The sequence below is a fragment of the Cobetia sp. D5 genome, from assembly GCF_035666195.1.
In the GTDB taxonomy this organism is placed as follows: domain Bacteria; phylum Pseudomonadota; class Gammaproteobacteria; order Pseudomonadales; family Halomonadaceae; genus Cobetia; species Cobetia amphilecti.
In genome coordinates this window covers 3,107,395-3,222,484 of record NZ_CP142020.1, presented here as the reverse complement: position 1 = coordinate 3,222,484, position 115,090 = coordinate 3,107,395, and the positions used below count along the sequence as shown (strand labels likewise).

Here is a 115,090-nt window from a genome sequence, read left to right as displayed (position 1 = left end):
CCGACCGGGATTCCGGAGGCCGTCCTGCCGTGACGGGGCAAAAGTTGCCGCACCAGGCTCGACGGTTCGATGGACACACATTATAGACACATCTTGTGCGAAATGATTCAGCAAATAAGGTCGACTTTATGGTGAATGCTTGTAGCCACATGAAAACCTTATAGCTGAGGCTGATCGACCTTATGGATCGATAAAAGCCAAGCAAATAAGTCGTTTATCAGTCGCGCAGCGAAATGATGCGCCAATCGCGCGCGTCAGCGGCGGCGCGCAGTTGCTCATCCGGGTCCACTGCGATGGCAGTATCGACACGCTCCAGCAGCGGCAGGTCATTGATGGAGTCGCTGTAGAAGGTGCTGCCATCCAGAGTGTGGTCACGTTCGGCCAGCCAGGCCTCGAGGCGGGTCACCTTGCCGGCCTGGAAGCTGGGGACGCCGCTGACGCGTCCGGTGTAGCGGCCGTTGACGATCTCGGGCTCGATGGCGATCAGCTCATCGACACCCAGGCGGTCCGCGATGGGAGCGGTGATGAAGCGATTGGTGGCGGTGATGATCAGCAGGGTGTCGCCGCGTGCCCGGTGGCGTGCCAGCAGCTCTTCCGCCCGCGGCAGGATGATGGGCTCGATCTTGGCGGCCATGAACTGCTGGTGCCAGGCCGCCAGCTGCTCCGGACTGTTCTCGGACAACGGCTTGAGTGAGAAGGCCAGGTATTCGTGAATGTCCAGCTCGCCACTCTGGTAGAGCTGGTAGTAGCGCTCGTTGGCTTCACGGTAGACGTTGGCGTCGACAGCGCCCTGTTCGACCAGAAATTCGCCCCAGGCGTGATCACTGTCCCCGGCGATCAGGGTATTGTCGAGATCAAAGATGGCCAGACTCACGGAAAACTCCTTGCTCTGCCCAGCCACACTCGGCTGGGCGACAGACACGGACAACAGAGCACGATAAGGTGCCGGCCCAGTGTTTGCGCGGGTGTACGGTGGCCGACGAGCAGTCTCGCACGGCCGTGTTGCACTGCAATAGCGTGAAGGCAGCGATTATTGCAGAGGTGCTCGGGCTTTCACACCGCCAAACCGCGTATTGAAGCGCTTTCAGCCTTTGTGGAAGAATGGTTTCAATTAACGAATCAAAGGTGACATCCGTGATCGACGCTGACGGCTTTCGCCCCAACGTTGGCATCATCATTGCCAACTGTGAGGGCCAGCTGCTCTGGGCGCGCCGGGTAGGACAGAATGCGTGGCAGTTTCCGCAAGGGGGCATCAAGCCAAACGAGACACCGCAACAGGCGCTGTTTCGTGAACTCGAAGAAGAGATCGGCCTGAAAGCTGAGGACGTCGAGATACTGGCCTGCACCCGTGGATGGCTGCGCTACCGGTTACCCAGACGCATGGTAAGAACGCACTCCCGACCGATCTGCATCGGTCAGAAGCAGAAGTGGTTCCTGTTGCAGATTCGCTGTCAGGACAACCGCGTAAGTGTGGATACCACGCCCAACCCTGAATTCGATGGCTGGCGTTGGGTAAGCTACTGGTATCCGCTGGGGCAGGTCGTGGCCTTCAAGCGTGAGGTCTATCGGCGCGCCCTGCGTGAGTTGGCGCCGCGTCTGCAGCGTCTGGTGGACACCGAGCGGCTCAAGGCGCTCGCCGAGGGGCCATCGCTGCATGAGGCGCGGGGCGCCTGCGGGCCGTCTGGCGCCAGTGGCTCACCGGTCGCTACTGCCAACGCGGCGGCCAAGGGGCTCGATGGCACAGGTGCCGCTGACTCCGGAGCCGGTGACGCCAGCTCCGAGGGTCACGGGCGTCATTCGTCCGGCTGATGGCGTTGATGGGCGCGGGTGGCTGAGCGTGGGTCACGCCGCCTTGGCTGAGCAATCACCTTCTCGACGTCTTCGATGCGCGAGATACACCATGCTTGAGGTACTCCATGCTTGAGGTGCTACGTCGTATCGTTCAGGAGGTCAATGGCGCACGTTCTCTGGACGCGGCACTGGCGACCATGGTGTTGCGCATACGCAAGGCCATGAAGACGGACGTCTGCTCCGTCTATCTGCTGGCACCGGAAAGCGATCGCTTCGTGCTCAAGGACACCATCGGTCTGCGCTCGTCGTCGGTGGGGCAGGTCAGTCTGGCACGTGGCGAGGGCCTGGTCGGGATGGTGGCGCTCAGAGAAGAGCCGCTCAACCTCGAGGATGCGCCCGCACATCCCCAATTCCGTTATTTCGAGGAGACCGGAGAGGAGCGTTTCTCCAGCTTCCTCGGTGTCCCCATCATCCATCAGCGTCGCGTGCTCGGGGTGCTGGTCATCCAGCAGCACGAGAAGCGCCGTTTCGATGAAGGTGAGGAAGCCTTCCTTGTCACCCTCGGCGCGCAGCTGGCGGGAGTGCTGGCCCACGCCCTGGCCACCGGGGCGCTGGGCAAGCTGGCCGGTACCAGCGGCCAGGCGACCTTCTCCGGCGTGGCCGGCTCGCCTGGTATCGCCATCGGCAAGGCCTTCGTGCTGTCTCCGCCTGCCGACCTGGACGCCGTCCCCGACCTGATCCCCACCGATATCGAATTCGAGATCGCACGCCTCAAGGAGGCGATCAACGCCGTGCGCGAAGAGATTCGCGTCGCGGCGGAGCGCCTCGCCAGTCGTATCTCCACCCAGGAACATGCGCTGTTCGAGGTCTATCAGCAGATGCTGGGTGACGCGGCGCTGGGCCAGGAAGTCGAGAAGCGCATCCGTGAAGGACAGTGGGCGCCGGCGGCGCTGGCCGATATCGTGCGCCGCCATGTGCAGTATCTCGAGCGTGTCGATGACGACTATCTGCGCGAAAGAGCCGCCGACATACGGGATCTTGGGCGCCGCGTGTTGTCACACCTGCAGGAAGAGGGTGATAGCGGTCCGATCGAATACCCGGAAAACACCATCCTCATCGGTCACGAGATCAGCCCCGCCACGCTGGGGGAAGTCCCGCGTGAACGCCTCAAGGGGCTGGTCGCGGTCAGTGGCTCGAGTACCTCGCATGTCGCCATCCTGGCGCGTGCGATGGGGATTCCCACCGTGCTGGGCATGGTGGATCTTCCGTTGTCGCGACTGGGCGGTGCACCGGTCATTCTCGATGGTCACCGTGGTCGACTGGTAGTGCGTCCCGAGCTTGAGCTCGGCGCCTACTATTCACGGTTGATCGAGGAGGAGCAGGCGTTGAGTGCGCTGCTGGAACAGGAGCAGGATCTGCCAAGTGTGACCCCGGATGGTCATGTTCTGCCGCTGATGGTGAATACCGGCCTGGCGCTGGATTCCGTCGCGTCGCTCAAGTCGCGGGTCGGCGGGGTCGGGCTCTACCGCACCGAAGTACCGTTCATGATGAGTGACCGCTTCCCCAGCGAGCAGGAGCAGGCGCGTCTTTATCGTGAGCAGCTGCTGGGCTTCGCGCCGCTGCCGGTCACCATGCGCACGCTGGATATCGGCGGCGACAAGGACCTGCCCTATTTCCCGATCAACGAGGCCAATCCCTTCCTGGGCTGGCGGGGCATCCGGGTGACGCTCGATCACCCCGAGGTGCTGATGGTGCAGCTGCGGGCCATGCTGCGTGCCGCGGAAGGGCTGGACAATCTGCGCATCATGCTGCCGATGATCTCGGGAATCGAGGAAGTCGATGCGGCGCTGGCGCTGGTCAATCGGGCGCTGGTCGAGCTGGCCGAAGAGGGCATCAACGTCTCGCGACCGAGTGTCGGCGTGATGATCGAGGTGCCGGCGGCGCTCTATCAGCTGGAAGCGCTCGCCACCCGGGTCGACTTCTTCTCGGTGGGCTCCAACGATCTCACCCAGTATCTGCTGGCGGTGGACCGCAACAACCCGCGCGTGGCGAGTCTCTACGATGCCTGCCATCCGGCGGTGTTGCGCGCCCTTGCGCGTCTGGCGGAAGAGTCGCGTGCGCTCAAGATGCCGGTGAGCGTCTGCGGTGAGCTGGCGGGCGACCCCGCCGGGGCCTTGCTGCTGCTGGGCATGGGCTTTGACAGTCTGTCGATGAATGCCCCGAGCCTGCCGCGCGTGCGTGCGGCCATTCGGCGGGTGTCACTGAGTGCGGCGCAGGGGCTGGTGGGCGAGGTGCTGTGTCAGCCCACCGCCGATGAGGTTCATGACCTGTTGCTCCACCGCCTGCAGGCCTGGGATCTGGCCCACCTGCTGCCGCCGCGCGACAACGCGCCTGTGGCACAGAAAGCCGGCGAGACGGCTAGCTGAGTCGCCAGCTGCCGATATCTCCTTTTTTGCCGCTCTCCGATGCGAGTGAGCGGGTCATGGCCCTGCGACTGGCGATGATGTGGCCCTCAGGGCTGAAGCGGCGCTCCAGCAGGGTCAGGGTCTGCACCACACCGGACGGATCAGTCGTATCCCTTGCCGGGTGGCGTTGCCAGCGCACCAGGGTCGAGGCCCGCGTGCCATATTCGGCGCTGACGATGAACGGGCTGGACAGCAGGGCTTCGCGTTCGGGCGAGAGTCCGGTGGCCGGTAGCTGAGTCGGCGCGGGCCGCCAGTCATCCTTGAGCAGGTCGAGCAGCGCGTCGTCGCTCAATGGCCGTGCGGTTGTCTGACCGGCACGGGCTGACGGGTCGAGGAGGGCTGTCAGGCGGCCACTCAGGCGTCGTTGCTTGGGCCAGTCGGTCTCGGGATGGCCATTGCTCAGGCTGTGGATGCCCGCGCTGAGGCGGCTCACCTCGGCCCCTTGTGGGCCATGATGCAGGCGCCACAACGCCTTGCCATCGCAGACCAGCAGGTTGCACCAGTCCACGGCCTCAAGCGTCAGCGCAGACAGCTTCTGTGCGTCCGCTCCCTCCAGTGCCGCGGGCACGCTCTCTCCCGCGACCAGTGCGCGCAACCAGTCTTCAAGGCGCCAGCGCGAGCATCGCCCCAGCGCCTGACGCGCCGCGGCCGCGACCAGCTGGCCACGGCTGATGCTGGCCGTCGGGGCAGGGTGGTCCAGCTGGCGCACGTTGGTCAGCGTGGCGAGGCTGCCGGCGGGGTGCATGACCAGCCAGCCGCCGCCGGCCACCAGGTCGCGTCCGCCGCACAGGACACCATCCGGCCACACGCAGAGCCCGGCGGTGGCGCGTGCGTGAAACTCATCCCGGTTGCCGATCAGTAACAGGCATTCGCCCTGCGGCGAGTCCGGTTGCCAGTCAAATGCCATCAGGCACATGTCGCCACTCCATCAGGGGGTCGGGAGAAAATAGCGCCTCTGTCACGCTGGCACTGCATGACGCCTGACGGCGGCTTGCGTATGCTGCTGCTTTGTCTCGACAGCTTGCGCTGGTCAGCGGTCGGGCTTGCCGACGCCTCACCTACAGGATGCTTTCAGATCATGTTCTCGCGCCGTGCTTCCTCTGTCGAGCCACCGCCTGCTGCGGCGGTGGCTTCGAATGCCCAGAATCCCGCCAGTGGCCTGGAGAAGGTCTGGGCGCGCATGATTCGGCTGACGGCTGGCCCGCTGCTGCTGGCGGAGCTGGCGGTGGCGTTGAGCTTTCTGGTCGGGGCCGCCGTGGTCAGGGACAGCACGCAGCATGCTGCCGTCGATAGCGCGCTGGGGGAGCTCCGGCAGGAGCATGCGCTGGCCACGGCGCTGGTCAGCGAGCGTCTGGAAACCCAACAGCGTCGCCTGCAGATTCTGGCGCGCTATGCACGGCGCCATCTCGACTTCGGCGCCAACGGGAGCAGCGCCTATGACGATGGCCTGGACCAGTTCTCGCTCACCGAGCAGGGCCAGCTGTTCAGACCGGTATCGCGTGGGGGGGCCGCACTCTACGGCGAATTCGCAGGGCCGTTGAGCGATGAGGATCGTGACGCCGGGCGGCGACTGATGCATATGCAGTGGCTGCTGTCGGACCTCTACTCGTCGGACCCCCTGATCTCACGCCTGTTCGTGAGTCTCGATAACAGCATGGTCATGCTCTATCCCTGGTTCAACGTGCTGGATGCCTTCGCGCCGGGCAGCGATTTCATGCCCTATACCGGCGTGCTGCCGGGCACCGTGCGTCAGCTTGCCGAGAACACCGACAATGGTGCGGCGCGCGTGGTCTGGCTACCGCCGCATCCGGGGCCTGCCGGTCTGCCGCAGATCACGGCGCTGGCAGAGGTCTCTCTCAGCAATGGCCAGAAGGCGCGTGTCGGGCTGGATCTCGCGCTGCCGCAGATGGAGGCGCGCCTGCTGCTGCCGGGGCATGCCCCCTCGGATGCCTTCTGGCTGGTCGATGACCACCTGAACGTCTGGGCGGCCAGCAGCAATGTCGGCGACGGCCATTCCCGGGAGCTGCCCGCGGATATCGCCCGCGCGATGGATACCAGCCTACGCGGTGCCACGCTGGACGACCCGCACGGGAATCAGGTGGTGGTGTGGGACAGCTTGCCGGTCACTGGTTGGCGTCTGGTGTCCAGCACGCGACTCGAGGTGCCCGGTCAGGTGCCGCTGCTGACCCTGTTGCTGGGCAGTGGTGGCGCGCTGCTGCTGGTGTTTGCCGTCGTCATGCTCATCTTGCAATGGCGGCTCAGGCGCATGGACCAGCGCCTGGGGCAGCCCTTGGAGTGGTTGGCGCGCCAGAGCGAGCGTATCGAGAACGGTGAGGTGATGGAGGAGTACCCGCCGGTGGGGCGGCAGGCCTATCCGGCGGATGACATCCTGCGTCGCCATCGTGGGGCCGTGGCCTTGCTGCGTCGTGGTCGCGGCCATGAGCTGGATGCCTTGCCGCTGCCGGCCTTCGTGATGCGCCATGGACTGTTGGCGATGGCCAACCCGGCCTTCGAGAAGCTGTTCGGACTGGTATTGCATGAGGCGCTGGGCCGGTCGGTGGGCAGCTTGCTGATGCTGGAGCCCAACCCCAGCGTGCCCAGCAGTCGTGAACTCCGGGTACATGACGCCGAGGGGCGCATGCGGCGCATGCGCCTCGAGCTGTGTCGCTTCAACAATGACCCGGCGCAGGTGCTCGGCGTGATGATCGATGAGTCAGAGCACGATCAGGCCAGCCAGCAGTTACTGGTCGCGCGTGACCGTGCCCGCGAAGAAGCGCGTCTGAAGAGTGATTATCTGGACATGCTGCACGCTGAGCTGACGCCGCCGCTGCAAGGGCTGGTGCGCAAGCTTGGTCAGCTCAGGCGTGAGCGTCATATCGAGGATGCCGAGCTCAGCCTGCTGCAGGGCCGCCTCGACAGCGTGGCGCAACTGCTGGATGCCCTGACCGAGCGCGAGGAAGTGGTACGGACGCCGCTGGAAGAGAATGACTTCTCGCCGACCGAGACGCTGGGGGCGCTGCTCGAGGACATGCAGCAGCGCCATCATGATGTCGGCTGCCCCTTCGAGTGGCAGCTGGGGCCGATGCCGGAGGCCTTGCGCGGTGATGTGCGCCGCCTCGCGCAGCTGTTCGAGCATCTGGCGGAAGGCTGCGTGCGTCACGAAAGCGCCAGTCATCAATCTCTGCTGCTTGAGCTGCAGCAAGCCTGTGAGCTGCCGGCCTGTCGCGATGCAGCGTTCTCTGCAGAGGGTTCCGACGACGAGGGCGCTGGCTGTTGCTGTCTGCGGCTCGAGCTGCGTGGACATGTCGGCCTCGATATCGGTCATCAATCGCCCTCGAGCCTTGTCATGGCGCGGCGCTTGATCGACGAGCTGGGCGGCAGCTATCGACAGATCAACCTGGACGACGAGCAGGCGCTGGAAATCCTGCTGCCGATGACATGGCCGGGCAAGCCGACCGAAACCCGCATCCTGGTGGTCGATGACGGGCCGGTGAATGCGATGCTGGCGCGCACGGTGCTCGGTCGTCAGGGGTTGTTGGTCGATACCGCCAGCAGCGGCGAAGAGGCGCTGGCCGCTCGTGGACAGCATTTCTACGCGCTGGTGTTCATGGATATCTTCATGCCCGGCATGGATGGCGTCAGTGTCAGCCAGCGCTGGCGCGAGCAGGAAGCCGCCGCCGGCAGTGAGCGGCGCAGTGTCATCATCGCGCTGACCGCCAATGCCAGTGAGGCCGATCGCGAGCGCTTCTTCGCCGCCGGGCTGGATGATTATCTGGGCAAGCCCTACCGGCCTCAGGCGCTGATCGACAAGGTCAGCATGTGGCTGCCTGACGTGACGCTGACGCCACGCGCGTCCGGCAGCGGCGAAGGTCAAGTATCAACAGACGGCTGACGGTCATGGCGCTGAGAGGCCCGGGCCACTCTCGGCAGACAGTCACCGCAATGCAGCATGAAAGGAGTCGGGTATGTGGTGGTGGTATCCCTTGTTGGGCGCAGTCGCCGGCATGATTGCGGGGTTGTTCGGGATTGGCGGAGGGCTTGTCATCGTGCCGGTGCTGGCCGCGGCCTTCGTGCTGCAAGGCGTCGCGCCGGAGGTGTTGATGCACCTGGCGATCGGCACCTCGCTGGCCACCATCGTGGTGACCTCGCTGTCGTCGGCACGGGCACATCATGAGCGCGGTGCGGTGCGCCTCGATTGGCTCAAGCGGCTGTTGCCGGGGCTGGTGGTCGGCACCGGGCTCGGCGTGGTGCTGGCCAGTGAACTGAGCGGCGAGACGCTCAAGCTGGCGTTCGGCGTCTTCGTGCTGCTGGTGGCGGCCAAGCTCGGGCTGGATCTCAAGGTGGGCCAGATGGCCCAGGCGCCCGGGCGGGTCGGCCAGTTCGTGGGCGGCAGTACCGTCGGCGTGATTTCCTCGCTGTTCGGCATCGGTGGCGGCACGGTGATGGTGCCGATGCTCTCCAGCTGGCAGGCGCGCATGACCGAAGCGGTGGGGACCGCCGCCGCGGCAGGCTTCCCCATCGCGCTGACCGCCGCACTGACCAACATCGTGGTCGGCTGGCATGCCCCCAATCTGCCGGAGCACGCCATCGGCTATGTCCATTGGGTGGCGTGGCTGGGCATCGTGCTGGCGTCCGTGCCGTTTGCGCGCCTCGGGGCGCGGCTGGCGCATGCCTTGCCGGCCCTGCTGCTCAAGCGCCTGTTCGCGCTGATCCTGGTCGTCGTCGGACTGCGGTTTCTGCTGGCGTGAGCGGGAATACGCTGCCTCAGGCAGGTCGTGTTCATGCTTTGACTGTTATGCTCTGCCCGCCTGAGAGGCGATGACTGCATCGCCCAGTGCGTTGGTAGAGCCCGACTTCCTCATTCAAGGTTTTCACATGTTGCAATATCCTGAGATCGACCCCGTGGCGCTGGCGCTGGGGCCCTTCAAGATTCATTGGTACGGGTTGATGTACGTGATCGGTTTCGCGGCGGCCTGGGGGCTGGCACGAGCACGTCGCGCACGCGTCGGCCTGAGTCAGGACGCGGTAGGCGACCTGATCTTCTTCGGCGCCCTGGGTGTGGTGCTGGGTGGCCGCCTGGGGTATGCGCTCTTCTATGGCTTCGACAAGCTGCTGGCGGACCCGGTGTGGATCTTCAAGGTCTGGGATGGCGGCATGAGCTTCCATGGCGGCTTGCTGGGCGTGTTGATCGCGATGCTGATGTTCGCGCGTCGCCATCAGCTGACCTTCTTCCAGCTGACCGATTTCATCGCGCCGATGGTGCCGATCGGTCTCGGCGCAGGGCGGCTGGGCAACTTCATCAATCAGGAGCTGCCGGGGCGCATCACCGATGTCTCCTGGGGCATGGTCTATCCGCTCTACGGGCCGGAACCGCGTCATCCCTCGCAGCTCTATCAGTTTGCACTGGAAGGCGTCGCGCTGTTCGCCATCCTGTGGTTCGTCTCGCGTGAACCGCGTCAGAAGGGCTTGATCTCCGGTCTGTTCCTGCTCTGCTACGGCTGCTTCCGGTTCATCACCGAATTCTTCCGTCAGCCGGACTCCCAGCTCGGCTTCATCGCCTTCGACTGGCTGACCATGGGCCAGCTGCTGTCGCTGCCGATGGTGCTGTTCGGGCTGCTGTTGATGGCCTGGTCGCGCGGTCAGGAAGTGGCGCAGCCGCCGGTGCCTCGCGCCTCCTGAGGGGCAATGCAGGCGTGAATACAGGGGGCATTCGGTGTAAACTGGCCCCCTGCCAGATACGCAAGAACGCGGCCATCGGGCCGCGTTCTTGCGTATCTGGCAGCGTCAAATATCGTCAAGTGAACGATTCGAATTCATGAAGAGGCTGGTGCAGGGCGATCCACGGCTCCGCTCGCCGCGCCAGCCTCTGACACGCCGTACGGACTCGCCACCATGCAACCCTATCTAGATCTGATGCGCCATGTGCTGGAAAACGGCACACAAAAGGGCGATCGCACCGGCACCGGCACCCTGAGTGTCTTCGGCCACCAGATGCGCTTTGATCTGGCCGAAGGCTTTCCGCTGGTCACGACCAAGAAGCTGCACCTGCGCTCGATCATCCACGAGCTGCTGTGGTTCCTGAAGGGCGATACCAACATCGCCTACCTGAAGGAAAACGGCGTGCGTATCTGGGACGAGTGGGCCGATGAGAATGGCGACCTCGGGCCGGTATACGGTTACCAGTGGCGCAGCTGGCCGAACCCGCAAGGCGGTTCCGTCGACCAGATCAGCCAGCTGATCGAGCAGATCAAGACCAACCCGGATTCGCGCCGCCTGATGGTCTCGGCCTGGAACCCGGCGCTGGTGGATGAGATGGCGCTGCCGCCTTGTCATGCACTGTTCCAGTTCTACGTCGCCGATGGTCGCCTGTCCTGCCAGCTCTATCAGCGCAGCGCGGACATCTTCCTCGGCGTGCCGTTCAACATCGCAAGCTATGCGCTGCTGACCCAGATGGTCGCGCAGGTGTGTGGCCTCAAGCCGGGCGAGTTCATCCATACCCTCGGCGATGCCCACCTTTACAGCAATCATCTCGAGCAGGCGCGTGAGCAGTTGACGCGTGAGCCGCTGGCGCTGCCGAAGCTGGTGTTGAATCCGGAAGTCACGGATCTGTTCGACTTCACCTTCGATGACATTGCCATCGAAGGCTATGAATCCCATCCGCATATCAAGGCGCAGGTGGCTGTATGAGCGATAATGAATTCTCTCCGCTGACGGCGGCGGCTGACACCGTCGTGCCCGTCGCGATGATTGCCGCCATGTCGGTCAACCGCGTGATCGGCGTCGACAACCAGTTGCCGTGGTATCTGCCGGAAGACCTGAAGTTCTTCAAGCATGTCACCCAGGGCAAGCCGGTGATCATGGGACGCAAGACCTTCGCCTCCATCGGCAGGCCGCTGCCCAACCGCCTCAACATCGTGGTCACGCGTGACAGCGAGTTCAGTCACGATGGCGTGCGGGTCTGCAGTGACCTGGCCGCCGCGCTAAGCATGGCGGACCACCACGCGATGATCGAAGGCGTGGACGAGATCATGGTGATCGGTGGCGGTCAGATCTACGCCCAGGCGCTGCCGGTGGCGACGCGCCTCTATCTCACCGAGGTTGCGGTCGAGATCGAGGGCGATGCCCATTTCCCGGCGCTGGATGCGAGCTGGCAGGAAGCGCAGCGCGTCCCGGGGGAGAGTGGTGAGGGTCTGCCGGCCTATGACTTCGTGCGCTTCGAGCGCCGCGACGTCTGAGCCACTGGCTGGCCGGCGTGACCTTTACAGTCAGCAGGTACTGACACAGACTGGTGCCAAACGGAACTGCCCATAGCGTGCAAGGGAGGCTCAGGCCTTGACGATGGATCGCCTCGAAGCGCTGTATTCTGCGCTTGAACATGAAGCCGACACACAGCGACAGCAGCGTGACACAGAGCGCCAGGCCCGTGCGGCCCTGGAGTCGGAAAATGCCCGCCTGCGCGATGCGCTGGCCCAGCTGGAGCAGCAGGGAACGTCTGCAGCCACGGCAGATGCCGATGCGCATCAGCGTGCCTTGGCAGAAGCCGAGCGTGCACTGGCCGCGGAGCGTCATGAGCGTGAGCAGCTCGCTGAGCAACTCGCGGCGGCGCGCCAGACACTGCAGGAGCAGCAGGCGCAGTTAAGCGCGGTGAATGAGGCGTTGCTGGCGCGAGATGCGCAATTGCGTGAACTGGTCGAGCAGGCTTCTGCGCCGCAATTCTCCACGAATGCGGAGGCGGGTCTGACAGCGCAGCAGGAGGCGCAGGCAGAACGCCTGGCCTCAGAGCGCCTGAACGTGAGTCAGCCGGCAGCTGCCGCGCAGACAACGACGGCTGCTGATTCGTCCGAGGCTCAGGCGTCGCAAGCCCAGACGCCGCAAGCTCAGGTACCGCAGGAGCAGGAGGCGCAGCAGCAGAACGAGGCTGAGCAGGGCGAGGCCCCGCAAGCACAGCAGGCTTCTCAGCCTGAGTCGGCGCCTTCTCCCCATGCGCTGCTCAAGCAGTGGTACAAGCGCTATCCGGATACCTTCTTCAAGGGCCACACCCGGCCGCTGAAGATCGGCATCCATATCGAGCTGCTGGAAAACGAGCCCTGGGATGACAAGCTGGTGCGACGCGCGCTGGCGGGTTATGTCCATCTGCCGCGGTATCTGAAGGCGGTACGGGCGGGCACGCAGCGCGTGGACCTCTCGGGTCAGTCGGTGGGTGCCGTGACGGAAGATGAGGCACGCCATGCCCGTCAGCAGCTCGATGAGCTGACGCGTCAACAGAAGGCGCGGGAAGAGCAGGCGACCGATCAGCGTATCAGCCACAAGCTCAGCGAGCTGATGACCAAGCACCGCCCCTGAACACAGTCCTCGAGAACCGTCCCTGAGAACCGTTCCTGAGAATGTGTTGGCAGGTGATGTGACAGCTGGTGAAGACGCTCGATCGACAATGATCGGTGCTAACAGACAAGGCCCCTGTGCGGATTCCCGCACAGGGGCCTTGTCGTTGGTGGGCGGAAATCCGCACAACTCCTCACAGATCGCCGGCGGCCCGCGGAATTCGGCTCACTTGTGCGCGAGTTGTATGCGAACTGTGCGTCTTCAACTTATTGAATTGTCTGGATTGTCTCGTCTATCTGGCGGCTGTGGCGCAATGCTCGCAGGGTCTCGGCTATCCCTGCTCGCGCCGCACCTCTGCGCGGCTTCGTGTCGGAGCCGCGCAGACGGGATATCGAATGCCCTACAAGACCAACAATATCCGCAATTCAAGAGGATTCGCCATGCGCCTTATCAAGCCAGCCCTGACCGCCCTGAGTGCTGCCATCCTGTTTGCCTCAGCGACGGCCATGGCCGACCCGATCACCATCAAGTTTTCCCATGTGGTGGCGGAAAATACCCCCAAGGGCCAGATGGGCAAGAAATTCCAGCAACTGGTGGAGGAGCGACTGGGCGACAAGGTGGAAGTCGAGCTCTACCCCAGTTCGCAGCTGTACGGGGACGACAAGGTGCTGGAAGCCATGCTGCTGGGCGATGTGCAGCTGGCGGCACCGTCATTGTCCAAGTTCCAGAAATATACCGATCAGCTGCAGGTCTTCGATCTGCCCTTCCTGTTCAAGGACATGGGCGCTGTCGAACGCTTCCAGAGCAGCGAGACGGGCCAGTCATTGCTGACGTCGCTGGAATCCAAGGGGTTGGTGGGGCTCGGTTATCTGCATAACGGCATGAAGCAGCTGTCCGCGTCATCGCCGCTCAAGACACCGGGGGATGCCGACGGCAAGAAATTCCGCATCATGACCTCCGATGTGCTCGAGGCCCAGTTTGACGCGGTGGATGCCGTCTCGCTGAAGAAGCCGTTCTCCGAGGTCTTCATCCTGCTGCAGACCAAGGCCATCGACGGTCAGGAGAATACCTACTCCAACATCTACTCCCAGAAGTTCTTCGAGGTGCAGCCGTACATCACCGAATCCAACCACGGCGTGCTGGATTATATGGTGGTGTCTTCGGCGCGCTTCTGGAATGGCCTGCCGGATGACGTGCGTGGTGAGGTCAAGTCGGCGCTCGATGAGGCCATCGTCTACGGCAACCAGCTCTCCGAAGCCAAGAACATGGAGGCCAAGCAGGCCATCATCGATTCAGGCCAGAGCGAGATCATCACGCTCGACGATGCCCAGCGTCAGCAGTGGGTCGACGCCATGAAGCCGGTATGGGGCGAGTTTGCCGACGACATCGGTCAGGACATCGTCGACGCCGCGGAAGCTGCTAACCAGTAAGCCATCAGGCCATCCATCACTTGCCCCATCTTGAGCGCCAGGACATCGGCGATCTCGCGTGGGGCAAGTGTCCTTGAGCGACATGAGGATTTTTGCCATGGCACTACGATGGCTTCACAAGGCGGAAGAGACGCTGTTCTCGCTGCTGCTGGTAGCGATGGTGCTGCTGGTCTTCGTCGAGGTGGTGTTGCGCTTCGTCTTCAATACCGGCATCAGCTGGTCACAGGAGGCCACGCTGTATCTGGCGGGCTGGTTCGTGCTGATCGGCGTGTCCTGGGGCGTCAAGCAGGGCGCGCACATCGGCGTGGATGTCGTGGTCAAGATGCTGCCGATGCTCTGGCAGCGCGTGGCGACCTTGCTGGCGCTGGCGATCTGCATGGCGTACTGCGTGATGCTGCTGGTCGGCAGTTATGAATATCTCTCGCTGATGAAGATGATCGGCATCGAGCTTGAGGACATCGCGATTCCCAAGTGGTACGCCCTCACCATTCTGCCCATTGCCATGTTGCTGCTGATGCTGCGCTTTGCTGTACTGGGCTGGAAGGTGATTCGTGGCGATGCCAGTGGCTTCGGCTTTCATGACGAAGGCGAGGACAGCATGCATCTGGTGCAGTCGGACGCGCCGGATGGCCAAGACAACGGCGATGCTGGCCGTGACAGTGATCAGGGAACACCACGATGACCATAGCCACTCTGTTTGCGCTGCTGTTCGGCGGCATCTTTCTCGGCATGCCGATCGCCTTTGCGCTGGGCTTCTCGAGTGTCACCACGATCCTGCTGTTTTCCAGTGACTCACTGGGGTCGGTGGCGATCAAGCTGTTCGAAGCCCTGTCGCATCACTACACCCTGCTGGCGATCCCGTTCTTCATTCTCTCCAGCACCTTTCTCTCGACCGGTGGCGTGGCACGTCGCCTGATCACCTTCGCCACCGATGCCATCGGCCACGTGCGCGGTGGACTGGCGATGGCCTCCGTATTGGCATGCATGCTGTTTGCCGCCGTGTCCGGCTCTTCTCCGGCCACGGTGGCGGCGATCGGCTCCATCGTGATCGCGGGCATGGTGCGCCAGGGCTATACCGAGTCCTTCGCGGCGGGCGTGATCACCAATGCCGGGACACTGGGCATCCTGATTCCGCCGTCCATCGTGATGCTGGTGTATTCCGCCGCCACGGAAGTCTCGGCGGCCAAGATGTTCATGGCAGGTCTGATTCCGGGCCTCCTGATGGGCGGTATTTTGATGGTCGCCATCTATATCGCGGCGCGGATCAAGAAGTTGCCGGCTCAGCCTTTCCCCGGCGTACGGGTGCTTGCGCGCTCTGGCCTGATCGCCATGGGCGGTCTGATGTTGATCTTCATCGTGCTGGGCTCGATCTATGGCGGCGTGGCCAGTCCCACCGAAGCCGCGGCCGTGGCCACGGTGTATGCCTGGTTCATCGCCGTGGTGGGCTATCGCGACATGGGGCCGTTGAAGAACGTGCCGTGGCGCAAGGGCAACGAAGCCTGGGGGAGTGCGGGGTTGCGCGCGCTGTGGCAGGTGCCTGCCGGGCTTCTGGGGTCCTTCACCGATCAGGAGGTCAAGAAGGTGGTACTGGATGGCGCGCGCGTCTCGATGATGCTGTTGTTCATCATCGCCAACGCGATGCTGTTCGCGCATGTACTGACCACGGAGCGCATTCCGCACACCATCGCCGAAACCATCATCGGCTGGGGGCTGCCGGCGTGGGGCTTCTTGATCGTGATGAATCTGCTGCTGCTGGCGGCGGGCAACTTCATGGAGCCCTCGGCCATTCTGCTGATCATGGCGCCAATCCTGTTCCCCATCGCGACGCAGCTGGGGATCGACCCGATCCATCTCGGCATCATCATGGTGGTCAACATGGAGATCGGCATGCTGACACCCCCCGTAGGGCTGAACCTCTTCGTGACGGCGGGGATCACCGGCAAGCCGATGACCTGGGTCATTCGGGCAGCATTGCCGTGGTTGTCGCTGTTGCTGCTGTTCCTGGTGTTGATCACCTATGTGCCGGCTATCTCGCTGTTCCTGCCCAACTGGTTGAGCAGTTGAGGATCACTGCCTGCTGACAAGGTGCGATGGAAAGATTGATTGATGACAGAGCTTGATGACAGAGCTTGATGACAGGGAGGGCGACTGGGCTTGTTGACTGGATTTGATGATTGAGTTTGATGACCGATATTGATAGCAGACTCATGAATGAATCATTGGCACAGGGACGGTGCCTTTCATGAAGATAAAGCTGAGAGGAAACCACAACTTGGCATCAGACAAGCACAGCAGTTGACGGGTATTTGTTCTGCGACTTTTGTCGCAAGCGAGGTTTTTCCACAATGAATCCGGGATTAACGCTCAGCGATGCGCTCGGTGATGCAGGAATCCGCGTCAAGACGCATGGTTGTCATGAATCCTTCATTCTTGAGCCCTAGAGTATGCTCACGCCAGACAACCGACCGATGGATAGGTTCAGGAGTGGTGATCGAAAACAGTGTTTTTTTCTGTTGCACATCCTGAAAGCCCGGTATATGGTTTCCCTGCGAGCATTGGATAATAACTAGGCCACAGAGTTTTAGAGGCGTCATCAAGCGCCCGGAACCTTGGTCACTGCCATCGGCAGACACGATCGAACAGTTAACGCTAGTTAAGGAACTATCGCGATGAAAAAGACACTTCTGGCTACTGCCATCGCCGGCGCTGCTGCCCTGGCTGCTACTTCTGCTTCCGCTGCTACTGTCTACAACCAGGACGGTACCAAGCTGGACATCTACGGTAACGTGCAGCTGGCATACACTTATGTCGACCAGCTCGGCGGTGATCCGGAAAGCGAACTGGGTGACAACGGTTCTACCTTCGGTGCCAAGGGCGAGCACAAGATCAACGACGATATCGTTGGTTACTTCAAGGCTGAGTGGGAATACGACGCTGACGAATCCAAGGGCGGCGGCAACGGCCTGAACGATGGCGACCAGTCCTACGTCGGTGCCAAGGGCTCCTTCGGTGACGCGCGTATCGGTTCCTGGGATCAGCTGATGGATGACTGGATCCAGGATCCGATCTCCAACAACGAATACTTCGACCTGACTGACTCCAGCTCCCAGATCACTGGCGACAGCCAGACTCGTGAAGGCAACAAGCTGCAGTACATGTCTCCGGTCATGGGCGGCATGCAGTTCGCCGTCGGTTCCAACTTCGAAGGCGATGGCGAAGACGAGAACATCACCGATTCCAATCAGGCGTCCTTCTTCGCTGGTGCCAAGTACACCGTCGGCGGTTTCTCCCTCGCCGCTGTGTATGACAACCTGGACCAGTTCGAAGCCACCAACGGCAGCGACATCGGTGACCAGTACGGTATCACCGGTCAGTACACCGTCGATGCCCTGCGTATCGCCGTCAAGGCTGAGCGTTTCGCGGGTGAAGAAGATGACACCGACGTCGACTACTACGGTATCGGCGCGCGTTACGGCTACGGCATGGGCGACGTCTACGGCGGCTACCAGTATGTCGACGCTGAAGACGCTTCCACCGTGGCTACTGAAAACGGTGGCGACGACAGCTTCAACGAATTCAACCTGGGTGTGACTTACAACATCTCTTCCGCGATGTACACCTACATTGAATACGCCCAGTACGATCGTTCTGGCGATGCTAGTGACGGCGCTGCAGTCGGCATCTACTACGGCTTCTAAGACGTCTTCAATCGTCTAGCAAGCTAACGAAAGCCGGTCCCTCAGGGCCGGCTTTTTTACGTCTGTCTCTTCTGTGATGACTGACTCCCTGTCCGATGAAGGGAGGGTAGCCAATGCGCAAGCATTAGCGTCATGGTCACGAAAAAAGCCCCTTTGATCTGATGATCAAAGGGGCTTTTATCATGCGCCTCTCAGGGAAATGATGGCGCTGGCGGATAACCTGTCAGCGCAATTATCCGGCCATCATTTCATGGCGTCGAGATCTTCACGCTTGGGCAGTGCGGCATAGGCGCCCGGGCGAGTCACGGCGAAGGCACCGCAGGCTGCAGCACGCTCCAGTGCGGCGTTGAGATGACTCTCGTCTTCGCACCAGTCGCTCAGGTTGTCGGCATTGATGCCGGCTTCGCTGAGGGCTGACAGGAAGCCGCCGATGAAGGCGTCGCCACCGGCCGTGGTATCGACCGCCTTGACGGTGGGCGGCGTGATGCTGACGGTCTCGATGTCGCCGCTCTGCTTGCGCACCAGGGCACGGATCACGCCCGGGCCATCGGTGAGCACGATCAGGCGCACACCGGCTTTCAGGCGCGCTTCGAGCCAGTCGGTCTGCGGCTGACTGCCGGTCAGTGCCTCGACCTCTTCCTGGGACAGCTTGAGGATATCGGCGTTGTCCAGCAGGCGCGTGACCAGGGTCACATCGACCTGCTGGTTTGGCCACAGGTTGTGACGCAGATTGGCATCCACGCTGACCAGAGAGCCTGCAGCACGTGCGCGTGACGCCAGCACGAAGCTGGTGTCCGCGATGCCGGCGTCGGTCAGGCTGTTGCTGCACAGGTGGAAGATGGCGGGGGTCGCGAACAGCTCAGGCCCGGCGTGCTCCGGACGGAACAGCAGGTCAGCGGCCGGCGGACGATAGAAGTCGAAGCGGCGTTCACCCTCTTCATCGCGAGACACGAAGGCGAGTGCGGTGCGCGCATGGCTGGTGCGCTTGACGTGATCCATCTGCACGCCATGAGCGCTCAGTTCGTCGTGCAGGAAGTCACCGAAGCTGTCCTGACCCAGCATGCCGACGAAGTGACTCGGCAGGCCGAGACGGGCACAGGCCACCGCGACGTTGGCCGGTGCGCCGCCCGCGTAGGGCGTGAAGGTTTCCTGCTCGACGGCCTGGCCGCCGAGCTTGTTGGAGAGCATGTCGACGAGCGCTTCGCCGAACGCGATTACCGGAGTCATCAGGAGGAGGTTTCCTTGCGAGTGGTCGTCGTGGAGCCTTTGGCTTTCTTGCCCGGCTTGTCGTTGCTGTCATCCGCCTGGGTGGCGCCACCGGCAGGGAAGTGCTCGCGGACCAGCGCCAGCAGGCCCTGGGTGGACGGATCGAAGGCCTTCACGTCGGTATCGATACGCGCGCTGATTTCCCCGGCGATGCGCTTGCCGAGCTGCACGCCCCACTGGTCGAAGGAGTTGATGTTCCAGATCACGCCCTGCACGAAGACCTTGTGCTCGTAGAGGGCGATCAGTGCGCCGAGGTTGCGCGGGGTCATCTCATCCAGCAGCAGGGTGCTCGACGGGCGGTTGCCCGGGCAATTGTAGTGCGGATCGAGGTTGCTGCCATCCTGGCTGCCTTCCATGAAGGCGTTGGCCTGCGCCAGCATGTTGGTGATCAGCGCGAAGTGGTGCTCTTCGGTACCCGGCTCCGGCTTCAGCGAGGCGATGAAGTCGATGGGCACGTAGCGCGTGCCCTGGTGCAGCAGCTGGAAGAAGGCATGCTGGCCGTTGGAGCCGGTCTCGCCCCACACGATCGGGCCGGTCTTGTAGTCCACCGGACGGCCGAAGATGTCGACTGACTTGCCGTTGGATTCCATGTCCAGCTGCTGCAGGAAGGCGGGCAGCTGATGCAGGGCCTGGTCGTAAGGCACGATGGCTTGGGTCTCGGCGCCCATGAAGTTGATGTACCAGATGCCGATCAGCGCCATCAGGACCGGCATGTTCTCGGCCATCGGCGCATTGATGAAGTGCTGGTCCATCTCATGGGCGCCTTCCAGCAGCTCCATGAAGCCTTCATAGCCGATGGACAGGGCGATGGGCAGGCCGATGGAAGACCACATGGAGTAGCGACCGCCAACCCAGGCCCAGAATTCGAAGACGTTCTCTTCGCGAATGCCGAATTCCTTGGCCGCCTTGCGGTTGGTGGAAGCCGCGACGAAGTGGGCACCGACGTCGGCATCCTGACCGGCGTGCTCCAGGAACCAGCGGCGCGCCGTCTTGGCGTTGAGCAGGGTTTCCTGGGTGGAGAAGGTCTTGGTGGAGACGATGAACAGCGTGGTGGCAGGATCCAGGCGCTTGAGCACCTTCTGGATGTGGTTGCCATCGACGTTGGAGACGAAGTGGAAATTGATTTCCGGGTGGCGATGCTTGAGCAACGCACGGCAGGCCATGTTGGGGCCCAGATCGGAGCCGCCGATGCCGATGTTGACCACGTCGCGAATCCGCTGGCCGTCGAAGCCTTTCCACTCACCGCTGCGCACGGCTTCCGAGAAGGCGCGGATCTGCTCGCGCGTCTTGTGGATTTCCGGCATCACGTCCTTGCCATCGACGATGACCGGCGTGTTGGTCTGGCTGCGCAGTGCGGTGTGCAGCACCGGGCGATTCTCGGTGACGTTGATGATGTCGCCGGAGAACATCTGCGCGCGACGTTGAACGAGTGCAGAGTGCTCAGCCAGTTCGACCAGCGCCTCCATCACCTCATCGGAGATGTGGTGCTTGGAGTAGTCGAGAAACAGGCCGCCGACGCGCAGGCTCATCTTCTCGAAGCGCTTGGGATCCGCCGCGAAGTAATCGCGGATGCGGTCGTTGCGGGTCACCTCGCCCAGCCGGGTCAGCGCCTGCCAGGAAACACTACGGGTCAATTGCAGCATGGAAGTGTCCATCGTATGGGTTGTTGAAGTTCATCGGGGCGGGTCGCATTCTGTGGCGGCCCGACGCACGCTTGCAGGCGAGGCGAAAGTCACTGTCAGTCGGGAGTCGTGTGGATGACACGATTCAGGCGCCGAGAGCTCTCGGTTGGCCGACAAGGTGCGCAAGGTGCCGGCCACGCCGTGAGTCGCGTGGCCGGCTGTCATTCACTCGCCGCTTGCCTCATCACCGCTCAGCGGTGAGATGTGCTGAGCCAGCAGATGCTGAGCGCCCGGCGGCAGCCAGACCGGATCGAGTCGCGTGCAGGCGGTCTCGACACACAGGAAGCTGCGCGCATTCTCGACGCTGGTGTCGGCCGGCGGCGCGTCACCGGGATGCCAGACCACCGTGGAGTCAGAGCCCTGCTTGGCGATGCGCAGCTGACGCTTGCCGTCCTCGAGCACCTGAACCTGGCTGGTCTGGTAGATGCGGTCCAGCGGGCCGCGCACGCCCAGTTCGCCCTGCTGGTCGAAGCGCGAGAAGTCCTGGCTCTTGTCCAGGTAGCTGGCGCCGGCCAGACCAGTGACGCGACACTCGAAGGCATTCGCCACTGCGAAGTAGGTATGCAGCGCGCCGGTCATCTTGATCGGAGCCTCGCCACGGTTTTCCGTGATCAGCTCGACCTTGAGGAAGCGGCGGCTGGCAAAGATCACCACGCGCGGAGAGAGGGCGGCATGCAGCGCTGAGACCGGTGAGGCATGGATCTCGACGCCTTCCTCTTCCTCGTCCACCGCATCGATGCGCCAGTCGGCCTTGCGAGCGGGGCCGTGCAGTTCGCTTTCGCCCTCGGGGAACTCATCCGCGAACCAGGGCCAGCACAGCGGAATGCCGCCGCGAATGCTGCCCGGCAGGGCGGCGGGCGTTTCCGTCACCCACAGCCAGGGAGAGTCGCCCGTCGGCTGATAGTGCAGCACCTGAGCCCCCTGGTGGCAGACCACCAGCTCGCCCCACTCCTGGTTGAGGATCAACAGCGAGCGGCCCTGCCATTCGACAGTGCGTTGGCCAGCGGTGTCGGCGATCAGTGCGCGCAGACTTTCGGGGATCATCTCGAGCTACCTCGATGGTTCAGGAGGTTGCGATGCATCATGCCACCTCTTCATTGTGCAGAGCCTCGGCGGCGCCCAGCAGGCCGGTCCACGGCGCGGTCACCACCCAGGTGGGTATCGCGGCATTGTAACGGCTCAGACGATTCTTGTCGGTGAAGGCGTGGCGGAAATCGCTGCGTATCAGCAGATCCAGGTTGCGCGGCAGCACGCCACCACACAGATAGACCCCGCCGCGCGCCCCCAGCGTGAGTGCTGCATCGCCGGCGACCGCGCCAAGAATCTTCATGAAGCGCATCACGGCATCAAAGGCGAGGGCATTCTGCGGTTCATCGTGATGCAGGTGCTCATGCGCTGCCTGGCTGACGCTGGCCGCACTGTCGAGGGGAGTCGGCAGGCCGCGAAGCTCGCCCAGGGCCTGATAGATCTCGAGCATGCCCTGGCCACACAGCAGGCGCTCCACCGAGACGCGACCATGGCGACGGCGGAAGATGCCGAGCAGGCCATCCTCGATCTCGTCGGTGGGGGCGAAGCTTGCATGCCCCCCTTCGGTCGCGAGAGGAATCCAGTTGTGCGTGCCGCGCACCAGACCCGCGACACCCAGGCCGGTGCCGGGGCCGATCACCAGGCGTGGCGAGGCCGCATCGCCACTACCTTCGGTGAGCTCCTCACCGATGGCCAGACGTTCGCTGGCCTCGATGTGGGGCACGCCCAGCGCCATGGCGGTGAAATCATTCAGGCACTTGAAGCGCTCAAGCCTCAATGATTCGCGCACCTCGCGCTTGAGAAACGTCCAGTGATTGTTGGTCATGCTGACGCGTTCATCATGCACGGGGCAGGCGAAGGCCAGGCAGGCCTCGACGGGTTGCTCGGCCTCTGACAGGCCCAGCATCCGATAGTAGGCCTGGATGGCCTCCTCAAGCCCGGCATGCTCGGCGCAGGCGAGCGTCTGGATGTGCTGCAGGGTGTGGCTGCCCGGCTGGACGAGTGCCAGCCGGGCATTGGTGCCACCGATATCGCCTACCAGAGCAAGGCGATGGGAGGTGTCGCGGGTCATCGTCCGGCATCCTTCCTTTGCGTCAGTGCCTCAGGAGAGTGACAGGGTGCGCCCATCACATCAGGTCGTGGCCGCTGCCCGGCAGGTCGCCGTAGCCAGCAAAGCTGGAGGCGCCTTCCTCGGCACCGCCGACCAGTGAACGCATGCCGGAGAACAGCTCGCGGCCCAGGCCGTGATGATAGCTGTCGCGAGTGATGGTCTCGGCCTCGCGCTCGGCCCATTCGGCTTCATCGACCAGCGCTGTGAGGGTGCCGGCATTGGCATCCAGGCGGACCACGTCACCTTCGCGCAGGCGTGCCAGCGGGCCGCCGTCGAGCGCTTCCGGCGTCATGTGAATGGCGGCCGGGACCTTGCCCGAGGCGCCAGACATGCGGCCATCCGTCACCAGTGCGACCTTGAAGCCGCGGTCCTGCAGGATGCCGAGGTAGGGCGTCAGCTTGTGCAGTTCCGGCATGCCGTTGGCACGCGGGCCCTGGTAGCGCACCACGGCGACCATGTCCTGCTCCAGCTCACCGGCTTCGAAGGCGGCCTTCATCTCATCCTGGTCGCTGAACAGCTTCACCGGCGCTTCGACGAGACGATGCTCTTCCTTGACGGCAGAGACCTTGATCACGCCGCGGCCGAGGTTGCCGTCCAGCACGGTCAGGCCGCCTGTCGGGGCGAACGGGTTGGCCACCGGACGCAGCACATCCTCGTCGAGGCTGTCGGTGGGGCCGTCCTTCCAGACCAGCTTGCCGTTCTCGAGGAAGGGCTCGCGGACATAGCCGGCCAGGGTGCCGCCGTCCTGGGTGGGGATGTCGTGGAGCAGACCCGCCTTGAGCAGTTCACGGATCAGGAAGCTCATGCCGCCGGCCGCCTGGAAGTGATTGATGTCGGCCTGGCCGTTCGGGTAGATGCGCGTCAGGCTCGGCACCACCGCGGAAAGCTCGGTGAAGTCATCCCAGGTGATGGTCACGCCCGCTGCGCCGGCCATCGCGACCAGGTGCAGGGTGTGGTTGGTGGAGCCGCCGGAAGCCAGCAGGCCGACCATGGCATTGACGATGGCGCGGGCATCGATCTGGCGATAGAAGGGACGGTAGTCGCCGCCGACTTCACTGTTGCGGATGGTCTGCTCGGCGGCGTGACGCGTCAGGGCTTCGCGCAGCGGGGTGCCCGGATTGACGAAGGACGCGCCCGGCAGGTGCAGGCCCATCAGCTCGACCATCAGCTGGTTGGAGTTGGCGGTGCCATAGAAGGTGCAGGTGCCCGGGCTGTGGTAGGACGCGGACTCGGCTTCCAGCAGCGCATCGCGGCCGACCTTGCCTTCGGCGAACAACTGACGGACACGCGCCTTCTCGTTGTTGGGCAGGCCGGAGGGCATCGGGCCGGCCGGCACGAACAGCGTCGGCAGGTGGCCGAAGCGTGCGGCGGCGATGAACAGGCCCGGGACGATCTTGTCGCACACGCCGAGGAACAGGGCGCCATCGAACATGTTGTGCGACAGGCCGACAGCGGCGGCCATGGCGATCAGGTCGCGGGAGAACAGCGACAGCTCCATGCCCGGTTGACCCTGGGTCACGCCATCGCACATCGCGGGCACGCCGCCGGCGAACTGGGCGGTGGAGCCCATCGCCTGGACAGCTTCCTTGATGATGCGCGGGTAGTCCTCGAACGGTTGGTGGGCGGACAACATGTCGTTATATGACGAAATAATGCCCAGGTTGGCCGAGTTCATCAGCTTGAGACGATTCTTGTCGGTCTCGCCACAGGCGGCAAAGCCGTGCGCCAGGTTGCCACAGGAGAGCTCGGAGCGGTGTACACCGCGGCGCTGCTGGCTTTCCATCAACTGCTCATAGGCGGCGCGGCGTTCGCGGGAGCGGTCGATGATGCGCTGGGTCACGTGCTCTACGGTCTGGTTGACTGACATGCTCTTACCTCATGTATCAGGCGGCGCAGGGCGCCGAGGCTGGCGAAAGAAAGCGTTTCCCGCTGTGTGGGCGTGCTGCTATCCGGCGACGCTATCCAGTGGTGATGGCGGTGTAAAGCCTCTGGCCTCACTCGTGTCGCGTCGTTCGGTTGCCGGGGTAGCCTACAGTAGCGCGTCATGGCGCTCGAGAAACGGTTTTGTTCGGAATATTCGGTAAATTTAACAAAAAAACTGCTTGAAGACTGGACGACTTTCGGCCAAATTATGGGAAAAGCGTGTAGGATAATTTCACGGAACGCATTGCAGGCTTTCGTTCCTGGATCAGGTCTGGTCCTGCACCCGCCATACGCCACAGGAGTTGAATCATGACATTACGCGTCGCCATCAATGGTTTTGGTCGCATCGGTCGCAACGTGCTGCGTGCGCTGTATGAAGGTCAGTACAACGATCGTATCCAGGTCGTCGCTATCAATGATCTGGGTGATCCGAAGCTCAATGCTCACCTGCTGAGCCGCGATACCGTCCACGGCCGTTTCGCCGAGACTGTCTCGCACGACGAAGAGAATCTGTTCGTCGGTGACGACAAGATCCGCATCCTGGCCGAGCGTGACCCGGCCCAGCTGCCGTGGTCCAGCCTGGACATCGACCTGGTGATGGAATGCACCGGTCTGTTCACCAAGCGTGCTGCCGCTGCCAAGCACATCGAAGCCGGCGCCAAGCGTGTGCTGATCTCCGCGCCGAGCGGCGATGCCGATGCAACTGTCGTGTTCGGCGTCAACGAAGATGTGCTGAAGGCCGAGCATCAGGTCGTTTCCAACGCGTCATGCACCACCAACTGCCTGGCGCCGGTCGCCAAGGCGCTGAATGATGAAGTCGGCATCGAGAACGGCCTGATGACCACCATTCACGCCTACACCAACGATCAGAACCTGTCGGATGTCTACCACTCCGACCCGTACCGTGCCCGCAGCGCGACCCATTCCATGATCCCGACCAAGACCGGTGCCGCCGCGGCAGTGGGTCTGGTGCTGCCGGAACTGAACGGCAAGCTGGATGGTCTGGCGATCCGCGTGCCGGTCATCAACGTGTCGCTGGTCGATCTGACCTTCACCGCGTCGCGTGATACCTCCATCGAAGAGATCAACGCCATCGTGGCCAAGGCCGCCGAAGGCTCCAGCGTGCTGGCCGTCAACGAGCTGCCGCTGGTGTCCATCGACTTCAACCACGATGCACACTCTTCCACCTTCGACAGCAATCACACTCGCGTCAGCGAAGATCGCCTGGTCAAGGTCATGGCGTGGTACGACAACGAGTGGGGCTTCTCCAACCGTATGCTCGACACTGCGTTGGCAATGCAAGCCGCCAAGTAAGCACTTGGTGAGTCCCGCGCGGCCTTTGATCCCTCATCGATCAACCCAAAAGGCCGCGCGGGACAGCAAGAATTCGGGGGCCTGTCAGTCTGTTGGCAAGACAGGAGGGCAGGCTCCCAACAGGTGAGGACGAGTGGCCCGAGGATTCTCGCGTCGCGCTCAGGCTCCACGGACAAGGCAATGCCATTCGTCCCCTTTGAATCGGTGGTCGGTCAGGGTTGGCGCCAAGACCGGCTTCGATGCTGCTCGGAATGACATCGCGTCATCCATTTTTGAACCTCTCCCAATGGGAGAGGTTTTTTTTGCGCACCACGAAAGTGCGGGAGGTGCTCCAAGGCGCAAAGTGTCGTTGTCTTGCGTCAATGGCGTGACCTTATGGCAACTTTTCTGAGCACGATCGCGACAGAGTCGGGTCAGGTGGTGTGAAACGTGCACTGATACGTCGAGAAAGGTGGTCAACATGTCGTCATCGTAATTCACGGTCGAGTGAAATTAGCGAAACTGTGGCGGTGTGTTACACTTCGCACCTGTTGGCCTTGCGTCTATCAGTGAGCCAGGTCATGACAACGTCAAATCATGCAGGCGGCCCTATGGCCTGCGAGTGATCCATTGTTGTGCGCAATTCAGGGAAGGTATTGCCACACTGCCGCACACTCTCCGGCAGTTATCTCGACTTCCACAGCAGGCTGTCTCAGATGCACGATGCCATCCGCGAAGCTCATGAATTGATCGGTGCTACCTTGCGCGACCCGCGTACTCAGCGCGAGGGCAAGGTCGTGGGTATGGACCTGGGGCGTGAGCAGCCGGCGATCTATGTGCTATGGCAGGAAAGTGTCGCAGCGGAGCGCATCGGCATGGAGCCGGATGATTTTCGCGCGTTGCTCGAGCACCTGCGGGCGCGCCTGCCGGTCAAGGCGCCTTCCGCCCAGCAGGACAAGGACAGCAGGCAGTCGCGGCGTCACAAGCGCAAGGCCCCGCGCGCTACCGCCCAGCCGGCTGGCGAGGGCAACGACGGCCGCAGCGGCGCACCTGATGCCCCGTCCTCCGCGCTCATCGACGATGCCATGCCGCGTTCCGCGCAAGGCTAGATCTTTCCAGGCCAGCTCTGATCAAGTCAGCTCTGTTCAAGGCCAGCTCTGTTCAAGGTGAGCTCTCAAAAAAGCCCGAAGCTTATGCTTCGGGCTTTTTGCATCCATGAGGTTTTCCCTTCGGTGCCGCTTGCGTGATATTCGCCCACAACAATTGCGCCAGCGCTGCCGATAAGGGAGATAGTCAGACGCAAAGGCAAAGGTCGCCATCGTTCATATGCCGTCATCTGCCCGGATCTTCGCGCAACCAAGCGTTGGGGGTACTGCTGGCTGCCAGCGCCATGGATAGGGCATTCTTGAGCAAACCGCATGACAGAGAAGGGGTTTCACGTTGCCTGAATCATTCGCGGATAGTCGTTTGCTGCAGCATCATTATGCTGTCGTGGCAGATGTGTTGTTCACGCTCAGTGCTGATGGTCAGCGCCTGATTGCCATGAATGCAGCGGCGGAACACCTGCTGGGATATACGGTGCGGGATTTTCTCAAGCAGCCGGAGCTCTGGCTTTCGCTGGTGATCACCGCCGACCGGCAGCGGTTGAGTGACTTTCGCGCCTCGATGGGGCGGGTCGAGCGCACGACGTATCGCATGCGCGACCGCAGCGGGCAGATGTTGTTGCTCGAGGAATGTCTGTGGAGTTCCGGTGTGGGGCATCCGCTGTGTGGACGAGTGACGGATATCACGCAGCGTGACAAGGCCAATGAGCAGGAGCAGCAGCTGGCGCGTGCCTATCGTCTGATGATGGTGCGCAGCCGTGACCCGATGGCGATCCTGCTGCTCAAGGATGAGAGCCTGGTGATCAGTCATGCCAACCCGGCCTGGCATCTCTATCACGATGCGGCCTGTGCGCATTCCCGCCTCTCGCTTGAGCACCTCTACCTCCCTCATGTCCTGCGTAGCCTGGAGAGAGCCGAACCCTGGCAATGCGATATCAGCCTGTCGCTGCCGCGGGGGGAATCCAGGTTATCCGTGCAGATGGTCAGTCTGGGACGCTCACTCGCCGACGAGGGGCGTCAGGTGGCCGTGATGGCGCGCGACATCACCCAGGTACATCAACGTCTCGAGCATGTGATCGATCAACAGCAACGTCTGGCGCGGCGGGTGGATGAGACACCCGGCGCGCACTACGCGACCGCTGGTGAATGGCCGCCAGAGGAATTGGAGTATCTGTCGGCAGGCAGCGAGGCGCTCACCGGGCTTTCACATGACCTGCTGATGGCCAGCCCGGGTCTCTGGCAGGCCCGATTGGCGCCGGATGAGCTGACCATCTGTCAGCAGCGCTTTGATGAGGCCGTGCGGGAGCGCCATAGTCGTCTGAGTCTGTGTTACGCCTTCGTGCATGTGGATGGGCGCAAGCGCTATCTCCAGGATGACATGCAGCTGAGTTACTCGCCTGTGGGAGAGGTCACCGCCGTGCTCGGCAAGCTCAGTGATGTCACCCAGCGCGAAGCGCATCGGCGCCAATTGGACAACCTTGTCCAGCAGATGCGCGGCGTCGTCTTCCAGTGTCGCCTGAGTCGGGAGGGTGAGCTGCGTTATACCTACCTTTCGCCAGTTGCCTCGCAAGTGCTGGGGCTCGACCCGCAGGCCGTCATCGACGACCCCATGCTGCTGCTGGCGCGCATCGCGGGTCGCGAGCGTGAGCAGCTGCTCATGTCACTGCAGACCAGTGCCCGGCAGCAATCGCCCTGGGAGGCGGAGATACGCTATCAGCATCCGGATGGTCAGGAGCGCAGGCTGGCGTGTGTCGGGCTGCCGCAGGTGATCGACTCCCCCGAGGGCGGCGTGATCTGGCATGGCTATTGTGACGATGCCACCGCTCGATACCGTATCGAGGATGAGCTGCGCCAGAGCGAGGAGCGCTATCGCTTCATCCTCAACTCCGTCAGCGATCTGGTCAGCATCGAGGACTCCCACGGCATCTGTCAGTACATCAGCCCCTCGGTGGAAAAGCTCTGCGGTTATCGCCCGCAGGAGATCATCGGCCAGGAGATCAAGCAGCTGATCCATCCCGATGACATGCTGCGCATCGCGCAGGAGGTCCATCGTGCCGCCTGTCTCGGCGAAGTGTTTCGAGTCGACTTCAGGATTCAACACAAGGCTGGGCATACGCTGTGGTTCGAGTCGATCTCGACGCCCTCGATGGACCCCGCCACCGGGCGTTATCAGCGCGTGCTGTCGGTGTCGCGCAACATTCATGAGCGCAAGCTGGTCGAGCAGCGTCGCGAGCATGAAGCGATGACGGACGCCATGACCGGCGCCATGACCCGGGCCAGCTTCCTCGACACGCTCGACACCCTGCTGAGCTCGTCATCGCGGGAGCAGATGGCGTTGATCCTGTTTGATATCGACCACTTCAAGCGCGTCAATGACACTCACGGCCATGCGGCGGGCGATCAGGTGCTGATCAGTCTTGGTGAGGCGTGTCGTGCCCAGCTGCGGCGCGATGACTGCTTTGCGCGTCTGGGCGGCGAGGAGTTTGCCGTCCTGCTCACCGATGCCGGTACCGCCACCGGTGTCGGAATGGCCGAGCGCCTGCGACAGCAGATCGCGGCGCTGGAGGTGCGCTTCAAGTCGCTGATACTGCGCTGCACCATCAGCATGGGAGTGGCGACACCGCTGCCGGGGGAGACCCGGGATGGCTACCTGCACCGTGCCGATATGGCGCTCTACAGTGCCAAGCGCAGCGGTCGCGATCGGGTGGTGCTGGCATCGCAGTCCTTGAGCGAGGACAATTGAGCCAATACCGGTGATCAATCGGGCACACCTGCAGCCGGTGTCTCGGGTTGTGGATCGCGTCATGCAAGTGGATCACGTCATACAAGGAGTAGGCGATGCGAATGTTACGTGGCTGGTGCGCTGGCACCCTGTTGTTTGCACAGTCGGTATTTTCCGCCGGACAGGCCATGGCCGCCGAGGATGCACCGCTGGTCAATCGTCTCGAGGGGCCGCAGGTGGTCACGGAGACGGTGACCTATAGGGCCAATGGTGAGGAGCACGTAGGCCTGATCGCACGCGATGCCAAGGCGCAGGGGCGTCGACCCGGTATCCTGCTGGTGCATGAGTGGTGGGGCTTGAACAGCTACGCCCGCAAGCGCGCCGAACAATTGGCAGGGCTTGGCTACGTGGTCATGGCCGTCGACATGTATGGCGGTGGGCGCACGGCCGAGCATCCCAAGGAGGCCGGCGCCTTCTCCTCTGCGGTGATGAGCGACTGGCCGAAGGCGGAATCCAGCTTCAATTCGGCGCTGGCGGTGCTGCGCTCACGCCCGGAAGTCGATGGCGAGCGCATGGCGGCGATCGGCTACTGCTTCGGCGGTGCCGTGGTGCTCAACATGGCGCTGACCGGAGCGCCGCTCAAGGCGGTCGTCAGCTTCCATGGCAGCCCGTCGATTGCCGTGACGGAGCCCGAGCCGTTTGCCGGCCGGGTCGTGATCCAGAATGGCGCGGCAGATACGCTGGTGGCGCAGGAGGATCTCGACAAGCTGGTCGCGACCTTCCAGTCACTCGAGACGCGCACCACGCTGATCCAGTATCCGGGTGCCAAGCACGCCTTCACCAATCCGGAATCGGATGCCAAGGCGGCCAAGTACGATCTGCCGCTGGGCTATGACGCGGCCGCGGATTCGGCTTCCTGGCAGGTCATGCTCAACCTGTTCAATGAGGTCTTCAAGACACCGAAGAAGTCCGTCAAGACCTGAGTCGTCAAGACCTGAGCTGCAAGACCTGAGCCGTCGTCACCGGTGCTGAAGGTGATCGACATGAAAAAGCCCGCCCGGGAAGTTTCCGGGCGGGCTTTTTCATGGGACTTTTTCTAGCAGCTATTTCATGAGCCTGTTTCAAGGTCTCTGGCAGGAGGCCATGGCAAGGCGTTCAGCGATCGCTGAGCGTGCGCTTCAATCCAGCTCCTTGAGTGACAGCACCTGGTGCGCCAGACGAATCATGTCGGGGTCGCCGGTGTGTTTGCTCGAGACATCGGACAGCTTGATCACCGGCACCCACTCCTGGCCCTCGGGACGGGCTTCGGTCATCTTGATCACCATGTTCATCGGCTGCGGGCCGACATCATTGGTGAAGTTGGTGCCGATACCGAACGACATGCCGATACGTCCGGCGCAATAGCGCACGATGCGATCGACCTTGTCGGTGTCCAGACCATCGGAGAACACGATGGTCTTGGTCTTGGGGTCGATGCCCAGTGACTCATAGTGACGGATGGTGGTCTCGGCGAAGTCGATGGGGTCACCACTGTCGTGGCGCACGCCGTCAAACAGCTTGGCGAACTTCTTGTCGAAGCTCTTGAAGAAGGCCTGGCTGGTGAAGGTGTCAGACAGGGCGATCCCCAGGTCACCGCGATAGACCTTGACCCAGTTCTCCAGCGCCAGGATGTTGGCCATCTTGAAGCCGAAGCGCGCGGCATGAAACATGAACCACTCATGGGCGTGCGTGCCGATCGGCTTGATGCCGTGGCGCTGTGCCATGTGCACGTTGCTGGTGCCGATGAAGCAGCCGCGGCCGTGGTCCTTGAGACCCGCGACCACCTTGTCGTGCACATCGTAGGAGTGACGACGACGAGTGCCGAATTCCGCCACGCGGATGCCGAGACGCTTGTAGTGCTCGATCTTGGCCAGGGTGCTGTCGCGCAGGGCCTGATCGCTGTCGCGTTGATCTCCGCCCAGCTGATACCAGAGCTCGCTGATCATCGCCATCAGCGGGACTTCCCACAGGATGGTGCGATACCAGTAGCCTTCGATATGCACCTCCAGCTCATCACCGGTCTGGGTGATGGTGATTTCGGAGGGATCGAAGCGGAAGCCCGCCAGGAAGTCGCGGTAGGTCGGGTCCAGGAAGGGGCAGTGAAGCTCGAGGAAGGATTTCTCTTCCACGCTCAATGCCAGTTCGGCCATGTTGTCTACCGCGATGCGCAAGGCCTCGCCGAACCCCGGCGGGAACGAATGCTCGCCACGGTTGATGAAGGCGTAGCGAGCGCGCGCATACGGAAACAGTTTCACCACGGCGTTCTGCATGGTGAACTTGTAGAAATCATTATCGAGAATCGAGTACAACATCGAGGCTCGCTCAGTATCAAGGCGGCTCGGGGGAACCGGAATCGCTGGCAGGGCAGACGCTGCGAGAGGCAGGCATGCCCCGCTGGCACGGGGAAGCAATGTCGACGCATTATCCGTGCAGGCGCGCTGCACGTTCAAGCCGGAGTGCCTAGGCGCTGGTCAGGCGCTGGTCAGGTGCTGAATGCCATTATGCCGAACATGGTCAGCATCATGCCGCCGAACATCAGCAGGCCGGCCAGCGATAGGGCGATCAGCAGGTAGCCGAGAATCAGTCCGGCCAGGGCCCAGCTGTCACCGGCTTCGCCACTGCGGCGGATCTGGCTGCGCGCAATGTGGCCACACACGACGCCGCCGAGTGCCGCAGGCGCGAGCAGGCAGCCGAGCACGCTCAGGGCAAAGGCGGCCACTGCCATGAGATTCGTGCTGGCGTGGGTGTCCTGCGCGGGCGGGGTCGGCGCATAAGGCCCTTGAGAGGGCCCTTGCGAGGACTCTTGAGCGCGCCCCTGGGGCTGTGAGCCGCTCGTGGACGTATCGTCGGGCGGCGTGGGAGTCTCTGTCATGTGGGTCTCGTTGTCCTGCATCATGACGACACACTAGCATGTCCTGGGTTGTGCGGCATGTCTGCACCAGTGGTAGGCATGGCAAGACTATGAGGAGAGTACGGTGACAGGGCAATGGCAGGCAGAGGATGAGGCTGCGACAGGGTCGGCGGCTCAGGCGGCGACAGGGTCGGCAACAGGCCAGCAGCAGGCTGCGAGCGCCGCAGGTACCGCAGAGAAACAGGGCTGGCGCCTGGAGGTGCTGGATTCCCTCGACGCCCTCACCGCCAGTGAATGGAATGCGCTGGCAGGCGATGACTATCCCTTCCTGCAACATGCCTATCTGAGCGCGCTGGAAAGCTGCGGTGCGGCCAGCGCCGGCAGTGGTTGGCATCCTGCCCATCTGGTAGTGCGCGACGCCGACGGCCGCTTGCTGGCGGGGCTGCTGCGCTATCTCAAGCTGCACTCGCGTGGCGAATATGTGTTCGACCAGCAGTGGGCGGAGGCCCTGGAGCAGGCGGGTGGGCGCTATTATCCCAAGCAGTTGACTGCCGTGCCGTTCACTCCCAGCGATGGCCCACGCCTTGTCACCTCGCCACAGTTGGCGTCGCCCGCAGCCCGGCGTGCCTTGCTTGAGTGGTTATGGCCGCATCTCAAGGCTGGCATCGCACCCGCGGCTGAGCCGGGTAGCGCGCTACGTCGTTATGAGCACAGCGGGTTTCATCTGCTGTTTGTCTCGGCAGAGGAGCGGCAAGACTGGCAGGCGGCGATTCCGGAGCTGATTTCGCGTCCCGGGATGCAATATCACTGGCAGTCACGCGGCGAGCCGGACTTTGCCACCTGGCTTGAGAGTCTGCGTTCCAAACGGCGCAAGGAGATCCGGCGCGAGCGGCGCAAGGTCGCCGAGCAAGGCTTCACGCTGGCCAGGCTCGAGGGAGCGCAGATTGGCTCTGACGATATCGAGGCCTTCTACCGCTGCTACTGCATGACCTATCTCGAGCGCGGCCAGCGCCCTTATCTGCCGCTCGATTTCTTCCAGCAGCTCAGGCGCAGCATGCCCGAGCGATTGCTGCTGGTGCAGGCGCGAGATGAGCAGGGCGCGCCGGTGGCGGCAGCCTTGTGTCTGATCGGCAGTGATTGCCTGTATGGTCGTTGGTGGGGCAGCGAAGTCCATGCCGACTGTCTGCACTTCGAGGTCTGCTATTACCAGGGGCTCGAATTCTGCCTGCAGCGAGGGCTCAAGCGCTTCGATCCCGGCACCCAGGGTGAGCACAAGATCAGTCGCGGTTTCGCGGCGTATGCCACCGGGTCGCTGCATTGGCTGATGCATCCCGGGCTTCAGGAGGCGGTGGCAGAGGCGGTCGAGGAGGAGGCACGTTGGCTCAGCAAGGCGCGTCAGCAGGTGACGGCAATGCTGCCCTACCGGGAGGCCGCGCCTCAGACAGCGCAGGAGTGATGACCCTCAGCCTTCTTCACTGTCATCCGCTATCCGCTGGCGGATTCTCCCGCGGAGTCAGAGGCAAGAAAGATTGCGAATAGAGCACTACACTGAGTTATATATGAATGCTCTAATCCAGAGGCGCCCATGCTGATCAAGGACTGCGATTCACGGGAATACGACCTGCTGGTGCTCGAGGTGCTGGCGCAGGATGCTGCGCTTGCCGCGCCCGAGCGCCACAAGGTGCTGGAGGCCCTGCGTGCGATACGTGCCCGTCAGGCGCGTCGCCGTGCGCTGGCAAGCCAGCTGGATGCCTTGTTGGGGACGCGGGATGATTGGGTCGTGCTGCATGATGTGCGGCTGGCGCAGGCAGAGGGCGTGATCGAGATCGATCACCTGCTGATCAACAGCCTCATGCAGGTCTGGGTGCTGGATGCCTCCTGTTTTGATCTGACGCTCTCGATCACCCCCTTCGGTGAGCTGTTGGCCCATAGCGGACGAGTCGCGCAGGGCGGCGAGACACCCTCAGGCGAAGATGGCGTCATGGCGCATGCCGTGACGCCGTGTCCCTTGCAGGCGATCCCTGAGCGTAGCCGCGCCATCGTGCAATGGCTGGAGGCCTCCTCGTTGTTGCCTGTGCGCCTGGGGATGACCCTGCAGCCGCAATTGCGCTATCGCATCGTGGTGGCCGATGCGGCTCAGGTCAGCCGGCCGCCGGAAGATATCGTGGACAGTCGTGCGCTGCTGTCCTTCGCGCGCCTCAAGCGTCAGTGCCTGCAGGTGAGCGGCAAGACCGCTTACGTGACACGGCTGCGCAGTTTTACCCACCGCCTCGATCAGCGCCGCCTGCGCCAGCTGGGGCGCGCCATCGCCACCCAGCATGTGGCCCCCAACACGGATTGGGTGGCGGAGCTGGGCCTGGCCGCTGGCACGCGCGCGACGGATGGCGACGCTGCCACTCAGGTATCCCCGCTGGCCTATCTATGGCAACCGCCGCTATCGCCTGAAGAACTGGCGCGGGCCTCAGGCGATAGCGCTGCCATGGCGGCAGAGTCCGATGACATGGAAGGGGCGTCGGATGACACGACGCTGGCGGTCCAGCGTGGCGTGACATCTACGGCTGCCCTGAAACGGCAGTGCGGTTTTGGGGGCCGAGGGCTGCAGGCCGCGCATTGGCAGCCCGGGCACCAGGCTCTGGATCAGGATGGCCGAGAAGGCCCCGCTAGCCCGCAGGCGGCAGGCGAGCAGCCGGGTGCTGCGGCCGACAATCAGCAAGGCGCGTCTTCCGCCCAGTCGCAGGATGAGGAAGGCTTGCCGCGCTGTCAGGGCTGTCGGCGATGGCTTTCCACCCAGAGTGTCGACTTCTGTCGCCAGGCAGATCAGGCACGCGCGCTGGGCGGGCGCCTGCTCTGCAAACGCTGTCGCGACGCCTCATGCCAGTGAGGCAGCAGCACGGCGCTATCCTCAAGTTCAGGCTTTCAGCTTCGGGCTTCTGCCTCAGCCCTCTGTCCTAGCCCTTTATCCTCCCAGCCCTATGGCCCAGCACTTTGGCCCAGTCTGGCGTTCCAGGGCGTGGTGTGTGGCATGACGGGGCCCCAAGGCGTCAATTTTCTTTTCAACTTCTGATTGTTTTTCTCCAGTGCAATCAAGCCACTGCATCAACCAGGGCGTACAGATCAGTCGTTGCGATGTTTTTGATGTTGCAGTGCAACAAAGACTGTCTTATGCTGCGTTGCAGCGAGGATGGAACCTGGTCGATAGCACTATCTGACCGCGACGGCTCGATAGTGACGGCTTGATAATGATGGCTCGGTCACTACGGTGCACCAGCCCGGTTCAGTCCTGATAACCGAACGGAGCAACGCTCCGGTTCATTTCAGCGTGATGCCAATACCCTGGAGGGTGCCTACATGTTCAATGCCAACTTCGAGAAGTCCGCTCAGCAGTTCGACGATATGTTCCTGTCTCCGCTGCGTGCGTTCAGCGCCCTGAGCATCGATTACAGCGAGAAGCTGATCGGCGCACAGATGGAACTGACCAAGTCCTATGCTGATGCTTCCCTGACCCAGGCGCGTTCCATGCTCGAGATCAAGGACAGCGAAGGTCTGAAGAACTTCGTCAAGGAGCAGCAGGAAACCGTCAAGACTCTGGGCGAGAAGCTGCAGAACGACACCCAGAAAGTGGTCGAGCTGAACCAGGAATACGCCAAGAAAGGTCAGGAACTGGCAGAAAGCAACGCCAAGTCCGCCTCCGAGGCCATGCAGAAAGTCGCCAAGTAAGCGACTGCTGCCGACGCTCTCAGGCGAGCGTCCCCAACGCCCATCCGGTCTTCCGGGTGGGCGTTCGCGTGTCTGGGATATCGCTGAGCAGGTGGGGAGGCGCGCGACGCTAGCGGCGAGCGCTGCCTTGGGCCACAATGACCTGCCACGCCGCCGGTGATTGCCGGCGGCATTTATTCGATCAGTGACAGGTGATAGACATGGCACAGGCCACAGCGCGTCATATTCTCGTTTCCAGCGAAGAACAGTGTGCAGCTCTCAAGACCGAAATCGAGAACGGCCGCGATTTCGCTGATGCCGCTCGCGAGCACTCCTCCTGCCCGTCCGGCCGCAGTGGCGGCGACCTGGGTGCCTTCGGCCCGGGCATGATGGTCAAGGAATTCGACGAAGTCGTGTTCAGCGCCCCGATCAACACCGTGCAGGGCCCGGTGAAGACCCAGTTCGGTTATCACCTGCTGGAAGTCACCAGCCGCACGTGAGCCTTCTGTCACGCTCATGAGATGTCATGAGCGTGTGGCAGGATGTGACGAAAACGCCCCGACCATCACTGGTCGGGGCGTTTTTTGTGTCGCTCGGAATGTCAGCCTTCCTGTGCGTCAGGCACTTGGCTAGACCTCCTGATAGAGCTGGCTGCCTTCACGCTTGAACTTGTCGGCCTGCTCCTGCATGCCGGCCATCACGCTGTCGGCATCGCCGGTCAGACCATGCTCATTGGCGTAATCGCGCACTTCCTGGGTGATCTTCATCGAGCAGAACTTCGGCCCGCACATGGAGCAGAAGTGGGCGACCTTGGCCGAGTCCTTGGGCAGCGTCTCGTCGTGGAAGCTGCGCGCGGTGTCCGGGTCCAGGCCCAGATTGAACTGGTCTTCCCAGCGGAACTCGAAGCGTGCCTTGGAGAGCGCATTGTCACGGCGTTGCGCGCCCGGGTGGCCCTTGGCCAGATCGGCGGCATGCGCGGCGATCTTGTAGGTGATGATGCCGGTCTTGACGTCGTCCTTGTTGGGCAAGCCCAGGTGCTCCTTGGGGGTCACGTAGCAGAGCATGGCGCAGCCGAACCAGCCGATCATCGCGGCACCAATGCCGGAGGTGATGTGGTCGTAGCCCGGGGCGATGTCGGTGGTCAGCGGGCCGAGGGTGTAGAAGGGCGCCTCGTCACACTCGCTGAGCTGCTTGTCCATGTTCTCCTTGATCAGGTGCATCGGCACGTGACCCGGGCCCTCGATCATGACCTGGACATCGTGCTGCCAGGCGATCTTGGTCAGCTCGCCAAGCGTCTCGAGCTCACCGAACTGGGCGGCGTCATTGGCATCGGCCACCGAGCCCGGGCGCAGGCCATCGCCCAGTGACAGGCTGATGTCGTAGGCCTTGCAGATCTCGCAGATGTCCTCGAAGTGACGATAGAGGAAGCTTTCCTCGTGATGTGCCAGACACCACTTGGCCATGATCGAGCCGCCGCGCGAGACGATGCCGGTCACGCGGCTGGCGGTCAGCGGCACATAGCGCAGCAGGACGCCGGCGTGGATGGTGAAATAGTCGACGCCTTGCTCGGCCTGCTCGATCAGCGTGTCGCGGAAGATCTCCCAATCGAGGTTCTCGGCCACGCCATCGACCTTCTCCAGCGCCTGATAGATCGGCACCGTGCCGATGGGCACGGGAGAGTTGCGCAGAATCCATTCACGGGTCTCGTGGATGTTGGCGCCGGTCGAGAGGTCCATCACGGTGTCGGAACCCCAGCGGATCGCCCAGGTCATTTTGTCGACCTCTTCCTCGATGGAGGAGGTGACCGCCGAGTTGCCCAGGTTGCCGTTGACCTTCACCAGGAAGTTGCGGCCGATGATCATCGGCTCGCTTTCCGGGTGATTGATGTTGGCGGGAATGATGGCGCGGCCGCATGCGACTTCCTCACGCACGAATTCGGCGGTGATCTCGTCGGGCAGGTTGGCGCCGAAGCTGTGGCCCGGGTGCTGGTGGCCCAGAATGCTCTCGACGGATTCGCTGCCCTGATATTCCTCACGCAGCGCGATACGACGCTGATTCTCGCGAATCGCGATGTATTCCATCTCCGGGGTGATGATGCCCTGGCGCGCGTAGTGCAGCTGGGTGACATTCTTGCCCGGCAGGGCACGACGCGGGCGGTGGTCCAGCTCGAAGCGCAGGGACGACAGGCGCAGGTCGGCCTGGCGCACGCGACCATATTCACTGCTCAGCTGATTGAGCTGTTCGGTATCACCGCGTTCCTCGATCCACTTCTCGCGCAGCGGCGCCAGGCCCCGGCGGATGTCGATCTCGACCGCCGGATCGGTGTAGGGGCCGGAGGTATCGTAGACGACGATCGGCGGGTTCTCTTCCAGGCCGCTGGAGGTCTGGGTCGGCGAGCAGCCGATCTCGCGCATGGGCACGCGGATGTCCGGACGGGAGCCTTCGATATAGATCTTGCGCGAGCCGCTCAGCGGCGCGATGGCGGCGGCGTCGACTCGTGCTTCGCTGGCGAGATGGCGGCTGCCATCCTTGCGACCGGCGCGCGCGCGTGCCTTGGGGGCAGCCTCAGGCTGCGAGGCGAGCGGTGACTCGGCGGCGTTGGTGGCTTGCGGGTCTTGTGTCGTCGGGGCAGTGCTCATGCAGGTCTCCTCAAAGGGCGACGTCACGGCTGACGTCATCATGGGAAGACCGTGCGCAGGGAGAGGATGGTCGTCGCCGACTCCTTGCCAGCAGGTGGCCCGGGAGCGAGGCGGCCGCGCGCAGCGGCTGGCCATCAGCTTGATTCCTACGCCGGTCCTAACCGGTTCAGGTTCCACGGGACCCCTTGCTGGCAAGCTCGCGCGTCAGGGCGGCGAAGCATGCATGCAGGATCTCAGCCGGTTCCACCGGCACCCCGTCAAGCGTGTGCAGATTTCAATGCGAGGGTGTTGCCCGAAGCGTCAGGCTTGCCACGGGGAGCATTCTCGCATCCAGGCTCTGTTGGCCTGTCAGTCGTGCCATCCATGGGGATGGCGTCATCCCGAGCGGCTCATGGCGAGTGCCGGGACGTCAGTCTGTGATGACTCAAGCGCGATCGAGGCCCATCTGCCAGAAGTCGATCTCGAGTCGCGTGGCGTCCCGGAAGACATCGACCAGCTCACCCAGTCGGCGCTCCGAGGCCTCCGAGAGGCGCGCATCCAGCCATTCGCGCTCGGCTTCGACGGCTTCCTTGAAGTCATCGCTTGAGTACATCGCGATCCAGTCCGCGTATGGGTTGTTCTCGATCTCGGTGGTGTCCTGATCGAGCAGCCACTCGGCGATCTCGCCGTAGCCGATCAGGCAGGGCGCGAGCGCCACGTGCAGATCGAGCAGGTCGCCGCGCTGGCCGCAATCGAGCACGTAACGGGTATAGGCCAGGGTGGCGCGGGATTCCGGCAGCTCGCTCAGGTCATCCTCGCTGATGCCCCACTCGCTGCAGTAGCCGATATGCAGATCGAGCTCGGTATTGAGGATGGTGTCGAGACTGGCCGTGGCCTGACGCAGCTCCGCGAGGGTGCGGCTCTTGTAGGCGGCCAGCGCCCAGGCACGCGCGAAGTGGATCAGGAACAGGTAGTCCTGCTGCAGGTAATGGCGGAAGGACTCCTCCGGCAGACGACCTTCGCCCAGCTGGCGAACGAAGTCGTGCTCGAGATAGTCACGCCATTCCTCGGCGCAGGCACTGGTCAGGTCGTTGAAACTAGGCATGACGCATCCCTCGGTGAGCGTGCTGACGACCCGTAATGGGGCGGCAGGTCTCTGGCGCAAGCGTGGCCAGTACCGGAACAGGAGCAGGGGAAAAGCGGGGGAGGTGCCGACAGTCACCGTGAGAAAGTGGTGACGATATCGAGTGGCATCGCTTCGCGCTTGATCCCTACGCCGGTACTAGCCGGATCAGGTTCGGCGGGATCGTCATTCACGCAAGGACGTTGCCTGCGCATGACATCTCAGCCGGTCTTACCGGCACCCCGTCAAGCTGTGACATGTGAGTCACGATGCAGCGAGTGTAACAGCCCTGCGGCGTAGAAGAAGGGCAGTGTGAGCAAAAATGCATACGACTTTGGGAGGCATGCCGAACCTGTGATGAGCCTCAAGCGGGCTTATTTATGGAAAGTCTCAAGCGGCAAGGTCGGCCATGAGTGCCGGCAGGTGGCGCGACAGTCGCGCAAGGTCACGCGGCTCATCGACATCCCAGCTGGTCGGCAGGCAAGCGGCCGTTCTCCCCGCCCGGGCCAGCAGCGCCAGAGTGTCCCGGCAGACATGGGCATGGCTCCAGTGGGGCAGCAGGAAGGCTTGCGGGCAGGGCGCCTTGAGGCCGATCAAGCCATAGCCACCATCGTCGGTGGGCTGCAGCACCGCGTCGTGAGTGCGCAGTCTGTGGGCTGCCTCGCGCAGCCGCTGGCTATCCAGCGCTGGCAGGTCGGAGCCCATCAGCAACACCGGCCCCTCGGGCAGATGTCGGGCCATGGCCCGGGACATTCGCTCACCGAGCTCCCCCTGCGGCTGTGCCTCGAAGGTGAGGTCGGCAGTGGCATCGACAACGCTTCGCAGCCGGGCTTCCAGCGCTGCCCGCAGAGCCGCCTGTTCAGGTGCCTGACTCGACGGCTCGGCAGAGGGCGTCAGCATCACCACGACCTTGCCGAGGCGCGCGGCGCAGGCGTGGTCAACGATATGGCTCAGCATCCGCGCATAGAGTCGAGCTGCGCCCTCGGGGCCGAGTGCGGGGATCAGGCGTGTCTTGCAGTGGCCGGCGATGGGCAGGCGACCGAAGATGATGAGAGTCGGGCGCACCTCTGACGCGGCATCAGCGGTGGGCAAGGTAGGCAACACCGCATCACGCATGTGGCATGCCGCGCTGCTCACAGGCCTGCGCCGCGGCGCGATAGCCGTAAAGGCGTGCCAGGCGTGCAGGGGAGACGCCACACCAGGCCGCCAGCCGCAGTCCCCACATCTTGACGATGGTGCGCCAGACGCCGTGGGTCTCCCAGCGTCGACCGCTGGTCGTGACACGCGCGGTCAGGTTCATTGGCGGGGTCAGATGCTTGAGATGGGCACTCAGCCAGATATCTTCCATCAGTGGCATGTCGGCAAAGCCGCCGATGGCCTCGAAGGTCGAGCGCTTCACGAACTGGGTCTGGTCGCCCGTGCTGATGCTGGTCAGCCGCGAGCGCAGATTCATCATGGCGGCGATCATCGGTAACCACGGCGACTCGCCCTTGATGCTGACATCGAAGCGGCCCCAGTCGCTGCGGCGATGCGTCGTGATGGCCTCCTTGAGCAATGCCAGCGCATTGTCGGGCAAGTCGGTATCGGCATGCAGAAACAGCAGCCATTCTCCGCGTGCACGCGCGGCTCCGGCATTCATCTGGCGTGCCCGGCCCGGCTCACTGCTCAGCACGGCATCACACAGCGGTCGGGCCAGTGAGGGGGTGCCATCCGTCGAGCCACCATCCACCACGATCACTTCACAGTCACCCCCCGCGCGCAGGCGACTCAGGGCAATCAGGGTTTGCACGATGCCGGCTGCCTCGTCATGCACCGGCATCACGATGCTCAGCCAGGGAGCGCGCGTCAGGTGCGTGCATGTGCTCGACAGGGAGTCCCGGCTGGCGGACGTCCGTGATGCTGGGGGTGGCTGCTGGTTCATGGCGGCAGGCTCCGACGATGGCGTATTCGTTGGATCATACGCAGGAGTTCGTAGGCTGGATGCACGGGCGAGATAGGCTCTATCAGCGCGTCATCGTTCAATAAACGCTTGGCGTCGACCCAGTGTCGCTCCATGGCCACACAATGCCTAGCTGGCCATTGGGTGCATGCGAGGGCACAGGACTACATTCCTGTAATTCGCAGGCGGGGCATGCAAGGCAGGTTTTCAGTATCTGTAGCAGGCAAGCGCTGCATTCATCGGCCCTATTTATAGGCCCTCTCCATAGGCCCTCTGCCAAGCAGCTCCTGGAAAGAGAGCCTGAAGAGAGTGCTTGGACAAGAGGGCTTGGAGAGAGCGCGTGAATAAGGGCCAGGGCCTCGATTATCAAAAGCCCGTTCTGCTGGAGGTCAGGCCATCAATCGAAGGTGAGGCGATAGAGGCCAGCCGCGCCGCTATCCGAGGTGAAGTACAGGCTGCCATCAGGGCCGAACAGAACATCGAGCGGGCGAATCCAGCGCTGACCGCTGCTGCTGTCCTGCAGGCCGGTCAGCACTGGCACCAGGCGTGCTTCAGTGTCTGGCGTCGCCAGCTTGAGGCCCAGCAGGCGAGGCTCACGGCGGCTGGCCGGGTCACCCGCGGCGTTGCCGGAGGGCGCCGTGCCCCAGCTGCCGTGGACTGCCACCACGACATCCATGTCTGCCGCCAATGGATGCTCTGGCGTTACCACCGCGATTCCCATCGGTGCACTGCGAGCGGGGATCTCGGCCAGCGGCGGCGCAATCTCGTCACGCTCACGCGGTGAATCGCTCGTGATGCAGTCATCCGCCTGCCAGCGGCCATCGACCCACTGATACCAGGGCATGCCATGGAAGCTGCCTTCGCGGGCAGCAACCACCAGTTCGCGGGGTTGCTCATAGCCCCAGTGGTCGGGGCCGTTGTTGGTAGCCAGCAGACGCGGCTCATCTTCCCTACCTGGCTGCCAGGCGAGGCCTACCGGGTTGCGTAGCCCGCTGGCCCAGGGCTGCCAGTGCGGCGCATCGCCGGATTCCTCAAGGCGCAGCACGCCGCCGCGGCGTTCACTGAAGGAGTAGCCCTGCTCGCTGCCTGCGAGGTATTGATTCGAGCAATTGCCCTGGATGCCCAGCGCCAGATAGAGGCCACCATCCGGCCCGAGACTCAAGGTGCGCGAGTTATGGCCACCGCCGCCGGGCAGGGCGATCAGCTCACGAAAGTCATCGCGGGTGAGAGACTCGCCGGGTGAATAGTCGGCGACCAGCAAGGCTGCAGTGGTCGCGACATAGAGCTTGTCACCACGCACCACCAGCGAGTGAGGGTAGCCCGACAGTTCGACCAGCGTCTTCACGGCAGGGAGGCTGCCGTCCGGCGTCAGCTGAGCGCGATAGACACGCTCGGCCCGCGAGCCGATCAGCAGTTCGCCAGCATCAGTGAGGTGCAGCATGCGTGGACTGTCGAGCGAGGCCAGCCGCTCGAGCGTGGCGCCCTCAGGCAGCTTGAGCGCAGGGGCATCACTGGGCACTTGCTGAGCGCTCACCAGCGACAGCGAGGAAGCGGCCTCTGTCTCTGCCTCTGCCTGGGCAGGCAGAGACAATGCGAGACAGGCCGCCGCGGCACTTGCGACCAGGCGTGTCGCCAGACTTGCCGGCAGGCGTGTCGATACTGCCCGGGGCAAGGAGGGGCGCCGGGGCGATGAGCTTGTGAGGTGAGCGGTGTGAGTCTCGATCGGCATCCTTGCCTCCTGTCATTGAGCCATGCGCATTCAGTCTGGGAGCTGATGGCTTGATCCGCCAGTGTTGCCCTCAGCCGCGCTTGCTGGCCTTGCGGCGATGCTTGAAATAGCGGCGCCAGCCCTTGAGCGAGAAGAAGGAATAGGTGCGCGCGTAGAAGCGGGCTTCCTGCCAGCCCGGTTGTTGCTCCATTTCCTGCGGGCTCTTGCGCCAGCGCTTGTATTCCCACTGATACTGGGCCGGCGCCAAGGCGATCGCCGCTTCCACCGAGGCATTCACCCCGCGTGCCGAGGCGACTTCCTCTTCGCAATAGACTCCCTCATCCGCAGCGAGGAAGTGGATGGCGAAGCCATGGCCATCTTCCAGACGCTGGGCGACACCGGTGACGACGCGGGCATCGGTTCTCGCCACCAGCTTGGGCAGCAGGGTGGCGGTATAGGCGGGGCGGCCATAGAAGTCGGCGAAGACGCCGCTGCCACGGCCCGGCTCCTGATCCGGCAGTATGCCGATCGCTTCGGCGCGCTTGAGTGCCTTGAGCAAGGCAGCGACGCCACGCGAGTTGGTGGGCACCAGGCTCGCACCCATGCGCTCACGGCCATTGCGGATGATCGGGTCGAGGCGTTCGAACTTGGGCGGCTCGTACATGGCGGTGAACGGGAAGTGGCTGGAGAGCCAGAAATTTAGCACTTCCCAGTTGCCGAAGTGTGGCGCCAGCACGATGACGCCGCGCCCCTCGGCGCGCGCCTCGTCGAGCAGGTTGCGGCCGTGGACCTCGAGAATCGAATCGCGCACGGCGTCTTCATCGCCCAGCCACACCTTGCCCAGTTCCAGCATGGTGGCGGTGGAATGCGCGAGGCTGTCGCTCGCCAGACGCGCGCGCGCCTGGCTGTCGAGCTGCGGGAAGGCCTGGCCCAGATTCTGGCGCGTGACCCGGCGCTCGCGGGGATTGCACAGCTGCACCACACGCGCCAACGGGCGCGCCAGCCACCAGAGCTGGCGGGTGCTGAGCCCGGACAGTCGTTGCCACAGACAGGCCACGGAGTTGGCCTTGAGAGGAGTCAGGCGCTGTTCCATGGCCTGTTCGAACCGCTTGAGAGTCTTGTCCATCGTCACACGTGAAGTTCCGGTGGTCTGGCGTGAAAGATCGCGCCTGTCTGACGCGAAGGCAGGCGCCGTGACATCGTCAGGTGTCGCGGTGCCGCACTCGAATGATGCTCATTGTGCCAGAGGGGGGCGGTGCCTGCAGGCTCCATCGTGGCAGGCGCCAGACACTGGCGCGGGGTATCATTCAGCACTCAGACAGTCGCCACCTTCGATACGTTCACCTGCTGCGGAATCACCCCTGCCGCCGTGGTGTCGCGCGTGGCGGCGAGTTGTCACCGCCAGTCGTGTGGTGACGTCGATCCTCATCGCCAGTGTCCCTTGCCGCGGAGCCCTGATGTCAGCCCCTGATTCCCCCGTTCCCTATCCGCCTTCAGATACTGTCTGCCCGCTGTGTGAGGCGTCCCAGAGCCAGCATGTACTGCACCTGGTACAGCGACGCAGGCCATGCCCCGAGACCGGTCAGCGACCGCCCGCCGACGAGCGCGATTACCTGCGCTGCCCGGAATGTCATCTGCTGTATCTGGCGCCATCCCAGCGCCTGGATGCCAGGGCAGAGCAGGACATCTACGACCAGCACGAGAACGACCCGGCAGACCCGCGCTATCGAAGCTTCCTGGCCAAGCTCTTCACGCCGATGTGCGAGCGGCTCGCGGCCGGGGCCCGCGGGCTCGATTTCGGCTGTGGGCCAGGGCCTGCCCTGGCGCAGATGTTCGAGGAGGCGGGCCATCCGATGGCGCTGCACGACCTCTATTATCATCCGAACCCGTCAGCGCTCACCCGCCAGCATGACTTCATCGTCAGCACCGAGGTGATCGAGCATCTCTACGCGCCGGGCGAGGTCTTCCGCCAGTGGTTGCGTTGCCTCAGGCCCGGCGGCCTGCTGGGGGTGATGACGCAGCCCGCCTCGGATGATCCGGAGGCGCTCAGGCGCTGGCACTACCTGCGTGATCCGACGCATGTGTGCCTGTTCAGCCCGGCGACCTTTGCCTGGCTTGCGCGCACGCACGGACTCGAGCTTGAGCAGGTCGCCAACGACAGCGTCATCTTCCGCGTGCCCCAACCCGCCTGACAAGAGCGCGGGGCAGGGCATGGGACAGGGCGCGGGACAGGGCATGGATAGAGCGCAGGACAGCGCGCAGCGACACCCAAGACGATATTGTCGCCAAATGACGCAAAAAGGCTTGGATTTGGCGCGGACTGTCACTATATTGCCCGCGCCTTGACGTATTCTCGCAGGGCAAATTCCCCCTCCCGACGATATCCGCACCTTGCGGCATTGGCTGATCGCTGACTGGCGGCCGGCCGAGGATCTGGTCATGCCCCGTCATCTGCTGTTGATGTCCCTTGCGCCCCTGCTCGGCCTTGCCTTGCTGGGGATCGGTAACGCCATGCTAACCTCGCTGGTCCCGTTGCGGCTGTCTGCCGCCGGCGTCTCGAGCGAGGCGATCGGCCTGATCAGCTCGGCCTACTATCTGGGCCTCGGGCTCGGCGCGCTGGTCAACGACCGCCTGCTGCTGCGCATCGGTCATATCCGCGCCTATGCCGGCTTCGCCTCGCTGGTGGCGGTCGCGGCGCTGGCCATGGGGCTGGGCGATCACCCGGTGGTGTGGTTCCTGCTGCGCATGATGATCGGCTGGTCGCTGGTCGGGGTGTATCTGGTCATCGAGAGCTGGCTGCTGAGCGCCGCCGACCCCGCCGTGCGCGGGCGTCTGCTGGCGCTCTACATGATCGTGCTCTACGGCGCTGGGGTGCTCGGTCAGCTGCTGCTGGGCGTGACCGCCATGCTGAGCCTCGAGGCGGCCTTCATGCTGGTGGCGATGCTGGCGGCGGCCTCGGTATTGCCGCTGGTGCTGCTGCCGCGCGTCTCGCCGCTGATCGAACAGTCCGAGCCCTTGAGTCCGTGGCGCCTGATTCGCATCACGCCGACGGGCGTGTTCGGTTGTCTGGCCTCGGGGCTGGTGGTGGCGGTCATCTACAGTCTGCTGCCTCTGGCGCTGGGCGATGGCGGCACCTTGAGCACCGCGGAGATCGGTCAGCGCATGGCGCTGGTGATTCTCGGCGGCATGCTGCTGCAGTACCCCATCGGCCGCTGGTCTGACAGCCACGATCGCCAGCAGGTGCTGATCATCCTGTCGGTCGCCATCGTCGGCTTCGCCGCCTTGCTGATGGGGCCGGCGCGCGAGGGCATCGCCCAGCTGACGGTGCTGTTCCTGCTCGGCGGTGCCGCCTTCACCCTCTATCCGGTGGCGGTCAGCCACGCCGCCGACCGTGCGCCCGCCGGCGCCCTGGTGCGCATGAGTCAGGGCCTGCTGTTGATCAACGCGGTGGGGTCGACCCTGTCACCGCCGGCGGTATCGCTGCCGATGGCCGAGATGGGCGCGATGCCCGGCATGGCACTGAGTCTGGCGGTGATGGGGGGCGGCATGCTGCTCTTCTTCGTCTGGCGACGCGTGATGCGTCCGGCGCCGCAGCCGTTGGCACCCTTCGAGACCCATGCCCCGCAGACGCCGCTGGGCACCGAGCTTGCGGTCGGGCCTGAACTGGTCGAGGCCGCCGAGGAGCACCTGCGTGACGCCGAGGCCGATGACCCGCTGGTCGAGGTCACGCGTGAGCTGGTCGCTGACATGCCGGAGCTGATCACGGATGCCTCGCTGGACAGCCTCGAGGAGATCGAGGTCAAGGAGGAGCAGGCGCTGCACGACGAGCAGGCCCTGACTGACGAGCAATCATTGCAGGACGCGCAGCGCCAAGTGCCGCCACGCGATGATTCGCCGCTGGCGCGCGACTGAGGGCCGCTGGTGCGGTGCTGTCCAGACCTGTCTGGCCGGGCCTTCCCGCCCGGGAATCAGCGTGCGGGATCGACCAGATTGCCCTGTGAGCTGTTGCGCCGGAACCAGCCGGTGACACTGGCGCGCGCCTGATGCGTCGGTAGTACCTCATGGGGGATCTGCTCGGAGAGGAAGCACACGAAGGTGCCGGCCTCGGGGGTGACGCGTGCCATTTCGCGGCTGTCATCCTCGGGGTCGTAGAGCACGATCTCGCCGCCGCCATCGCGCGGCCAGTCCTCATTGAGATAGAGCACGCTGGAGATCAGGCGATTGCCGCGGCCGCGAAAGCTGTCGAGATGCTTCTTGTAGAAGCTGCCGACCGGATAGTGGGCAAAGTGGGCCTCATACTCGAACAGCCCCAGATAGAGGGCACGGTTGAGCTCATCCTTGAGCACGTTCATCGCTTCCAGATAGGCGCGCTGGGCACGCGAATTGCGGTCCAGCCAGCGAATCGCGTCGCCGCGGATGTCCGGGCGCAGATCATGCTCGCGCCCGCGCCCGATACCCGCCGCCGTCAGTTGCTGCCGCGTCTCAAGCTCCGTCAGTTCATCATTGAGCTGACGAATGACCTGGCGCGGCAGGAAGTCGGGGCGCACGCTGTAGCCATGCTCGACCAGTTCATCGATCAGCAGGTTGAGTGCGACAGGGTCCAGCAGTGGGGCGGGTGCAGGTGCAGCGGGCATCAGGCGCTCCGAACGGGAAGTGGCGTGGCATCGTGGGCGAGGAGTTATAGTCCAGTGCCATTGTCGGTGCAATATCGTCGGGGCAATGACGAGCCGTTAGGCGGGAACGCACCTTGTCTGGTGCAGGAGCTCAGTAACTCAGGAGTTCAGGATCTTGAGCTTCAGGGCCGAGGCGGCACGGGGCGCGGCGGCAGATGGCGCAGCGGGGCACCAGGCGGTGGCGCTGCCTTGAGACTCACAGCATGGCCGAAGCCGATGGCCATCAGTTCGACCAGCATCATCGAGGACAGCCCCCACAGCACCTGGTCGGCCACGCGATAGCTGGGCACGTACCAGGTCTCGTCACCGACGGTGATCACATCGGTATGCTCGCGCTCGTCCTTGAGCAACATGCTCAGCGGCATCTCGAAGATCTGCTCGATCTCGCCGGGGTCTGCGCGCAGCGGCAGGTCGGCGGGAATGCGTCCGACAAAGGGCGTGACGCGCATGCCGTGCAGGGAAATCACGTCGCTCAGCTGGCCGAAGACCTCCACGGCGCTGGGCGGCAGCGCGACCTCTTCCTCGGCTTCGCGCAGCGCGGTGGCCAACAGATTGCTATCATCGGGTTCGGCCTTGCCGCCGGGGAAGGCCACCTGGCCGGGGTGCTGGCTGAGATGGCTGGCACGCCGCGTCAGCAGCAGCGTCGGTTCGGGCCGATCGATCAGCGCGATCAGGACGGCGGCGCGTGGTAGCTGGTGGTCAGTCGCAAGGGGTTGATGTGCTTGCAGGCGTTGGCGCAGGGCTTCTAGCATGTCGTTTCCTCGTAGGCATTCATCATGTGGCGCGAGGGTCCTGGCGGTCAAGGCGACTGCCATGCCGCTGGCCCCACCGCGCAACGAGGAAGCGGAGACGGGATGTCACTGAAGGGCGCCTTGAGATTTCATGGGAGAGCGAATGAATTATTGCAGTCACTGTGGTGAAACGGTGCGTCTGGCAGTGCCGCAGGGCGATGATCGTCTGCGCTACCTGTGTGATAGCTGCGGCACCATCCATTATCAGAATCCGCGCATCATCGCGGGCACCCTGCCGGTGCGGGACGGCAAGGTGCTGCTCTGTCGGCGTGCCATCGAGCCACGCCTGGGTTATTGGACCCTGCCGGCCGGCTTCATGGAGAACGCCGAGACCACCAGCGACGCCGCTGCCCGCGAGACGCGAGAAGAAGCCGGCGCCGAGGTCAAGCTGCAGGGGCTCTATACGTTGATCGACCTGCCGCATATCAATCAGGTCTACATGCTGTTTCGGGCCGAGCTGATCAGTGACTACTCGGCCGGCGTCGAGAGCCTCGAGGTGGCGCTGTTCGCCGAGGAGGAGGTCCCCTGGCAGTCACTGGCCTTCCCGACCATGGAAGTGACCCTGCGCCGCTACTTCGAGGACCGCCGCCACGGCGAGGGTGACGAGCATTTCCCGCTGCATCTCGAGCAGATCGACCTGGAAACCCGCGAGCACTTCTTCAACACCACCTTCCTGCCCGCGAGCTAGATCGTCTGGCCAATGCTGACCTCGCGTGCCTCGCTCTTCGGGGTGCGCGGGGTCAGAACGTTTCCAGTCGCCAGCAATCGAAGGCGACTTCTTCATAGGGGTGGGCGTCGCGCAGCGCCGCCACGGCAGCGGCGATGAGCGAATCGTCACATACCAGCTCTATCTTCAGTTCGGCGACGCGCTCCAGCGTGCCGCAGGTCCCGATATGCGGATTGGCGCTGGCCAGTGGCCGAAACTGGCCGGTGCCGCGTGTCTCGAAGCAGCAGGCCTCGTAGTCGCCGATGCGCCCTGCACCGGTGGCAAAGACGGCTTCCTTGACGTGTTCGGCGTCATTCTCCGGGACGAAGAACGCAAGCTTGTACATCGGATGACTCCTGGCAGAAGGGTGAGAGGGCGCTGTCATCAGGTGGCCCTGATCGACAGGGGTGCGTCAAGCGTGGCAACGGATGCTGGCAGTGCCTGCGTCACGCTCCCGGATGATGGCATAATGCGCGCTGCAACGGCCAAGGACATCGCCATGCTCAAATGGATCAATATCTCACTGCTGCTGCTGCTGGCACTGCTCCAGTATCGGCTGTGGTGGGGCGAAAATGGCATCACCGAATTATTCGATATTCGCGCACGCGTGCAGCAGCTTTCCAAGGAAGATGCGGTGCTGGACAACCGCAATCAGCGGCTCGGTGCGGAAGTGGTCGACCTCAAGAATGGTCTGGCGGCCATCGAGGAGCGTGCACGCAATGACCTCGGCATGGTGCGCAAGGACGAGCAGTTCCTGTGGGTGCCCAATGTCGCGGTGCCGGAACGCAAGGCGCCATCACCCGATGAAGTGGCTGACGGTGCGCTGGAGGGCAAGGGCCTGGAAGGCGGGCTGCCCAAGGTGATCACGCCATGATGCCGACAGACGCCTCGCGCGAGCCCCGTCTGTGGTATCTGGTGCCGGCCGCCGGCGTGGGCAGTCGCATGCAGGCCGACCGCCCCAAGCAGTATCTGGAGCTGTCGCCCGGGGGCTGCGTGCTGGAGGCGACGCTGGCGACACTCAAGCGCGCGCTGCCCGAGGCAGGACTCTGTCTGGTGCTGGGCGCCGACGATGGCTATTTCTCGCCATCGATGGTGCCGTGGCAGGACTGGCTGCGCGCCGATGGCGGCAGCGAGCGTGCCGACAGCGTGCTGGCAGGCCTGGATTGCCTGAGCCGCCACGCCCATGACGATGACCTCGTGCTGGTGCACGATGTCGCGCGCCCCTGCGTTCGCGAAGCCGATATCCATGCGCTGGTGGCGACCGCTCGTCGCAGTGCCGATGGCGCCATCCTCGCGGCCCCCGCCAGTGACACCATGAAGCGCGCCGCGCCGGCCGGCGACTCCCGCCCGCATGGCGATGGCGATGGCGATAAAGAGCGCGCGCCGAGCATCGCGCACACCGAATCCCGCGTCGGCCTGTGGCATGCCTTCACGCCGCAGGCCTTCCCGCTGGGCCTGTTGCGGCGGGCGCTGCGTGAAGCGCTTGGGGATAACCCCGCGCTTATCACGGACGAGGCCTCGGCACTGGAGGCCTGTGGCCGTGCCCCCGTGCTGGTCGCCGCCGCCCGCGACAATCTCAAGATCACCCATCCGGAAGACCTCGCCATGGCGCGCCTGCTGCTGGCCGCGCGCGAGGCGCTTCCCGATAGCCCCCGGACATCTGCCTGACATGACTGAGCAATCTGCAACACCCGCTGCTGCCACTTCCTCTGCGCAATCCGCGACCTCTTCCCCGCAGGCTGGCCATGTGCCGATGGCCCTGCGCATCGGCCACGGCTTCGATGTGCATCGCTTCGGCGATGGCGATCACCTGATGATCGGTGGCGTGAAGATCGCCTACGAGCATGGCTTCGTGGCGCACTCCGACGGTGACGTGCTGCTGCATGCGCTGTGCGATGCGCTGCTCGGTGCCTGTGGCATGGGCGATATCGGCAAGCATTTCCCGGACACCGACAGCGAGTGGTCCGGCGCCGATAGCCGTGGCCTGCTGCGCCACGTGATCGGGCTGGTCAATGCCGCCGGTTTCGGGGTCGGCAATGTCGATCTCACCGTGATGGCGCAGGCGCCGAAGATGGCGCCGCACATCCAGGCGATGCGGGAAGTGATCGCCGAAGACCTGCGCGTGCCGCTGGCGGTCGTCAACGTCAAGGCCACCACCACCGAGCGGCTCGGTTTCACCGGTCGCAAGGAAGGCATCGCCGCCGAGGCGGTGGTGCTGCTGGGCGCGCTGCCGACCGCGGTCGGAGCCGAGCATGTCTGAAGTGAATGACATGTCTGAGTCGCCCGAGGCGGATGCGCTGTTTGCCGAGGCGCTGACGGCGTTGGACGCCGCGGGCAGCGAGGCGTGGGTCAAGGAAGCCGAGTTGATGCAGCGCTGGCCGCATGCGCATGGCGGCCCGCTGGGAGCCGGCGACTTCCGTCACACGCCGGAGGACTTCCGGGTCACCGAGCTGATGGACTTCGTGCCCGAAGGTCACGGCGAGCATCAGTGGCTGTGGGTCGAGAAACGTGGCCTGACCACCGATGAGCTGTGCCGTGAACTGGCCGGCCTGTGTGAGGTCGCGTCGCGTGATATCGGCGTGGCCGGTCTCAAGGACAAGCAGGCGATCACCCAGCAGTGGGTCTCCGTGTGGTTGCCGGGGCGTGAAGCGCCGCAGGATCTCAGCGATGCGCTGGCCGAGAAGGGCGTCCGCGTGCTGGCCAGCGTGCGTCATCCGCGCAAGCTCAAGCGTGGCGTGCATCGCGGCAACCGCTTCGCGCTGCGTGTCAGTGGTGAGGCCGTCGCGCATCCCGAGTTCGAGGCGCGCTGGCAGACGCTGATACGTGATGGTGTGCCCAACTATTTCGGGCCGCAGCGCTTCGGGCATCAGGGACATAATCTCGGCCGGGCACGTGCCGTGCTGGTGCGTGGCTGGCGCAAGCGTGATGACCGCAGCGGCATGCTGCTGTCGACCGCGCGCAGCTTCCTGTTCAACGAGGTGCTGGCTGCGCGCCTCAAGGCGCATTGCTGGGCGACGGCGTTGAGCGGTGAGGTGTTTGCGCTCAACGGGACGGGCTCGCGCTTCGTCACCGATGGCAGCGAGTCGGCCGAGACGCTGGCGCAGCGCCTGGCGAGTGGCGATATTCATCCCACTGGCCCGCTGTGGGGCACCGGACGGGCGGAGGCTCATGCGCAGGTCGCCCAGCTCGAGCAGGTCCTGGCCACGCGTTGGCCGCAGCTGTGCGAGGGGCTCGAGAAGGCCGGCGTCAAGGCGGAGCGTCGTCCGCTGCGCCTGATGCCCGGCAAGCCGCGTCTGGAGTGGGATATCACGCCAGAGCAGGCAAAAACCGAAGGTGGCGAGGCCAGTGTCTGGCTGCACTTCGATCTACCGCGCGGCAGCTTCGCGACGGGCCTGTTGCGTGAGCTGATCGCCCATCCGCTGCTGTAGTGCCGTCAGGCGATATGACGACTATCCGATGATTCGCAAAGGAGTGAGATGATGCGCAGGATTCTGCTTTCCAATGATGATGGCGTGCACGCTCCGGGGCTCAAGGCGCTGCATGACGCGCTGGCCGGGCAGGCACGCATTCGTGTGGTCGCGCCGGACCGTGACCGCTCAGGGGCCAGCAACTCGCTGACGCTGAGTCGGCCGTTGTTGCTGTCCGCGATGGAGAACGGCTTCTACAGCGTCGACGGCACGCCCGCGGATTGTGTCTACCTGGGCGTCAATGGGGTCTGGGACGAGAAGCCTGACATCGTGATTTCCGGCATCAACCATGGTGCCAACCTGGGCGATGACGTGCTGTATTCCGGCACCGTGGCCGCGGCGATGGAAGGGCGCTCGCTGGGCATGTCGGCGATCGCGATGTCACTGTGCGGCAAGACCCACTTCGAGACCGCTGGACGCGTGGCGGCGAGCCTCGTCGGCGCGGCCGAGACCCTGGCATTGCCGCCGCGCTCATTGCTCAACGTCAATGTGCCGGATGTGCCGTGGAGCGAGATTCGTGGTTTTCGCGTCACGCGTCAGGGCCACCGTGGCCCGGCGGGCGCCCCGATCGAGGTCAAGGACCCGCGTGGCCGTACCCGCTACTGGATCGCGCTGGCCGGCGATGGCATCGATGATGGCGATGACACCGACTTCGCCGCCATCGCGGCAGGCTATGTGTCCATCACGCCGTTGATGACGGATCTCACCTCCCACGGGGCGCGTCACGATGTGGCGCAGTGGCTCGAGGCGCTGACCTGAGCGACGTAGCGCCAGCCAAGGCTCAAGATTTCGCTGTGAAGTCCTCGTTCGAAGGATATGAATCAAGACCATGAAGGACGTGTATCAGAACGCTTTCCCGCTTGCGCAGTCAGACAGCGCAGCGGGAATCGCCGGGCCCTTGCATCTCAGGCGACCGGACACGGCGCAGCTGAGCGGTATCGGCATGACGTCCCAGCGCACGCGAGACCGCATGGTGGCGCGCCTGGAGGATGCCGGCATTCGCGATGAGCGGGTGCTGGAGCTGATGGCCAGTGAGCCGCGCCACCTGTTTCTCGATGAGGCGCTGGCGCACCGTGCCTATGAAGATACCGCGCTGCCGCTGGGGCAGGGGCAGACCCTGTCCCAGCCTTACATGCACGCCCGCATGACGGAGCTTGCCCTGGCGCAAGCGCCGCGCCCGCGCGAGGAGTGTCGGGTGCTGGAGGTCGGCACCGGTTCGGGTTATCAGACATTGCTGCTGGCGCGCCTGTTCGCTCGGGTGTCTTCGCTCGAGCGCATCGCCGTGCTGCATGCCAGGGCCGCTCAACGCCTTGGCTGGTTCGGACTCGACAATGTCGCGTTGCGCCATGCCGATGGTGGGCATGGCTGGCAGGACGATGACTCGGCATTTGATCTGATCGTGGTGACCGCCTGCGCACCGCATCTGCCGCAGGCGTTGTTGAAGCAGTTGGCCCCGCAGGGGGTGATGATCGTGCCATTGGCCGAGGACGACAGTGATCGTCAGTGGCTGACACGAGTGCGCCACGTCGGCGACACTCAGGATATTCAGCGGTTCGAGGCCGTGCGCTTCGTGCCGTTGCTCGAGGGAGTGATCAGGTGAAACGAGCTTTGAGCGTGTTCTTCAAGGGCGCTGGCATGGGGGCGGCGGATGCCGTGCCCGGGGTATCAGGCGGCACGATTGCCTTCGTGACCGGCATCTATGAAGAATTGATCGAGTCCATCAAGCGCTTCGGCCCCTCCGCCATCGGCGTATGGCGTGAGCAGGGCTTCAAGGCGCTGTGGCAGCATTTGAATCTGGCCTTTCTGCTGCCGCTGGTCGCTGGCATCTTCGCCAGCCTGATCAGCGTGGCGCATGTGGTGACCTGGTTGATGGAGGCGCAGCCGCTGCTGCTCAACGCCTTCTTCTTCGGGCTGGTGGTGTGTTCCGGGGTGGTGGTCGCGCGGCGTATCACCACCTTCCGGATGGGCTATCTGGTGTGGTTGGCGCTGGGGCTGGTGCTGGCCAGCAAGTTGCCCAGCCTGTTGCCCGCCGCCACCGATGCCTCCTGGGTGCTGGTGGTCGGCGGTGCCATCGCCATCAGTGCCATGCTGCTGCCGGGTGTCTCCGGCAGCTTCCTGTTGCTGACCATGGGCCTCTACGGCACGGTGATGACTGGCATCAAGAGCTTCGATCTGCAGCTGATCATGCTGTTCGGCAGCGGCTGCGCCATCGGGCTGTTCACCTTCTCGCGTTTGTTGTCGTGGTTGTTTCGTCATCATCACACCGCGACACTGATGCTGCTGACGGGCTTCATTCTCGGCTCGCTGCCGGTATTGTGGCCGTGGCGCACCATCACCGATTATCGTCTGGGACCCAAGGGTGAACAGGTTCCGCTGGATTACCACTTCATGATGCCGGATACCTATACCAGTGTGACCGGTGAGCCTGCCCAGCTGTGGGCGGCACTCGCCCTGATGCTGGCCGGCGTATTGCTTGTCTGGTTTGCCGGAGAGCGCTCCGGCCCGGATGACGACTCCAGCAATTCCCGCAAGGAGCAGGAACATGCGTGACAGGATGGACAAGGGAATCAAACTGACGTTGGCAGGTCTGGCGCTGGGTGCGCTGACAGCCTGCAGCACGGCGACCACTCGCCCGCAGGTTCAGGACCTCAACGCCGGCAATGCGCGTATCACCTCCGACACCTATACCGTTCAGCGCGGTGACACCCTGTATGGCATCTCCTGGCAGAGTGGCCAGGATTTCCGGGATGTGGCGCGCATGAACGGCTTGAATCCGCCCTACACCCTGCAGCCGGGGCAGACGCTGCGTCTGAACCCCAACACCCAGCTGCCGGCCAGTGCGGCGGGCGCTTCCGGCACGAGCGTCGCCTCGAGCGGTGGCGTTGTTGCCACGCCGATGGGCGGGGGCAGTGATGGTTCGATCGCCGGCGGCAGCGAACTGCCTGACTGGCTGGCACCGGATGAATCCGCCATGGCTCAGCAGCAACAGCGCACCAGCCAGGCCCAGTCGCTGACGACTGGCTCGGGTGGCGTGTCCTCGGCCGCCACCGGCGCCGCGGCGGCTGCCGGGCTGGGGCCTGTCTACCAGGAAGGCAGTGAAGAGGCACTCGCCGAGACGGCGCGCAACTCAGCCACTGACAGCGCAGAGCAGGCCAGCAGCAGTGCTGCGCAGGCCAGTAGCTCGGCCAGTCAGACAGCCAGTCAGACGGCCAGCGAGGCAGCTGCCAGTGCGGCCGCCGCCCAGGCCGAGGCGCGCAAGGCCGCCAAGGAAAAGGCCGAGCAAGCCGCCGCTGCCGCCGCAGCAGAGCGCGAGAAAGCGGCCGCTAGCGTGAAAAATGAGGCTGCCAAGGTTGAAAAGGGCACCAATGTCGCTGGCGAAACCGCCAAGGCTGCACCGGCCAAGAAGACCTATGTTCCGGTAAAAAACGTTGACTGGCAGTGGCCTACGCAAGGCGAGATCATCGGCAAGTTCGGCGAGTCCGAGAGTGTCACCGGCGGCATTGATATCGCTGGTCAAAAGGGGCAACCTGTCAAGGCAGCAGGGCCGGGAATCGTGGTCTACGCCGGAAGCGGAGTACGTGGTTACGGTAACCTCATCATTCTCAAGCACAACGACCGCTATCTGAGCGCCTACGCCCACAACGACACTCTGCGTGTATCAGAGAACGATGTGATCGACGCCGGACAGGTCATCGCCACTCTGGGAGCCACTGACGCTGAACGTGCGCAGCTGCACTTCGAGATTCGCGAGGATGGGCAGCCCAAGGACCCACTGAAATTCCTGCCTAAACGCTGATTCCCACCGCTGCCACAACAACAAGTTCCTGGCACCAGACCAGAGACAACGGGGTATCGACATGAGCATGCTGGAAAAGGATATCGATCAGGCTGAGGTTGAGTTGTCCCTTGAGGATGTCGAGGAGGACGACGATACGCTTGAGGCAGAAGCGGAAGAGGCGGCATTCGAACGCGCCTTGAATCGTGAAGAGCGCAAGCACTACCAAAGCCTGGATGCGACCCAGATCTACCTCAACGAGATTGGTTTTTCCCCGTTGCTCAAGCCCGAGGAGGAAGTCTACTTCGGGCGTCTGGCACAGGCGGGCGACCCCGCCGGTCGCCAGCGCATGATCGAGTCCAACCTGCGTCTGGTGGTCAAGATCGCACGGCGCTATCTGAATCGTGGTCTGTCGCTGCTCGACCTGATCGAGGAGGGCAATCTGGGGCTGATCCGCGCGGTGGAGAAGTTCGACCCCGAGCGCGGCTTCCGTTTCTCGACCTACGCCACCTGGTGGATTCGCCAGACCATCGAGCGGGCGCTGATGAATCAGACGCGCACCATTCGTCTGCCGATTCACGTCGTCAAGGAACTCAACATCTACCTGCGTGCCGCGCGCCAGCTGACCCAGAAACTGGATCACGAGGCCACCGCGGAGGAGATCGCCGACTTCCTCGACAAGCCGGTCGATACCGTCAAGAAGATGCTGGGGCTCAATGAGCGCGTGTCATCCGTCGACTACCCGATGGGCGGCGAGAGCGACAAGCCGCTGATCGAGACCATCGCCGACGAGAATGACACCAGCCCGGAGTCCAGTCTGGTAGATGTCGACGTCAAGGCGCATGTCGATGAGTGGCTGGCGGAACTGACCGAGAAGCAGATGGAAGTGGTGGTGCGCCGCTTCGGGCTGCGCGGTCATGAAGCCGCGACGCTGGAGGAAGTGGGCGAGGAGATCGGCCTGACGCGTGAGCGGGTGCGTCAGATTCAGGTCGAGGCGCTCAAGAAGCTGCGGCGCATGCTCGAGAAGCAGGGGCTGACGCTCGAATCCATCTTTGAATGATGCGCGGGCACAGTCGTCATGGCTGTCGATACCCTGATGCATGTTGCCAGTGAAAACGGCCCGCTCGTGATTCGAGCGGGCCGTTTTCATATTGTGTCATCATTATTCTGGCAGAGTGGGGGCATTCTGACGTACTGCGCTCAGTGCAGGGTGCCCCATGGCACTGTTGTCAATTTGGAAACGCTGTATCGTGCAACAAAGTTAGCCAACTAACTGGACGCCCAAAAGAGCGACGATTAGACTAAGGCCACTTTTTCCACGACCCGCTTGAGCAGGGCTGAGGCAGTAGTCCAGCCGATGTGTGAGCTACCTTTTACCTTGTCCTGGTGCTTTCGAGGCGCCATGCAGGTCACGACTGTCACTGATCAGGAACAACGCATACATGGCCAACATTCGCATACTGCCACTGGTGCTGGCGATGGGTTTTGCGACCCAGGCTCAGGCTGCCAATCTGCTCGACATCACGCGTGATGCATTGACCCACAACGCCAGCCTGTCCTCCTCTCGCTCGCTCTATCAGAGCGTCGAGGACAATGAGCGTATCGAGCTTGCTGACCTGCTGCCCCAGATCACTGCCACGGGGACCGTGTCGCGTACCGATGTCACCGGCAATTCCCAGAGCGGCACCGAAGGCGATTACACCGACAGCAATATCGTGGTCAACGTCAACCAGCAGCTGTTCGATGCTGCCGACTGGTATGAGCTCGCGACCAGCAAGGACACCACCCGTCAGCAGAAACTGCTGCTGGATTCCGATCAGCAGCAGCTGCTCTATGATGTGGCGTCTGCCTATTTCACCATCCTGAACAATCGTGATGTGCTCGATGCGCGCATCGCCCAGGAAAAGGCCTTCTCCCGCCAGCTGGACCAGGCCAATCAGCAGTTCGAGGTCGGTCTGATCGCGATCACGGATGTACAGGAAGCCAAGGCATCATTCGATGACGCGCGTGCCCAGCGCATCGCGGCCGAAGCCGATCTGCAGGTCAGCTTCGAGGCCCTGCAGCAGCTGACGGGCCAGCAGTACGATTCCATCGATGGTCTGGAAGAAGATCTGGCGATCGAAGCGCCGGTGCCGGCCAGCCGCGACAAGTGGGTCGAGATGGCATTGTCCAACAACCCGCTGATCGGTGCTGCCCAGAAGGGTGTCGATGTCGCCAGAGGCGATGTGAAGACCTCCCGCGCAGGCCACCTGCCGGAAGTCGGCGCCTTCGCGACCTACTCCTACGATGAAACCGACATCGATACTGCCGGGGGGTATCAGGAATACAACCAGATCGGTATCCAGGCCTCCCTGCCGATCTATACCGGTGGCCGCACCTCCGCCCAGGTACGTCAGAGCACCCATCTGCTCGAGCAGAGCCAGTACGACCTGCTCGATCAGCAGCGCTCCACTACCCAGAGCGTGCGCTCGCTCTACAGCCAGGTGCGCAGCGACGTCCTGACCGTCAAGGCGCGCAAGCAGGCGATCGTCTCCAGCCGCAGCGCACTGGAAGCGACTCGCTCCGGTTATGAAGTCGGCACCCGTAACATCGTCGATGTGCTGGACGCCGAGCAGGCCCTGTATCAGGCGCTGGCGGACTACGCCTCTTCGCGTTACACCTATGTGCTCGACCTGCTCAACCTGCGTCAGGCGGCAGGTATCATCGATATCAACAGCGTGCGTGACCTCAACGAGAGCCTCAAGGCAGATCGTCAGGTGTCCCTGGTGCTGAATGATGAGAGCTCCGACGAGCTGGAAAACGTGACGCCCTGATCGTCCCGCGCTGGCTTACGCCACGTGCTGCATGCACCCCCGCAGGCTCTGCCTGCGGGGGTGCATGCGTTTTGGGGCATGCGTTTGAGGGCATCAGTTGGTCAGGTCACTGATCGTCAGGCATGTGTTCATCAGGCAAGTGATGGCCAGACAGGAGGTGCCGAAAAAGCAGCGCGCAAGGGCAGCGCGGCCTCGAGGCAGGCAGTTTCGTGGTGGTATTGGTCGAAAATCCTGCATGTGTTTTAAAAGGCAGTGGTTTCTATCGGTGATTTGGGGAAAGTTTGGTGTTTTTCAGCGTGACCTGACGGCGATGATGGAAAATAATTGAGGGGCTTGCTCTGCTGTCTGTCATTTTCACCGATCACCCTGGAGTCCCCTCATGTCCCGCCCACTGCGCGCTGATATTGATCTCGATGCACTGCGTCACAACTATCAGCTGGCCTGCGAGCTGGCGCCGCATTCGCGCGCCCTGGCCGTGATCAAGGCGGACGCCTACGGGCATGGTGCGGTGGCGTGCGCGCAGGCACTGGCGGACCTCGCCCCCGCCTTTGCGGTGGCCACGATAGAGGAGGCGCTGGCGCTGCGGGCGGGCGGCATCTCTCATCCGATCGTGCTGCTTGAGGGGGTGTTCGAGGCCGCGGAGTATGCCTTGGCGGCCGAGCATGACTTCTGGTGCGCCATCCACAGCGAATGGCAGTTGGCGGCCCTCGAACAGAGTGAGCTTGCGCAGCCCTTGTCCTGCTGGATCAAGTTCGACTCAGGCATGCATCGTCTCGGCTTCACGGTCGAGCAGGTGCTGGACGCCAAGGCGCGCCTCGAGGCGTGTGGCAAGGCGCGTGACCTGCACCTGATGACGCACTTCGCCAGCGCTGACAGCCTGACACCAGACTACTTCCAGCAGCAGATGGCGGCGGTGACGGCCTTGGCGGCCGAGGCAGAGCTGCCGCTGTGTCTGGCCAACTCTCCGGCGACGCTTGCCTGGCCAGAGACGCATGCGGCCTGGAACCGCCCGGGAATCATGCTCTACGGAGCAGACCCGCTGGAAGGCGCCAATGACGCCAGTCGGCGCCTGAAGCCGGTGATGACGCTGTCTTCGGCCATCATCGCCGTGCGTGAGATCGCCATCGGCGAGCCTGTAGGGTACTCGGGGCGCTTCGTGGCCACGCGTCCGACGCGTATCGGTGTCGTCGCCTGCGGTTATGGTGATGGCTATGATCGCCACGCCGTGGATGGTACGCCAGTGCTGGTGGATGGTCAGGAAACGGTGCTGGCCGGCAAGGTGTCGATGGACATGCTGACGGTGGATATCACGGACCTGCCCGAGGCGGGTGTCGGTTCTCGTGTGGTGCTGTGGGGCGAGGGGCTTGAGGTCAATCGCGTCGCCGCCAGCTGCGACACCATCAGCTATACACTGCTGACGGGGCTGCTGCCGCGCGTGCCCAGACACTATCATGGCGGCGTTGGCAGTGTGGCGGACGACAAGGGTGTTGCGCAGTTGGCCAGCGCTCAGCCGCTGGATACGCACGCCTGACCTGACGGCAAGGCTCGCGCGGTCTACAATGGCCGCCGTTGCCCGTCGAACGAGAGAGTCATGGCCAAGAAGAGCTATCCCGAGAGTTTTGCACACCCCCGCTACTGGCTGACCTGGCTGGGCATCGGTGCCATGAAGGCTTCGGCCTATCTGCCCTGGTGCGCCAAGTTGTGGCTGGGGCGTGGCCTTGGTGAGCTGGCATGGCGCTTCGGCAAGCGTCGTCGTCACATCACCGACACCAATCTCAAGCTGTGCTTTCCTGAGTGGAGTGAGGCGGAGCGCGCGCGTCAGGTGCGCAAGACCTTCCACGCCAACGGCATCGGTATCTTCGAGACGGCCACCGGCTGGTGTCGTGATCCTGAGCACATGCGTGATCGCGTGACCTTCAAGGGGCAGGAGCACATGGAGCGCGCCATGGCCCAGGGCAAGGGGGCGCTCATCGTGGGCATCCACTTCTCGACCCTGGATCTGGGCGGCGCACTGCACTCGCTGTTCTTCCCGGCCGATGTCGTCTATCGCCCCCACGACAACCCGCTGTTCGAGCGCTTCATGACCCGTGCGCGCAATGGCATCTTCGGCACCGCCATCGATCGTCACGACCTGCGGGGCGTGGTACGTCGCATCAAGAGCGGCCATGGCGTGTGGTATTCACCGGATCAGGACTTCGGCCGCGAGGTCAGCGTATTCGCGCCGTTCTTCGGCATCGATGCCGCCTCCATCAAGTTGACGGCCAAGATCGCCCGCATGACGGGCGCGCCGGTGATGCCCTTGATGTTCCATCGCAATCCGGACAATCGTACCTATACGCTGGAGTATCTGCCGGCGCTGGACAACTTCCCGAGTGGCGATGACGTCGCCGATGCCACGCGCATCAACGCCTTCATCGAAGGGGCGATCCGCAAGCATCCCGAGCAGTATCTGTGGCTGCACCGTCGCTTCAAGACACGTCCCGAGAAAACCGATCCGTCCCTGTACTGAGGTGAACCATGAGCAACGACATCTCTTCTCACGTCACCCTGGCCGAGGTGGAAGCGCGGTTGGCCGCTGGCGATACCTTCGTGCTCAATCAGGTCGCGGAATGGTGCCCGGATTGCACCCAGCGTCAGCGTCCGGCATTGCCTGCCTTCGAGGCGGCGCTTGCCCGTGGCGGTCTGCCACTGGTGACCCTGTGCGTGCAGCAGACCCGTGGGGTCTATCTCAGCGATGCTCATGCACAGCTGAGTGAGCGTATCGGCGGTGCGGGCTATCCACGCACCTTGCTGGTTCGCCACGGCCAGCCGGCGAGTCTCGACAGTGGATTGAACCGCGTCGAGGTGATGAGCGAGCCCGATCTCGTCGCCTACGCCGAGGCCTTGATCGCCGCGCTGTAGACCGACACCCCCGGCATCGATCTCCCGCTACTGTCAGGGAGATGACGCGAGTGATGCACAGCAAAGACCCCCGTTCGGCATCTCGCCGAACGGGGGTCTTTGCTGTGTAAAGCGGCACCCGACAAGCAACATCACCTGTCCGAGCTGCATGCGTGCGGTCAACCGAGTGCCGCCTATCGTGTGCCTATGACAAGACGTGCGGATGACGGAGCAGGCTTTCAACCCATCACAAGGGCTGAGGCAAATTCTTTTACTGAAGTGCGACATCATGTTGACAAAGCTTTAGTTTATTACCATCTTGGCAATAACGAGTCAGGTGGCAGACGCGCCTCCTGATCGCCGCTTTCAGTACCCTGGAGTGCGCCTGAGGCGTCATCCGTCAGGGGCTGACTCCGCCGCGACAATTCTCACATGACATAAGGAATTGACATGCTCAACTACGCCATCATCTTTCTGATCGTCGCTGTCATTGCCGCCGTACTGGGCTTCGGCGGCATCGCCGGCACCGCAGCGACCATCGCCAAGGTCCTGTTCGTGATCTTCCTGGTGCTGTTCCTGGTGTCCTTCTTCAAGAGCCGCCGCAAGCCGTAAGGCTCTGATTCCCTGCCACGAGTCAGACTGACGGCAACAGGCCGCAAGCCGTCATGTGATCGGATAGTACGATTCAGAAATGGTACGGCTCACAGACTGCAACGCCCGCGATGGTGATCGACCGTCGCGGGCGTTGCTCGTTCAGGCGCTGGCCTTTTCACCACTGAGGGCTGGGCAGGTTCAGACGATGGTGACCGGCCTGCAGGCCGTGTTCGATGAAGCGACGATCCACCTCGAATTCGGCCTGGGCGAGAATCGCCTCCACCACCTTGTCGGCATGCTGTTGCAGCAGCACCAGATGGCCGTATTGCGCGCCCATCAGCGACAGGGTCTTCAACAGCTCCAGCAGGGCCAGACAGATCGAGAGGTCATCACGGCCATAATGCAGAATCGGAGTGATGGAGCGGTAGAGGAGGCTTGCGAAGGACTCCATCTGCCAGCTGACGCGAACGGCCTTGTGATCATCCACGCAACAATTGCACAGCGGCACTGACATGCGCTCGCTGAGCAGCTCCGTCAGCTGGTGCATGCACAGCCGTGCCGTGCCGGGGTCATTGATGCCGGGCGACAGCGCCTTGATGGCGACTTCCATCAGCTGGGTCAGGCCGTGCTCGTGCAGGTCCTCGACGGACTCCCCATCCAGATAGCCAAGCGCGGCACGCAGGTTCTTGATCAACTCGGCCTGCTGTTCTTCATCGAGTTCTTCCCCAGCCGTCGCACCCTCTGGCAGGCCGTTGGGCCACTCGATGCGCATCAAGGGCATGCCGCTGACGATGAAGGCGCCCAGCGCGAAATCCAGATGCACCACCATGTCATGCTTGATGGCCAGCTGGCGCAGCGCCGAGAAGTCGACCTGCTGGATGTAGCCGCGCCGGCGTGCCCGCAGCAGTTGGCACTGGTCGTCGTCACGGCTGACCTCGCGCTCGCAGAAGCCATCGTCCCGATTGCGCTGACGCAGGCGCTCCAGCGAGAGGCGGGTGCGGCCGGACAGTCGCCGCGCGACGGCGTTGATCTGCACCGACTGCGAGACCTGATGGATGAAGTAGACGAACATCCCTAGGCAATTGACCATCATCAGCACGCCGAGATAGACCGCCAGCGAGCGCCACAGGGTCGGGGAGTCGCCCGTATTGGGCACCATCAGGTTGACCAGCAGGAACAGCAGGCTGCCCAGGTAGTGGCCGAGTACCAGCTGGTGGTGGCGCTCGGTCACCAGGCCCAGCAGCAGCTTGTGGGAGAACTGCGCGCCGGCCTGGGTGAGCACGCTCATCACCATGGTGAAACTGAAGACCATCAGCGAGATCAGGCCGCCGACCAACGCCGCCAGCAAGGTGCGCGGGGTGTCATGTTGCTTGAAGGTCAGTGCTTCGAAAAAGTCGCTATTGGGCAGCGAGGAAGGGTCCGGCAGCCCGGAGGGCATCACCGAGATCAGTCCCAGCAGGGTATAGACCATGGCCAGCATGCTGGGGAGATAGGCGATGCTGGTGGTCCAGGTTCGCAGCCACATGAGGGGTTGCTGTAGCCAGCGATTCATAGACGATTCCCGAGCGGATGGATTGGCAAGTTCCTGTTATGACGGCTCGCGCCGAGCACTGCAAGTCAGCGTGACGTGCTGGCAGGAGGGGGGCAGGAGGTGAGGAGGGGAGGAAAGAAGCAGAACAGGGCTGAACAAGGCGGACAGTGCGGGCAGAACCGAGCAGGGCAGACAAGAGCGGGCGGAACCGAACGAGGCGGACAGAGCGGGCAGACTGGAACGAACAGCAGGGCCCGATGGCAAGACGCCCCCACCGGTGACCGGTGAGGGCGTCTAGCGGCTTGCGTCGATCAGCGTGGCTGACCCCGCCGGCTCATCAGGCGTCGATACGCTTGTACTTCATGCGCTTGGGTGCATCGTTGCCGACACGCGCGTGATAGTCCGCTTCGTACTCGGTATAGCTGCCTTCGAAGAACACCACGTTGGAGTCACCCTCGTAGGCGAGGATGTGGGTCGCGATGCGATCCAGGAACCAGCGGTCGTGCGAGATGACCATCGCGCAGCCCGGGAAGGCCAGCAGGGCCTCTTCGAGGGCACGCAGGGTCTCGATGTCCAGGTCGTTGGACGGCTCATCCAGCAGCAGCACGTTGGCAGCCTGCTTCAGGGTCTGGGCCAGCTGCAGACGGCCACGCTCACCACCGGACAGATCAGACAGACGCTTCTGCTGGTCAGTGCCCTTGAAGTTGAAGCGGCCGACATAGGCGCGCGACGAGACTTCATGACCATTGATGTTGAGCATGTCCTGACCGCCGGAGACAGCTTCCCAGACGGTCTGATTGTCTTCCAGGCCATCACGCAGCTGCTCGACGTAGGCGACCTTGACGGTCTCGCCCAGCACGACTTCGCCGCTGTCCGGGGTGTCCTTGCCGGTCACCAGCTTGAACAGCGTGGACTTGCCCGCACCGTTGCCGCCGACGATACCGACGATGGCACCCTGTGGAATGGTGAAGGACAGATCATCGAACAGCAGCTTGTCGTCGAAACGCTTGGTGACGTTGTGCAGCTCGATGACCTTGTCGCCCAGGCGCGGTCCCGGCGGAATGTAGATCTCGTTGGTCTCGTTGCGCTTCTGGAAATCACCGGACTGCATTTCCTCGAAGCGGTTGAGACGCGCCTTGCTCTTGGCCTGACGGCCCTTGGGATTCTGACGAACCCACTCGAGCTCCTGCTGGATGGCCTTGTTGCGCGAGGCTTCCTGCTTGGCTTCCTGCTGCAGGCGAGCGTCCTTCTGCTCGAGCCACGAGGAATAGTTGCCTTCGAAGGGAATGCCCTGGCCACGGTCCAGCTCGAGAATCCAGCCGGCGACGTTGTCGAGGAAGTAGCGGTCGTGGGTGATGGCGACCACGGTGCCGGAGTAGTCGTGCAGGAAACGTTCCAGCCAGGCGACGGATTCGGCGTCCAGGTGGTTGGTCGGCTCGTCCAGCAGCAGCATGTCCGGGCTCGAGAGCAGCAGACGGCACAGTGCGACACGGCGGCGCTCACCCCCGGACAGCACGCCGACATTGGCATCCCACGGCGGCAGGCGCAGTGCTTCGGCGGCCACTTCCAGCTTGCGCTCGAGGTTGTGGGCGTCAGAGGCCTGGATCAGGTCTTCCAGCTTGGCCTGACGCGCGGCGAGGGCGTCGAAATCGGCGTCCGGCTCGGCGTAGGCGGCATAGACTTCATCAAGTTCGGTCTGGGCGTTCTTGATGTGAGCCAGGGATTCTTCCACGCACTCGCGCACGTTCTTGGAATCATCCAGTTCCGGCTCCTGGGGAAGGTAGCCGACATTCAGACCCGGCATGGGACGTGCTTCGCCGTTGTAGTCCTGATCGACGCCGGCCATGATGCGCAGCAGCGAGGACTTGCCCGAGCCGTTGAGACCGAGCACACCGATCTTGGCACCCGGGAAGAAGGACAGCGAGATGTCCTTGAGAATCTCGCGCTTCGGGGGAACGACCTTGCCCACCCGGTTCATGGTATAGACGTATTGCGCCATGGAATCCCAATTTGGTTGGAGAATGGAATGACGCGCAGATGATAGTGCCCGGCGTCACGCTTGGCCAGCCGGGCAGCCTGTGCCAGGCGAGCGCGGCGACTCACTGCATGACATTCCCTGTCCTGACGTCGACCCCTTCCATGGCCTGTCCGCTCCCTGGTATCCCTTCCCCTGCACGCCGCTGGTGGCAAGCTTACTCCTCTTCGCCCCAGTCACTGGCGTCGATCAGATCATCGTCGTCGGCTTCATCGTCCCAGCCTTCACGGATGGAGCGAGCCAGAGCGCGCTCCTCGAGCAGGGCTTCAAGACGTTGGCGGGAGTCATTGCGTTGTGGCTTGGCAGGTGAGCTGGAGGACGACAGCTCGAAGTCCACATCGGTGGGGCTGTCTTCGGCGAGTGCCGTGGCATCGATATCATCGAGGAATTGTTCACGGGCCATGGGCGGACCTCACGATCTTGGAACGACCTGCCCGATATCCAGCGCCTGGACTGGCCTGTGACACCGGGCACCGCCAGCGGCGATGCGCCGAAGGCTCTCTGGCTATATACCGCCCGTTGACGAGGATGACAAGCCTTTCGCTCAACCTGTCAGGGCTTTCGCCAACTGCCAAAGGCGAGAGGCCCACAACGACAACGCCCACCGGTGGGGTGGGCGTTGATGGTGCAATGCGGCACTGATTTTCAGTGACTGTTCTTCAGTGACCGTTCTTCACTCAGCGGCCTTGAGCGTCCGGCGCTCAGTTGGACTCGCTGGGATGCTCCGCGCGCAGGCGTTCCAGCTCTTCCTTGGCGGTCATCAGGCCGGTGACATCCTTCTGGACACCAACGAAATACTGCAGGTTGTCATGCTCATCGAAGACCGGTGTCATGGAAAGTTCATTCCAGAACAGGCTGCCATCCTTGCGATAGTTGCGCAGTATCTCGCGGCACGGGCGCTTGTCGCGCAGCGCGGCACGGATGTTGTCCAGCTGCGGCTGATCGCGGTCATCATTCTGCAGGAAGCGGCAATCGCGGTAGAGAATCTCGTCGGCGCTGTAACCGGTGAGGCGCTCGAAGCCCTGATTCACGTAGATCAGGATGTTCTCATCGCCTTCCTGTTCCGCCACCACGATGCCATCGTCCGAGGCATTCACGACTCTCTCGAGCAGCTCGGGGCTGATCATGTGGGGTCTTTTCATCTGACTCTGATCCTTGCGGCTTAAGAACCCGGCCCTGAAGACCGAGCCCGAGAGTACGGGTATAGGGTGCCTGTCCGTGTGCCCGGACATTCCAGCACCATGATCGGTTTCACTATGGCGGGGAGACGCGGCTTATGCAATCGCAGCCGCTAATGTGACAGGGCCCGACATCGTTGTCAGGCCCTGTCAGCGTGAGAGTCGATCAGATAGAGAAGGGGGAGAAAGGGGAGTAACAGGGGGGCCGTCATGCCTGCCCCGGATGTTCATTCGTCCTCCACCTCCGGCAGGCGCTGCGCGCAGAGCGCGGCACAGGCCGCGACGACCGCCAGAATCATCAGCAACCATTCACTGCCCAGCCACTGGGCGAGCCCGCCGATCAACAACCCCAGTACCAGCATAAGCACGCCGGTCAGGGTGTTGGAGAGCGCGACGTAGAGGGCGCGGTTGTCAGAGGTGGCGAGATCGACCACGTAGGTCTTGCGTCCCAGGCGGATACCGGCGTGGGCGATCACCAGCAGCCCGTAGACCAGCGCGTAGCTCCAGATGTTGTCGGCCAGCGCCTGTGGCCACCAGGCCATGCTGCCGGCCAGGGCGCAGCAGACGGCAGCGCCGGCCCCTGCGTTGCGCATCACGCGGCGGCTGGAGGTGTCGGCCAGCCTGCCCCAGATGGGGCTGGCCAGCATGCCGGCCAGTCCTGACACCACCACCAGCACGCCCAGTCCGCCCAGGCTCTCACCGCTCTGCTGCTGGCCGAGCAAGGCGATATACGGTAGTGCCAGCGCGCTTGAGAGCAGCAGGGCGCGTGCCAGATTGAAGTTGCGGAAGGCGGCGTCATGCTTGAGCTGGATGACCCCGTCGCGCACTGTCTCCCAGGCATTGGCGCCGCCGCTGGTGGCACCGCTGTCCTCGCGGATCATGGCGGCGCACAGGGCATTGAGTGTCCAGCCCAGCGCCGCGATGGCCATCAGTATCGCCAGCACCTGCTGCCCGGGCTGCTCGCCCAGCAGCATCAAGGCGACGCCGGCCAGCAGGGTCATCGCCCCCGCCACACTGCCACTCCAGCCCATCAGGCGCCCGCGGCGCTTCTTGGCGATGGTCTTGCCCAGCACGTCCTTGGTGGCGATGGAGGCCACCCCGCGCCCGAGCGACAGCAGGATCAACAGGATCAGTACCAGGCTGCCCGCGAGGGTGCCATCGAGTCCGTGACGCGTGGCGAAGTTGCCCTCGGCAAGCAGGCTGATCATCACCAGCCCCAGTGCCATCAGCGCCTGGATGGAGGCCCCGGCGACCCACACCCACTTGCGTTGCGGCAGTGGGCGAATGAAGCCTGCCACCAGCAGCTGAGGCAGCAGGGCGCCGGCCTCGCGAATCGGCACCAGCAGCCCCACCATCCACACCGGCGCCCCGATCAACCCCAATAGCCACGGCAGCACCAGCCGCGCACTGGCCATCTCGTCGGCCAGTTTGGTACCCAGCGAGGCCAGCAGATGACGCCAGAAATTGCCGGGTTGCTGGTGGCAGGCATCCTCGGAGATGTCCTTGCACATGCGCGAATCTTCATCGCCGGTCATGCGCTCGAAGAAGCGACTCTGACCGCTGCCCGACGGCCTCTCGTGGGCTTTGTCTGCAGACTCCCGCTCAGCCTCGCGGTCTTGAGCGTCTGACGGTGAGGAGGCCTCGGTAGAGGAAGACAGGGGTGACATGTGGCCAGGGCTCCGCTATCGGCGTCGTGTACGGGAAGTCGTGATGCAGATCACGCCCGTGCCGCCGGTTGAAGAAGGATCGATCGCAGTGCGACGTCAACTGAAGGAATGACTGCGCCGAGTATAGTTTATGTACAGTTTGTGTGTAGGTTTTTGGTGTTGACCATTGCGCGACAGTGCAGTGAAGTGATCATTACATCATTGATTGGAGTAGGCACCACCATGGATCAGGCATCCACGCTGAAAGTCCGAATTCACTACTGCACCGGCTGCAACTGGCTGTTGCGTGCGGCCTGGTATGCACAGGAACTGCTGTCCACCTTCGGAGAAGACCTCGGTGAGGTGGCCTTGGCGCCGAGTCACGGGGGCCATTTCGAGGTGCTGTGCCAGGCCACCCCAGATTCGGAGTGGCTGGTACTGTGGGAGCGCAAGCGCGACGGCGGCTTCCCCGACAGTCGTGACCTCAAGCAGCGCGTGCGTGATGTGCTCGACCCTGAGCGCGATCTGGGCCATATCGACCGCGCCAGTCGTGAGCAGGGCTCGTAAGCAGCGCTTGTAAGCAGTGCTTGTAAGCAGTGCTTGCAAGCAGCTCCGCTACGCCATGGGCGCGTTCACCACCACTTCTTGCGCTTGAGTAGCCACATCTGCATCGCCACCACGCCCAGCGTGATGCCGACGAAGGCAGCGAAGCCCCACTGGCTGTCGCTGCCCGGTATGCCACCGACGTTGACCCCCAGCAGGCCGGTGAGAAAGCCCAGCGGCAGGAAGACGGCGGTGATGACCGACAACAGATACATACGCTGGTTGAGCTGCTCGTTGTGCTCGCTCATGCGCTGTTCATGGATGATCAGCGCGCGCTCCTGCATGGCCTGGAAATCCTCCACGTAGCGCGACAGCTGGTTGGCGATCTCGCGCAGGTCCAGACGCGCCTGTTCATCGATCCACAACGGCCCCTGGGAGAGTTGTGCCAGACAGTCGCGCTGCGGCCCCATGAAGCGTCGCAGGGTGATCAGGGGGCGCCGCAGGCGGGTAATGTCATCGGGGTCGATCTCGACATCATTGAGCTGGTCTTCCTCGATGATGGCGAGCTGCTCATCGAGGCGATGGCTGAGCTCCGCCACGCGATCGACCAGCGCATCGCTGAGCATCGCCAGCAGCCAGGAGATGCTTTCCGCGCCCTGGCCGGCTTCCAGTTGCTCACGCACCTGAGTGATCGACTGGAATGGCCGGCGGCGCAGGGTGATCAGACGGGTCGGGCTCATCCACAGGCGCAGTGACAGCAGGTCCTCCGGCGCGGCGCCGGGATTGAGGTTGATGCCGCGCAGCGTGGTGACCATGCCGCCGCCGAAGCGCGCTACGCGCGGGCGGGTATCCAGCTCGGTCAGGGCCTCGATGCTCGGCTCATCCAGCTGGGCAAGGTCGTCCAGGTAGTCATTGACGTCGCCGCGGGTGTAATCGAGGTGCATCCAGATCAGCGCGTCGGGGTCCTGCCATTGCTCGCGCAGGCTGTCGTCATCGAGCAGGCTGGCGCCGCCCTTGCCATCCAGGCGATAGGCGCTGACCAGTGCCGTGGTCGGGGCATCTCCCGCAGAGGGCGCGGGTGCCGGCGAGGCTTGCGGATCGGTGGCATCAGTCATTCACGAAATTCCTTTTTGGTGGCGCGGCTTGCAGCAGCGGGCAGGGCACGCGATGCTCGAATGTCAGGCCGTGGGCATTGTCGGTGCCATCGCCATGACACTCATCGCCAGGAAGGCGATACCCGAAATGCGAGGAAGGATGCCATGAGTCAGGATAGGGAAGCCATGCTCTACGGTCTGGGCGCCGTGGCCTTGTGGTCGACGGTGGCGACCGCCTTCAAGCTGGCGCTTGAGCAGATGTCGCCGCTGGAGCTGGTATGGCTGGCGGCACTGGTGTCGTGGCTGTTGATCGGCGTGCTGATGTGGCGTCAGGGCAAGCTGCGCGAAGCGCTCACCACCGGCTGGCGCGGCGGCTGGCGTACGGCACTCTGGGCCGGACTGATGAATCCGGTCGGCTACTATCTGGTGCTGTTCGGCGCCTACGCGCGGCTGCCGGGCCAGGAGGCGATGGCGCTCAATTACACCTGGGCGCTGGCGATGGCCTTTCTCGCCGTGCCGATCCTCGCGCAGCGACTGACGCGCATCGATGTCGCGGCGGGGCTGATCGCCTACGCCGGTGTGTGGACCATCGCCACGCGAGGCGAGATATTCAATGTCGCCTTCGCCGACCCGCTGGGCGTCGGGCTGGCGCTGGGCTCGACCCTGCTGTGGGCGCTCTACTGGTTGCTCAATGCGCGTGACCCGCGCGCGCCGCTGGTCGCCCAGTGGCAGAACTTCAGCATCGCCTTGCCGGTGCTGACGCTGCTGGTGGCCTTCGGGCCGGGCTTCGGCAACTTCATCGGCGCAAGCGCCAACCCCCAGGCGCTGACGGCGGGCATCTATGTCGGCCTGTGCGAGATGGGTATCGCCTTCGTGCTCTGGCAGCTGGCGGTGCACAAGGTGTCGCGCACCGCCAAGGTCTCCAACCTGATCTTCCTGTCGCCGCCCATCTCATTGACGCTTCTGCACTTCATCGTCGGCGAGCCGATCCTGACCTCGACGCTGGCGGGGCTGGTGCTGATTCTGGCCGGACTCGGCCTGCAGCAGCTGCAGAAGGCGCCGGCGGAGCTGTCACAATCGACCTGAGCGAGCCGCGCCGTCAGCGCACCGCCCGCCACTCGCTCGTCAGTCGTCGGGCAGGATGAGGCGATCGGCATCCACCACGATCAGCGGGTCCGGGGTGCCGATCATCTTCTTGTCCTTGCCGGGGTAGTCGAGCTGACTGAGCACATGGCGCAGCGCGCCGATACGGGCCCGGCGCTTGTCGTCGGAGCGGATCAGCGTCCAGGGCGCATGATCGCTGTGCGTACGTGCGAACATCGCCTCGGCGGCATTGGTGTACTCATCCCATTTCTTCTGCGCCACGGCGTCCATCGGTGACAGCTTCCAGTGGGTCAGCGGGTCGGCGGCGCGCTTGGCGAAGCGGATCGATTGCTCCTCGCGGGACACCGAGAAGTACAGCTTGACCAGGTGCAGGCCATCCTCGACCCACAGGCGCTCCTGCTGGGGCACCTGCACCAGAAATCGTTCGACTTCTTCCGGCGTGGCGAAGCCCATCACCGCCTCGACCCCCGCGCGGTTGTACCAGCTGCGATCGAACAGCACGATTTCGCCACTGGTGGGGAAGCGCGAGACATAGCGCTGGAAATACCACTGGCCTTTTTCCGTCTCGTTGGGCTTGTCGAGGGCGACGATGCGCGCGAAACGCGGATTGAGATACTCCATGAAGCGCTTGATGGTGCCGCCCTTGCCGGCGGCGTCACGCCCCTCGAACACGATGGCCAGACGCCCGCCGCTGTCACGCAGCCAATGCTGCACCTTGAGCAGCTCGATCTGCAGCGCGCGCTTCTCGGCCTCATAGACCTTGCGCTTGAGGCGCTCGTCGTAGGGGTAGGCGTCACTGGAGACCGGCCCCAGCGTCATGCGCGGGGCATCGCCAGTGGCGTGCTTCTTGCTGGCCTTGCCCTTGGCGTCCTTGCGCTTGGCATCCCTGGCCTTCGAATGCGCCTTGCCGGCATCCGCCTTCCTGTTGTTGGATTTACTCATGGCAGTACTCCCTGTGAGGATGGGGCCTGGCCCCGACGACCGACGACCCGGGCTGATGACGTCAGCGCTGCAAGGCCTCATGGCCCAGATGGCCTGCCTGACAGGCACTGATCAGGCAGGCGCGGATTGTCATCTCGCGGCAAGGTAGGCGCATGCAAGCTGTCGTGACATGCGCCGCGCCTGATATTGATCACTCCGCTGACGCCGCTTGTTGCGCCAGTGGTGCGAGTGTCGGCCAGATGGTGTCGAGCAGCTGCGGTTGCGCCTTGGCGGTGGGGTGAATGCGGTCCTGCTGCATCAGCTTCTCGCTGGCTGGGGCCGTGGCGATGCCTTCGAGGATGAAGGGCACCAGCGGCACGGAATATTCGTCGGCCAGGTCCCGGTAGACCTGACGGAAGGCATCGGTGTAGGCCGGGCCGTAATTGGGCGGAATCTCGATGCCGAGCAGCACGGGCTGGGCATCGGCGTCCTCCACGGCCTCGATCATGCTGGCCAGATTGGCCTGCATGCGGGCGGGGGGCAGGCCACGCAGGCCGTCGTTGCCGCCCAGTTCGATCATCACCAGTGAAGGGTCGTGTCGCGCGAGCAGGGCCGGCAGACGGTTGAGGCCGCCTTCGGTCGTGTCGCCGCTGATGCTGGCATTGATGACCTCAGGCGCATCGCTGCCCAGGCTGTCCTCGAGGCGCTCGTCAAGCAGCGCGACCCAGCCCTGGCTGCTGTCGATGCCGTAGCCGGCCGAGATGGAGTCGCCGACCACCAGCCACGGGGCCGGCGCATCGGCCAGCGCCACCTGAGGCGTCAGCACGGCCACGAGGGCCAGTGCCGAACTGGCGAGGGCATTGCGCAGCCGCTTGAGTCCCGGCGTGTCGGGGGCTTTGCCACCGCGCGCCAGGCGCTGGGTGTCACGCCGATTCACTAGCCATTTCTGCATTCATCATCTCCATCATCTGCACACTATTCATACCCGTTTCGGGGTCTGGAGTTCGTGCCCACCCCGTTCTCTACCATAAGCGAGCAGACACGATGTCACATAACGCCTCCATTAACGACGCGACCCCTGCGTCGGATCAAACCTCGTCAGACGCGCAGGCCAGCGCAACGCCTGCGCCGGTGCTGGAAGTGAGCGGGCTGGCGCAGCGGGTGACCAGTGGCGAAGGGCGCCTGACCATCCTCGAGGACCTGGAGCTTGCCGTGCAGGCCGGAGAAAGCGTCGCCATCATCGGGGCCAGCGGTTCCGGCAAGTCGACGCTGCTGGGTCTGCTGGCGGGTCTGGACAGCCCGAGCGAGGGTGATATCCGCCTGTTCGGAAGCTCGCTTGCGGGGCTTGATGAGGATGGCCGTGCGGCGCTGCGCGCGGGGCAGGTCGGCTTCGTGTTCCAGAACTTCCAGCTGCTGCCGACGCTGACGGCGCTGGAGAACGTGCTGATGCCGCTGGAGCTGGCCCCGCAGGGCGATATCGAGGCGCAGGCGCGTGACTGGCTGACGCGGGTCGGGCTGGGAGAGCGACTCGATCACCTGCCGCGTCATCTGTCCGGCGGCGAGCAGCAGCGCGTGGCCATCGCGCGCGCCTTCGTCGCGGGGCCGGGGCTGGTGTTCGCCGATGAGCCGACCGGCAATCTGGATACCGCCACCGGCGAGCGCATCGCGGAGCTGCTGTTCACCCTCAACCGTGAGCGGGGTACCACGCTGATTCTGGTCACCCATGATTTGACGCTGGCCAGGCGCTGTGATCGCTGCCTGAATCTCGAGGCCGGCAAGCTGGTGGAGTGGAAGGATGAGGCGAGTGCGCCGGCCGTGGCGACGCCACAAGGAGGCGACGATGTCTGAGTCCCGGGTGTCTGACCGCGCGGCGACATCTTCCGCCAACGCGCAGCGCCCGCGTGGGGCGCGCCTGCCGCTGGCGCTGCGTGGCCTGCTGCGTGACCTGCGCGCCAGTGATGTGCGTGCGCTCTTTCTGGCGCTGATGCTGGCGGTCGCCGCGACCACCATGATCGGCTTCTTCCTGGACCGTCTCGACCGTGGGCTCAATCGCCAGGCGAGCCAGCTGCTCGGCGGGGACCTGGTGCTGGAGTCCAGCAACCCGCTCGACCCGCGTTTTGCCGAGGCCTTCCGCGCAGCGGGGCTTGAGATGTCGCCGCAGCTGGGCATGGTCTCGATGGCCTCGCACGGCGACAGCTTCGTGCTGTCGAGTCTCAAGGCGGTGTCGCCGGGCTATCCGCTCGCCGGCCGGGTGGAGCTGGAGTCGGATGCCACGGGCGAGGAGGCTCAGGCGCCAGGCACCAGTTCACGCGCGGAGATTCCGCCGCCGGGCGAGGCGTGGATCGTGCCGCGCCTGGCCATGGCGCTGTCGGCCGAGGTCGGCGATACCCTGACGGTCGGACGCAAGCAGCTCACCATCAGTGGCCTGATCACGCGTGAGCCTGATCAGCAGGGCGGCTTTTCCGAGTTCAGTCCGCGCCTGATGTTCAACATGGAAGATCTCGACGCCACCGGTCTGATCCAGCCCGGCTCGCGGATGGAATATCGCCTGCTGGCGGCGGGCGATCCGGCGGCGGTTCAGCAGGCGCGTGATGCCATCGCGCCGCTGCTGGCGAGTGCCGACAACGCCGAGGTGCGGCTCAAGGACGTGCGCGAAGACCGCCCGCGTCTGGGGCGCTCACTGGAGCGTGCCGACAAGTACCTGAGTCTGGCCGGGCTGGTGGCGGTGCTGCTGGCCGGGGTCGCGGTGGCGATGTCGACGCGCCGCTATGTGGAGCGGCATCTGGATAGCGCCGCACTGTGGCGCTGCTTCGGTGCCTCTCAGCGTCAACTGTCACGGCTGTTCGCGGCCCAGCTTGGCTGGTTGGCCCTGCTGGCGAGTACCGGGGGTGCGGTGCTGGGCCTGCTGGGGCAGATGGGGCTGGTGGCGCTGCTGGAGCGCTTCCTGCCGCTGGAGCTGCCCGCACCCGGGCCGCTGCCGCTGGCGTTAGGGATTCTGACGGCGCTGGCGGTACTGGTCGGCTTCGCCGGCCCGATGCTGCTGCGTCTGCGTCAGGTCAGTGCGCTCAAGGTGCTGCGGCGTGAACTGGCCCCGCTGCCTGCCTCGGCGTGGGTGGTGGTGGCGATCGCCAGTCTGGTGTTCGGCGCCCTGATGTGGCTTTACTCGGGTGACCTCATGCTGGCGGCCGGCCTGCTGGTCGGTGGCATCATCGCGCTGGGCCTGCTGATGGTTGTGGGGCAACTGCTGCTGTCGCTGATGCTCAAGGTGGTGGCGCGCATGCGCGGTCAGGGCGGCTGGAGCCGGCCGATTCGCCTCGCCGGCGGCATGCTGGCCAGGCGGCGCGGTGCCAGCCTCGGCCAGCTGGTCGCCTTTGCCGTGACCTTCGCGGCGATGGCGTTGATCGCGCTGGTACGCGGTGACCTGATCACCCGCTGGCAGGCGCAGATCCCGACCGATGCGCCCAATCACTTCGCGATCAATATCCAGCCCGGAGAGCAGCAGGCCTTCGGTGAGCAGCTGACCGCGATGGTGGATGAGCAGGCCGGTGACAGCCAGAGCGAGCTCTACCCGATGGTGCGTGGTCGTATCACGGCGCTCAAGGGCGAATCCCTGCTGGGACGCTCCCAGCAGCGCCTGCAGGCAGCCCAGTCGGATCAGCCGGCGGCAGGCGGCATGCAGGAAGGGCGCAGCGACGAGGGGGACGGTGAGCAGCAGGGCGTCCCGCAGCGTGAGCTGAACCTGACCTGGCATCGTGATCTGCCGGACCACAACCGCCTGTCGGCGGGCGAGTGGACGCCGATCAGTGACTTCGCCGATGCAGACAGCGAGGCGCGCAGTCGCCGCGCCGCCACTCAGGGTGTGCCGGTGTCGATGGAGGAGGAGCTTGCCGAGCGCATGGGGCTGGTCATCGGTGACAGCCTGTCGTTCACCATCGGCAGCGAGACCGTCAAGGCCCAGGTGGTCAATCTGCGCCATGTCGACTGGGACAGCTTCCTGCCCAACTTCTACGTCATCTTTCCGCCCGGCGCGCTCGAGAGCTTCGCCCACAGCTACATGACGGCGTTTCATCTCGAGGACGAGCGCAAGCTGGCGCCGCTGGTGCGCGACTACCCCAGCGTGTCGTTGATCAATATCGACGCCATCCTGACCCGTGTGCAGGAGCTGATCGCCCAGGTGTCGCGCGCGGTGGAGCTGATTCTGGGGCTGGTGCTGCTGGCGGGGGCCAGCGTGCTCTACGCGGCGCTGGTAGCCAGTCGTCCGGCACGTGAGCACGAAGGCGCGCTGTACAAGGTGTTCGGCGCCGGTCAGGGGCTGCTGGCCCGCCTGCAGGCCGCTGAGTTCGTGCTGCTCGGCCTGCTCAGTGGGCTGCTGGCGGCGATGCTCGCCGAAGGCGCGGCGGTCGGACTCTATTCCGGCTGGCTGGGGCTGCCGGTGGTGCTGCATCCGTGGCTGTGGGTGCTGCTGCCGCTGACGGGTGGCGTGCTGATCGGCGGGCTGGGCTTCTGGCTGTCGAGAGAAGTGAGGCGTCAGCCGCCGATGGCGGGGCTGCGCGCCCTGCAGTGAGCGCCATCAGGCCTCGTCATCGCAGCGCCGGATGATGGCACCTGACGACCTCAACCTGCGGCCTCATGATCGTTGTCTCGGTCATGGGGCCGTCTTGCGTTAACAATGATGCTGATTCATGTGAATCGGACCGCTGGCTGAGGTATCATGCTGGTCCTGATCTTACCCCCAGATGGCGAGCCGGCCGCGCCGGAATTCGCTGTCGTCATCACCCTTCAGGCGAGGACACCCGATGTTCACCCGTGACATGCAGATTGCCGGTTTTGATGATGCGCTCCTGAGCGCCATGGACGACGAAGTCGTTCGCCAGGAAGCTCACATCGAGCTGATCGCCTCCGAGAACTACGCCAGCCCCCGCGTCATCCAGGCGCAAGGCTCCCAGCTGACCAACAAGTACGCGGAAGGCTACCCGGGCAAGCGTTACTACGGCGGTTGCGAGTTCGTCGACAAGGTCGAGCAGCTGGCCATCGATCGTGCCTGCGAACTGTTCGGTGCCACCTACGCCAACGTTCAGCCGCACGCCGGTTCCCAGGCCAACAGTGCCGTCTTCCAGGCGCTGGTCTCGCCGGGTGACACCATTCTGGGCATGAGCCTGGACGCGGGGGGTCACCTGACTCACGGTGCACGTCCGAACTTCTCCGGCAAGCACTACAACGCCGTGCAGTACGGTCTGGGCGAGAACGGCCTGATCGACTACGCCGAAGTCGCGCGTCTGGCGCGTGAGCACAAGCCGAAGATGATCATCGCCGGCTTCTCCGCTTACTCCCAGATCATCGACTGGGCCGAGTTCCGCAAGATCGCCGACGAAGTGGGTGCCTACCTGCTGGTCGATATGGCCCACGTGGCCGGTCTGGTCGCCGCTGGCGTCTACCCGAGCCCGCTGCCCCACGCCCACGTCGTCACCACCACCACGCACAAGACCCTGCGCGGTCCGCGTGGCGGCCTGATCCTGTCCGCCGAAGGCAATGCCGACATCGAGAAGAAGCTGAACTCCGCTGTCTTCCCGGGCGGCCAGGGTGGTCCGCTGATGCACGTCATCGCGGCCAAGGCGGTCTGCTTCAAGGAAGCGATGGACCCGGCCTTCACCACTTACCAGAAGCAAGTGGTCAAGAACGCCAAGGCGATGGCGTCCGTGTTCCTGGAGCGCGGCTTCGAAGTCGTCTCCGGCGGCACCGAAGACCACCTGTTCCTGCTGTCTCTGGTCAAGCAGGGCCTGACCGGCAAGGACGCTGACGCTGCGCTGGGCCGTGCCCACATCACCGTCAACAAGAACGCCGTACCGGGTGACCCGCAGTCGCCGTTCGTCACCTCCGGTCTGCGTATCGGTACCCCGGCCGTCACCACGCGTGGCTTCCAGGAGCAGGAGTGTTTGGAACTGGCCGGCTGGATCTGCGATATCCTCGATGCGATGGTCGCCGGCGATTCCGCCGCTGCCGAAGCCGAGGTGCAGGCCAAGGTCTCCGCCGTCTGTGCACGTCTGCCGGTCTACGCCTGAGGCGTGACGAGGTGCCAGCCCGGCTGGCCCTCACCGTAGCAGTGCTGACAGAGGCGTAACGCTGTCATGCACCAGATAAGAAACGCCTGTCGCGCAAGCGGCAGGCGTTTTTTTGTGCCCGCACCACGGCCAGACGAGTCCGAGCGGTGTGGTGCGCAGCGGGGTGGGAGAGTGGTCAACCAGCGCTCAGAAAGATCAGCTGTGCCCGGGAGCGGACGCGCTACGCTATTCTCGATGCCGGACACACTCTGCTCATCTTCGTGCAAGGAGGCTTTCATGGCCGTCATGCAGCACCATGCCTTTCTGATCCTGGTCGAGAACAGCGGCAATACCTCACTGAGCAGTCAGGGCAGCGGCGAGGTCCGCATTTCCGTCGCCACGCTGGGGACGCTGAGGGCGGCCGAGCGGCTGGTCAGTGAGCTGGTCGCCCAGGGCGTCAGCCAGATCGAGCTGTCGGCCAGCTTCGGCGCGGCAGGCGAGGCAGCGCTGAGAACGGTGGTGGCAGACAGCGGTGCCGAGCGTACGGTGTCGATCGGCCGCGTGCGATTCACGGCCTGACGCCAGCACACGGGGGAATTGCCAGTACCTGAATAGCCCTTTCGCAACAGGGATTTGCGTAAAGGTGTGACCAAAGTCGGGTCCCACCCTTGGTCTAGGGTGTCTTGTTGGCATGTCTGACATGGGCTATTCCTTGACGGACAAGAGCGCGCCGCGATGCATCCCATGAAGGATGTGCGCGAGCTACAAATGACGCGCCACGCCATCAAGGAACGTTCGATCATGACCACGCCTCCCACGAGTGCCGCTGGCGGCAGCCCGCGCACCAATGCCTCTTCTTCAACGCCCGTATCCACAGCGTCTGCCTCAGCTGGAGACACCTCGACCGCGCGTGTCGATGTCGCCGAATGGCTGGCGCAGGCCATCTTCGAGAATCGCTACCCGCCGGGCAGCCTGATTCCTCGTGAGCTGGACCTGTGTGATCAGCACGCCCAGAGCCGCGCCACCGTGCGCACCGCGATCCAGAGCCTGGTCAATGCCGGGATTCTCACCCGCACCACCGGCCAGGGCACCCGCGTCAATCCGCTCAGCGAGTGGCATCTGCTCGATCCGCGCGTGACCGGCTGGATGACGCGCTACGCGATGCCGCATCCGCAGCTGGCGCGGGACATCTACGCCTTCCGTATCTCCATCGAACCCTTCGTCGCCGCTCTGGCAGCCACCGAGGCCACCGCCCAGGACCTGTCCGCCATCGAGCAGGCCTACGACGGCATGGCCGCAGCGGTGCATGGCGGCAGCGCCATGGAGGAGTTCGACCGCGCCGATATCGCCTTCCACGACGCCATCTTCGCCGCGACCCACAACGTCATCTGGGCGCAGCTTGGCCATGTGCTCAAGCCGTCGATCAGCCTGCTGGTGGCGACTTCCAATCACAATGCCTCGGAGCTGGGCGACAGCCTCGGCCGCCATCGCGCGGTGATGGAGGCGATTCGTCTGCGCCAGCCCGATGCCGCCCACGCCGCGACCCTGCATGTGCTGGACCGCACCGGTCAGGACCTCGGGCTTGCCATGCCTGCGGCCTCTGAAGGCAGCCATCCCGCCGGGCGCGCCCAGGAACCGCTGGAGCTGCTGCGCCGCTTCGGCCAGCTGCCCAGCCTGTCTGCACCGCTATCAAGCGAGTGAACGGCACCTCGCGGCGTTTCGCCACGCCGGGAAGTGCCTGCACGTCTTCCACTGACCCTAGAACGTCATAACAACAAGCCAGGAGTTTCACCATGCCGCGTTCCACTATCTCGCCGCTCACCACTACCTCGCCGCGCACCACTGCCGCTCCCGCCCGTGTCACGCTCAAGGCGCTGGCTCTGTCCACCGCCGTGGCCGCCACGCTGATCGCCACACCGAGCTGGGCCGCCGAGTATGAATGGACCTTCCAGACCTCCGAGACGGCCGGGGAGCCGCAGTTCGAGGTCAAGAAGGCCTGGGCCGACAGCATCAAGACCATGTCGGATGGCCGCATCGCCATCGAGATCCTGCCGGTCAATGCCGTGGTGCAGGCCAACCAGACGCTGGACGCCGTCAGCGCCGGCATCCTGCAGGGCCACCTGACCGATCCGTCCTACTTCTCGGGCCAGAATCCGGCCTTCGGCATGCTGGGCAATCTGGTGGGCGCCTGGGGTGACCCGCTGGAATATCTCGAGTACATGCAGCACGGCGGCGGTGAGGAGCTCTACAACGAGCTGGTCGAGCCCTACGGCGTGCACCTGATCGGCGCGGGCGCCACCGGGCTTGAGTCCTTCGTCTCCAAGAAGCCGGTACGCACCGTCGATGACCTCAAGGGCCTCAAGGTGCGTGCCCCGGAAGGCATGGTCTACAACATTTTCCAGAAAGCTGGCGCGGCGCCCGTCAACCTGCCGGGCTCCGAGGTCTACACCGGTCTGGAGAAGGGCGTGATCGACGCGGCGGATTACACCGTCTTCGCCACCAATGATGACCAGGGCCTGCACAGCTTCGCCAAGTACCCGTCCTACCCGGGCTTCCACTCCCTGCCGATGGTGGCGGTGTCGATGAACAAGGGCATCTGGGACGGCCTGCCGGCGGATCTCAAGGCGATCATGGAGAGCGCCACCGATGCGATGGCCTACGACATGGTCTTCACCCTCAAGGCGCGTGACATCAAGGCGGTGAGCGCGGCGCGTGCCAATCCGGATATTGAGGTGATCGACATGGCGCCGGAGGAGCGCGCCAAGTTCCGTCGCATCGCGCAGCAGGAGTGGAAGGTGTGGGCCGAGAAGAATGAGCTGACCGGCAAGGTCTACGAGTCCGTGGTCAGCTTCCTGACCGACCGCAACCTGATGTGAGCCCGCTGGCGCGCGGGATGGGCGCCAGCCGCCGTGTGGCAAGAGGCATCAGCTAACCACGCTTTTGGCCACACGATCGCAGAACGATAAAGACGCGGGAGATCAAGGTCGGCGTGCTCACTGGGCGCGCCGATTCTCCTTGAGGCAGCGAGTCAGCAAGGAATTCGATATGGCAGAACATGATGTGGCGTCGCCGGGGCTACCCGAGGCGTCGGATGACCACGACCCGAATCTGGGCACGCGGACGCCGCTGGACCGCCTGGTGGGCAAGGGCACGCGCGCCGCGGCGTGGCTGGTATTGCTGGCGATGGCGATCAGCGTGTTCGAGGTGGTGATGCGCTACGGCCTCGATTCGCCGACCTCCTGGGTGCACGAGACGGTGATCTTCCTGGTCGCGACCAGCTTCGCGCTGGGCGGCCCGGCGGCCCTGGCCAACAATCGCCATATTCGCGTGCGTGTGCTCTACGACCTGGTCGGCACGCGCTTTCGCTACGTGCTGGACTGTTTCAATGACGTGATGACGTTCGTCTTCTGTCTGGCGATGAGCTATGCGGGCTGGGTGATGTTCTGGCGTGCCTCGCACAGTCCGCTGGGCGAGTGGCAGCTGGAGCGATCCGGCACCTCATGGAATCCGCCGTTTCCGGCGCTGACCAAGGGCGTGATCCTGTTCGCGCTGGCGGTGATGACCCTGCAGGCGCTGTGGCATCTCTACCAGACCTTCTTCTCGCCCCGCCCGCCCGAGGGCGGCAGTGAGGGAAGTGGCGCATCCGACGCCACTTCCGATGCCGCTCCCGACGCCACAGCTGACCACAAGGAGCCGCGCTGATGGATATTGCAACGGCTACGATGCTGCTGGTCGGCGGCATCTTCGCGCTGCTGGTCACCGGCCTGCCGCTGGCCTTCGTCACCGGCCTGGTCGCGCTGGCCTACACCTTCGGCTGGTTCGGCCCGATGGCGCTGCCGCTGGTCACCAGTCGTGTCTATGGCTTCGTCACCGAGTATTCGCTGGTGGCGGTGCCGATGTTCGTGTTGATGGCCTCGCTGCTGGATCGCTCGGGGATCGCCAAGGACCTGTTCAATGCCATGCGCGTGATGGCAGGGCGACTGCCCGGCGGCGTGGCGATCCAGACCATCGTGGTGGCGTTCTTCCTCGCCGCGATGTCCGGCATCATCGGCGGCGAGATCGTGCTGCTGGGGATTCTGGCACTGCCGCAGATGCTCAGGCTCGGCTATGACAAGCACATCGCCATCGGCGTGGTGTGTGCCGGCGGCTCGCTGGGCACCATGATGCCGCCCTCCATCGTGCTGATCATCTATGGCCTGATCGCCAACCAGTCGATCGCGGACCTGTTCACCGCGGCGATCACCCCGGCCATCGTGCTGATGGCAAGCTACATCATCTACGTGCTGATCCGCTGCCTGCGCAACCCTTCACTGGGGCCGGTGATGCCCGAGGAGGAGCGCCGCGCCAGCTTCCAGAGCAAGCGTGAGCTGCTCAAGGCCATCGGTGTGCCGGCGGTCATCGCGGGGCTGGTGCTGGGCTCCATCTACGGTGGCGTGGCCTCGGTGACCGAAGCCGCGGCGATGGGCAGCTTCGGCGTGCTGGTGGCGGTGATGCTGCGCGGCGAGTTCTCCATCACCCTGATGCAGCGTGCGCTGTCCCAGACCATGAACACCTGCGGCATGATCATCTGGATCGGTATCGGCGCGGCGGCACTGGTCGGGGTCTACAACCTGATGGGCGGCAACCGCTTCGTGTCGAGCATGATTCTCGGCCTGGATATCCCGCCGCTGGCGATCATCATGGTGATGATGGCGATCCTGCTGCTGCTGGGGCTGTTCCTCGACTGGATCGGCATCGCGATGCTGACCCTGCCGATCTTCGTGCCGATCATCGTGCAGCTCGGCTACGACCCGGTATGGTTCGGTGTGCTGTTCGCGGTCAACATGCAGGTGTCCTTCCTGTCGCCACCCTTCGGGCCTGCCGCCTTCTATCTGAAAGGCGTGGCACCGGAAGGCATCAGTCTCAAGGATATCTTCGTCTCGCTGCTGCCGTTCATCGCCATCCAGCTGTGCGTGCTGGCGATGTTGCTGCTGTGGCCGCAACTGTCGCTGTGGCTGGTCTAGTCTCAACAGACTTAGCCGTAGACTCGACGCCCTCGCAGATGCGAGGGCGTCGTCGTTGGTGACGAAAGATTTGCGCCGTCGTGTGGCGAGGGGGCATGCATGGCAGGCTTTGTGCTCTTTTATGGTGCAAATGAGCGGACGCACAAACACAGCCACGGTGAGAAGGGGCAGGCTGTCATGGCAGCTGCACCATCTTGGCACATTCCCTGCAATGCTCTTGCAATGCCTGTCCGGTGCCACGAGATCCTGTCGAGGTGACCCCCGACACGCTGCAGCACTTCACGAGGAGAGTTCACATGTCAGAGACTCAAGCACCGCTGTTGTTGCTGACCGATCTGGATGGCTCGCTGCTGGATCACCACGATTACTCGCCTGGGGCGGCGCGCAGCTGGCTGACCCGCCTGCGCGCGCGCGGTGCCTGGATCGTCCCCAACACCTCCAAGACGGCGGCCGAACTGGCGCCGCTGATGGACTCGCTGGGCTTGGCGGGCCAGCCGTGGATCGCCGAAAACGGCGGCGTGGTGGCGTTGCCGGCCGATTGGCTGAGTGCCTACCCGCTGGAAGAGGCCAGCGCCCCGGACGCACACGGCCTGTGTCGTATCGCGGTGGCGATGCCCCGCGACAGGATTCTCGCGGTGCTGGAGGAGCTGAGCGGGGAGTTCGCCTTCGAGGGCTTTGCCTCGATGTCGGTGGCGAGAATCAGCGAGCTGACGGGGCTGGGGGAGGGCGACGCGGCCCTGGCGGGACAGCGTGATGCCAGTGAACCGCTGGTGTGGCGTGACGCGCCGGAGCGTCTCGAGGACTTTCGCACGCGTCTGGCCAGCCATGGCCTCAAGCTGACACGTGGTGGGCGCTTCCATCACGTGACCGGGGACAGCGACAAGGGCGTGGCAGCGCGCTATCTGATCGCCCGCTACCGGCTCTACGAGCGGGTGCGCCCCTGGACGCTGGGCTTCGGCGATGGCGCCAATGACCTGCCACTGCTGGCCGCGGTCGACAACGCTGTGCTGATCCCCGGCGTCGGTGATACCTCTCAGCGTGATCGGGAGCTTGCCGATTATCCGCTACTGGCGGATGAGCGCCGCTGTTTTCGCGCCAATCTCCCCGGACCGCAGGGATGGGTCGAGGGATTGCGTCACTGGCTGGCCAATGGCCAGCCGGAAGAATGGACATCCAGAGGTCTGGGCGCCTGACGCCTGCCTGATGCGTGTCTTCGGCATGACAAGGAGCTGACATGAGCGATTTTTACCAGAATGGCATCATCACCAACTTCCATAACCTGACCGATCGTCCGGTGGAAGATCTCGAAGCGGACCTGATGCGCTTCTCCCGCAAGCGACCGATGAGCCTGATTCTGCCGTCGCTGTATTCCGAGCTGGAAGGCCCGGCGCTCAAGCATATCGTCGAGGAGCTGGCGCAGGTGCCCTACCTCAGCGAGATCGTGATCGGGCTGGACCGCGCCGACCGTGACCAGTTCGAGCATGCCAAGGAGTTCTTCTCACATCTGCCGCAGCATCACCGCATCCTGTGGAACGACGGCCCGCGTCTGCGGGCGCTGGATGAGGAGCTGACCGAGCATGGCCTGGCGCCGATGGAAGCCGGCAAGGGGCGCAATGTCTGGTACTGCTCAGGCTACGTCCAGGCCTCGGGCATCGCCGAGGCGGTGGCACTGCATGACTGCGATATCGTCACCTATGACCGCGGCCTGCTGGCGCGCCTGATCTACCCGGTAGCCCATCCGCAGTTCAACTACGAGTTCTGCAAGGGCTACTACTCGCGCATCGCCCAGGGCAAGCTGAACGGCCGCGTGGCACGCCTGATGGTCACGCCGTTGATCCGTGCGCTCAAGAAGGTCTATGGCCCGCTGCCGTACCTGGATTATCTCGACAGCTATCGTTATCCGCTGTCCGGCGAATTCTCGATGCGCACCGACGTGCTGGCGGACATCCGCATTCCCAGTGACTGGGGGCTGGAGATCGGCGTGCTGTCCGAGGTCCATCGCAACTACTCCACCAAGCGTCTGTGTCAGGTGGACATCGCCGATGCCTACGATCACAAGCACCAGCCGCTGTCCGAGGAAGATGCGCTGGGCGGTTTGAATCGCATGAGTTTGGACATCGCCAAGGCCATGTATCGCAAGCTGGCCACGCTGGGCGTCGAGATGCACGGCGAGACCTTCCGCACCATCAAGGCCACCTACTACCGTATCGCGCTGGACCTGATCGAGACCTACTACAACGATGCCGTCATGAATGGCCTGACGGTGGACCGCCACAGTGAGGAAGCGGCGGTGGAGCTGTTCGCCGCCAACATCATGGATGCCGGCAGCGCCTTCCTCGACAATCCGCGCGACAAGCCCTTCATCCCGAGCTGGAACCGGGTGCAGTCTGCCGTGCCGGACCTGCTCGAGCGCATGCACGAAGCGGTGGAGCTGGACAACCAGTAAGGCTCGCGGCGGGAAACAGCAAGACCTACGACAACGGGGCTGCCACTGGCAGCCCCGTTGTCGTAGGCAGAGGAAGAAACGCGGGCGTCAGACGACCTCGATGGCCGGCGGGCGCACTGTTTGCTCCATCAGCCAGGCCGCCTGATAGGGACGGCGAGCCATGGTGGGGTCGTAGGCCTTGTCGTGGCACAGGTGGTCGGTCAGCGCGACGCCTTGCCAGCTTTCCGGCAGCGGCAGTACGCGCGGCTGATCGGTGACATTGAGGGCGAACAGCAGGCGTCGCCCTTCATGGGTGACGCGCTCGAAGACGAAGAAATCCGGGCCGACATCGAAGACATTCTGGTCGGCATCCGGGTGGAAGCAGGGTTCGTTGCGGCGCAGTGCCATGCGGCGCTTGAGGGCGTGGAAGACCTCATGGGTCGCGGTGTTGGGGCTTGCCAGCAGCGCTTCCAGTTCATCACGCTGCCATTTGCGGCGGTTGATGGCGCGCAGATGGCCATCGCGCTCGACGCCTTCCTGGTGGTTGGGAGTCGCGGTCAGCGAGTGGATGTACAGCCCCGGGATGCCCTGCAGGCTCAGCATCAGGGTCTGGCTGGCGATGAAGCGCTCGATCTGCCACGGGTCCTGGCCGCGCCGCGTGCCCTTGAGCGCATCGAAGTAGCTGATGTTGAGCTCATAGGGGGTGTCGGCGCGGCCCGGGTTGGCGCGCATGCTGACGTAGCCACCGAAGTCATGCACCAGCCGCACCAGGGTGTCGCGCTCGTGGTCGGGCAGCAGGCCCTCAAGGGCGCGAACGCCGATACCGTCGTGACTGGCGGTGAAGTTGAAGTAGCTGCAGCCGGAAGGCAGGGACGGCAGGCTGGTGGCCCACTGGGTCAGGGCGCTGGCATCGCCGGAGGTCAGGGTGTGCAGCGTCAGCGGCGGCAGCGTGAACTGATAGATCAGGTGCGCTTCATCGGCCTGGGCGCTGCCCTCGATGGCGGTGAGGTCGTGCTGTGACAGGCGATCGAGCCCGAAGTAGGACATGTTCTCGGCGTGGGGCACGTTGGTTTCGGTGATCAACAGGCTGCCCGGCGCCAGATGGTCGACGATGGCGCGCAGCAGGCGCACCACGGCGTGTGTCTCCGGCAGGTGGATGCAGGAGGTGCCCTGGCGTTTCCACAGGAATGCCACCGCATCGAGGCGGATGATGCCCGCGCCCTGCTCGAGGTAGTAAAGCAGGATGCCGATGAACTCGAGCAGCACATCGGGATTGGCGAAGTTCAGGTCGATCTGGTCATCCGAGAAGGTTGCCCAAAGATGGCGCAGGCCACGACGGGTATGCACCGGCGTGAGCAGGGCAGATGGACGCGGGCGCACGACCTCGGAGACATCGGTGTCGGGGTCCATCTCGATGAAGTAGTCGCGGCCGGGCTGCACGCCGGCCAGATAATCGGCGAACCACAGTGACTCGCGCGAGCAGTGATTGATGACCAGGTCTGCCATCAGGTCGCGCTGCTCACTCAGGCGCCGGATGTCCTGCCAGTCGCCGAGGACCGGATTGACCTCGCGATAGTGGATGACGCTGAAGCCGTCATCGCTGCTCCACGGAAAGAAGGGCAGCACGTGGACACCGGACAGGCTGTCGTCCAGTCGGCTGGCGAGGAAGTCGTGCAGGGTCGCCAGTGGCGCCTCGCCTTCCTGCTGCAGGCTGTCGCCGTAGGTGATCAGCCACTGGTCGCGCTCGCTCCAGAGCGGCTCGCCTTCCGGTACGCGGGGGTTGAGGCGCGTGCGATGGAAATCCAGCACCGTCTCCAGGCGTCTGAGGACTTCTTCATGACGCTGTGGGTAGATCTCGGCGAGCAGGCGTGTGGCGTGCGCCTGGAAATCAGCTTGCGAGAGACGTTTGGCGAGAGAGACTCTGGCGCGTGGCCTGGCGCTGCCCTCGCTCGGCGCAGGATCTGAGGCAGTGGATGTCGAGTGATCGGGAGATGACGTATCGGACATGGGCAATCCTCGTGGCAGCAAAAGCGGTCAGACTCTGCCTCGTGAGCCGCAATGGCAGAGCGTGTCGCGGGTGATCTTCGGGAAGCCCGCCGGTGCAATCCTGCGGGGCCGGTGGCAAGACTGGAAATCACATATCAGATGAAGTCGGCTGGCCGTCGCTTGGTGAAATCCCTGAATGGCGCATCGCTCAGCGGCGCCCGTGGGTGACGGCCTGGCGCCTTTACTCATGAGTCATGCACGCCTCGGGCCAGATTCGTCAAGCCTGCAAGGCAGGACGGCCAGCCTGCATGTGCCGGCTGGCCGTCCTGTCTGGCGTCATGTGGCCTGCGGCCAGCTGACGCCACTGCGCTTCATGACATGCTTTACTTGCGCAGCACGCGATACAGAATCAGCAGAATGACGGCGCCGAGCACGGCAATGACAAAGCTGGCCAGATTGAATCCCGTCACTTCACCGAAGCCCATCAGGGTGCCGACCCAGCCACCGACAACGGCACCCAGGATGCCGATGATGCTGGTGACGATGATGCCACCCGGGTCCTTGCCGGGCACGATCACCTTGGCGATGATGCCGGCAATAAGACCGAATATGATCCATGCAATGATTCCCATGTCGCAGCTCCTTGCGTCATCGTGATCAATCTCGCGGCAGAGATCATCTGCCGCCAGTCGTGAAAGGATTTCACGGCTCGGGCAAGCGTCCTTGTGAGGCGCTGCACCCTGATGTCATCTTTCGGTTATCGGGCGGGGATTTCAAGCCTGCCGGCAGGTTGATGGACGCTTTCGCCGCGGTGTCCGCCCCCCCGGGGCGACAATCCAGGAAACTCCTGTCGCCCCTTGGGCGCTCCTCAAGGCTAGTTCAGTCATGTCGGGGCTGACATAGGCTCCCGTGGCGGTGCCTTAACGGTTACAATACCCGCCATTCGCTGTCATTCGGCTGCGCTGCGCCACTTCCTCGCTGTGCTTCGCGCGGGGCCGCAGCCACCTCGCACCCAAGCAGGCTCTCCAACATGCACTGTCCCTTCTGTGGAACTCATGAAACCAAGGTCACGGATTCCCGACTGGTGGTCGAGGGTGACCAGGTGCGGCGGCGTCGCCAGTGCGCGGCCTGCGGTGAGCGTTTCACGACCTACGAAACGGCGGAGCTGGTCATGCCGCGCGTGGTCAAGGGCGACGGTTCGCGTGAGAGCTTCGATGAGCACAAGCTGCGTGCCGGCATGCTGCGCGCGCTGGAAAAGCGCCCGGTTTCCTCCGAGCTGATCGAGGCCGCGGTGGAGCGCATTCGTCAGCGTCTGCGTGCCACCGGCGAACGTGAGATCGAGGCGCGGCGCATCGGTGATGAGGTCATGCAGCAGCTCAAGCGGCTGGATCAGGTCGCCTATATCCGCTTCGCTTCGGTCTATCGTCGCTTCCAGGATCTTGATGAGTTCCGCGCCGAGATTGACCGTCTCGCCCAGGAACCCAGCTTCCTGCCGGGCGAGGAAGACGCGCGGCCCTGATGCCTCGCCACAGGCATCCTTGCAGATGCCCTCGAGGCCTGCGCCTGCTGGCCCTGTCGCGTCACGCTGCGTGGCTCAGGCCTCGGGGTATTGTCTGCCGTCTGGGCAACGCCTGACCTTCTCTCGTTTCACGCCAAGGTATCGCATGTCTCTTTCTCCTCATGCTTCTCATGCTCCCCGTGACAGCCACTCTCACGACCGCAGTGCTCCCTCGGCGCGTGATGCGCGCCACATGGCCCACGCCCTGCGCCTGGCACGACTGGGCAGCTACACGACGCAGCCCAATCCGCGTGTCGGCTGTGTCCTGGTAGAGGCCGAGACCGACGAGGTGATCGCGAGCGGCTTTCACGTGCGTGCCGGGGAAGGGCATGCCGAGGTCAATGCGCTGGCAGAGGCAGGCGAGCGCGCGCTGGGCTGCGTGGCCTATGTGACGCTGGAGCCCTGCTCCCACACCGGGCGTACCGGCCCTTGCTCACTGGCCCTGATCGCGGCGGGCGTCTCGCGGGTGGTGATCGCGATGCGTGATCCGAATCCGCAGGTTGCCGGGCGCGGCATCGCGCTGCTGCAGGGCGCGGGCATCGCGGTGACGGTCGGGGTGATGGAGCAGGAGGCGCGAGCGCTCAATCCCGGCTTCCTGTCACGCATGGAGCGCGGTCGGCCCTTCGTGCGCCTCAAGCAGGCCATGAGTCTGGACGGGCGCACGGCGATGGCTTCCGGCGAATCCCAGTGGATCACCGGCCCCGAAGCGCGCAGTGCCGTGCAGCGTCTGCGCGCGCGCTCCAGCGTGGTGATGAGCGGCATCGAGTCGGTCATCTTCGATGATTCGCGTCTCAATGTGCGCGCCGACCAGCTCGGGCTCGAAGACCATCCGCTGGGGCTCGAGGCGCTGGTGGCGCGTCAGCCGTTGCGCGTGGTGGTGGACAGCCATCTGCGTCTGCCGCTGGCGGCGCGCATTCTGGCGCAATCCGGTCGTACGCTGCTGGTATGTGTCGCGGATGAGACAGCGGCGCTGGCTGAGCGACGTACCTTGTTGGAGGCGGCCGGTGCCGAGGTGTTGGCGCTGCCGGCCGGCGAAGATGGACGCGTGGACCTCGAGGCCCTGCTGCGCTATCTGGCCGAGCACGAGCAGGCCAACGAGGTGCTGCTGGAAACCGGCGCGGTGCTGGCCGGGGCCATGATTAATGCGGGGCTGGTCGATGAGATGCAGATATTCATGGCACCGACGCTGCTGGGGGGCGAGGCTCGCCCGCTGCTGGCGCTGCCGGGGCTGGATCACATGGCGCAGCAGCGACGGGTCGAGATTCGCGGTATCCGGGCGGTGGGGCGTGATTGGCGCATCACCGCAGTGCCGGTAGCATCGCCAGACCCGCAGGAGAGCGGCGACTGATTTCTTCTTGTCACGCAAGCACTTGCCGCCGTCTGGCGACAGCGGCGTCGCTGGGTGCTGGCGCAAAACGGGGTGGCGGGGTACCCTGACGCCCGACTTTTTGATAATACGCGTGGGTCCGGCATGGGCCGGCGCAGCCCGTAAAGTGGAGCAAGCATGGCGCTATCAGGCATCGCAGCACTCGTCGAGGATATCCGGCAAGGCAAGATGGTCATCCTCATGGATGACGAGGATCGTGAGAATGAAGGCGACATCATCATCGCCGCGGAAGCCGTGACAGCCGAGCACATCAACTTCATGGCACGCCACGCGCGTGGCTTGATCTGCATGCCGATGTCGCGTGAGCATTGCGAACAGCTCCAGCTGCCACTGATGGTTCAGGCCAACGGTTCCGGCTTCGGCACCAAGTTCACGCTCTCCATCGAGGCCACCGAAGGCGTCACCACCGGCATCTCGGCGGCTGACCGCGCCCGTACCGTGCAGGCTGCCGCCGCGCGCAATGCGCGCCCGCAGGACATCGTCCAGCCGGGGCACATCTTCCCGCTGATGGCGGAACCGGGTGGCGTGCTGCGTCGTGCCGGCCATACCGAGGCGGCCTGTGACCTGGCGTCCATGGCGGGCTTTGGCGCGACCGGCGTGATCTGTGAGGTCATGAACGACGACGGCAGCATGGCGCGTCGTGAAGAGCTCGAGCGCTTCGCCGCCGAGCATGACCTCAAGGTCGGCACCATTGCGGACCTGATCGAATATCGCATCCACAATGAGCAGACCGTGGAAGTGCTGGACAGCGAGCAGGTCGAGACCGCCTTCGGCGAGCTGACGCTGCATTGCTTCAGCGATCGCATCCAGGGCCGTCACCACCTGGCGCTGGTCAAGGGCACGCCGGACGCCGAGTCTCTGACCACCGTGCGCGTGCACGTGCAGGACCCGATGCGCGACCTGCTGACCCTGCGTCAGCCGGGCAGCAGCAGCTGGGCGCTCAATGATGCGCTCGCCGAAGTCGCCGCCGCCGATGCCGGCGTGCTGGTACTGCTGGACACCGGCAGCGACGCGATGGATTACAAGGATCGTCTCGATGTCTTCCTCGGACGACGTCGTACGCCGCGCACCAACGAATCCGATGGTGCGGGCAATTATCTGACCACCGGTACCGGTGCCCAGATCCTTCGGGATCTCGGTGTCGGCCGGATGCGTCTGCTCAGCTCGCCGTGGAAGTTCTCTGCCCTGTCCGGGTTTGGCCTCGAAGTGGTCGAACTGGTCGGCAGTGATGACACGGCAGGCGAGACAGGCGCAGACGCCGCAGGCGCGTAAGCGCTTCGGCACCCCAAATGGCGGGGGAGGTTGCGCACTTCTGGCGGCCTTCCCCGGTATGATTGATATCCCCGCCCCGGTTCTCCGGGGCGCTAGCATTGTGGACTGACCATGCAACCGATTGCTCAACTCGAAGGCACTTTCACCAATGTCGATGGCCGTTACGTCATCGTCGTCGGGCGTTTCAACCACCATGTCGTCGACAGCCTGGTGGAAGGCGCGGTCGATTCTCTCGTACGCCACGGCGTCGATGAGGAAAACATCGACCTGATCCACGTGCCGGGTGCCTGGGAAATTCCGCTGGCCGTCAAGGCCGTGCTGGCCAAGGTCAAGCCGCACGCTGTCATCACGCTGGGCGCGGTGATCCGCGGTGGTACGCCGCACTTCGAATATGTCGCCGGTGAATGCAACTCCGCGCTGTCGCGTCTGCAGCTCGAATTCGACACCCCGGTCGCCAATGGCGTGCTGACGGTGAATTCCATCGAGCAGGCCATCGAGCGTGCCGGCACCAAGGCTGGCAACAAGGGTACCGAAGCGGCCATGGCGGCGATGGAAATGGTCTCCCTGCTCAAGGCCATGGGAGGTGACGCGTGAGCGAACGCAAGGAACGTACCGAGCGCGAGCCGTCCAAGCAGCAGCAGGCGCGTCGCGCCGCTCGCGAGCTGGCCGTGCAGGGCATCTACCAGTGGCAGATGACCGGCAAGAACATGACCACCATCGAAGCCGAGTTCCGTGGTCAAAAGGTCGACGATGACGTCGAGCTGCACGAGAACTGGGTCGAGGTGATGCGCATCGCCGACCAGGCCCTGTTCCACGAGCTGCTGCACAACGTGCCGCGCTTCCAGAAAGAACTGGATGCCAGCATCAGCCCGCTGCTCGACCGTCGCCTGCAGGATCTCGACGAGATCGAGCTGGCCATCCTGCGTCTGGGCGCTTACGAGCTGTCCAAGCGCATGGAAGTGCCGTATCGCGTGGCGATCAACGAAGGGGTCGAGCTGGCCAAGACCTTCGGTGCCACCGACGGGCACAAGTACGTCAACGGGATCCTCGACAAGCTGGCAGTCAAGCTGCGCAGTGCCGAGGTGACCCAGGCCCGCCTGCGCTGACATGCCAGGTGAATTCGAGCTGATTGCCCGCTACTTCCAGCGCGATCTGTCCGGGGCACCGGGCGTGTTGCTGGGGCCGGGTGACGACTGTGCACTTCTTGCCGCCAGTGATGGCATGCAGATGGCGGTCAGTGTCGATACCTCGGTGGCGGGGGTGCACTTCCCGCCGGATGCGCCTGCGGCGTCCATTGGCCATCGCGCCCTGGCCGTCAATCTGTCTGATCTGGCGGCGATGGGCGCGACCCCGCGCTGGGCGTTGCTGGCCCTGACGTTGCCGGACGTGGATGAAGACTGGCTGCATGGTTTTGCAGCCGGTTTCCACGCGCTGGCGGATCGCTACGGCATCGCGCTGGTAGGCGGCGACGTCACGCGCGGCCCGCTCTCCATCACGATCACCGTGCATGGCGAGCTGCCGTGCGTACTCGAGCCTGCCCAGCAGGCCGATAGCGTGACCCGCCCGATTCTTCGGCGTGACGGCGCCCGTGAGGGGGATCTCATCGCGGTCACCGGCCTGCCGGGGCTGGCGCATGCTGGCCTCAAGGCCTGGCAGGATGGCGTACGCGATGTGCTGAATCCTTGCCTGGCGGCCTACCTGCGACCAGAACCGCGGGTCGATGCGGGGCTGGCGCTGCGTGAGCTGGCCAGTGCGGGCCTGGATGTCTCCGATGGCGTGATGGGCGACCTGGCACACATCTGTCGTGCCAGTCAGCTGTCGGCGTCGCTGGAGCTTGGCGAACTGCCGCTGGCGCCGGAGCTGGTCACGGCGCTGGGCGAGCAGGGTGCCCGCGAGGCGGTCCTCAATGGCGGCGACGATTACGAGCTGTTGCTCACGCTGCCCCAAGAGAATCTCGAGACGGCCAGGCTCGCCCTGCGCTCGCTCAATCTGTCCTTGAATGTCATCGGTCGCATGCAGGCGGCGGGCAGCGATGCGCCGCGCGTGATGCTGATGGACAAGGGCGTTGAGCAGGCAGCGACGGGCCAGAGCTGGCAGCATTTCTCTGCCTCGCAGGCTTCTGTCACACAGGTCTCTGCCACGCAGGCTTCTAGGGCAGACGGCTCCGGCGGCGATGCGTCGCCACGCAACGCGAACGGGGTGGCACCATGAATCGCGCTCCCGCCAGTGTCTGGCGGCGCCCCGTCCACTTCCTGGCCTTCGGTCTGGGCAGTGGTACCGCGCCCTTTGCACCGGGCACCTTCGGTACTCTCGCGGCAATCCCGTTCTACTGGCTGATGACCAACCTCACGCTGTGGCCGTATCTGGCCATCGTGCTGGTCGCGTCGCTGGTCGGGATCTGGATCTGTGATCGCACCTCGCGCGATCTCGGTGTGCATGATCACTCCGGGATCGTCTGGGACGAATTCGTCGGCTATTGGATCACGATGGCCGCCGTGCCATTCTCTTGGCAGGCAGCGCTGTGGGGCTTCGTGGTCTTCCGGGTCTTCGATATTCTCAAGCCATGGCCGATTCGCTGGGCCGACCGCCGGGTTGCCGGTGGCTTCGGCATCATGCTGGATGACGTCTTCGCCGGTATCTATGCCTGGTCGACGATGCATCTGTGGCTGTGGTTGCACTGACGCTTCGCTGCCTTGGTGGCGAGGCTCACGCACATGTTTCACTGATGGAAGCAGATGCGACAAGAGGCACCGCGCAGACGGTGTGATGCTCCAATAACGGACAAGGGTTAATGCGATGGGCAAGGGACTGGTAACCGCGACGGCAGTGGTCGTCATCGGGGCAGCCGGCTATGTCGGCGGCGTGGCTTACTCAAGCCAGCGCTTTGAAGATGAGATGGCCCGCATGGTGGCAGAGCTCGACAGGAGCTCCGACATCAAGGCGACCCGTGAGGATGTCGACAGCGGCTGGTTCGGCTCCACGGGCCGGGTAGAGATGGAACTCGCCACCGGGGACGGTGAAGGTCCCATGCGCATCGTACTGCCCTATGAAGCCGGCCACGGCCTGCTGTCGACCACCATGCAGGGCAACGTCAAGGTGCTGTACGGTACGCCGTCACGCGATGTCTTCGCCGAAGTGCTCGGCGATGGCAAGGCGATCGCCTTCGATGGCAGCGTCGACAACTTCAGCGGCGCCAGCGACACCACCCTGACCTTGCCGGCCTTCGACTGGCAGGACTCGGAGAGCGGCACGCGCATCGACTTCCAGGGCGGTGAGCTGCTGGCCTCCCACGATGGCGGTGACACCCCGGAAATTACCGTGGATGGTGAGATCACGCCGTTCGATATCACCAATGGCGCCGAGAAGGTCAGCGTCGGCACCCTGAGCCTCAACGGCATCTATCGCGGGGCGGACAATGACTTCCGCCAGGACGACAAGATCGTGCTGGACACCCTGACCATCGACAACGGCACCGGTCAGCCGCCGGTGGTCGCCAGCGACATCCGTTACAGCGGCGAAACGCGTCTGGACCCGACCGAGCTGCGCTATCTGATGAAGCTGTCGGTGCAGGATGTCAGTGCGGGTGATCAGCAGATGGCCAGCGGCGACGTGTCCATCTCGATCGACCGTCTGCAGGGTGCGGCCGTCTATGACTTCATCACCCAGCTGCAGGGCTTGCTGGAAGAAGCGGGCAAGCCGTTCGAGGAGCTGAGCGAAGAGCAGCAGGTCGCCATCCTCGAGAAGGTCGAAGCGCCGCTGTTCACCATGCTGAGCACCTCTCCGCGCATGACGCTGGAATCGCTGAATGCCAAGAGCGATGCCTTCGGTGTCGACATGCAAGGTGATGGCCAGATGATTCTCGATGGTGCCGACATCACTGATCTGACCATCCAGGAACTGCAGACCGTACCGGGTCAGCAGGCCTTCCTGAATCGTCTGAGCGGGCGCTTCGAGTTCCGCAACGTGCCGCCGATGATGGCCATGATGGCGGGTGTCTCTCCGCAGGCCGCCGACCGCAACCTCGTGGTCGAGATCGACGGTGACAGCGTGAAGATCAACGGCACCCCGATCTACTGAGCGCCGCGCAGTATGCTGGAAACGACAATGCCCGCCTCATGGCGGGCATTGTCGTTTCCAGGGGGCGCATCAGGTGCCACCCTGAACACGCAGTGTTGCGCCCCCGGTGCGGCAAGCCTGCCTTGATAAAGTGGCTCACTGGCCGCATTGGGGGAGATGATCGCCTCAACCGAGGCCTGGTTTCATGAGGGTTGCATGCCACGTCACGAAGAGATTTCCGATAACGACGATATTCTTGCCGGCTTCGAGGATGACAGCCAGTCACAAGAGCCTTCTTCTTCTTCCGCCTCGGGTGGGCTGGTGCCCAGTGGTGACCAGCTGCCGGAGCGCATCTACCTGCTGCCGATTCACAATCGCCCGTTCTTCCCGGCCCAGGTCCAGCCGCTGGTGATCAACAAGCAGCGTTGGGCCGAGACCATGCAGCTGGTCGGCAATACGCCGCATCATGCTGTCGGTCTGGCCTTCGTCGGCGATGTCGAGGTCGATGAGCTGGGGGTCGAGCACTTCCCCGAGATCGGCTCTGCCGTACGCGTCCACAAGCCTGAAGACGGCGATGACCAGGTACAGTTCATCGCCCAGGGACTGCGCCGCTTCCGCATCACGCGCTGGCTGTCGCGCAAGCCTCCCTATCTGGTCGAGGTCACCTATCCGCGCGAGCCGGTCGATGCCGAGAGCGATGAGGCGCGCGCCTACGCGATGGCGATGATCAACGGCATAAAGGAGCTGCTGCCGATCAACCCGCTGTACGGTGAGGAGCTCAAGCAGTACCTCAACCGCTTCAGCCCGCATGAACCGGGTCCGCTGACTGATTTCGCCGCCGCCATCACCTCGGCCAAGGGCGCTGAGCTGCAGGAGGTGCTGGAGTCGCTGCCGGTGATGGAGCGCATGCAGAAGGTGCTGCCCCTGCTGCGCAAGGAAATCGAGGTCGCACAGCTGCAGACCGAGATCTCCCAGCAGGTCAACGCGCAGATGGAGAAGCATCAGCGCGAATTCTTCCTGCGCGAACAGCTCAAGGTCATCCAGCGTGAGCTGGGCATCTCCAAGGATGATCGCGAGAACGACGTCGATACCTTCCGCGGCCGTCTCGACGAGCTCAAGGTGCCGGAGCGTGTCCAGTCGCGCATCGATGATGAGCTCGACAAGCTGTCGGTGCTGGAGACCGGCTCGCCGGAATACGGCACCACGCGCAACTATCTTGACTGGCTGACCTCGCTGCCGTGGGGCATCACCTCCACCGATCAGCTCAATCTGGCGCATGCGCGCACCGTTCTCAATCGCGATCACGATGGGCTGGATGATGTGAAGTCACGCATCGTCGAGTTTCTGGCCGAGGGCACCTTCAAGGGCGATGTCGGCGGCTCGATCCTGCTGCTGGTCGGCCCGCCCGGCGTGGGCAAGACCTCCATCGGGCGCTCCATCGCCCAGGCACTGGGTCGTGAGTTCTATCGCTTCTCGATCGGTGGCATGCGTGATGAGTCAGAGATCAAGGGCCATCGCCGCACCTATGTGGGTGCCATGCCCGGCAAGCTGGTGCAGGCGCTCAAGGAGGTCAAGGTCGAGAATCCGGTGATCATGCTCGATGAGATCGACAAGCTGGGGCAGTCCTTCCAGGGCGACCCGGCCTCGGCGCTGCTCGAGGTGCTGGATCCGGAGCAGAACGTCGACTTCCTCGATCACTACCTCGATGTACGCCTCGATCTCTCCAAGGTGCTGTTCGTTTGTACCGCCAATACGCTGGACAGCATTCCCGGCCCGCTGCTGGACCGTATGGAGCAGATTCGCCTCTCCGGCTACATCGCCGAGGAGAAGATGGCGATCGCCAAGCACCACCTGTGGCCGAAGCTGCTGACCCGCGACAATATCCCCAAGAAGCGCATCAATCTGAGTGACGCCGCGCTGCGTCAGGTCATCGAGGGCTATGCCCGTGAGGCCGGCGTGCGCCAGCTGGAGAAACAGCTGCACCGTATCGTGCGCAAGGCGGCGGTGAAGTTGCTGGAAGAGGAGCTTCCGACCGTGAAGGTCTCGGTCAAGAACCTCGAGGAATTCCTCGGTGCGCCGATCTTCCGTCGCGAGAAGGTCCTGGCCGGCGAAGGCGTGGTGACCGGGCTTGCCTGGACCAGCATGGGCGGTGCGACCCTGCCCATCGAAGCTACCCGGGTGCATGGCCTGACACGTGGCTTGAAGTTGACCGGCAAGCTGGGCGACGTGATGCAGGAGTCGGCCAACATCGCCTACTCCTACACCCTGGCCAATCTCGAGGCCTACGATGCCGAGCCGGACTTCTTCAACGAGTCCTTCATTCACCTGCACGTGCCTGAAGGCGCGACGCCCAAGGACGGCCCCAGCGCCGGCGTGACCATGACCACGGCGCTGATGTCGTTGGCCAAGCATCAGGCGCCGCGCAAGGGGCTGGCGATGACCGGTGAGCTGACCTTGACCGGTCAGGTGCTGCCGGTGGGCGGTATCCGCGAGAAGGTGATTGCGGCGCGGCGCAGTGATATCTACGAGCTGATTCTGCCGCAGGCCAACCAGCGCGATTACGATGAGCTGCCGGAATACCTGAAGGAAGGCATGATCGTGCACTTCGCGGCGCGCTACGCGGATGTCTCGCGTGTGGTCTTCGACAGTGACAGCGCCCAGCGTCATTGAGTGGTGTGTGATCAGCGGCGAGCCCTGAGTGGCAAGCGCTGATTGCCAGGCTCTGATTGCCAGGCTCTGAGCGCCAGATGCTGAGCTCCACCAGCGCCGAAGTCAGCCGCAAGACGACAGAGGCCCCGCCAATTGGCGGGGCCTCTGTCGTTTCTGTGCTTTCTGCTGCCTGTGCTTTCTTCTTGCTGTGCTTGGGTTTGTCGATTGTCTGTCGATTCCGGGAAAGTCTGGGAGAGCGATTGGAAGAGCGATCGGGAGGGTGGTCGTGAAAGGAGCTGGTCAGCCTGGCTCGTGCTCAGGCGGTGTCGAGTTGCTCGAGGACGGCCGCCTCGGCGGCATTGCGCCCGACGCTGGCGATGCCGTTGTCGCGGCCGGATTCCGACTTGTACATCTGACTGCGGCCGATCTGCTGGCTGTTGGCGGCCAGCAAGGTGAAATAGAAACGTCCGTCCTTGGCGACTTCCCGGGTGAAGCGTTTTTCCTCGACGGCATTCTTGCGCACGGATTCCACGCCGTTCAGGCAGCCGCGCTTGTCGGCATAGCCCTGACTCTGCAGGATCTTCTCGCCGTTGCCTGCCTTCAGTGCAAAGTAGAACTTGCTGTCCTTGCCCCGAGTGATGACGAATTTTCCGGCCATGGGTGACTCCTGTTCCTTGTGGGGTGTCTGGCATTGCCTGATGTGTCGTCCTTCAGTGTAATCAGCGCCTCCCGCCGCAGGCCCACGCTAGAGACCGCTTCATTCAACGCTTTCGGTGCTTGTCGGTATCTTTCGGGGCTACTGATGGCGTGGGCGGTGCTATCTGGTAGGCAAGCGGGGCCGGTACATGACAGAATTGACCCTAGGCAGACAGCGTTGACCCAAGAGGTACGCGTCTCCTCTGGACACCAGGTGTGCGTACCCCGAGCGGGGCGCCGCCTGACCAAAACAGAAGCCGCTCCCGTGCGGAGTGATTCTGCAGCGGATTGCGCAGAAGGGCGGCGTCAGTTTCCTGATCCTGCCAGGCGCAATTCCATGAATCAGTCCCTCTTCGCACAGGAGAGCGGCCAAGCATTGAATGAGGTTTACCATGCCAGAGTATCGCTCCCGTACGACCACCGCAGGTCGTAACATGGCCGGCGCTCGCGCCCTGTGGCGCGCCACCGGCATGAAAGATGGCGACTTCCAGAAGCCGATCATCGCCGTTGCCAACTCCTTCACCCAGTTCGTGCCGGGCCACGTCCACCTCAAGGACATGGGGCAGCTGGTCGCGCGCGAGATCGAGAAGGCCGGCGGTGTCGCCAAGGAATTCAACACCATCGCGGTCGATGATGGCATCGCCATGGGCCACGACGGCATGCTGTATTCGTTGCCGTCGCGTGACCTGATCGCCGACAGCGTCGAATACATGGTGAATGCCCACTGTGCGGATGCGCTGGTGTGCATCTCCAACTGTGACAAGATCACCCCGGGGATGTTGATGGCCGCCATGCGCCTCAACATCCCGGTCATCTTCGTCTCCGGCGGCCCGATGGAAGCCGGCAAGACCAAGCTGCTGGATCACGGCCTCGATCTGGTCGATGCCATGGTCATCGCCGCCGATGACAGCGTCGACGACGAGACGGTCGCCGAGATCGAGCGCAGCGCCTGCCCGACCTGTGGCAGCTGCTCGGGCATGTTCACGGCCAACTCCATGAACTGCCTGATGGAAGCGCTGGGTCTGGCATTGCCGGGCAACGGCACCGTGCTGGCCACGCACTCCGATCGTCGTCGCCTGTTCGAGAACGCCGGGCATCGCATCGTCGAGCTGGCGCGCCGTTACTACGAAGGCAACGAAGAGCACCTGTTGCCGCGTGCCATCGGCTCCCGCGCCGCCTTCGCCAACGCGATGACGCTGGATATCGCCATGGGTGGCTCGACCAATACCATCCTGCACCTGCTGGCCGCCGCTCAGGAAGCCGGTGTCGACTTCACCATGTCCGACATCGACAAGCTGTCCCACAGCGTGCCACAGATGTGCAAGGTGGCGCCGAACACCCAGAAATATCACATCGAGGATGTCCATCGTGCCGGCGGCATCATGGGGATCCTGGGCGAGCTGGATCGTGCCGGTGTGCTGGATACCTCGGTGCCGACCGTCTACGGCGACTCGCTGTCTGCGGCGCTGGAAGAGTGGGACATCATGCGTTCACCCACTGATGAAGTCGTCGAGTTCTATCGTGCCGGCCCGGGCGGTATCCCGACCCAGACCGCCTTCTCGCAGAGCGCGCGCTGGCCGAGCCTGGATGGTGATCGCGCCCAGGGCTGTATCCGCGATTACGACCATTGCTTCTCCACCCAGGGCGGCCTGGCCGTGCTGTACGGCAATATCGCACTGGATGGTTGCGTGGTGAAGACCGCTGGTGTCGATGACTCCATCCTGGTCTTCGAAGGCCGTGCCTACGTCTGTGAGTCCCAGGATCAGGCGGTGGAAGACATCCTGGCCGACAAGGTCAAGGAAGGCGACGTCGTGATCATCCGCTACGAAGGGCCGAAGGGCGGTCCGGGCATGCAGGAAATGCTCTACCCGACGTCCTATCTCAAGTCCAAGGGGCTGGGCAAGGCGTGTGCGCTGCTCACCGACGGTCGTTTCTCCGGCGGTACCTCGGGCCTGTCCATCGGCCACGCGTCTCCGGAAGCGGCGGCGGGCGGTGCCATCGGTCTGGTCGAGCATGGCGACACCATCCTGATCGACATCCCGAACCGCACCATCAACGTCAAGCTGAGCGACAGTGAGCTGCATGAGCGCCGTGAAGCGATGGATGCCCGTGGCAAGGATGCCTGGAAGCCGAGCATCCAGCGCAACCGTCGTGTCTCCGCCGCGCTCAAGGCCTATGCCTTGCTGGCGACTTCCGCTGACAAGGGCGCCGTGCGCGACCTGAGCAAGCTGGACTGAGAATCGGTCTCAGATATCTGACCCGGTCTCTGAGCAGGCCTCTGCGCTGAAACACCGCGCAAGCCTGTGTGACTCCTGTATGTCTCCTTTGTGAGTACTGAGTGAGTGCTGAGTGAGTCAAACGACAACGGCCACCCCTTGGGGTGGCCGTTGTCGTTGATGGGGAGGTGCCTGAAGGGCATCCGCGGCAGGCCGCACACACGAAAGGCGCCACTCAGGGCAGATCGGGTGAGGGGAAGCCGCTCGGTGACTGGGGGCTTGCGAAGGTGTCCGTCGGGATGACCGGCTCAAGCTCCAGGAAGCGCACGCGATTGCGTCCCTGGCGTTTGGCCTTCTTGAGTGCGTGCTGGGCGCGCTCGCAAAGCTCGAGACGGTTGGCCAGCGTGAGCGTATCGGGTGCCGGATGATAGCAGGTCAGCCCGATGCTGCAGGTGACCGGCCCGTCGAGACCATGCAGTTCTGCCGTGGCATGGCGGACGCGCTCGGCGAGGATGATGGCGCCGCTGGAATCTGTCTGGCCCAGCACCGCAATCAGCGAGCCATCATCACGCTGGCTGAGCAGGTCGCTCTTGCGTGTCGCGTTGCGCAGGATAGTGGAGACCTGCTGCAGAGCACGGTCTCCTGCGGCGCGGCCGTACTGGCGATTGAAGTCGGTAAAGGCATCCACGTTGAGCAGCAGAATCGACAGTGGCTGCCCATGGCGCGCACTGCGCGCAATTTCACCATCCAGCTGTTGCTCGAAGATCTCCGTGGGCAACAGCTTGTCCAGCACCGACGGCACGGCCGGGCCCGGGGGCGCCATGCTGGCCAGCTTGTGCCGCATGCGGGCCAGGCTCTCCTCGTGGGAGCGCTGCTCGCTGAGATCCTGGTGCTGGCTGAGAATGACGCCGGAGTGGCTGTCGATCACATCCAGATGCAGCATGACTTCGATGATCTGCCCCTGTCTGCCCAGATAGCGATGCGGCTGCTCGAAGTGGGTGATCTCGCCGGCCTGCATGGCCAGAAGCGCCTCCTGACAGGCCTGCATGTCAGCAGGGTGGGAGACATCCTCCAGCGCGCCACGCTGCAGTTCACTCCTCTCCGTCCCCAGCAGTTGGGCCAGCGCCGGATTGAGACGTGTCCAATGGCCATGGAAGTCCATGATCGCCATCGGGAGCTGGCAGCGCGAGAACAGCAGCTCCATCTCCTGGTAGGCGAGGCGCAGGTTGCTCAGTTCACTGGTCAGCCGCTTGCGCGCATTCTCGCGATCGATCAAGCCTCCCAGCAGGCTGGCCAGTGTCTCGACCAGTGCACGATCGCTGGCGCTGAAATCTGCCGCGCGCGGTGAGTTGTCGCCGAAGCAGACGGTGCCGGTCAGACGGCCTTCGGTCCATACCGGGGCGGCGATATAGCTCTGGAAGGGCATCGACTTGAGGGCCGGATGAGCCTCGAGTGCTGGCGTGGTCGCGATATTGGCGTAGGCGATGCAGCCAGCCTGCTCAACGACTTCATTGCAGTAGGTCTCGTTCAGCGGTGCGATCGCGCCCTCGACCTTGCCGGGCGGCGGATTGACCGCCGCCATGATTTCATAGCGATTGGCCTCAGCGTGGCCGAGGATGCCGGTGGTCATCCCCAGCAGGCGGCAAGCGGTCACCAGGTACTCTCTGAGCTGTTCGCTGAAGGTTCCCGCAGGCGCGAGTGTCAGGGCAAACAGCGCTTGCAGCTGGGCGGGTCCGAGATTCTCATTGAGGAAGACAGTCGCGGCGGCGGCTTGTGGCGAGAGCTCTGAGGTATCAACGGGACTCGAATGCCCCGAAGAGGGTGGTCGCGCGGGCGGAGTAGGCAGCATGTGACATCCTTATCTTGCATGTTGCGGGGAGAGGGAATGACCAAAAAAAGAGTATGGCGGTTGGGAGCGATGAACGGGCGTTTTGCCGGGGCAGGAAATCAACTGTTCATACACGTAAGACTGGCGGGGCTTTTCGAGGTGCGACTGGATTGGAGGCGCGCCAGGCCGTGACTCTGGTGGTGGTACAAAAGAAACGGGGAGGCCGGTCGATGGCTGATCGACGGCCTCCCCGACAAGTTCTTTCTCTGCCCACCATGATGCGTCGTCATGCGTGGCAGAGTCTGTGTGCCGCTTGTCCTGTCATCCGTGTCCTGTGCCGTTTCACACCTGATGTCACCGGTGGGGCAGGCAGGATCCCGCTGTTGTCATGCGTATCGTTGTTGGCTCAAGCGGCTTCTGCCAGCTGAGGTTCCGCTGTCGCTTCCATATCGATGGCTTCCAACGCCAGTTCGATCGAGAACCAGTTGTCGTTCAGCCACAATTCCAATGCTTCATTGCTCATGCACATCGTCAAGTCTCCCCGAGAGTAGTGGCAAGCGCGTGTGTGTCATGGTGTGCTGCCGGTAAGCAGCAATCATCAGTATGGCGTCTCCTTGCCGAGAGCGAATGAAGTTTGCGCGACGATATGATGTCAGCAGCCTTGGATAGCGAAAGCAGGACATCACCCATGGTCAAATGACCATGGGTGATGTCCTGCTTTTCGTGAAGGATGAGTCTCTCAGTCTCGAGAGCTTGCTTGCCGGGAAAAGCCTTTCCTTGCCAGTGAGCGCTTCAGGCTGTTGGCGAGGCGTCACGCTGTTGGCGTGGTATCAGACTGAAAGGAGCGAGCCTCAGCGGCGAGTGAAGGAGCGCAGCAGGCTGCGAATCAGGGTCCGTCCCAGCTGTGACCCCAAGGCGCGCATCACGGACTTGAGCAGGGTCTCCATGACACCCTGACGCTGCCTGCCACCGGAGCGTGGGGCGCTTTCGGCCACCGGACTTGTTTGCTCGGAGTCGCGGCTGGCAGCGGCTTGAGCGCTTCCATCCCGTTCTGTGGCAGGCGGCGTGGTGTCAGGCGTAGCCGCTGGTGTCTCCTCTGGCCGAACCTGGGCCGTCGCCGAGCTCGTCAGTTGCGCCTCGAGACGCTCGTGAGCCGATTCACGGTCTATCACCTCATCGTAGCGACCGGCCAGTGATGAGCTTGCCAGCAGCGCTGTGCGCTCGCTGTCACTCAACGGGCCGATCCGCCCCCGCGGCGGCGCGATCAAGGTGCGCTCCACCTGGGTGGGCGTGCCCTTGCTGTCGAGCACCGAGACCAGTGCCTCGCCCACGCCCAGCTCCGTGATCACCTGAGCCGTATCGAGGGCCGGGTTGGGGCGGAAGGTCTCGGCAGCGGTCTTGACGGCCTTCTGGTCGCGTGGAGTGAAGGCGCGCAGGGCATGCTGGATCCGGTTGCCCAGCTGGCCGAGCACGTCATCGGGGATGTCGGCGGGGGATTGGGTCACGAAGTAGACGCCGACCCCCTTGGAGCGAATCAGGCGCACCGTCTGCTCGAGGCGCTCAAGCAATGCCTTGGGAGCGGCATCGAAGAGCAGGTGGGCCTCGTCGAAGAAGAAGACCAGCACCGGGCGGTCGGCATCGCCGCGTTCTGGGAGGGTGCGAAAGAGCGTCGACAGGAACCACAGCAGGAAGGTGGTATAGAGGCGTGGACTCTGCATCAACTCACGCCCATCGAGCAGATTGATGAAGCCGCGTGTCTGGTCTCCCTCGCCCGTGGTCGCCAGCATGTCATTGATGTCGAGCGCCGGTTCGGCGAAGAAGCGCTCGCCGCCCTGGGTGGCCAGCACATGCACCCGGCGCAGCATGGCACCGAGGCTCTGGGGGCTGACACTGCCATAGCGCTCCTCGAAGCCTTCGCGCTCACGCTCGATATGCTTGAGCAGGCTGATCAGGTCCTTGAGGTCGATCAGCTCCAGCCCTTCACGCTCGGCATGATCGAAGGCCAGGTGCATCAGGCCACTCTGGGTGTCGTTCAATTCCAGCAGGGTCGACATCAGCTCAGGCCCCATGGAAGCCACGCTGGCGCGCACCGCATGTCCGCTCTTGCCGAACAGATCCCACAGCCTGACGGGCGCGGCCTGAGGCTGCCAGTCATTGATGCCGAGGCTGGCGAGGCGTTCATCGACGCGCGGATGCGGGTTACCCGCCGCGGCGATACCGGAGAGGTCACCCTTGACGTCGGCGGTGAACACCGGCACTCCCATGCGCGAAAACTCTTCAGCCAGCACCTGCAGCGTGACGGTCTTGCCGGTACCTGTCGCACCGGCGACCAGGCCGTGACGATTGGCCAGTGCCCCGGCTAGCGTGATGTGGCCCTTGGGTCCCTGTCCTGCGAGTCCCCCGATCAGCACGTCTGGCATGTGAGTCTCCTGTCATTCAGGTGATGGCGGTGCTTGCAGAGGGAGGTGTGGCGACCACTGCCGATGACCGCAGAGATGGGCGATGTCGTGGAGTCATAGGGTTACAAAATGTTTCGTTGAGTAAAATACTGCAAGCCATCTTGCGTCACTTGACGCATGGCGTCAGGCAACCGATGCGCGGCAAGCCGCCTGATGAGCGGCCAGCAGCCCATATGGGCGCTAATTAAACGCGAGCCGATATCTCACTCTTGTATAGGAAATCTGGAAGAAAGATATTTTTCTTTCCCTTCTCTGCTTGAAAGTCTGGCCCTGTAGTTCCATATCTTTAGGCATCAGGGCGCATGTGACGCAACATGCCTCGGCAGATTGGCGCTTTCGTCAAGAATGACATCAGCAGGTTCGGGTACAACTCTGGTGACGTTTTTTGAAGACTGCTCCGACAAGCAGCCGACGCGCTAGAGGGTGTTCGATACATGCGCCGCAAAGATTTGACGCAGTACCACAAGACGTCGTTGAGATAGTTAGGAGCGTCTTGTGGAGCCTGGAACTCGAGACATCCAGTCTCGGGATTTCTGAAGGCTTACCGGCAACGGCCGAGCGAATCATCTGCTCGTCTCTTGCAACAGACCGCTACTGGAGGATGGATCATGAAGAAGCTGACTGCTGCACTTTTCGCGACTGCCCTGGCACTGCCGACCACCGCTGCCTTTGCCGAGCACCACGAATCCAGCAACACCGGTTCCGCCAACACTGGCGCCCACTCCACCAAGGTAGAGGGCGGTACTGCTGCGGGTCATGAAGATGGCAAGGTGCATGACGACGCCGAACGCAACACCGAGAGTGGTTCTGCCAATACCAAGAAGGATTCCATGATGGTGGAAGGTGGCACGGCCCAGTCCGAGTCCGCCAAGCACGGCAAGGTCATGGATAAAGGCGAAGACCATATGGGCGTCAGCCCGGAATCCGGTTCGTCCAACACCGCTGATGGCAGCATGAAGACCGAATAAACGTGCCTTGACGGTCTGGTCTCAGGCCAGACCCGCAATGGATCTTGCGGTGCCTGAACGAGTCGCCAGCACGACCCGCTTGAGCGCATCGCGAGTGAAACGACAAGCCCCCGCCATTGGCGGGGGCTTGTCGTCGTATGGGAGCATGCAAGGCAGGGTGTGAGGGGCAGGAGGGAAGGGGGCTGGGCCCTCGGGCGCTTGTGGCCAGTACTTGTTACCCGTGCTTGCCATCAATGCCTGCCAACAGCGCTTGCCATCAAGCCCCTACCACCAGCGCGGGCTGTAGGTATCTTCCCCGGCCAGCAGGCGTTCGCGGGCCATGAACAGCGCCGCGATCGCGCGCGCCTCGTGGAAGTCCTCACGCGCCAACAGCGCCGGCAGTTCATCGAGGCGGTGGCGCTCGACGACCAGCGGTTCCGGCTCATCGCCCGGCAGGCGCTTTTCGAACAGATCGCGCGCCAGCATCACGTTCATGCGGTGATCCATGTAGTTGGGCGCCAGGCTCAGTTCGGCCAGTGGCTCGATGTTGTGCGCGCCATAACCGCATTCTTCCATCAATTCGCGATTGGCGGCGGTCACCGGGTCCTCGCCCGGGTCGATCAGTCCCTTGGGCAGGGTCAGCACATATTGCTCAGGGCCAGCGGCATATTCGCGGATCATCAGCACGTGGTCGGGGTCGGGCATGGCGACGATCATCACCGCGCCGTGACCGCCGCTCTTGAGGCGCTCGAAGCTGCGGGTGGCGCCATTGGAGAAGGTCAATTCCAGCGCTTCGACGGCGAACAGGCGCGAGCGTGCGACCTCGCGGCGTGAGTCGATCCGCGGCGGCGTCAGCGTGTGGCTGGTGTCTGAATGATTCATGGTCGGGTGAACGGTATCTGGCGCATCATCCATCGCAAGTCCTCGCGAGGCAGTATGAGAAGAGAGAACACTGTCGCTCATCGTGGCAGGCCGCCGCGAGCGGGGCAATCACAAGCCGTCATCACTCCTCGTTGCACATGCGCGCCCGTGGGCCATGCTTTACACTATGAGGCCAAATTTCCCTCTGGCTGACAGAATCCGATGCTTGACTGGAACACTATCGACACCGTGCTGTTGGACATGGACGGCACTCTGCTTGACCTTCACTTCGACAGCCACTTCTGGCTCGAACACCTGCCCAGGCGCTATTGCGAGCTGCACCGCCTCGATGAGGCGCTGCAGGCCGATCTCAAGGCGCGCATCATCAGCGAGTCCGGCACGCTCAACTGGTACAGCCTCGATTACTGGAGCCGTGAGCTCGAGCTCGACGTCGTCGCCCTGAAGCGTGAAGTGCAGCATCTGATCGGCTATCGCCATGAGGCCGAGGACTTCCTCGCCTGGCTGCGCGATCAGCCGCAACGCGTGGTGCTGGCGACCAACGCCGACCGTCATGGCATCGATCTCAAGTTCGCGCTGACCGGCATGGGCGACTACTTCGACGCCGTGGTGTCGTCCGCGGATCTGGGCCACGCCAAGGAAGAGCAGGCCTTCTGGCACAAGCTCAACGAGATCGAGCCCTTCGATCCGGCGCGTACCCTGTTCATCGATGACAATCCCCAGGTGCTGGAAAGTGCCCACACCTATGGCATTGCCCATCTGCTGGGCGTGCGTCAGCCGGATTCGAAGCGCCCTGCGCGTGATTTCGAGCGTGTGCACGGCCTGGACGGCTTTGCAGTGCTGACCGAGGGGGCGGGCCCTGAGGTGGCCAATGCCGGAGTCTCGAGCGACGGGGAGGGCAAGGAGGCGTCATGAGCGATCAGGTACGTATCGACAAGTGGTTGTGGGCGGCGCGTTTCTTCAAGACGCGTGGCATGGCCAAGAAGGCCATCGAAGGCGGCAAGATCCAGTACAACGGCGGCAAGGTGAAAACCTCCAAGACCGTCGAGGTCGGCGCCGTGATCGAGGTGCCGCAGGGCTGGGATCGCCTCGTTGTCGAGGTGCTGGCCCTCAGCGACCAGCGCCGTGGCGCCCCCGAGGCCCAGAAGCTCTATCAGGAGACGCAGGAGTCCCGCGAGCGCCGTGAGCGTGAGGCCGAGACGCGTCGCCTCGGCAATCAGGGCATGACGCCGCCTCCCGGCCGTCCTGACAAGAAACAGCGTCGCAACATCCATCGCTTCCAGCGCCAGGATGCCGATAGCTGAGCCAGAGCGAGTCACCGCCGGGTGCCTTGGCACCGACCGGCACAATTTCCATACCGATGTGTGTCAGCACATCGTTGTTGGCGGCCTGACATGGGAGCGCTTGTGCGCTCTCCCTTCACGCCTGCCTTGAGGTCCCTCAATGAGCGAACACGACATGCAAGATTCCCATTCCACTGACGATGCGGCCGCGCCGAGCTTCGATCAGATCCAGCGCTTCCTGTTCGATGCCACCAACGTGCGTGGCGAGATCGTCACACTCGACAAGGCCTACGCCGAGGTGCTCGATCGTCACTCCTACCCGCAGGCCATCTCGCGCCAGCTGGGCGAGATGCTGGCGGCCGTGGCGCTGCTGACCGAGACCATCAAGCTCGATGGCACCATGACGCTGGAAGTGCGCGGCACCGGTGTCGTGCGCCAGCTGATGGCCGAGTCGAACCCCGGCGGTGAGCTGCGCGCCATCGCACGCCTCAGCGATGAAGCGGTGTTGCCGACGGAAGAGTCCAGCCTGCAGGAGCTGGTCGGCCAGGGGCAGATCGTGATCACCCTCGACCCGCGTGAAGGCAAGCGCTATCAGGGCATCGTGGCCATCGATCAGGACAGCCTCGCCGGTTGTCTGGAGAGCTACTTCAGCCAGTCAGAGCAGCTGCCGACCCGCCTGTGGCTGATGGCCGATGGCAAGCGCACCGGCGGCGTGATGCTGCAGCAGCTGCCCAACGATGACGCCAACAAGGACCCGGATGCCTGGGAGCGCGTCGTGCATCTGGCCGAGACCCTCAAGGCCGAGGAGCTGCTGACGCTGGACCAGCAGGAAGTGCTGCATCGTCTCTATCACGAAGAAACCGTGCGCATCTATGAACCCAAGGCGCTGCGTTTCGGCTGCACCTGTTCGCGCGAGCGTCTGGGCGCTGCCCTGCACAGCATCGCCGCCGACGAGCTGCGTCAGATCGTCGCCGAGCAGGGCGAGCTGGCCACCCAGTGTCACTTCTGCCATACCCGCTATTCCTTCAGTGCCGCGGAAGTGGAAACGATCATCGAAGATCCTGACGCCGAAAGCCCCGTCGTGCATTGAGCATTTCCCGACGCGCCGGCGGCTGGCCACGGGGATGATGATTGTCTGACATATCGTCGTCCGTCAGGCGACGGCGACTGCGCCAAAGTGTTGCAACAATGGGCGTTTCCGCCCGACACCCTTTTTGCCATAATGCCTTGCCAGCACAGGGCCGGATGCCCTGTGCTGGTGGTATCGACGGTGTCATGGCATGCCGTCATGCGCGATCGGGCAGCAACGATCGATCACAAAATAAGCCTGTGGCATGTACCTCGGGCATCTGGCTTCAGCCATCAAGAGAGAGGGCGGCCCTGAGCCGCGGAGACGCGAATGAGCAAGCATCAAGACAGTGCGGTGACCACTCACACCAATCTCAGCAGCGCAGAGCTGATCGAGCTGGCAGTGGCTCGCGGCGAAGGACGTCTGGCCGACAACGGCGCGCTGGTCGTGGAGACGGGCGCCCGTAGCGGACGCTCCCCGAACGACCGCTTCATCGTCGACGAGCCGTCCACCTCGGACGCCATCGACTGGGGCAGCGTCAATCGCCCGTTCAGCCCGGAGCGTTTCGACGCCCTGTGGGAACGCGTCGAGGACTACCTCGGCGAGCGCGACAGCTTCGTCTCCGAGCTGCATGTCGGCGCTGACCTCGAGCACTACCTGCCGATCCGCGTGACCACCGAGACGGCCTGGCACAACCTGTTCGCGCGTACCATGTTCGTGCGTCCGGACAGCTTCAATGCCAAGGACAAGAGCGAGTGGACCATCCTCAACGCGCCGCACTTCACCTGCGAGCCACAGCGTGATGGCACCAACTCCGACGGCGTCGTGCTGATCAACTTCGCGCGTCGCCGCGTCCTGCTGGCGGGCATGCGTTACGCCGGTGAGATGAAGAAGGCCATGTTCTCGGTGCAGAACTTCCTGCTGCCGGAAAAGGACGTGCTGCCGATGCACTGCTCCGCCAACGTCGGTGACGACGGCGAGACCACGCTGTTCTTCGGCCTGTCCGGCACCGGCAAGACCACCCTGTCCGCCGACCCGGCGCGTTACCTGATCGGTGATGACGAGCATGGCTGGGGCGAAGGCACCGTCTTCAACATCGAAGGCGGCTGCTACGCCAAGTGCATCGACCTGTCCCAGAAGAACGAGCCGGTGATCTGGAACGCGATCAAGTTCGGTGCCGTGCTGGAAAACGTGGTGCTGGATGATCGTCGTGGCGCGGATTACGGCGATGACAGTCTGAGCCAGAACTCGCGTGCCGCCTACCCGCTGGAGCACATCGAGAAGCGCGTGCCGGAAAACCGTGCCGGCGAGCCGAATGCCATCGTCTTCCTGACCTGCGACATGTCCGGCGTGCTGCCGCCGGTGTCCGTGCTCAGCAAGCAGGCCGCGGCCTACCACTTCCTGTCCGGCTACACCGCCAAGGTCGGCTCTACCGAGATGGGCTCCACCGCCGGTCTCGAAGCCACCTTCTCCACCTGCTTCGGCGCGCCGTTCTTCCCGCGTCCGGCACGTGAATACGCCGACCTGCTGATCAAGCGCATCGATGCCTTCGGCTCACGCGTCTACCTGGTCAACACCGGCTGGACCGGTGGCTCCTACGGTGAGGGCGGCTCACGCTTCTCCATCCCGACCACGCGCGGCATCATCAGCGCGATCCAGAACGGTGCGCTGGCGGACATCGAGACGCGTCACATCGACGTGCTCAACCTGGATGTGCCGGTACGCGTGCCGGGCGTCGATTCCAGCCTGCTCGACCCGCGTGAGACCTGGGAAGACCGCGCCGCCTACGACAGCAAGGCGCGTGACCTGTCAGCCAAGTTCGTCGAGAACTTCAAGAAGTTCGCCGGCGTGGATGAGGCGATCATCGCGGCAGGCCCGACCCTGGTCTGACGATCAGCGGGATTGATCGCAAGCGGTAAGCAAAAAGCCTCGCCCGGTGTTCCGGGCGAGGCTTTTTCGTGTCTGCTGCTTTTCTCGTCAACAGCTGCTGTCATCACCTGCTGTCGGGTCTGTCAGGCGCTGTCGGGCCTGTCAGGGGCTGCCGCCGGCGGCCAGCGAGCGGTTGGCAGGGCCGTCGAAGGTGTCCTCGGCGGCGAGCGGTTCCTGGCCTGGCTCAGTGCTGCTGGTCTCGGCGCGTCGTGACGCGTCTTCGTCAGCGGTGTCGACAAGGCCTTCGGGCGTGCGTTCGGCGACGAAGGGTGCCGGCGCCTGATACCACCAGCGGGTGGTCCAGGCGCGCATCACCCGCTCCGGGTACCAGGTCTTGCCGAGGCTGCCGTTGTAGCGTGCCAGCGCATCGGTGATGTCGCCTTTCTCGCGCTTGAGGTAGTGGGCAAGGATGGTGGCGCCGTAACGCAGGCTGGTGTCCTGATCGAGCAGATTGTCGTCGGGCTCGCCGATCTCACGCTTCCAGAACGGCATGACCTGCATCAGGCCGCGGGCACCTGCGTGGGAGACCGCGGTGGGTTTGAAGGCGCTCTCGACCTGGATGACGGACAGGATCAGCTCCGGCGCCAGGCCTGTGCGCGTCGCTTCGCGGCGCACCTTGCGCAGCAGGTCGATGCGCGCGGCGCGGTCGGGCATGTAGCGCTCCAGACGCTGCTGCATGCTCAATACCCAGTGCAGGGCATCGATGGGGTCCTCGAAGGCCTCGGGCTCGGCCAAGGCCTCGCGCAGGCTGTCACGCAGCCCCGGCGATAGCCCATGCTCGGGGATAGCGGCGGCGGCCTGCACAGGGGGGCTTGTCAGTCCGGTAGACGCGGCGCTCAACGTCAGCAGGACAGCGGCCAGCCACGGGCGCAGGCGGCGAAGTGGGGTGTCACCTGCAGCGCCTTTTGCGGGCGGCGCTGAAGGGGAAATCGATGAGATGGTCATGCGCAGTCCCTGCTTATCAGTCATGGCGCCATTATGCCGTTACCGCGGCGTTGACGGTAATGGGATGTTCTAGGAAGGCAGATAACGAGACAGCCCGCCCCTCGAGAAGAGGAGCGGGCTGTCTTGGGTACTGCGATAGCGTCAGCCGTGAGCCAGTGGCTCAGGCTGCTCGAGTTCAGCTCGCGCTGCGCTCGGCCAGGAAGTCCAGCAGGCTGTCGACGGCGATCATGGTCGCTTCGCCATCGGTGCGACCCTTGTACTCGTACTCGCCATTGTCGAGACCGCGGTCACCGATCACCAGGCGATGCGGAATGCCCAGCAGCTCGCCGTCGGCGAACTTGTTGCCCGGGCGCAGATCACGATCATCCAGCAGCACGTCGTAACCGGCGGCGGTCAGCTCCTGATAGACGCGCTCGGCAGTCTCGCTGACGCGCACGGACTTGTGGGCGTTCATCGGCACGATGGCGACCTGGAAGGGCGCGATGGCTTCCGGCAGCACGATGCCGCCCTTGTCGTTGCCCTGCTCGATGGCAGCGGCGACCACGCGGGTCACGCCGATGCCGTAGCAGCCCATGGACAGCGGCTGCGCCTTGCCGTTCTCGTCGAGCACGGTGGCGTTCATGGCTTCGGAGTACTTGGTGCCGAGCTGGAAGATGTGACCCACCTCGATACCGCGTGCGATGTCGATCACGCCCTGGCCGTCCGGTGACGGATCACCGGCGACGACGTTACGGATATCAGCGATTTCCGGCAGCGGCAGATCGCGCTCCCAGTTGAGGCCGAAGTGGTGCTTGCCTTCGATGTTGGCACCGGCACCGAAATCGCTCATCAGCGCGACGCTGCGATCGATGATGATCGGCATCTCGAGGCCGACCGGACCGAGGGAGCCGAAACCAGCACCGACGGCG

Annotated in this window: 97 protein-coding genes, 1 pseudogene and 2 riboswitches (1 of these 100 cut by a window edge); of the genes and pseudogenes, 64 read left to right on the top strand and 34 right to left on the bottom strand. The window is 63.8% G+C overall.

The features are described from left to right. Positions 1–217 precede the first annotated feature (217 nt). Positions 218–874: an HAD family hydrolase gene (locus U0O11_RS13455; RefSeq protein ID WP_054555583.1), complete on the bottom strand. Its 657-nt coding sequence runs from the start codon at positions 872–874 to the stop codon at positions 218–220. A gap of 260 nt (positions 875–1,134) precedes the next feature. On the opposite strand from U0O11_RS13455, the pseudogene U0O11_RS13450 reads away from it, so the two are divergent. Then, positions 1,135–1,608: pseudogene (locus tag U0O11_RS13450) on the top strand (RNA pyrophosphohydrolase); the annotation flags it as partial. A 308-nt stretch (positions 1,609–1,916) separates the two neighbouring features. Then, positions 1,917–4,217, top strand: a complete 2,301-nt coding sequence (gene ptsP, locus U0O11_RS13445) for a phosphoenolpyruvate--protein phosphotransferase (protein WP_225347132.1) — start codon at positions 1,917–1,919, stop codon at positions 4,215–4,217. Here ptsP and U0O11_RS13440 read toward each other — a convergent pair. After that, a complete protein-coding gene (locus U0O11_RS13440; protein ID WP_153636391.1) occupies positions 4,210–5,172 on the bottom strand; it encodes an NRDE family protein in 963 nt (320 codons plus the stop codon). The genes ptsP and U0O11_RS13440 overlap by 8 nt on opposite strands. A 162-nt stretch (positions 5,173–5,334) precedes the next feature. Between U0O11_RS13440 and U0O11_RS13435 the strand changes: the two genes are divergently transcribed. The 10 genes from U0O11_RS13435 (at position 5,335) to U0O11_RS13390 (ending at position 17,706) form a co-directional block, all read left to right on the top strand. Then, positions 5,335–8,148: a response regulator gene (locus U0O11_RS13435; protein WP_225347131.1), complete on the top strand. Its 2,814-nt coding sequence runs from the start codon at positions 5,335–5,337 to the stop codon at positions 8,146–8,148. A 73-nt stretch (positions 8,149–8,221) separates the two neighbouring features. Continuing rightward, on the top strand, positions 8,222–9,004 hold the full coding sequence (locus U0O11_RS13430; RefSeq protein ID WP_107336182.1) for a sulfite exporter TauE/SafE family protein: 783 nt from the start codon (positions 8,222–8,224) through the stop codon (positions 9,002–9,004). Positions 9,005–9,131: 127 nt separating this feature from the next. Then, a complete protein-coding gene (lgt, locus tag U0O11_RS13425; RefSeq protein ID WP_054555578.1) occupies positions 9,132–9,935 on the top strand; it encodes a prolipoprotein diacylglyceryl transferase in 804 nt (267 codons plus the stop codon). A 213-nt stretch (positions 9,936–10,148) separates the two neighbouring features. Further along, positions 10,149–10,943 (top strand): thymidylate synthase, encoded by a 795-nt coding sequence (locus U0O11_RS13420; RefSeq protein WP_131432578.1) that lies wholly within the window; start codon positions 10,149–10,151, stop codon positions 10,941–10,943. Beyond that, positions 10,940–11,491, top strand: a complete 552-nt coding sequence (locus U0O11_RS13415; RefSeq protein WP_054555577.1) for a dihydrofolate reductase — start codon at positions 10,940–10,942, stop codon at positions 11,489–11,491. Before U0O11_RS13420 ends, U0O11_RS13415 begins: the two co-directional genes overlap by 4 nt. Positions 11,492–11,594: 103 nt before the next feature. After that, positions 11,595–12,599 carry a ProQ/FINO family protein gene (locus U0O11_RS13410; protein WP_225348166.1) on the top strand — a complete coding sequence of 335 codons (1,005 nt, stop codon included), beginning with the start codon at positions 11,595–11,597 and terminating at the stop codon, positions 12,597–12,599. A 419-nt stretch (positions 12,600–13,018) separates the two neighbouring features. Then, positions 13,019–14,008, top strand: a complete 990-nt coding sequence (locus U0O11_RS13405) for a TRAP transporter substrate-binding protein (RefSeq protein WP_225347130.1) — start codon at positions 13,019–13,021, stop codon at positions 14,006–14,008. Positions 14,009–14,105: 97 nt separating this feature from the next. Further along, positions 14,106–14,690, top strand: a complete 585-nt coding sequence (locus U0O11_RS13400; RefSeq protein ID WP_153636387.1) for a TRAP transporter small permease — start codon at positions 14,106–14,108, stop codon at positions 14,688–14,690. Then, positions 14,687–16,072 (top strand): TRAP transporter large permease, encoded by a 1,386-nt coding sequence (locus U0O11_RS13395; protein WP_043331424.1) that lies wholly within the window; start codon positions 14,687–14,689, stop codon positions 16,070–16,072. Before U0O11_RS13400 ends, U0O11_RS13395 begins: the two co-directional genes overlap by 4 nt. A 605-nt stretch (positions 16,073–16,677) precedes the next feature. Next, positions 16,678–17,706: a porin gene (locus U0O11_RS13390; RefSeq protein WP_153636386.1), complete on the top strand. Its 1,029-nt coding sequence runs from the start codon at positions 16,678–16,680 to the stop codon at positions 17,704–17,706. A gap of 243 nt (positions 17,707–17,949) precedes the next feature. On the opposite strand, the gene U0O11_RS13385 is transcribed toward U0O11_RS13390, so the two are convergent. The 5 genes from U0O11_RS13385 to edd form a co-directional block, all read right to left on the bottom strand. Beyond that, positions 17,950–18,933 carry a carbohydrate kinase family protein gene (locus tag U0O11_RS13385; RefSeq protein WP_054555573.1) on the bottom strand — a complete coding sequence of 328 codons (984 nt, stop codon included), beginning with the start codon at positions 18,931–18,933 and terminating at the stop codon, positions 17,950–17,952. Then, entirely contained in the window at positions 18,933–20,615 is a 1,683-nt protein-coding gene (pgi, locus tag U0O11_RS13380) for a glucose-6-phosphate isomerase (protein WP_054555572.1), read from the bottom strand. The genes U0O11_RS13385 and pgi overlap by 1 nt, the downstream gene beginning before the upstream one ends. 204 nt (positions 20,616–20,819) lie before the next feature. Continuing rightward, positions 20,820–21,698, bottom strand: coding sequence for a D-hexose-6-phosphate mutarotase (locus U0O11_RS13375; protein ID WP_153636385.1), 879 nt, complete (start codon positions 21,696–21,698; stop codon positions 20,820–20,822). A gap of 37 nt (positions 21,699–21,735) precedes the next feature. Further along, complete coding sequence (gene glk, locus U0O11_RS13370; RefSeq protein ID WP_153636384.1) at positions 21,736–22,752, bottom strand: glucokinase; 1,017 nt, start codon at positions 22,750–22,752, stop codon at positions 21,736–21,738. A gap of 55 nt (positions 22,753–22,807) precedes the next feature. Continuing rightward, a complete protein-coding gene (gene edd / locus U0O11_RS13365) occupies positions 22,808–24,658 on the bottom strand; it encodes a phosphogluconate dehydratase (RefSeq protein WP_054555569.1) in 1,851 nt (616 codons plus the stop codon). Positions 24,659–25,023: 365 nt separating this feature from the next. On the opposite strand from edd, the gene gap reads away from it, so the two are divergent. From gap to U0O11_RS13345, 4 genes are all read left to right on the top strand, one after another. Then, the gene (gene gap / locus U0O11_RS13360) at positions 25,024–26,028 is read left to right on the top strand and encodes a type I glyceraldehyde-3-phosphate dehydrogenase (RefSeq protein WP_043331416.1); all 1,005 of its coding nucleotides are present in this window, start codon (positions 25,024–25,026) and stop codon (positions 26,026–26,028) included. A gap of 695 nt (positions 26,029–26,723) precedes the next feature. Next, positions 26,724–27,116: a hypothetical protein gene (locus U0O11_RS13355; RefSeq protein WP_225347129.1), complete on the top strand. Its 393-nt coding sequence runs from the start codon at positions 26,724–26,726 to the stop codon at positions 27,114–27,116. Positions 27,117–27,498: 382 nt separating this feature from the next. Then, positions 27,499–29,853, top strand: coding sequence for a sensor domain-containing diguanylate cyclase (locus U0O11_RS13350; RefSeq protein ID WP_286989383.1), 2,355 nt, complete (start codon positions 27,499–27,501; stop codon positions 29,851–29,853). Positions 29,854–29,948: 95 nt separating this feature from the next. Continuing rightward, a complete protein-coding gene (locus U0O11_RS13345) occupies positions 29,949–30,815 on the top strand; it encodes a dienelactone hydrolase family protein (RefSeq protein ID WP_225347127.1) in 867 nt (288 codons plus the stop codon). 195 nt (positions 30,816–31,010) lie between these two features. Here U0O11_RS13345 and pncB read toward each other — a convergent pair whose 3' ends face one another. Then, positions 31,011–32,183 (bottom strand): nicotinate phosphoribosyltransferase, encoded by a 1,173-nt coding sequence (gene pncB / locus U0O11_RS13340; RefSeq protein ID WP_043331412.1) that lies wholly within the window; start codon positions 32,181–32,183, stop codon positions 31,011–31,013. Between the two features lie 170 nt (positions 32,184–32,353). Continuing rightward, complete coding sequence (locus U0O11_RS13335) at positions 32,354–32,743, bottom strand: DUF4190 domain-containing protein (protein WP_225347126.1); 390 nt, start codon at positions 32,741–32,743, stop codon at positions 32,354–32,356. Positions 32,744–32,846: 103 nt separating this feature from the next. Between U0O11_RS13335 and U0O11_RS13330 the strand changes: the two genes are divergently transcribed. From U0O11_RS13330 to U0O11_RS13315, 4 genes are all read left to right on the top strand, one after another. Next, positions 32,847–34,178, top strand: a complete 1,332-nt coding sequence (locus tag U0O11_RS13330) for a GNAT family N-acetyltransferase (RefSeq protein ID WP_225347125.1) — start codon at positions 32,847–32,849, stop codon at positions 34,176–34,178. 129 nt (positions 34,179–34,307) lie between these two features. Beyond that, positions 34,308–35,603, top strand: a complete 1,296-nt coding sequence (locus tag U0O11_RS13325; protein ID WP_225347124.1) for a nuclease-related domain-containing protein — start codon at positions 34,308–34,310, stop codon at positions 35,601–35,603. Between the two features lie 467 nt (positions 35,604–36,070). After that, entirely contained in the window at positions 36,071–36,439 is a 369-nt protein-coding gene (locus U0O11_RS13320; RefSeq protein ID WP_043331409.1) for a phasin family protein, read from the top strand. A gap of 200 nt (positions 36,440–36,639) precedes the next feature. Continuing rightward, the gene (locus U0O11_RS13315; protein WP_043331408.1) at positions 36,640–36,918 is read left to right on the top strand and encodes a peptidylprolyl isomerase; all 279 of its coding nucleotides are present in this window, start codon (positions 36,640–36,642) and stop codon (positions 36,916–36,918) included. Positions 36,919–37,047: 129 nt separating this feature from the next. Here U0O11_RS13315 and thiC read toward each other — a convergent pair whose 3' ends face one another. The 6 genes from thiC to U0O11_RS13285 all read right to left on the bottom strand — a co-directional run bounded on the left by thiC (position 37,048) and on the right by U0O11_RS13285 (position 44,932). After that, positions 37,048–39,057, bottom strand: coding sequence for a phosphomethylpyrimidine synthase ThiC (gene thiC / locus U0O11_RS13310; protein ID WP_225347123.1), 2,010 nt, complete (start codon positions 39,055–39,057; stop codon positions 37,048–37,050). Between the two features lie 126 nt (positions 39,058–39,183). Continuing rightward, positions 39,184–39,324: riboswitch (TPP riboswitch) on the bottom strand. Positions 39,325–39,481: 157 nt separating this feature from the next. Next, positions 39,482–40,141, bottom strand: a complete 660-nt coding sequence (tenA, locus tag U0O11_RS13305; protein ID WP_324690449.1) for a thiaminase II — start codon at positions 40,139–40,141, stop codon at positions 39,482–39,484. A gap of 146 nt (positions 40,142–40,287) precedes the next feature. Then, positions 40,288–40,414, bottom strand: a riboswitch (TPP riboswitch). Positions 40,415–40,549: 135 nt separating this feature from the next. Further along, positions 40,550–41,275, bottom strand: coding sequence for a TIGR04282 family arsenosugar biosynthesis glycosyltransferase (locus tag U0O11_RS13300; protein WP_225347122.1), 726 nt, complete (start codon positions 41,273–41,275; stop codon positions 40,550–40,552). Next, positions 41,268–41,978: a TIGR04283 family arsenosugar biosynthesis glycosyltransferase gene (locus U0O11_RS13295; protein ID WP_225347121.1), complete on the bottom strand. Its 711-nt coding sequence runs from the start codon at positions 41,976–41,978 to the stop codon at positions 41,268–41,270. Before U0O11_RS13295 ends, U0O11_RS13300 begins: the two co-directional genes overlap by 8 nt. A gap of 517 nt (positions 41,979–42,495) precedes the next feature. Next, positions 42,496–43,827 carry a PQQ-dependent sugar dehydrogenase gene (locus U0O11_RS13290; protein WP_225347120.1) on the bottom strand — a complete coding sequence of 444 codons (1,332 nt, stop codon included), beginning with the start codon at positions 43,825–43,827 and terminating at the stop codon, positions 42,496–42,498. Positions 43,828–43,897: 70 nt separating this feature from the next. Continuing rightward, entirely contained in the window at positions 43,898–44,932 is a 1,035-nt protein-coding gene (locus U0O11_RS13285) for a lysophospholipid acyltransferase family protein (RefSeq protein WP_303595229.1), read from the bottom strand. A 331-nt stretch (positions 44,933–45,263) separates the two neighbouring features. Here U0O11_RS13285 and U0O11_RS13280 point away from each other — a divergent pair, with 331 nt between their 5' ends. Together U0O11_RS13280 and U0O11_RS13275 are read left to right on the top strand one after the other, a co-directional pair. Next, positions 45,264–45,998 (top strand): class I SAM-dependent methyltransferase, encoded by a 735-nt coding sequence (locus U0O11_RS13280; RefSeq protein ID WP_225347118.1) that lies wholly within the window; start codon positions 45,264–45,266, stop codon positions 45,996–45,998. A 247-nt stretch (positions 45,999–46,245) separates the two neighbouring features. Next, a complete protein-coding gene (locus tag U0O11_RS13275) occupies positions 46,246–47,718 on the top strand; it encodes an MFS transporter (protein ID WP_279835515.1) in 1,473 nt (490 codons plus the stop codon). 56 nt (positions 47,719–47,774) lie between these two features. Here the strand turns inward: U0O11_RS13275 and U0O11_RS13270 are convergent, their stop codons facing one another. Both U0O11_RS13270 and U0O11_RS13265 read right to left on the bottom strand, forming a co-directional pair. Continuing rightward, positions 47,775–48,440: a 2OG-Fe(II) oxygenase gene (locus tag U0O11_RS13270; RefSeq protein ID WP_225347116.1), complete on the bottom strand. Its 666-nt coding sequence runs from the start codon at positions 48,438–48,440 to the stop codon at positions 47,775–47,777. Positions 48,441–48,601: 161 nt separating this feature from the next. Next, positions 48,602–49,231: a CoA pyrophosphatase gene (locus U0O11_RS13265; protein ID WP_054555561.1), complete on the bottom strand. Its 630-nt coding sequence runs from the start codon at positions 49,229–49,231 to the stop codon at positions 48,602–48,604. A 142-nt stretch (positions 49,232–49,373) separates the two neighbouring features. On the opposite strand from U0O11_RS13265, the gene U0O11_RS13260 reads away from it, so the two are divergent. Further along, positions 49,374–49,958, top strand: a complete 585-nt coding sequence (locus U0O11_RS13260) for an NUDIX hydrolase (RefSeq protein WP_054555560.1) — start codon at positions 49,374–49,376, stop codon at positions 49,956–49,958. 52 nt (positions 49,959–50,010) lie between these two features. Here U0O11_RS13260 and U0O11_RS13255 read toward each other — a convergent pair whose 3' ends face one another. Continuing rightward, on the bottom strand, positions 50,011–50,322 hold the full coding sequence (locus U0O11_RS13255) for an NGG1p interacting factor NIF3 (protein ID WP_166018843.1): 312 nt from the start codon (positions 50,320–50,322) through the stop codon (positions 50,011–50,013). Positions 50,323–50,445: 123 nt separating this feature from the next. Here U0O11_RS13255 and ftsB point away from each other — a divergent pair, with 123 nt between their 5' ends. The 14 genes from ftsB (at position 50,446) to U0O11_RS13185 (ending at position 63,523) form a co-directional block, all read left to right on the top strand. Beyond that, positions 50,446–50,850 carry a cell division protein FtsB gene (gene ftsB, locus U0O11_RS13250; RefSeq protein WP_225347115.1) on the top strand — a complete coding sequence of 135 codons (405 nt, stop codon included), beginning with the start codon at positions 50,446–50,448 and terminating at the stop codon, positions 50,848–50,850. Continuing rightward, complete coding sequence (locus U0O11_RS13245; protein WP_225347114.1) at positions 50,847–51,644, top strand: IspD/TarI family cytidylyltransferase; 798 nt, start codon at positions 50,847–50,849, stop codon at positions 51,642–51,644. Before ftsB ends, U0O11_RS13245 begins: the two co-directional genes overlap by 4 nt. Before the next feature lie 91 nt (positions 51,645–51,735). Beyond that, positions 51,736–52,236, top strand: a complete 501-nt coding sequence (ispF, locus tag U0O11_RS13240; protein WP_276315245.1) for a 2-C-methyl-D-erythritol 2,4-cyclodiphosphate synthase — start codon at positions 51,736–51,738, stop codon at positions 52,234–52,236. Further along, complete coding sequence (gene truD, locus U0O11_RS13235; protein ID WP_318527663.1) at positions 52,229–53,404, top strand: tRNA pseudouridine(13) synthase TruD; 1,176 nt, start codon at positions 52,229–52,231, stop codon at positions 53,402–53,404. The genes ispF and truD overlap by 8 nt, the downstream gene beginning before the upstream one ends. 51 nt (positions 53,405–53,455) lie before the next feature. Continuing rightward, on the top strand, positions 53,456–54,202 hold the full coding sequence (surE, locus tag U0O11_RS13230) for a 5'/3'-nucleotidase SurE (RefSeq protein WP_043331401.1): 747 nt from the start codon (positions 53,456–53,458) through the stop codon (positions 54,200–54,202). A gap of 184 nt (positions 54,203–54,386) precedes the next feature. After that, positions 54,387–55,043 (top strand): protein-L-isoaspartate(D-aspartate) O-methyltransferase, encoded by a 657-nt coding sequence (locus U0O11_RS13225; protein ID WP_225348164.1) that lies wholly within the window; start codon positions 54,387–54,389, stop codon positions 55,041–55,043. After that, the gene (locus U0O11_RS13220) at positions 55,040–55,993 is read left to right on the top strand and encodes a DUF368 domain-containing protein (protein ID WP_225347113.1); all 954 of its coding nucleotides are present in this window, start codon (positions 55,040–55,042) and stop codon (positions 55,991–55,993) included. The genes U0O11_RS13225 and U0O11_RS13220 overlap by 4 nt, the downstream gene beginning before the upstream one ends. Then, entirely contained in the window at positions 55,986–57,239 is a 1,254-nt protein-coding gene (locus U0O11_RS13215; RefSeq protein ID WP_225347112.1) for a peptidoglycan DD-metalloendopeptidase family protein, read from the top strand. The genes U0O11_RS13220 and U0O11_RS13215 overlap by 8 nt, the downstream gene beginning before the upstream one ends. Before the next feature lie 61 nt (positions 57,240–57,300). Further along, positions 57,301–58,278 (top strand): RNA polymerase sigma factor RpoS, encoded by a 978-nt coding sequence (rpoS, locus tag U0O11_RS13210; RefSeq protein WP_043331399.1) that lies wholly within the window; start codon positions 57,301–57,303, stop codon positions 58,276–58,278. A gap of 382 nt (positions 58,279–58,660) precedes the next feature. Beyond that, positions 58,661–60,031 (top strand): TolC family outer membrane protein, encoded by a 1,371-nt coding sequence (locus U0O11_RS13205; RefSeq protein ID WP_225347111.1) that lies wholly within the window; start codon positions 58,661–58,663, stop codon positions 60,029–60,031. A 379-nt stretch (positions 60,032–60,410) separates the two neighbouring features. Beyond that, a complete protein-coding gene (alr, locus tag U0O11_RS13200) occupies positions 60,411–61,562 on the top strand; it encodes an alanine racemase (protein WP_225347110.1) in 1,152 nt (383 codons plus the stop codon). A 60-nt stretch (positions 61,563–61,622) separates the two neighbouring features. Beyond that, a complete protein-coding gene (lpxL, locus tag U0O11_RS13195) occupies positions 61,623–62,540 on the top strand; it encodes an LpxL/LpxP family Kdo(2)-lipid IV(A) lauroyl/palmitoleoyl acyltransferase (protein ID WP_107336203.1) in 918 nt (305 codons plus the stop codon). Positions 62,541–62,548: 8 nt separating this feature from the next. Further along, positions 62,549–62,932 carry a TlpA family protein disulfide reductase gene (locus U0O11_RS13190; protein ID WP_225347108.1) on the top strand — a complete coding sequence of 128 codons (384 nt, stop codon included), beginning with the start codon at positions 62,549–62,551 and terminating at the stop codon, positions 62,930–62,932. Positions 62,933–63,361: 429 nt separating this feature from the next. Beyond that, positions 63,362–63,523, top strand: a complete 162-nt coding sequence (locus U0O11_RS13185; RefSeq protein WP_043331394.1) for a DUF1328 domain-containing protein — start codon at positions 63,362–63,364, stop codon at positions 63,521–63,523. A 157-nt stretch (positions 63,524–63,680) separates the two neighbouring features. Here U0O11_RS13185 and U0O11_RS13180 read toward each other — a convergent pair whose 3' ends face one another. The 5 genes from U0O11_RS13180 to U0O11_RS13160 form a co-directional block, all read right to left on the bottom strand. Next, entirely contained in the window at positions 63,681–65,030 is a 1,350-nt protein-coding gene (locus U0O11_RS13180) for a DUF2254 domain-containing protein (protein ID WP_159055846.1), read from the bottom strand. 343 nt (positions 65,031–65,373) lie between these two features. Continuing rightward, complete coding sequence (ettA, locus tag U0O11_RS13175; RefSeq protein ID WP_043331392.1) at positions 65,374–67,035, bottom strand: energy-dependent translational throttle protein EttA; 1,662 nt, start codon at positions 67,033–67,035, stop codon at positions 65,374–65,376. 193 nt (positions 67,036–67,228) lie between these two features. Continuing rightward, a complete protein-coding gene (locus U0O11_RS13170) occupies positions 67,229–67,474 on the bottom strand; it encodes a PA3496 family putative envelope integrity protein (protein WP_225347106.1) in 246 nt (81 codons plus the stop codon). 298 nt (positions 67,475–67,772) lie between these two features. Next, positions 67,773–68,213: a PAS sensor domain-containing protein gene (locus U0O11_RS13165; RefSeq protein ID WP_043331389.1), complete on the bottom strand. Its 441-nt coding sequence runs from the start codon at positions 68,211–68,213 to the stop codon at positions 67,773–67,775. A 263-nt stretch (positions 68,214–68,476) separates the two neighbouring features. Then, on the bottom strand, positions 68,477–69,784 hold the full coding sequence (locus U0O11_RS13160) for an MFS transporter (RefSeq protein ID WP_225348163.1): 1,308 nt from the start codon (positions 69,782–69,784) through the stop codon (positions 68,477–68,479). A gap of 354 nt (positions 69,785–70,138) precedes the next feature. Here U0O11_RS13160 and U0O11_RS13155 point away from each other — a divergent pair, with 354 nt between their 5' ends. Next, a complete protein-coding gene (locus U0O11_RS13155; RefSeq protein WP_054555551.1) occupies positions 70,139–70,462 on the top strand; it encodes a SelT/SelW/SelH family protein in 324 nt (107 codons plus the stop codon). A gap of 65 nt (positions 70,463–70,527) precedes the next feature. Here the strand turns inward: U0O11_RS13155 and U0O11_RS13150 are convergent, their stop codons facing one another. Further along, entirely contained in the window at positions 70,528–71,553 is a 1,026-nt protein-coding gene (locus U0O11_RS13150; RefSeq protein WP_225347105.1) for a zinc transporter ZntB, read from the bottom strand. A gap of 144 nt (positions 71,554–71,697) precedes the next feature. Between U0O11_RS13150 and U0O11_RS13145 the strand changes: the two genes are divergently transcribed. Beyond that, positions 71,698–72,618: a DMT family transporter gene (locus U0O11_RS13145; RefSeq protein ID WP_043331386.1), complete on the top strand. Its 921-nt coding sequence runs from the start codon at positions 71,698–71,700 to the stop codon at positions 72,616–72,618. Positions 72,619–72,657: 39 nt separating this feature from the next. On the opposite strand, the gene ppk2 is transcribed toward U0O11_RS13145, so the two are convergent. Both ppk2 and U0O11_RS13135 read right to left on the bottom strand, forming a co-directional pair. Continuing rightward, positions 72,658–73,578, bottom strand: a complete 921-nt coding sequence (gene ppk2, locus U0O11_RS13140; RefSeq protein ID WP_225347104.1) for a polyphosphate kinase 2 — start codon at positions 73,576–73,578, stop codon at positions 72,658–72,660. A gap of 190 nt (positions 73,579–73,768) precedes the next feature. After that, a complete protein-coding gene (locus U0O11_RS13135) occupies positions 73,769–74,509 on the bottom strand; it encodes an arylesterase (RefSeq protein WP_225347103.1) in 741 nt (246 codons plus the stop codon). A gap of 92 nt (positions 74,510–74,601) precedes the next feature. Here U0O11_RS13135 and U0O11_RS13130 point away from each other — a divergent pair, with 92 nt between their 5' ends. The 10 genes from U0O11_RS13130 to U0O11_RS13085 all read left to right on the top strand — a co-directional run bounded on the left by U0O11_RS13130 (position 74,602) and on the right by U0O11_RS13085 (position 87,044). Further along, positions 74,602–75,405 carry an ABC transporter ATP-binding protein gene (locus U0O11_RS13130; protein ID WP_054555547.1) on the top strand — a complete coding sequence of 268 codons (804 nt, stop codon included), beginning with the start codon at positions 74,602–74,604 and terminating at the stop codon, positions 75,403–75,405. Next, the gene (locus U0O11_RS13125) at positions 75,398–78,121 is read left to right on the top strand and encodes an ABC transporter permease (RefSeq protein ID WP_279835521.1); all 2,724 of its coding nucleotides are present in this window, start codon (positions 75,398–75,400) and stop codon (positions 78,119–78,121) included. The genes U0O11_RS13130 and U0O11_RS13125 overlap by 8 nt, the downstream gene beginning before the upstream one ends. Positions 78,122–78,353: 232 nt before the next feature. Continuing rightward, complete coding sequence (glyA, locus tag U0O11_RS13120; protein ID WP_054555546.1) at positions 78,354–79,616, top strand: serine hydroxymethyltransferase; 1,263 nt, start codon at positions 78,354–78,356, stop codon at positions 79,614–79,616. A gap of 276 nt (positions 79,617–79,892) precedes the next feature. Then, the gene (locus tag U0O11_RS13115) at positions 79,893–80,174 is read left to right on the top strand and encodes a DUF6506 family protein (protein WP_153636358.1); all 282 of its coding nucleotides are present in this window, start codon (positions 79,893–79,895) and stop codon (positions 80,172–80,174) included. Between the two features lie 222 nt (positions 80,175–80,396). Continuing rightward, a complete protein-coding gene (locus U0O11_RS13110; RefSeq protein ID WP_153636357.1) occupies positions 80,397–81,296 on the top strand; it encodes a FadR/GntR family transcriptional regulator in 900 nt (299 codons plus the stop codon). 92 nt (positions 81,297–81,388) lie between these two features. Then, positions 81,389–82,471: a TRAP transporter substrate-binding protein gene (locus U0O11_RS13105; protein WP_153636356.1), complete on the top strand. Its 1,083-nt coding sequence runs from the start codon at positions 81,389–81,391 to the stop codon at positions 82,469–82,471. A gap of 169 nt (positions 82,472–82,640) precedes the next feature. Continuing rightward, positions 82,641–83,297 carry a TRAP transporter small permease subunit gene (locus tag U0O11_RS13100; RefSeq protein WP_153636355.1) on the top strand — a complete coding sequence of 219 codons (657 nt, stop codon included), beginning with the start codon at positions 82,641–82,643 and terminating at the stop codon, positions 83,295–83,297. Then, entirely contained in the window at positions 83,297–84,598 is a 1,302-nt protein-coding gene (locus tag U0O11_RS13095; protein WP_043331381.1) for a TRAP transporter large permease, read from the top strand. Before U0O11_RS13100 ends, U0O11_RS13095 begins: the two co-directional genes overlap by 1 nt. A gap of 296 nt (positions 84,599–84,894) precedes the next feature. Then, entirely contained in the window at positions 84,895–85,791 is an 897-nt protein-coding gene (locus U0O11_RS13090) for an HAD-IIB family hydrolase (RefSeq protein ID WP_153636354.1), read from the top strand. A gap of 41 nt (positions 85,792–85,832) precedes the next feature. Beyond that, on the top strand, positions 85,833–87,044 hold the full coding sequence (locus U0O11_RS13085) for a hypothetical protein (protein ID WP_054555542.1): 1,212 nt from the start codon (positions 85,833–85,835) through the stop codon (positions 87,042–87,044). Positions 87,045–87,131: 87 nt separating this feature from the next. Here the strand turns inward: U0O11_RS13085 and U0O11_RS13080 are convergent, their stop codons facing one another. Both U0O11_RS13080 and U0O11_RS13075 read right to left on the bottom strand, forming a co-directional pair. Beyond that, positions 87,132–89,030, bottom strand: coding sequence for a sugar phosphorylase (locus tag U0O11_RS13080; RefSeq protein WP_279835525.1), 1,899 nt, complete (start codon positions 89,028–89,030; stop codon positions 87,132–87,134). Between the two features lie 362 nt (positions 89,031–89,392). Further along, positions 89,393–89,641 carry a GlsB/YeaQ/YmgE family stress response membrane protein gene (locus U0O11_RS13075; RefSeq protein ID WP_043331379.1) on the bottom strand — a complete coding sequence of 83 codons (249 nt, stop codon included), beginning with the start codon at positions 89,639–89,641 and terminating at the stop codon, positions 89,393–89,395. A 398-nt stretch (positions 89,642–90,039) separates the two neighbouring features. Here U0O11_RS13075 and nrdR point away from each other — a divergent pair, with 398 nt between their 5' ends. The 9 genes from nrdR (at position 90,040) to lon (ending at position 99,952) form a co-directional block, all read left to right on the top strand. Further along, on the top strand, positions 90,040–90,528 hold the full coding sequence (gene nrdR, locus U0O11_RS13070) for a transcriptional regulator NrdR (protein ID WP_043331377.1): 489 nt from the start codon (positions 90,040–90,042) through the stop codon (positions 90,526–90,528). Between the two features lie 232 nt (positions 90,529–90,760). Next, positions 90,761–91,915, top strand: coding sequence for a bifunctional diaminohydroxyphosphoribosylaminopyrimidine deaminase/5-amino-6-(5-phosphoribosylamino)uracil reductase RibD (gene ribD / locus U0O11_RS13065; protein WP_242007828.1), 1,155 nt, complete (start codon positions 90,761–90,763; stop codon positions 91,913–91,915). A gap of 156 nt (positions 91,916–92,071) precedes the next feature. Next, the gene (ribBA, locus tag U0O11_RS13060) at positions 92,072–93,226 is read left to right on the top strand and encodes a bifunctional 3,4-dihydroxy-2-butanone-4-phosphate synthase/GTP cyclohydrolase II (RefSeq protein WP_054555540.1); all 1,155 of its coding nucleotides are present in this window, start codon (positions 92,072–92,074) and stop codon (positions 93,224–93,226) included. Between the two features lie 111 nt (positions 93,227–93,337). Further along, positions 93,338–93,820 (top strand): 6,7-dimethyl-8-ribityllumazine synthase, encoded by a 483-nt coding sequence (gene ribH, locus U0O11_RS13055; protein WP_043331374.1) that lies wholly within the window; start codon positions 93,338–93,340, stop codon positions 93,818–93,820. Next, positions 93,817–94,332, top strand: coding sequence for a transcription antitermination factor NusB (gene nusB / locus U0O11_RS13050; RefSeq protein ID WP_054555539.1), 516 nt, complete (start codon positions 93,817–93,819; stop codon positions 94,330–94,332). Before ribH ends, nusB begins: the two co-directional genes overlap by 4 nt. A gap of 1 nt (position 94,333) precedes the next feature. Next, the gene (gene thiL / locus U0O11_RS13045; protein ID WP_324690431.1) at positions 94,334–95,437 is read left to right on the top strand and encodes a thiamine-phosphate kinase; all 1,104 of its coding nucleotides are present in this window, start codon (positions 94,334–94,336) and stop codon (positions 95,435–95,437) included. After that, a complete protein-coding gene (locus tag U0O11_RS13040; RefSeq protein ID WP_043331372.1) occupies positions 95,434–95,907 on the top strand; it encodes a phosphatidylglycerophosphatase A family protein in 474 nt (157 codons plus the stop codon). Before thiL ends, U0O11_RS13040 begins: the two co-directional genes overlap by 4 nt. A gap of 115 nt (positions 95,908–96,022) precedes the next feature. Further along, the gene (locus tag U0O11_RS13035) at positions 96,023–97,303 is read left to right on the top strand and encodes a DUF945 family protein (protein WP_153636350.1); all 1,281 of its coding nucleotides are present in this window, start codon (positions 96,023–96,025) and stop codon (positions 97,301–97,303) included. 195 nt (positions 97,304–97,498) lie between these two features. Then, on the top strand, positions 97,499–99,952 hold the full coding sequence (gene lon, locus U0O11_RS13030) for an endopeptidase La (RefSeq protein WP_153636349.1): 2,454 nt from the start codon (positions 97,499–97,501) through the stop codon (positions 99,950–99,952). A gap of 295 nt (positions 99,953–100,247) precedes the next feature. Here the strand turns inward: lon and U0O11_RS13025 are convergent, their stop codons facing one another. Continuing rightward, complete coding sequence (locus U0O11_RS13025) at positions 100,248–100,589, bottom strand: YegP family protein (RefSeq protein WP_043331370.1); 342 nt, start codon at positions 100,587–100,589, stop codon at positions 100,248–100,250. A 430-nt stretch (positions 100,590–101,019) separates the two neighbouring features. Between U0O11_RS13025 and ilvD the strand changes: the two genes are divergently transcribed. Then, complete coding sequence (gene ilvD / locus U0O11_RS13020) at positions 101,020–102,864, top strand: dihydroxy-acid dehydratase (RefSeq protein WP_107336223.1); 1,845 nt, start codon at positions 101,020–101,022, stop codon at positions 102,862–102,864. A gap of 214 nt (positions 102,865–103,078) precedes the next feature. Here the strand turns inward: ilvD and U0O11_RS13015 are convergent, their stop codons facing one another. Both U0O11_RS13015 and U0O11_RS13010 read right to left on the bottom strand, forming a co-directional pair. Further along, the gene (locus U0O11_RS13015; protein ID WP_153636348.1) at positions 103,079–104,692 is read right to left on the bottom strand and encodes a sensor domain-containing diguanylate cyclase; all 1,614 of its coding nucleotides are present in this window, start codon (positions 104,690–104,692) and stop codon (positions 103,079–103,081) included. Positions 104,693–105,522: 830 nt separating this feature from the next. Next, entirely contained in the window at positions 105,523–107,091 is a 1,569-nt protein-coding gene (locus U0O11_RS13010; RefSeq protein ID WP_153636347.1) for a helicase HerA-like domain-containing protein, read from the bottom strand. Between the two features lie 647 nt (positions 107,092–107,738). Between U0O11_RS13010 and U0O11_RS13005 the strand changes: the two genes are divergently transcribed. Further along, positions 107,739–108,098 (top strand): hypothetical protein, encoded by a 360-nt coding sequence (locus tag U0O11_RS13005; protein ID WP_054555534.1) that lies wholly within the window; start codon positions 107,739–107,741, stop codon positions 108,096–108,098. Between the two features lie 264 nt (positions 108,099–108,362). Here U0O11_RS13005 and nudE read toward each other — a convergent pair whose 3' ends face one another. Continuing rightward, positions 108,363–108,959, bottom strand: coding sequence for an ADP compounds hydrolase NudE (gene nudE / locus U0O11_RS13000; protein ID WP_153636952.1), 597 nt, complete (start codon positions 108,957–108,959; stop codon positions 108,363–108,365). Between the two features lie 201 nt (positions 108,960–109,160). Between nudE and yrfG the strand changes: the two genes are divergently transcribed. The 4 genes from yrfG to U0O11_RS12980 all read left to right on the top strand — a co-directional run bounded on the left by yrfG (position 109,161) and on the right by U0O11_RS12980 (position 113,198). After that, complete coding sequence (yrfG, locus tag U0O11_RS12995; protein WP_082388286.1) at positions 109,161–109,871, top strand: GMP/IMP nucleotidase; 711 nt, start codon at positions 109,161–109,163, stop codon at positions 109,869–109,871. Beyond that, positions 109,868–110,260 carry an RNA-binding S4 domain-containing protein gene (locus U0O11_RS12990; RefSeq protein ID WP_043331366.1) on the top strand — a complete coding sequence of 131 codons (393 nt, stop codon included), beginning with the start codon at positions 109,868–109,870 and terminating at the stop codon, positions 110,258–110,260. The genes yrfG and U0O11_RS12990 overlap by 4 nt, the downstream gene beginning before the upstream one ends. A 154-nt stretch (positions 110,261–110,414) precedes the next feature. Beyond that, on the top strand, positions 110,415–111,329 hold the full coding sequence (gene hslO, locus U0O11_RS12985; RefSeq protein ID WP_153636346.1) for an Hsp33 family molecular chaperone HslO: 915 nt from the start codon (positions 110,415–110,417) through the stop codon (positions 111,327–111,329). A 309-nt stretch (positions 111,330–111,638) separates the two neighbouring features. Then, positions 111,639–113,198, top strand: a complete 1,560-nt coding sequence (locus U0O11_RS12980; RefSeq protein WP_153636345.1) for a phosphoenolpyruvate carboxykinase — start codon at positions 111,639–111,641, stop codon at positions 113,196–113,198. 141 nt (positions 113,199–113,339) lie between these two features. Here U0O11_RS12980 and U0O11_RS12975 read toward each other — a convergent pair whose 3' ends face one another. Together U0O11_RS12975 and U0O11_RS12970 are read right to left on the bottom strand one after the other, a co-directional pair. Further along, complete coding sequence (locus U0O11_RS12975; protein WP_153636344.1) at positions 113,340–114,182, bottom strand: lytic transglycosylase domain-containing protein; 843 nt, start codon at positions 114,180–114,182, stop codon at positions 113,340–113,342. Positions 114,183–114,357: 175 nt separating this feature from the next. Next, positions 114,358–115,090 carry the 3' end of a proline--tRNA ligase gene (locus tag U0O11_RS12970; protein WP_043331364.1) on the bottom strand. It continues 998 nt past the right edge of the window, so only the last 733 of its 1,731 coding nucleotides appear in the window; its start codon lies beyond the right edge, outside the window — the gene reads right to left on this strand; it ends in the stop codon at positions 114,358–114,360.

Bases quoted from the DNA above. Each gene is read 5' to 3' on its own strand.
- ptsP (WP_225347132.1), top strand. From the start codon at position 1,917: ATGCTTGAGGTGCTACGTCGTATCGTTCAGGAGGTCAATGGCGCACGT.
- U0O11_RS13440 (WP_153636391.1), bottom strand. From the start codon at position 5,172: ATGTGCCTGATGGCATTTGACTGGCAACCGGACTCGCCGCAGGGCGAA.
- U0O11_RS13435 (WP_225347131.1), top strand. From the start codon at position 5,335: ATGTTCTCGCGCCGTGCTTCCTCTGTCGAGCCACCGCCTGCTGCGGCG.
- U0O11_RS13430 (WP_107336182.1), top strand. From the start codon at position 8,222: ATGTGGTGGTGGTATCCCTTGTTGGGCGCAGTCGCCGGCATGATTGCG.
- lgt (WP_054555578.1), top strand. From the start codon at position 9,132: ATGTTGCAATATCCTGAGATCGACCCCGTGGCGCTGGCGCTGGGGCCC.
- U0O11_RS13420 (WP_131432578.1), top strand. From the start codon at position 10,149: ATGCAACCCTATCTAGATCTGATGCGCCATGTGCTGGAAAACGGCACA.
- U0O11_RS13415 (WP_054555577.1), top strand. From the start codon at position 10,940: ATGAGCGATAATGAATTCTCTCCGCTGACGGCGGCGGCTGACACCGTC.
- U0O11_RS13410 (WP_225348166.1), top strand. From the start codon at position 11,595: ATGGATCGCCTCGAAGCGCTGTATTCTGCGCTTGAACATGAAGCCGAC.
- U0O11_RS13405 (WP_225347130.1), top strand. From the start codon at position 13,019: ATGCGCCTTATCAAGCCAGCCCTGACCGCCCTGAGTGCTGCCATCCTG.
- U0O11_RS13400 (WP_153636387.1), top strand. From the start codon at position 14,106: ATGGCACTACGATGGCTTCACAAGGCGGAAGAGACGCTGTTCTCGCTG.
- U0O11_RS13395 (WP_043331424.1), top strand. From the start codon at position 14,687: ATGACCATAGCCACTCTGTTTGCGCTGCTGTTCGGCGGCATCTTTCTC.
- U0O11_RS13390 (WP_153636386.1), top strand. From the start codon at position 16,678: ATGAAAAAGACACTTCTGGCTACTGCCATCGCCGGCGCTGCTGCCCTG.
- U0O11_RS13385 (WP_054555573.1), bottom strand. From the start codon at position 18,933: ATGACTCCGGTAATCGCGTTCGGCGAAGCGCTCGTCGACATGCTCTCC.
- pgi (WP_054555572.1), bottom strand. From the start codon at position 20,615: ATGCTGCAATTGACCCGTAGTGTTTCCTGGCAGGCGCTGACCCGGCTG.
- U0O11_RS13375 (WP_153636385.1), bottom strand. From the start codon at position 21,698: ATGATCCCCGAAAGTCTGCGCGCACTGATCGCCGACACCGCTGGCCAA.
- glk (WP_153636384.1), bottom strand. From the start codon at position 22,752: ATGACCCGCGACACCTCCCATCGCCTTGCTCTGGTAGGCGATATCGGT.
- edd (WP_054555569.1), bottom strand. From the start codon at position 24,658: ATGTCAGTCAACCAGACCGTAGAGCACGTGACCCAGCGCATCATCGAC.
- gap (WP_043331416.1), top strand. From the start codon at position 25,024: ATGACATTACGCGTCGCCATCAATGGTTTTGGTCGCATCGGTCGCAAC.
- U0O11_RS13355 (WP_225347129.1), top strand. From the start codon at position 26,724: ATGCACGATGCCATCCGCGAAGCTCATGAATTGATCGGTGCTACCTTG.
- U0O11_RS13345 (WP_225347127.1), top strand. From the start codon at position 29,949: ATGCGAATGTTACGTGGCTGGTGCGCTGGCACCCTGTTGTTTGCACAG.
- pncB (WP_043331412.1), bottom strand. From the start codon at position 32,183: ATGTTGTACTCGATTCTCGATAATGATTTCTACAAGTTCACCATGCAG.
- U0O11_RS13335 (WP_225347126.1), bottom strand. From the start codon at position 32,743: ATGACAGAGACTCCCACGCCGCCCGACGATACGTCCACGAGCGGCTCA.
- U0O11_RS13325 (WP_225347124.1), top strand. From the start codon at position 34,308: ATGCTGATCAAGGACTGCGATTCACGGGAATACGACCTGCTGGTGCTC.
- U0O11_RS13320 (WP_043331409.1), top strand. From the start codon at position 36,071: ATGTTCAATGCCAACTTCGAGAAGTCCGCTCAGCAGTTCGACGATATG.
- U0O11_RS13315 (WP_043331408.1), top strand. From the start codon at position 36,640: ATGGCACAGGCCACAGCGCGTCATATTCTCGTTTCCAGCGAAGAACAG.
- thiC (WP_225347123.1), bottom strand. From the start codon at position 39,057: ATGAGCACTGCCCCGACGACACAAGACCCGCAAGCCACCAACGCCGCC.
- tenA (WP_324690449.1), bottom strand. From the start codon at position 40,141: ATGCCTAGTTTCAACGACCTGACCAGTGCCTGCGCCGAGGAATGGCGT.
- U0O11_RS13300 (WP_225347122.1), bottom strand. From the start codon at position 41,275: ATGCGTGATGCGGTGTTGCCTACCTTGCCCACCGCTGATGCCGCGTCA.
- U0O11_RS13295 (WP_225347121.1), bottom strand. From the start codon at position 41,978: ATGCCGGTGCATGACGAGGCAGCCGGCATCGTGCAAACCCTGATTGCC.
- U0O11_RS13290 (WP_225347120.1), bottom strand. From the start codon at position 43,827: ATGCCGATCGAGACTCACACCGCTCACCTCACAAGCTCATCGCCCCGG.
- U0O11_RS13285 (WP_303595229.1), bottom strand. From the start codon at position 44,932: ATGGACAAGACTCTCAAGCGGTTCGAACAGGCCATGGAACAGCGCCTG.
- U0O11_RS13280 (WP_225347118.1), top strand. From the start codon at position 45,264: ATGTCAGCCCCTGATTCCCCCGTTCCCTATCCGCCTTCAGATACTGTC.
- U0O11_RS13275 (WP_279835515.1), top strand. From the start codon at position 46,246: ATGCCCCGTCATCTGCTGTTGATGTCCCTTGCGCCCCTGCTCGGCCTT.
- U0O11_RS13270 (WP_225347116.1), bottom strand. From the start codon at position 48,440: ATGCCCGCTGCACCTGCACCCGCCCCACTGCTGGACCCTGTCGCACTC.
- U0O11_RS13265 (WP_054555561.1), bottom strand. From the start codon at position 49,231: ATGCTAGAAGCCCTGCGCCAACGCCTGCAAGCACATCAACCCCTTGCG.
- U0O11_RS13260 (WP_054555560.1), top strand. From the start codon at position 49,374: ATGAATTATTGCAGTCACTGTGGTGAAACGGTGCGTCTGGCAGTGCCG.
- U0O11_RS13255 (WP_166018843.1), bottom strand. From the start codon at position 50,322: ATGTACAAGCTTGCGTTCTTCGTCCCGGAGAATGACGCCGAACACGTC.
- ftsB (WP_225347115.1), top strand. From the start codon at position 50,446: ATGCGCGCTGCAACGGCCAAGGACATCGCCATGCTCAAATGGATCAAT.
- U0O11_RS13245 (WP_225347114.1), top strand. From the start codon at position 50,847: ATGATGCCGACAGACGCCTCGCGCGAGCCCCGTCTGTGGTATCTGGTG.
- truD (WP_318527663.1), top strand. From the start codon at position 52,229: ATGTCTGAAGTGAATGACATGTCTGAGTCGCCCGAGGCGGATGCGCTG.
- surE (WP_043331401.1), top strand. From the start codon at position 53,456: ATGCGCAGGATTCTGCTTTCCAATGATGATGGCGTGCACGCTCCGGGG.
- U0O11_RS13225 (WP_225348164.1), top strand. From the start codon at position 54,387: ATGACGTCCCAGCGCACGCGAGACCGCATGGTGGCGCGCCTGGAGGAT.
- U0O11_RS13215 (WP_225347112.1), top strand. From the start codon at position 55,986: ATGCGTGACAGGATGGACAAGGGAATCAAACTGACGTTGGCAGGTCTG.
- rpoS (WP_043331399.1), top strand. From the start codon at position 57,301: ATGAGCATGCTGGAAAAGGATATCGATCAGGCTGAGGTTGAGTTGTCC.
- U0O11_RS13205 (WP_225347111.1), top strand. From the start codon at position 58,661: ATGGCCAACATTCGCATACTGCCACTGGTGCTGGCGATGGGTTTTGCG.
- alr (WP_225347110.1), top strand. From the start codon at position 60,411: ATGTCCCGCCCACTGCGCGCTGATATTGATCTCGATGCACTGCGTCAC.
- lpxL (WP_107336203.1), top strand. From the start codon at position 61,623: ATGGCCAAGAAGAGCTATCCCGAGAGTTTTGCACACCCCCGCTACTGG.
- U0O11_RS13190 (WP_225347108.1), top strand. From the start codon at position 62,549: ATGAGCAACGACATCTCTTCTCACGTCACCCTGGCCGAGGTGGAAGCG.
- U0O11_RS13185 (WP_043331394.1), top strand. From the start codon at position 63,362: ATGCTCAACTACGCCATCATCTTTCTGATCGTCGCTGTCATTGCCGCC.
- U0O11_RS13180 (WP_159055846.1), bottom strand. From the start codon at position 65,030: ATGTGGCTGCGAACCTGGACCACCAGCATCGCCTATCTCCCCAGCATG.
- ettA (WP_043331392.1), bottom strand. From the start codon at position 67,035: ATGGCGCAATACGTCTATACCATGAACCGGGTGGGCAAGGTCGTTCCC.
- U0O11_RS13170 (WP_225347106.1), bottom strand. From the start codon at position 67,474: ATGGCCCGTGAACAATTCCTCGATGATATCGATGCCACGGCACTCGCC.
- U0O11_RS13165 (WP_043331389.1), bottom strand. From the start codon at position 68,213: ATGAAAAGACCCCACATGATCAGCCCCGAGCTGCTCGAGAGAGTCGTG.
- U0O11_RS13160 (WP_225348163.1), bottom strand. From the start codon at position 69,784: ATGACCGGCGATGAAGATTCGCGCATGTGCAAGGACATCTCCGAGGAT.
- U0O11_RS13155 (WP_054555551.1), top strand. From the start codon at position 70,139: ATGGATCAGGCATCCACGCTGAAAGTCCGAATTCACTACTGCACCGGC.
- U0O11_RS13150 (WP_225347105.1), bottom strand. From the start codon at position 71,553: ATGACTGATGCCACCGATCCGCAAGCCTCGCCGGCACCCGCGCCCTCT.
- U0O11_RS13145 (WP_043331386.1), top strand. From the start codon at position 71,698: ATGAGTCAGGATAGGGAAGCCATGCTCTACGGTCTGGGCGCCGTGGCC.
- ppk2 (WP_225347104.1), bottom strand. From the start codon at position 73,578: ATGAGTAAATCCAACAACAGGAAGGCGGATGCCGGCAAGGCGCATTCG.
- U0O11_RS13135 (WP_225347103.1), bottom strand. From the start codon at position 74,509: ATGCAGAAATGGCTAGTGAATCGGCGTGACACCCAGCGCCTGGCGCGC.
- U0O11_RS13130 (WP_054555547.1), top strand. From the start codon at position 74,602: ATGTCACATAACGCCTCCATTAACGACGCGACCCCTGCGTCGGATCAA.
- U0O11_RS13125 (WP_279835521.1), top strand. From the start codon at position 75,398: ATGTCTGAGTCCCGGGTGTCTGACCGCGCGGCGACATCTTCCGCCAAC.
- glyA (WP_054555546.1), top strand. From the start codon at position 78,354: ATGTTCACCCGTGACATGCAGATTGCCGGTTTTGATGATGCGCTCCTG.
- U0O11_RS13115 (WP_153636358.1), top strand. From the start codon at position 79,893: ATGGCCGTCATGCAGCACCATGCCTTTCTGATCCTGGTCGAGAACAGC.
- U0O11_RS13110 (WP_153636357.1), top strand. From the start codon at position 80,397: ATGACCACGCCTCCCACGAGTGCCGCTGGCGGCAGCCCGCGCACCAAT.
- U0O11_RS13105 (WP_153636356.1), top strand. From the start codon at position 81,389: ATGCCGCGTTCCACTATCTCGCCGCTCACCACTACCTCGCCGCGCACC.
- U0O11_RS13100 (WP_153636355.1), top strand. From the start codon at position 82,641: ATGGCAGAACATGATGTGGCGTCGCCGGGGCTACCCGAGGCGTCGGAT.
- U0O11_RS13095 (WP_043331381.1), top strand. From the start codon at position 83,297: ATGGATATTGCAACGGCTACGATGCTGCTGGTCGGCGGCATCTTCGCG.
- U0O11_RS13090 (WP_153636354.1), top strand. From the start codon at position 84,895: ATGTCAGAGACTCAAGCACCGCTGTTGTTGCTGACCGATCTGGATGGC.
- U0O11_RS13085 (WP_054555542.1), top strand. From the start codon at position 85,833: ATGAGCGATTTTTACCAGAATGGCATCATCACCAACTTCCATAACCTG.
- U0O11_RS13080 (WP_279835525.1), bottom strand. From the start codon at position 89,030: ATGTCCGATACGTCATCTCCCGATCACTCGACATCCACTGCCTCAGAT.
- U0O11_RS13075 (WP_043331379.1), bottom strand. From the start codon at position 89,641: ATGGGAATCATTGCATGGATCATATTCGGTCTTATTGCCGGCATCATC.
- nrdR (WP_043331377.1), top strand. From the start codon at position 90,040: ATGCACTGTCCCTTCTGTGGAACTCATGAAACCAAGGTCACGGATTCC.
- ribD (WP_242007828.1), top strand. From the start codon at position 90,761: ATGGCCCACGCCCTGCGCCTGGCACGACTGGGCAGCTACACGACGCAG.
- ribBA (WP_054555540.1), top strand. From the start codon at position 92,072: ATGGCGCTATCAGGCATCGCAGCACTCGTCGAGGATATCCGGCAAGGC.
- ribH (WP_043331374.1), top strand. From the start codon at position 93,338: ATGCAACCGATTGCTCAACTCGAAGGCACTTTCACCAATGTCGATGGC.
- thiL (WP_324690431.1), top strand. From the start codon at position 94,334: ATGCCAGGTGAATTCGAGCTGATTGCCCGCTACTTCCAGCGCGATCTG.
- U0O11_RS13040 (WP_043331372.1), top strand. From the start codon at position 95,434: ATGAATCGCGCTCCCGCCAGTGTCTGGCGGCGCCCCGTCCACTTCCTG.
- U0O11_RS13035 (WP_153636350.1), top strand. From the start codon at position 96,023: ATGGGCAAGGGACTGGTAACCGCGACGGCAGTGGTCGTCATCGGGGCA.
- lon (WP_153636349.1), top strand. From the start codon at position 97,499: ATGCCACGTCACGAAGAGATTTCCGATAACGACGATATTCTTGCCGGC.
- U0O11_RS13025 (WP_043331370.1), bottom strand. From the start codon at position 100,589: ATGGCCGGAAAATTCGTCATCACTCGGGGCAAGGACAGCAAGTTCTAC.
- ilvD (WP_107336223.1), top strand. From the start codon at position 101,020: ATGCCAGAGTATCGCTCCCGTACGACCACCGCAGGTCGTAACATGGCC.
- U0O11_RS13015 (WP_153636348.1), bottom strand. From the start codon at position 104,692: ATGCTGCCTACTCCGCCCGCGCGACCACCCTCTTCGGGGCATTCGAGT.
- U0O11_RS13010 (WP_153636347.1), bottom strand. From the start codon at position 107,091: ATGCCAGACGTGCTGATCGGGGGACTCGCAGGACAGGGACCCAAGGGC.
- U0O11_RS13005 (WP_054555534.1), top strand. From the start codon at position 107,739: ATGAAGAAGCTGACTGCTGCACTTTTCGCGACTGCCCTGGCACTGCCG.
- nudE (WP_153636952.1), bottom strand. From the start codon at position 108,959: ATGAATCATTCAGACACCAGCCACACGCTGACGCCGCCGCGGATCGAC.
- yrfG (WP_082388286.1), top strand. From the start codon at position 109,161: ATGCTTGACTGGAACACTATCGACACCGTGCTGTTGGACATGGACGGC.
- U0O11_RS12990 (WP_043331366.1), top strand. From the start codon at position 109,868: ATGAGCGATCAGGTACGTATCGACAAGTGGTTGTGGGCGGCGCGTTTC.
- hslO (WP_153636346.1), top strand. From the start codon at position 110,415: ATGCAAGATTCCCATTCCACTGACGATGCGGCCGCGCCGAGCTTCGAT.
- U0O11_RS12980 (WP_153636345.1), top strand. From the start codon at position 111,639: ATGAGCAAGCATCAAGACAGTGCGGTGACCACTCACACCAATCTCAGC.
- U0O11_RS12975 (WP_153636344.1), bottom strand. From the start codon at position 114,182: ATGACCATCTCATCGATTTCCCCTTCAGCGCCGCCCGCAAAAGGCGCT.